This is a genomic window from Rhodococcus olei, assembly GCF_039540555.1.
Taxonomy (GTDB): domain Bacteria; phylum Actinomycetota; class Actinomycetes; order Mycobacteriales; family Mycobacteriaceae; genus Rhodococcus_G; species Rhodococcus_G olei.
Genome location: NZ_BAABFB010000072.1, coordinates 1 through 113,715, shown reverse-complemented (window position 1 = coordinate 113,715; position 113,715 = coordinate 1). Strand labels below are relative to the sequence as shown.

Below are 113,715 nucleotides of genomic sequence, written 5' to 3'. Positions count from 1 at the left end.
CACGTGCCCACGCCGATGCGTCCGGCGGCAACTGCCGGGCGCCGACCGTCACCCGATGCCCGTCCACTGTGGCAGTCACACCTGTACCCGCTTCCTCGACGACGTCGGTGGGGTACGACAGTGTCAGGCTCCGCATTCTCGCCTCCTGCACCAGGGCGGCAGCGATTACGTGCGGGGAAACCTGGTCGGCGGCCGCGGCCAGGCGTAGGACCTCGACGGGGTCGAGGCCGGGGGCGGCCACGATGTCGGTCCCCGTTGGTCGGCCGGTGGTGATGGTACCGGTCTTGTCCATCACGAGGGTCCGCGCGTGTCCGAGGTTCTCGAGGGCGCCACCGCCGCGGATCACCACCCCGATCCGGGAGGCGCGGGAGAGCCCGGACACGATCGCCACCGGCGCGGCGAGCAGCAGCGGGCACGGCGTGGCGACGACGAGGACCGCCACCGCCCGGTCCGCCGAACCGCTCATCCACCACGCCACGGCCGCGAGGGTGAGCGCGACCGGGACGAACCAGGCGGCAACCTGATCGGCGAGCCGCACGACCGGGGCGGATTCCGCGGCGGCGTCGCGAGCAAGCCGGACGACGCCGGCGTAGGTGCTGTCCTCGGCGGTCGCTCCGCCCTCCATCTCGAAGACGTCCCCTGCGTTGACGACACCTGATCGCACTGCCTCCCCGGTGCGGTGCGACACGTGCATCGGTTCCCCGGTGAGCGCCGACTCGTCGAGCACGGCCTCGCCCGAAGTGACCCAGCCGTCGACCGGGACGGTTTCGCCCGGCCCGACGACGAGGACGTCTCCGGCGCGGATCGCGTCGATCGGCACGATCTCGACGTCCTCGCCGACACGGCGCCGGGACGAGCGCGGAGCACGGTCGATCAGGCTTTGCAGGTCCTTGGACGCTCGACGGGACGCCGCGGCGTCGAGGCTTCGACCGGTCCCCACCATGACGGCGACGAGGGCGCCGGCGAGGTACTCCCCCACCAGCAGTGTTCCGATCAGCGAGAGCACCGCAATCAGATCGACCCCGATCCCGCCGCGGCGCAACGCCTTCGCCACCCACCACACGGACGGCACGATCGCGCTGACCGTGCCGATGGTCCAACACCGGTCAGCGACCCCGGGGGCGCCGGCGAACCACGCGACACCGCCGACCACCAGTGCGGTGAGGGTGGCGACCAGCAGTGCGGGTTCGATCGCCCGGCGCCAGCGCTCGTGTCGGACCGGAACCGCGGGCGGCTGTTCGACCACCACGATCCTCCCGCTACGACCCCACCCGTGCGGCCACGTAGTCGGTGACGTCCCGCAGGGTGACGAGAAGGCCGTAGTCGGCCTCGGGAATGTCGACCCCGAACCGCGCGTGCAGACGGACGAGGAAGTTCCACCAGTCCATCGAGTCCAGGTCGACCTGATCACGGAGGGGTTCGTCGGCGCTCAGATCGTCCGACTCGACCTCGGGGGCGATTTCCTGCAGTGCCGCGATGACAGCGGCACCGACCTCGGCTGTGTCCACGTTCGACTCCTCACAGATCCTGCGGATGTTGCAGCCGGTTTCGGATATCGATGAGGAACTGCGCGCCGCGGTGGCCGTCGGACACCCGATGGTCAGCGGCCAGCGTCGTCGTGACGACGGGGAGGGCACGCAGCGCCCCGTCGACAACCCAGGGTCGCGCGGCGGGGTTGCCGAAGCCGACGAGGGCAACCTGTGGCGGGTAGATCACGCCGAACACCGATTGCACGCTCCGCTCCCCGAGGTTCGTCACCGTCAGTGTCGGGTCGGACATCTCGGAGCTGCGCAGCGAACCGGCCCGCACCCGGGCCACCAAGTCGGTGAGTTCCGCCATCAGCTGCCCGAGCGGTTTGTCGGCCACGTCGTGGATCGCCGGGGCGACCAGACCACCCTGCCGCAGGGAGATCGCCACGCCGACGTGCACCGCTGGCTGGGGCCGGAACCCTCCGCCCTGCCAGAACCCGTTCATCTCCGGAAAGTGCGTGGCCGCCAACGCCACAGCCTTGAGTTGCAGCGCGGCCATCAGGATCCGCGCGGTGATCGGGCGGCCGGCGTTCTCCCGTTCGAGCCAGCGGGCCGCGGCTTCCAACGGAACGTCCTCGGCCAGGTAGTAGTGCGGGATCTCGCGCTTGGACCGGCTCATCGCCGCGGCGATCACCTGGCGCATCTGCAGCGCCTTGTCCACCGGTGCCACCGCGGCTGTACGGCCTGCCGCGGCGTGCAGCACGTCGTCGAGGGTGACGGAACCCAGCGGGCCCGTTCCGGTGAGGGTGGCCGGGTCGATGCCGTACTTCGCCGCTTCCCGCCGGGCGACGGGAGAGACGCGTGGTCGGCGCGCCGGCTGGTCGGCCTGTGCCGGGACGGCGGGCGGCGCCTGGGCGGGGGGCCGGGTCGGCTCCCCGGTCGTTGCGGACTCGTCCGGCTCCAGCAGGGTGGCCAGTGGTGTTCCGACCGACACCGTCGTCCCCGGCTCGACGAGTAGTCGGTGGACCGTACCCCCACGCCAGATCTCCACATCCACCGCTGCTTTCACCGTGTCGACGGTGGCGACGGCCTGACCGCGCTCCACGGTGTCCCCGGGTTCCACGAGCCAGTTGGTGAGTGTGCCCTCCTCCATGTCGGACCCCAGGGACGGCAAGACAAAGTCGAACACCGCTTCCTCCTCACCGATCGCCGATCACCTTCGACGCTGTCGACACGATCGTGTCGACCTGGGGTATCGCCTCGTGTTCCAGGTGTTTGGGGTACGGCACCGGGACCTCGGCGCTGCACACCCGCTGCGGCGGGGCGTCGAGGTCGTAGAACGCCGACTCGACGATCCTGGCCATCACCTCGGCTGCGAGGCTGCCGCTGCGCCACCCCTCGTCGACGACGACGGCGCGATGGGTCTTGGACACCGACCCGATGATCGTCTCGGTGTCGAGGGGCCGCAGGACGCGGAGGTCGACGACTTCGGCGTCGACTCCCCGACCGGCCAGCACCTCCGCGGCCGCCAGCGTCTTCGGCAGGGAACCGCCGTAGGAGATCAGGCTGATGTCGGCGCCGCTGCGGCGAATGCGCGCGCAGTTGATGTCGACCGGGCGCGGCCGGTCGAGGTCCTCGGTGGTGTTGTAGAGCCGCACGTGCTCGAAGATGATCACCGGGTCGGGGTCGGCCAGGGCCGGAGCCAGCATTCCCCGCGCGTCGGCCACTGTCGCGGGGGCGAGGACCCGGATTCCGGGAATGTGCGCGTACCAGTTCTCGAGACTGTGGGAGTGCTGCGCGGCGAGCTGCCGGCCCGCGCCGGTCGCCATCCGCACAACCACCGGCACCGAGAACTGGCCTCCCGACATGTGTCGGAGGGATGCCGCGGTGTTCACGATCTGGTCGAGTGCGAGAAGGCTGAAGTTGACGGTCATGATCTCGACGATCGGCCGCATGCCGCCGATCGCCGCGCCGATCCCGACCCCGACGAACCCCAACTCGGACAGCGGTGTGTCCCGGATGCGCTCGGGTCCGAACTCGTCCAGCAGTCCTTTCGACACGGCGTAGGTGCCCCCGTAACGGCCCACGTCCTCCCCCATCAGGAAGACTCGGGGATCCGCCTGCATCGCCTCGCGGATCGACTCCCGCACGGCCTCGCGATAACTGGTCTTCACCGTGCCTCCAGGGCGGTGTCGGCGGGGGTGACCACGTTCTGCATGAGGTCGCTCGCTTCCTCCCAGGCGCCGGCGTCGGCGAACGCGACCGCGGCGTCGACCTCGGCGGTGACCTCGGCGTCGATGCGCAGAAAGTCCGCCTCCGTGAACAGTCCGAGTTCCTTCAGCCGGGCGGAGAAGGTGTGGATGGGCCCGCGTTCCTTCCAGGCTTCCACCTCCGCCTTGTCCCGATACAGTTCGGGATCGAACATCGAGTGCGGACGGAACCGGTACGTCTGGAACTCGATGAAGAAGGGGCGCCCGGTCGTGCGGACGTGGGCGGCGCCGGCCCGGGCTGCTTCGAGGGTCGCGATCACGTCCATGCCATCGGCGCGCAGCGTGGGGACGCCGAAAGACGATGCCTTGACGCACAGATCGGTTTGCGACTCGGACCGGGCCAGGGCGGTGCCCATCGCGTAGAGGTTGTTCTCGCAGCAGAACAGCACCGGCAGATGCCACAGCGACGCGAGATTCATCGACTCGTGGAAGGCGCCCTCGGCCATCGCGCCCTCACCGAAGAAGCACGCGGTGACCCGTTTGATGTCGTTCATCTTGTCGGCGAGCCCGAGGCCGACCGCGAGCGGTAGTCCCCCGGCGACGATCGCATTGCCGCCGTAGAAGCGTGTCGCGGCGTCGAAGAGGTGCATGGAACCGCCCCGGCCACGCGAACATCCCTCCTGCTTGCCGAACATCTCCGCCATGATCGTGTTCATCGGCACCCCGTGGACGAGTGCATGGCCGTGTTCGCGGTAGGTGGCGACCACCGCCTCCCCCTTCTCGAGGGCGTGCAGGGCGCCGACCGCCACCGCTTCCTCGCCGATGTACAGGTGCAGGAACCCGCGGATCTTCCCGGCCCCGTACAGTTCCGCCGCTTTCTCCTCGAGGCGCCGGATCCGCAGCATGTCCGTGAGCAGCGTGACCGCGAAGGCCCTGTCGTACGGAAAGTCGGTCCCGGTCATTCGTCTGTCTCCAGCGTCGACGTGTCCCCTTCGGGCAGCCCGAGTTCTCGGGCCTTGAGCAGCCTGCGCATGACCTTCCCGCTGCGTGTGTGGGGTAGGACATCGACGAACTCGATCGTCTTCGGGGCGACCGCGGCACCGAGCTCGGTGCGGGCATGGGCCAGGAGTTCTCGGCGCAGCGTCTCGTCGGGCGTCCACCCGCTCTTGACGGAGACGAACGCCTTGACGATCTCCCCGACGGTCGCGTCGGGGACGCCGATCACGCCGGCCTCGGCGACTGCGGGGTGCTGCATGAGGGTGTTCTCCACCTCGAACGGACCGATGAGGTGACCGGCGGACTTGATGACGTCGTCGGCTCGTCCGACGAACCAGAAGTAGCCATCGGCGTCGCGTTTCGCGAGGTCGCCGCTCAGATACCAGTCACCGGAAAAGCACTGCCGGTAGCGCGCCTCGTTGTTCAGGTATCCGCGGAACATCGACGGCCACCCGCGGCGCAGCGCCAACTCACCCTCGACGTCCGGGTCATCGATGACCGCGACGTCGCCGGTCCGTTCGCCGTCGCTCCGCGGCGGGGTGACGATGCGGGCGTCGACGCCGGGAAGCGGGCGCCCCATCGAACCCGGTTTGATGTCGAAGCCCGGCGTGTTGGCGATCATGATCCCCCCGGTCTCCGTCTGCCACCAGTTGTCGTGGACGGGATGGCCGAGGACGTCGCGCCCCCAGCGCACCGCGTCCGGGTTCAGCGGTTCGCCGACGCTGGCGACGAACCGCAGCCGTGTGAGGGAGTGTTTACGGGCGAGATCGGGACCGGCCTTCATCAACATTCGGATCGCGGTCGGAGCGGTATACCAGACGGTCACCGCCTGCTCGTCCAGGATTCGGTACCAGCGTTCGGCGTCGAACTCGGCGGTGTCGACCACCGAGGTGACACCGTGCAGCAACGGCGTGATCACGCCGTACGAGGTCCCGGTGACCCAACCGGGATCGGCTGTGCACCAGAAGATGTCAGACGGGTGCAGGTCGAGTGCGTACCGACCGGTCGCGAAGTGCGTCGCCACCGCGCCGTGCACGTGGATCGCACCTTTGGGTGTCCCGGTCGTGCCGCTCGTGAAGTGCAGCAGCGCCGGGTCGTCCCGGCAGGTCGGGGTGATGTCGGCGACGTCGTCCACCTCCGACATCGCGGTCGCGAAATCGACGGTGCCGGATGACGGTGCGTCGCGCGCCGAATCACCGACGACCAGGACGTGCCGCAGGGAGGGCACGTCGTCGCGGATCTTCGTCACCCGCCGCCGATACAGCGTGTCCGTGGTCACCAGTAGCTGCCCGTCGCCGAGCCGGATCCGGGTGGCCAACGGTTCCGGTCCGAACGCGGAGAACAGCGGCGAGACGACGCACCCGTTGCGAAGCGCGCCCAGTGTCGCGACGTACAGCTCCGGTATGCGCCCGGTGACGACGAAGACCCGGTCGCCCTTCCCGACGCCGAGATTCCGCAACACGTTGGTGAAACGCCTGACCCGGCTGCCGAACTCGGCGAAGGTCAGATTCTCGGTGACGAGCGCACCACGGTCGGATTCGTTCTGCCCGACGAATCGGAACGCACACTTCTCCCGCAGAGCGCCGTCGACGTGCCGATCGACCGCGTAGTACGCGATGTTGCAGCCGCCAGGCGCCTCACCGAGTTCCCGCTCGACGTCGGCCCATGAGAATCCGGCGCGTTCGCCGTCGTAGTCGGTGAAGTTGGGTGCGATCCCGTCACCGGCTGGTGCGTGCGAAATGATGGACATCGAGAATCGACTTCCTCTCGAGAGGATCCGGCTCGCCCGAAATCTGGATTCAGCATCGATCCGAAGCGCCGTGACAGATAGAGGCGAATGACCATTCTCGGTGACTTTTGCCCCTCACCCGGCCGCCTGGCCTGGGGTTGAATACTTCCGACGGCGTCGACGGATCGGGTGGGACCAATGGTGCGAACGACTCCCCACGCGGTTCGGTCGCCCGGCGACACCTCGGACGTGAGATCGTCGACCGCGCAGAGATCCACCCCTTCGATGGACAATCTCATTGTGGAACCCTCGGCGACGGTCAGGGAAACGCACACCGCATACGTGGTGATGGTCGGCGATGTCGTCTTCAAGGCGAAGAAGCCCGTTCGGACGGCGTTTCTCGATTTCGGCACCGCGGAGCGACGCCGGTCGGCGTGCCGGCGAGAGGTGGAGCTGAACCGACGGTTGTGTCCGGACGTGTATCTCGGTGTCGCCGAGCTCACCGATCCGCACGGCGGCCCGGCGGAACCGCTGGTGAAGATGCGCCGGATGCCGGACGATCGGCGCCTCGCCGCGATGATCGCCGGTGGCGAGGACGTGGCCGGCGAACTGGCCGCGATCGCTCGCATCCTCGCCCGTTTCCACCGAGGGTGCCGGCGAGGCCGCGACATCGATCGGGATGCGACGCGCGACGCCGTCGTCGCGCGGTGGCGCGACAACCTCGCCGAGGCGCAGGGGTACGGCGACGACATCCTGCCCGGTGCGACCGTCGCCGAGATCGGCCGCCGCGCACACGAGTACCTGGCTGGGCGTGCGGAATTGTTCGCCGAGAGGATCGACCAGCGGCGGATCGTCGACGGCCACGGGGATCTGCTCGCGGACGACATCTTCTGTCTCCCCGACGGGCCGCGGATTCTGGACTGTCTCGACTTCGACGACCACCTGCGACACGTCGACGTGATCGACGACGTTGCCTGTCTGGCGATGGACCTGGACCACCTCGGTCGGGCGGATCTCGCGGCGCATCTCCTCGCCCGCTTCCGGGTGGAATCCGGTGACGATCCGCCGCCGTCCCTCGTCCATCACTACGTCGCATATCGTGCGGTCGTGCGGGCCAAGGTCGCGGCACTTCGTCACGAACAGGGCGCGACCGACGCACGAACCGAGGCACGTCGACACGCGGATCTCGCGGTGCGGCACCTCCGGACGGGTTCGGTGCGACTCGGCCTCGTCGGCGGACTCCCCGGTACCGGAAAGTCCACACTCGCCCGGGCGCTGGCCGGACGCACCGGTGCGGTTGTCCTGGCCAGCGACCGGGTGCGCAAACAGCTTGCCGGCCTCGACCCTCGGACGCCCTGCCCCGCCGAGTACGGGCGGGGCCTGTACACGGGAGCCATGACCGATCGCACCTACTCCGAGCTGCTCGTGCGGGCGACGGCGTTGCTGTCCCTGGGCAGGTCGGTTGTGCTCGACGCCTCGTGGACCGACCCCCGGCACCGTGCGTGGGCCCTGTCCGCCGCCGACCGCACCCACAGCGAGCTGATCGAACTCGAATGCACGGCACCTCGATCCGTCGCCCTGGAACGGATCGAGCGCCGCGCCGCGGGCGAGTCGGATGCGGATTCCGCCGTGTACGACGCGGTGGTGGCACGCTATCGGCGACGATCGTCGGCCACGGTCGTCGACACGACGGCAGATCCTGGTGTGGCGATCGACGCCGCCTTGACGGCCTGGGGTGCGATCGAGATCTGGGGTGCTGCCGAACCGGGCCCCGACGATTCGGTGCCGGAGGTCGACGTGACAGCAGCGGTACGGGAGGTTCACAGTGACTGACATCGTGACGCTGACGATGAATCCGGCCCTCGACATCAGCACGACCACGGGGCGAGTCGTACCGACGGACAAGGTCCGCTGCGGCGCGCCGCGCCGCGACCCGGGCGGCGGCGGGATCAATGTCGCGCGCGTCCTGACCGCGCTCGGCGAACCGGCGACGGCGGTGTTCCCATCCGGTGGACACAGTGGCCGCGCGCTGGAGGATCTCGTTGCCTCCGAAGGAGTCCGCAGCCGCACGGTCACGATCAGAAGATCGACCCGGGAGAGCTTCACCGTCAACGAGGAGCACACGGGTCTGCAGTACCGGTTCGTGTTGCCCGGACCGACGCTGACACCGACGGAGGTCGATGCCTGCCTCCGCGTGCTGGCGGCCACGGCGCCGCGAGCGCGGTTCGTCGTGGCGAGTGGCAGCCTGCCGCCCGGGGTGCCGGCGGACTTCTACCAGACCCTCGCGGACGTCGTGTCCGATCTGGGTGCCCGCCTCGTCGTCGACACGTCCGGACCGCCGCTCCGCGCGCTTCGCGGCGGGGTGTATCTGCTCAAGCCCAGCATCCGCGAGCTACGTGACTACGTCGGGCACGATCTGCGGTCCGCCGACGACCGGGTGGCCGCCGCACGAGCGATCATCGATCAGGGCGTCTGCACCGTGGTCGTGCTGTCACTGGGGGCAGACGGTGCCGTACACGTGACAGCCGATGATGCCGAACACGTACCGTCCCTCGCGGTGCCCGTCGTCAGCGGGATCGGGGCGGGTGACAGCATGGTCGCGGGCATCGTGTTCGGACTCGGCCGTGGGTGGGAACTGCGCGAGGCGGTGCGGTACGGCGTCGCCGCGGGTGCAGCCGCGCTCGGCAGTCCCGGAACCGCGCTGTGCAGTCGCGCCGATGTCGAACGGTGCTACGAGCGGTTGCGGGACGGAGGTGTCGTGGACGTGGTCGAGCCGTGATCCGGGGGCTCAGCGGAGGTGCGCGGCGATCGAGGAGGCCCAGGCCGTCACGTCGGTCCAGTTCCTGTTGTCGCCGTACCGCACCCCCATCAGCCGGACAACCAACCGGAGTCGGCGCTCCGGAGGACGCTCGAACACACCCGCGAACGCATGGAAGTCATTGACGCCCAACGTGTCCCGAACCGACGCGATCGACGCAGGCACCATCCGACGGAACAGTGCACCGATCGGACCGTGCAGCGCGGGACCCATCCCGACGCTGAACAACCACGTCGGCCGCATCGACAGGGCCGCGCGATGACGTTCCAGGTAGCCGTGGAACTCGGGCAGGAAGTCTCCGTCGTGGATCGCGCTGCCGAGGACGACCGCGTCGAACTCGCCCGGGTCGGGGTCGTCCGTGACCGAGGCGGTCGTGGCGGAACAGCCGGCTGCCGCGAGCGTGTCGCCGATGCGGTCGGCGATGGTCGCTGTCGAACCCTGTGCGCTGGCGTGAGCCACCAGGACGGTGGGGGCTCCCGTCATCGCGCCGTGTCGGGTCCGCCGGACCGGGACGTCCGGGCTCGCTCGAGCAGGATCCGGCGTTCGGCGGCGGCGACGAGACGGCGCGTGTATGCGGCGGTGTCCGGTGTCACCGAGACCGAGGTGATCCCCTGCCGGACGAGGTGTTCGGCCAGGGCCGGGTTCGTCGACACGGCCTGCCCGCACAGCGACGTGGTCAGTCCGGCGCGGGTTGCCCGTTCGATGATCGTGTCGACGGCGTCGAGCACCGCCGGATCCATCGTGTCGAACACGTCCCGGCAGATCTCCGAGTCCCGGTCGACACCGAGGACGAGTTGAGTCAGATCGTTGGTGCCGATGGAGACACCGTCGATGCCGAGCTGGGCGTAGCGGGGAATCCAGTACGTGACCGACGGCACCTCCGCCATGATCCACCGGTGCATCCCCCGATCGGATCCGAGCGGATGCGCGTCCAGTAGTCGCAGGCAGGCCTCGAGTTCCCAGAAGGTGCGCACGAACGGGATCATCAGGTGCACGTTCGGGTACCGCCGCCGGACGGTGTGGATCACGTCGAGATCGAGGCGCAGCAGCTCCGGTTCGCGGACGTACCGGAAGCACCCGCGGTAGCCGATCATCGGGTTGTCCTCGGCGGGCTCGACGTCGCCGCCGGACAGGTTCGCGAACTCGTTGGTGCGCAGATCGATCGCGCGGTAGATCACCGGCCTCGGGTGGAACGCTGCGGCGATCCTGGCGACGCCGGATGCCATCGCCTCCACGTACTCGTCGCGTCGCCCCTCGGACAGGATCGTCGCCGGATGCACCCCCTGCAGCGCGTCCATGATCATGAACTCGGCGCGCAGGAGCCCGACGCCGTCGACGTCGGTCGCCGCGACCCGCTCGGCGGCGTCGGGGGTCGCGAGGTTGACGTATACCGCCGTCGCGGTCGCCTCGGTCCAGCCCGGGCCGCCGGTGCGGGGCAGGGAGGAGGGGGCAGCAGCGGCCTCTGGCGTGGCAGGCGCACCCTCCAGGACTGTGCCCGCCTCGCCGTCGATGGTGACGACGGCGCCGTCGACGAGGATCGTCGTCGCGTCGCGGGTGCCGACGATCACCGGCCTGCCGAGCTCCCGACCGACGATCGCGGCGTGGCAGGTGATGCCGCCGCCGTCGGTGACGATTCCCGCGGCCCGGCGCAGCACCGGCAGCCAGTCGGGGCGCGTCATGGGTGCGACGAGGATGTCGCCGTCGTGCAGAAGATGGGCATCGGCGACCGAGTGCAGCACCCGCACACTGCCCGACGCCGTGCCGGGACTCGCACCGAGCCCGTGCGCGAGAATCCGACCACCCGAGGACGGAGCTGTCGCGGCGGGCGGGCCGCCGAGGGTGGTGATCGGGCGGGTCTGGACGATCCACAGGTCGTCGCCGGCGAACGCGAACTCCAGATCCTGCGGCGAACGGTAATGTTCCTCGACCGCGACGGCCAGTCGGGCCAGGCGCTCGAGTTCCGAGTCGGCGAGGACGCGGTGTCCGCGTTCGGCGACGGGGATCTCGGTGCGCCGGTCGCCGTCCGCGCCGCCGGTGATCGAGAAGGCCTGGGTACCGATGTGTACGTCGAGGACCCGGAACCCGTCCTTGCCGACCACGTAGGTGTCCGGTTCGACCTGCCCGCCGACGACCACCTCGCCGAGCCCGGTGGCGGCCTCGACGACCACCCGGTCGCGGACACCGGTCCGCGGGTCGGCGGTGAACACGACCCCCGACCGGTCGGAGGCGACCATCGTCTGGACGACGACCGCGACGGACGGCTCGTCGTCGACATTCTGGATGCTGCGGTAGCTCAGCGCCCGTTCGGACCACAGCGATGCCCAGCACCGCCGGACCGCATCGAGAACGGAGTCGACACCGCTGACGTTGGTGAAACTGTCGTGGATACCCGCGAACGAGGTGTCGGCCGCATCCTCCCCCGGTGCCGACGAGCGCACCGCGACCCGGATCGCGTCACCGAGATCACGGTAGGCGGCGGCAATCTCGGTGCGCAGGGTGTCCGGGACCGGCGCGGTCAGCACGCTCTCGCGCAGCTCCCGCGCCGCAGCCGCGAGATCGGACTCCCCGGCATCCACGGAAGGCACCCGCCGGGCGTACAGGGTTTCCCGGATCCCGGCGGCCGCCATCGCGTCGAGGTACGCCTCACGGGTGACGACGAACCCGGGCGGGACCGGGAACCGGGCGTGGGTCAGTTCGCCGAGGTTGGCGGCCTTCCCGCCCACACTCGGGGTGTCGGACAACCGGACCTGGCCGATCGACCGCACCCACTGCCGATCCACGGTTGCCGGAGTGGTGGCGTTCATGGCGGGCTCCTCACCGTCACCGTCCAGCCAACACGGTTGCCGCGGCGCCGCCCAGGGCCGAAGGTCACCGGTCCGGCCGAGGCGGGGCCAACCCGAGGCCCAATGGCCCTACCCGCGAACGCCACGCGGCTGTGACGCTGGTGGAGGTCGGAAGGAGCGGTCATGCACGCGCGACACATCATGAGCAGCCCGGTCACCACGGTGTCCCCGCAGGCCACGGTCGACGAGTGCCTGCGGATCGTCCAGAGGTCCGGATTCACCGTTCTTCCGGTCGTCGACGAGGGGCGCAACCTGGTCGGCATCGTCTCCGAGGGTGACCTGCTGCGCGAGAAGTTCCGCACGCCATCGGGCGAGACGTCGGCATCCGCGACGATGACCAGCCCGGTGGTCGCGATGCTGCCGGACGTCGACGTCAGCGCGCTCGCGTCGGCGATGCTGCGGTCCGGCCTGCGCGGCATCCCGATCATGCAGGGGCGCGACGTGGTCGGCATCGTCACCCGCCGCGACCTGATCGCGGTGCTCACCATGGACGACGACCACATCCGGCACGAGGTCCAGCACCGGCTGGACGTGTACGCGGGCTCCCGGCGCTGGACCGTCGCGGTGGCGGACGGCGGGGTCCGGATCGGCGGGCTCGATTCCGAGGACCCGGAGCGCGGCATCGTCGCCGCGCTCGCCGAGACGGTGCCGGGAGTGACCGCCGTCGAGTTGGTACCCGGGTGAGCGTCATCCGCGCCCGAGGATGGCCTGCTGGAGTGCGGCGATCCGGCGGCGTTCGCGGGTGTCCGCCCGCAGCTTCTCGGCTGCGGTGATCACGTGCGCGTCGGGCCCGGGGAAGACGAGTGTTTCCCGGTTGTCGCGCAACCAGCGCACCCGGTAAGGAGGTTCGCCGTCCGCCCGGCGCACCTCGACGATCAGCCCGATCTCGTCCGGTGAGTCGAGTACGGTGCCCTTGACCACCAGCCAGTCACCCACTTCGGCGTGCATCGCGTCCTCCGTCCCTTCCCTGCGTCCGCCTTCCGTGTCAGGTGCGCAGCATCACTGCGGTTTCCGCGGCGTCCGGGCACAGCGCGACCACCTCGCGGAACCCGTCGGCGAGGGCCCCGGCGAGAACATCGACGTCGGGAACCGCTGCTGCGTCGGCGTTCACCCCGATGCAGCACCGGGACCGGTACGACATCAAGGTTACGTTGAAGGCCGACCCCAGGGTCGGGCTGAACGCGTAGTGACCGAGTATCTGGGCGCCGGCGGTGAACAACGGCACCGGCGACCCGGTCACGTTCGACGCGACGAGGTCGACATGTTCGAGCATGCCGACGAGCACGGCGGCAGGCAGCAGGTTCAGCGTGCCGGCGATAGCGGGTGACCATCTGACCGCCGGTTCGTGACGCCACGTGTCGACGAGGGTGTGGACGCGCCCGATGAGTTCGACGGGATCGGCCACGTCGGTGGGCAGGGGAAACCGGGCAAGGGTGATGCGGTTGCCGCCCATCGCGTCCCGCTCGGTGCGCAGGCTTATCGGCAGTGTCACCCGCAGCCGGTCCACCGCGGCGCCGTGGTGGCGGTGATAGCGCGCGGCGCCGAGCAGGACCGCGGCGAGGAATGCGTCGTTGATCGAGCCGCCGGACGCCTCCGCGGCGCCGTCGAGGGCGCGCACCGCCACGTCGAGGGTGGCGAGCCGGCGCAGGGTGCTGCGCTCGGTCATCACCGGGGACAGCGTGGAGAAAACGGGGCGGGTCAGCCGCATCGTCGACGCCAGCGCGGCCGACGTGCCGCGCACCACCCCGGCCGGATTGCGGATCGCTGCGGTCGACGCGCGCAGCGCCGAGCGTCCACCGGTGGCCAGCCGATCCGGCCAGTAGCCCAGGCGCGGGGCCGCGCCGGTTGCCGACGGCACGTCCTCGGACGGTTCGTGGGGGCGCTCGTCGCCGTCGCGGGTCAAATCCACGATCTCTCGGACGATCTGCATCCCACCGACTCCGTCGGTCAGGCTGTGGTGCACCTTCGTCACCAGCGCGGCCCGGCCACCGGCGAGTCCGCCGAGCACCGTGAACTCCCAGAGCGGGCGATCCTTGTCGAAGGCGCTCATCGCCGCGGTCCGCGCGAAGTCCAGCACTCCACCCCACCCCTCCCGGTCGGAGAGGGTGAAGGAGCGCAGGTGCCAGCTCAGGTCGAAGTCGGGGTCGTCCACCCAGTACGGAGGCGACATACCGAACCGGGGAGTGACGACCTTGCACCGAAACAGCGGTACCCGCCGCGTCCCCCGCTCCATCATCGAGACGAACCGGTCCCAGTCCGGCCGGCGGTCGAGGAGCGCGACAGCCACGATCGTCGACCGCAGGACCGGGTCGGCCTCCATGCGCCAGGACATGAGGTCCGTCTGTGTCAGGTAACGGCGCGGTGAGCGCATCGAGACCCCCTCGACTCGCTGTCGGTTCATGATCCAGTATTCGGCTGTGTGCGAGCGGATCCCAGTGACGAAGGGTGTTCCCCGGCAGGACCTTGGGCCCTGCCGGCCCCGCACTCCGTACGCGAGCATGATCACAGGACCCATCAGCAGGAGGAATCGTCATGCGCACACTCGTGGTCTACGAGTCGATGTTCGGCAGCACACGGCTCGTCGCCGAGGCCATCGCCCGTGGTGTCGCGGACGCGGGAGCGGTGCAGGTGCTGCCGGTGTCGCACGCCGGCGAGGCGGATCTCGCCGGATACGACCTTGTGGTCGTCGGCGGTCCGACGCACGTCCACGGGATGAGCCGGCCGTCGAGCCGCCGCGGCGCCGAGCAGACCGCCGAGCGTCCGGGTGCCGAGGAAACCCTGGAACCAGATGCCACGGACACCGGTGTGCGGGAATGGCTCTCGGCGCTGCCGCCCATTCACGGCCGTGCCGCCGCGTTCGACACCCGACGGCACGCGCCCGCCCTGCTGACCGGGCGGGCGTCGAAGGGGATCGGGAAGCGGCTGCGGCAGCGGGGCTACGACCTGGTGGCCGAGTCGGAGAGTTTCCTGGTCGACAAGCAGTCCCGTCTCGAGCCCGGTGAGGAGGCACGCGCCGAGCAGTGGGGTCGCGCGCTCGCCGGGAGCCGCTGACGAGCGAGGAGCCGACCATGGACGAGCACGTGACCCTCACCTTCCACGGAGCCGCGCGGACCGTGACCGGCTCGTGCATGGAGATCACCTCAGCGGGACGCCGCATCCTCGTCGACTGCGGACTGTTCCAGGGATCGCGAACTCTCGAATCCCTCAACCACGAGGCGTTCGGGTTCGATCCGTCGACAATCGAGGCGGTCGTGCTCACCCACGCCCACATCGACCACTGCGGGCTGCTGCCGAAACTGGTGGCGCAGGGATTCGACGGGCCGATCTTCTGCACAGCGCAGACCGCCGACCTGCTGGAGTACATGCTTGCCGACGCCGGCCGGATCCAGGAGTTCGAGGCCACCCGCCGCAACGGTCGCCGCGACCGCGCAGGCGACGAACGGTTCACGCCGCTCTACACCGAGCAGGACGCGCTCGTGGCGTGGCGGCGCACCCGGCCGGTGCCACTCGAAGTGTGGTTCGAGCCCGCTCCCGCGTTCCGGGCGAGGCTGTGGAACGCCGGACACATTCTGGGTGCGGCTTCGGCGGAGGTCGACACCGGCGGTGTCCGCCTGCTCTGTTCCGGTGACCTCGGCCCGCAGCACAAGGCGTTCCAGACGACACCCGCAGGACCCACCGGCGTGGACCACGTCGTCTGCGAGTCGACGTACGGCAGTCGGACCCGGGAACGGCCATCGCTCGAGCAGAGGCGCGACCAGCTCGCGGCGGAGGTCAACGACGCCCTCGCCCGAGGCGGCAACCTGGTGATTCCGGCGTTTGCGCTGGAGCGAACCCAGGAACTTCTGCTCGACATCGCGCACCTGACCGACGCGCATCGCATCCCCGACGTGCCGGTGTTCGTCGACTCGCCGCTCGCAACACGCGCGACCAGTGTCTTCGCCCGGCACGCGAGCGAACTCGAGGACCTCGGTGGCACCGACGTCTTCCACCACCGCGCCATCCACTATGTCGAGGACGCCGACGCGTCGATGCGGATCAACGACATGTCCGGGGTCATCGTCATCGCTGCCTCCGGCATGTGCGAGGCCGGACGCATCCGGCACCACCTCGAACACAACCTCCACCGTCGGGACTCGACCATCCTCTTCGTCGGGTTCCAGGCGCAAGGTTCGCTGGGGCGGGTCCTGCTCGACGGCGCGCCGCGGGTACGGATCTCCGGCTCCGACATCAACGTCCGCGCCCGTATCCGGCGGATCGACACCTACTCCGCGCACGCCGACCGGGACGAACTGCGGAACTGGATCGCCCAGCGCGCGCCGATCACGGGTGGTCTGTTCCTCACCCACGGCGAGCCGGGCGCGCTCGCCGCGCTGACCGCGCTCGTCGGCGAAGACGCGCCGCAGCTACCCGTCATCACCCCCGCCATCGGCGAAAGCTATCTGCTGCCGGCCGCCGCCCCCGCCACGTTGGTCGCCGCGGCTCGCCCCGACGCCGCCCGCCTGGTCGGCCGCGACTGGCAGAACGACTACGCGGAGTTCACTCTCGGGCTCAAGCAACGACTCTCCCGCATCCCGAACACTGCGGACCGGCAGAAGGCGGTCGCGGAGATGCGGCGGGTCCTCGACGCATACATCGACTCCGGGCACTCGGACGCGGACGACGCCGAGCGCGACGGGGCCCGGCGTCACGGCGGCACCGGGCACCCGGACTCCCGCCGGGTCAGCTCGTCGCGTCCTCGTTCCCGCCGGCGGTCCTGATCTCGACATGCCGTTCCGAGGATGGTGCCTCGGCCACCGGCACCGTCACGGTGAGGATCCCGTCGGCGTAGGAGGCGTCGATGTCACCTTCCTGTGCCCCCGCCGGCAGCGGCATCGACCGATAGAAGCTGCCGTAGTGGAACTCCGACCGGGTGCCCTCCGCCTTCTGTTCGCTGCGTTCGGCGGTGATCGTCAGCTGGCCGTCGCGGATGCTGATGTCGATGTCCTTGGCCGGGTCCACGCCGGGCAGCTCGGCACGCAGCGTGTACCGGCCCTCCGCGAGGTGCTCCTCGACGCGGATCATGTGACTGTCGAGCGGTGTCCACGGTGACATCGACTCGAGCCGCGCCACCAGATCGGACCAGTCCGGCATCGCCGGCCACATCGACATCGGCTGGTGCTGGTGGCGGGGAGAGAGCATGCCCATGACTTTCCTCCAAGTGTTCCGTTCGTGTCCCCCGAGTCCACCTCCGCCACCTGCAGGAAGGTAGGGCCGAGAGTCGTCGGGACGGGGACACAGGTCACCAGGCGGCCCACCGGTTCAGTGGGTGTGAACGATCAGCAGCGGACAGGTCACCGAGTGCAGCAGGGCCCGGCTGGTCGAGCCGAGGAGCATGCTGGCGAATCCCCCGCGCCCCCTACTGCCGACCACCACCAACTGCGACAATCTCGACAGATCGGCGAGTGCCTTGGCCGGCCGATCCTCGACGACGACCCGGCGGACACGGACGTCGGGGAAATCGTCGCTGAATCCGGCGATACTCTCTGCGAGTGCGGCCTCTTCCTTCGTTCGAATCGACCTCCAGTCCAGTCCTTGGTCGGCGGTGAGGAGACTCGAAATGTTCGTGTCCGACCATGCATGCACGGCGACAAGTTCCGCACCACGCAGCGACGCCTCGGTGAAGGCTTCGGCAATCGCCGGTTCACTGTTTCGAGTACCGTCCACACCGACGACGACCGGACCACCCATGGAGCCTTCGGGGTCGGTCAGGGCGCGGACCACCGCAACCGGACAGCGGGCGTGAGCCGCCACCGCCGAGCTGACCGACCCGAGCAGACCGCCCACCACCTCCCCGAGACCCCGTGACCCGATCACCACCATCCGCGCGGTGCGGGCCCGGTCGACCAGCACCTGACTCGGGTGACCCGACACCAGTTCGGATTCGATGGTCAGCGGACCTGCCGATGCCTCACGGGCCAGGTCGGTTGCGCGGACGAGGCGGAGGTTCCCTTCGCGCTCCTGGTCGTCGAAGTACGACGGCGGTAGACCGATCGGGACGCCGTGGGTACCGGCGACGAATCTCGTTGCGATCAGGTGCAGTGGCGCGCCGCGACGTCCAGCGTTCTCCGCCGCCCACCACACTGCGTCGTTCGACGATGTGGATCCGTCGACTCCCACCACGACAGGCGCGTTGCCGTTCATGTCGTCCTCCTCGGATTCGACCGCTGGACAGTGCAGTTGACGCCCATGGGCCGATCATCGCGCTCCGGATCAAACGCCGACCAGGGGCGAACGTCCACACGAAACCGGCACTGGTCATCGGCTTGGAGTTCGGTTGTGTCCGTGTGCTTCGGGTTCGGGTTCGCCTCCGAGTTCGATTTCGATGTGCGTCGCGCTCCCCTCGCGACGGCGGCGTGTCCGCAGACCTGTCTCGGCGATCACCTTCAGCATCGTGGAGTTCTCGAGCAGCACCTCGGCGACCAGCGTGTGGATTCCACGATCCCGGGCCGTCTTCACGAGCCTGGCCAGCAGGGCCGAACCGATCCCGTGAAGCTGATGATCGTGCCTCACCACAAGGGCAACCTCCGCGGTACCCGGATCATCGAGGCGGACGAGGTTCGCGACTCCGATCAACTGCCCCGAGTCGAATGCTCCGATCGCCGCGTGTCCCCGATCCACGGTGGTCAGCTTCGACACCAGGATCGAGATGTCCCGTGGAGGCGCGGCGAAGAACCGCAGATAGCCATCGTGCGCGTCCAACGACTCGTACAGGGCAACAACCGCGGGTACGTCGGCGGCCGTCAAGACCCGTATCGCGACCGGTATGGGCGGGTCACCGTGCGGGGGCGGCGAATCCTCGGCGGTCACGACGCCTGCCTGGTGTCCGTCATACGACCAACGTAGCCCCGGGGTGCGGGCGTGGCGCAGACGTACGGGTCGTCCCTGCCCACCCCGGAGGGAACTGACGTACGGTGAGACTGGCCGGAGGCGCGGGAACGGAGGTTGCCGCATGATCAGGGTTTTTCTGGTGGACGACCACGAGGTGGTTCGCCGGGGGCTGGTCGAGCTGCTGGAGTCCGACCCCGAACTGCAGGTGATCGGCGAAGCGGGCACCTACTCCGCCGCGCTCGCCCGGGTTCCGGCCCTGCGACCGGACGTCGCGGTCCTCGACGTACGCCTGCCGGACGGCAGTGGGATCGAACTGTGTCGTGAACTGATGGCGCGACTGCCCGCGCTGCACTGCCTGATCCTGACCTCGTACACCGACGAGGAGGCGATCCTCAGCGCGATCCTGGCCGGCGCGAGCGGATACGTGGTCAAGGACATCAAGGGGTTCGAACTGGTCAGGGCTGTGCACGAGGTCGGCGTGGGCAAGTCCCTGCTCGACAGCAACGCCGCCGCCGCGCTGATGGCGAAACTCCGGGCGGCCGAGCAGGAGGACACCGGCCCCTTCTCCGGGCTCTCCGAGCAGGAACGAACCCTGCTCGAACTGCTCGGGGAGGGTTTGACCAACCGGCAGATCGCGGCGCGGATGTACCTGGCAGAAAAGACCGTCAAGAACTACGTCTCACGCCTGCTCACCAAGCTCGGCGTCGAGCGACGTACCCAGGCCGCGGTGCTGGCGGCGAAGCTGGACCCGTCTCCCGGCCGACCGTCCGGGTCGGCGATGCCCGACAGGAGGTGATCTGTGACCGGAGACGAGTCCGGGGCCCACCAGTCGCAGACACCGTCCGATGTGCGGGACCGGATCTTCGAGATCCTGCAGACGAAAGAGAACATCGACGGGTTGCTCGGTGCGATCCTGGCAGTGTCATCCGGGCTCGACCTCGACCGCACTCTGCGCACGATCGTGCACGCCGCTGTCCGCCTGGTCGACGCACGGTATGGCGCGCTCGGCGTGCGGGGTACCGGGGACGAACTCACCGAGTTCATCTACGAGGGCATCGACGAGCACACCCGGCAGCTGATCGGTGACCTACCTCGTGGCCGCGGGGTCCTCGGTGTCCTCATCGCAGATCCCAAACCACTTCGGATCGACGATCTCTCGACCCACCCCGCATCGGTCGGGTTTCCGCCACGACACCCGCCGATGCGCACCTTCCTCGGCGTACCCGTACAAACACACGACACCGTGTTCGGAAACCTGTATCTCACCGAGAAGGCGAACGGGCAACAGTTCACCGCCGACGACGAGGCCGTTCTCGAGGCCTTGGCTGCCGCGGCAGGCATCGCCATCGACAACGCGCGTCTGTACGAGCGCTCCCGGACCGAGCAGGCCTGGCTGGAGGCCACGCGCGAGATCACCGTGGCACTGCTCGCCGGCGACGAGCCACCGGGCGTCCTCCAGTTGGTCGCGGACAAGGTCGTGGAACTGACCGGATCGGACTGCTGCTTCCTCGCCGTGCCGGACGACCCGGACGCCGAACAGGAGTCGTTGACGGAGCTGGTGGTGAGCGTCGCCGCCGGGACACCGCCCGTCGAGATCATCGGTCGCCGGATTCCGCTCCGTGGATCGGCCCTCGGTGACGCCTTCTGCACGCGTCAGCCCGTTCGCGCCGACCGGTTGACCCTCGGCCCCGGCCACCACCCGACGACACTTCCGGGCGCGGCACTCGCGCTGCCACTCCGCACCGCGAACGCGGTTTCCGGCATTCTCGTGTGTCTTCGGGGCACGGACGGCGAATCGTTCAATCCAGATGAACTGGACAGGTTGACGGTGTTCGCCGACCACGCCGCCGTCGCGCTGCGGCTCGCGAACGCCCAACGTCGGATGCGTGAACTCGACGTGCTGGCCGATCGCGATCGAATAGCACGCGACCTGCACGATCAGGTCATTCAACGCCTGTTCGCCGTGGGTTTGTCGCTGCAGGGGACCGTGCAACGCGCGAAGTCACCGGAGGTGCGACAGCGGCTGGTCGGCATGGTGGACGATCTTCAGGAGATCGTCCAGGACATCCGCACCGCGATCTTCGACCTGCACGGAGGCGACGAGGGCGCCACCCGCCTCCGGCGCCGGCTGCACCAGGTGATCGCCGACGTCACGGCCGATTCCCACCTCCGGACCACGCTGCAGATGTCGGGTCCGCTGTCCATCGTCGCGCCGGGGCTGGCCGATCATGCCGAGGCCGTGCTTCGAGAGACCCTGAGCAATGTCGTCAGGCATGCCGGCGCGACCGCGGTCACCGTCTCCGTCACCGTGGGCGACGACCTGTCTGTCGAGGTCACCGACAACGGGCGAGGCATGGCGCCGGGAACTCCGGGCCGCGGACTCGACAATCTCCAGTCGCGAGCGGTCGCCGTCGGCGGGACGGTCACGGTCGACAGCACGGCGATGGAGGGAACCACCGTCCGCTGGCGCGCTCCGTTGCGATGACCCGTTCTTCCCTCGGCCGCGCCGATCGACGTACGCTGAGCGCATCCCGTGATCCGTTTCGGCGAGCAGGCGGGCACACATGAGCGACGTGGATGTCGAGACCGCGGCTCGACCGGTCATCGACCTGCGCCATCACAGCCTCGTCGTCGTCGACCTCGACGTGCTGGTGAGCACTGCGGACGGGATGCGGTCCGCAGAACCGACTTTCGCGCTCGCGGACCGATTACGCCGTGCCGGTGTCGAGTGTGCGGTGTTCTCGGCACGCCGGGGCGCGCGAGAACTGCTCGAGGGCGAGGAGATCGCCCGGGCGTTTCCGGTGCGGGTCGACGGATCGGTGCCACAGGACGCGGCGACCCGGCTCGGCACACCACTGTCGGATGCCGTGCTCGTCACCCGCGACCCCGATACGGTCGCGGAAGCGAGTCGAGCCGGCTTCGCTCTGGTGATCGCCGTCGGCCGGGCGGACCGCGCCGACGAGTTGCTGCGCCGCGGCGCGGACGTGGTGGTGCAGGACGCATCCGAGGTCGAGCTCCGTGCCGGCGATCTGCGGCGCGTCGACCTCCCCGATGCGCTTACGGCACGCCACGAGCTGACCGCGCCGCTTCGCGTGCGCAGGCCGGCCGTCTTCCTGGATTTCGACGGTACGGTGGCCGACATCGTGTCCGATCCGGCGCACGCGGTCCTCACCGACGGCGTCGCCGCCGCATTGACTCGGCTTGCGGCGGAGTGCCCCGTGGCCGTGATCAGCGGGCGTGACCTGACCGACGTGCGGGCGCGGGTCGGGGTACGCGGAATCTGGTACGGGGGAAGTCACGGCTTCGACATCGTCGGTCCCGCCGGTCAGAAGTACGAGAATCCCGACGCGCTCACCACGGTTCCGGCGATCGACCGTGCGGCCCGGGCGCTCGAGCAGCGCCTGCACCATGTTCCCGGGGTTCTGGTCGAGCACAAGAGATTCGGGGTCGCTGTCCACTACCGCAACGTGGCCGGCGGACAGATCGACGAGGTCGCGGCCGCGGTGTACGAAGTCGCGGGGCGGGACAGTGCCCTGCGGGTGACCACCGGCCGCAAGGTGCTCGAACTCCGCCCGGACGTCGCCTGGGACAAGGGCCGCGCCCTGCGGTGGATGCTCAGGCACACCGTCGATTCGGAGTCGATGCTCCCTCTCTACGTGGGGGACGATCTCACCGACGAGGATGCATTCGACGCGGTCGCGGCCGCCGGCGGTGTGGGGATCGTGGTGCGAAGCGCGGAAACCACCGACCGCAGATCGGCGGCTCGATACGCAGTGAACGGTCCGGCCCAGGTGCGCGTGCTCCTCGAGCGGCTGGCCGAGGTGATCGATCGGGACCCCGCGAGCGCGCCCCGGTCCAGCGGCTGGATCCTCCACTACGACGGATACGACCCGGCGACCGAGAAACTGCGGGAAGCGCTCTGCACGGTCGGCAACGGATACTTCGCCACCCGCGGGTGCGCACCCGAATCCGCGGCCGGCCCCGGACACTACCCGGGCACCTACGTGGCCGGACTCTACAACCGCCTGAGCGACGAACGTGCCGGGACGGTCATCTCGAACGAGAGCCTGGTGAACGCGCCGAACTGGCTGCCGACGACGTTCCGGGTCGACGACGGGCCGTGGTTCGACGTCGACACCGCCGAACTGCTCGACCACCGGCAGGACCTCAACCTGCGGCGGGCCGTTCTCAGCAGACGGATCCGGTGTCGCGACGCGGCGGGCCGGACGACGACGCTCGTCCAGCGGCGGTTCGTCGCGATGCACATTCCCCACGCCTGTGCGCTCGAGACGACGCTCGTCGCCGAGGACTGGTCCGGGACCGTCGAGGTGCGGTCGGCTCTCGACGGTTCGGTTCGGAACGGCCTGGTCGACCGGTATCGCGATCTCGCCGGCGACCACCTCGAGCGGGTGCAGGCCGCCGAACTGTCGCCCGACTCGGTGCTGCTCACCGTGCAGACCAATCAGTCCCGCGTCCCGGTGGGAATGGCGGCACGAACCGTGGTCCGGCGCGACAGTGAACCGACCGACTGCCTGCGGACGTGGTTCGACACCGACGGCCTCGTCGGCCACGACATCGTCCTCCGCCTCGAGGCCGGGCAATCCGTCACGGTGGAGAAGACGGTGACCCTCTTCACCGGACGCGACCACGCGGTCTCGGACCCCGGCGACGCGGCGGCACGCCTGTTGTCCGGGCTGCGCGGATTCGAAGGGCTGCTGGCCGGTCACGCCCTGGCCTGGGAGCAGCTGTGGGACCGGGTCGAGATCGACATCGTGGGGCAGGTGGACGCGTCGCGGATCCTGCGGTTCCATCTGCTGCACCTGCTCCAGACCGTCTCCCGGATCACGGCCGACCTGGACGTGGGCATCCCGGCCCGCGGACTGCACGGCGAGGCGTACCGGGGACACGTCTTCTGGGACGAGTTGTTCGTCTTCCCGGTGCTGACCCTGCGAGGGCCCGCCCTGACGCGGTCGTTGCTGCAGTACCGGTATCGCCGGCTGCCCGAGGCCCGTCGCGCCGCGCGGGCAGCCGGGCACCGGGGCGCGATGTTCCCGTGGCAGTCGGGCAGCGACGGCCGCGAGGAGAGTCAGCAGGTGCATCTCAATCCGCGCTCGGGCCGGTGGCTTCCGGACACCAGTTGGCGGCAACACCACATCGGCGTCGCAATCGCGTACAACGTGTGGCAGTACTACCAGATCACCGGAGACCTCGAATTCCTCGCTCACTTCGGCGCCGAGATGCTGGTCGACATCGCCCGCTTCTTCGCCAGTCTCGCATCATACGAGCGGGCGCGGTCCCGGTACGTCATCCGCGGAGTGATGGGACCGGACGAGTTCCACTCCGGTTACCCCGATGCGCCCCACGCCGGGATCGACAACAACGCCTACACCAATGTCATGGCGGTGTGGGTGATACTGCGCGCCCTCGAGGCGCTCGACGCCATCGCCGACCCGGACCGGTCGGAGCTCATCGCCCGACTCCACCTGGAGGCGCCGGAGCTGGCCCGGTGGGAGGAGGTCACCCGCCGCATGTCCGTGCCCTTCCACGACGGGGTGATCAGTCAGTTCGACGGCTACGGCGACCTGATCGAGCTGGACTGGGACCGTTACCGGCAGCAGTACGGGGACATTCGGCGACTCGACAGGATCCTCGAGGCCGAGGGCGACGACGTCAACCGGTACCGGGCCTCGAAGCAGGCGGACGTGCTGATGCTGTTCTACCTCCTCTCGGCTGACGAACTCCGGGACCTGTTCGGGCGAATGGGGTATCGGCTCGAACCCGACGACATCCCCCGGACCGTCGACTACTACATCGCGCGAACCTCCCACGGCTCGACGTTGAGCGCGGTCGTGCATTCCTGGGTACTCGCGCGCGCCAACCGCGACAAGGCGATGGAGTTCTTCGAGAGCGTGCTCGCGTCCGACATCACCGACGTCCAGGGCGGGACGACGGCCGAGGGCATCCATCTGGCCGCGATGGCGGGCAGTGTCGACCTGCTCCAGCGGTGCTTCACCGGGCTCGAGGCGCGCGGCGACAGGCTGGTTTTCGGGCCGCAGTGGCCGGAACCTCTGGGCACGCTGGAGTTTCCGATCTCGTACCGTGGGCACCAGTTGTGGTTGACGGTGAGCGGGCGGAAGGTCGAGGTGAGAGCCGGAGAAGGGAATCAGCGACCGATCGAGATCGAGTGCCGGGGCAGGGTCGTCGAACTGCGACCGGGCGGCGTGGTCAGCCTGGGCTAGTCGCACGATTGACCGGAGCCAGCGCACCGCCGATACTGGGAACCCACCGGTAGGCCGACCAAACGGCGGAGATCGAGCGGCGCAACACCGTCCGCTCGCAACGCGAGGAGGGGCCTGTGGAGGGCACCCGGCATCCCGATCAGCAGCAGCCCGACCCCGCGCCGGGCGGAACAGAGATCGACCGCCGCGGGCTCGACCACCTGATCGCGGTGCTGCGTGGCGCCGGCTACCGGGTGATCGGCCCGACGCTCGACGACAACGCCATCGTCCTGCGCGAACTCGAGGCCGGCGATCAGCTGCCGGACGGGTGGGGGGTGACCACCGCACCCGGGCACTACCGCGTGCATCGGCGCGACGATGCCGCGGTCTTCGGGCACTCGTCCGGTCCGCAGTCGTGGAAGCAGTACCTGCATCCGCCTCGTCGGCAGCTGTGGTCCACGGACTCGGACGAGGGGTTCCGGGCCCCTCCCGACGATGAGGTGGCCTACGCGTTCCTCGGCGTTCGCGGCTGCGATCTCGCCGCCATTCGAATTCTCAGGACGGTCCTGTGCAACGGAGCCGACAGCCGCACCGCGACGCTGTACTCGCGGTTGTTCGTCGTCGCCGTCGATTGCACCGAGCCCGGCGGGGTGTGCTTCTGCGCATCCATGGGCACCGGCCCCGGCGCCGAGGGCGAATACGACCTGCGGCTGACCGAGCGACTCGGCGACGCCGGTCCGAACTACCTGGTCGACGTCGGAACCAACCGGGGCGCTGAGATACTCGCGCAGGTCCCGCACCGCGACGCAGCGCCCGGCGAGGTCGAACGTGCCCAACAGGACGTGTGCGCGGCCGCGGACCGGATGGGCAGGCAGATGCCGGAGGTCGATCTGCGAGAGTTGTTGCGCACCGCCCGCGATGCCGACGTGTGGGACGACGTCGCGTCGCGATGCCTGACGTGCGGCAACTGCACGATGGCGTGCCCGACATGCTTCTGCACCACGGTCGAGGACGTCACCGACCTGACCGGGACGCACGCCGAACGCTGGCAACGGTGGGCCTCGTGCTTCGAACCCGAGTTCTCCCACCTGCACGGCGGCGACGTCCGGGTGTCCGGGCAGAGCCGCTACCGACAGTGGATCTCCCACAAGCTCGGCACCTGGTACGACCAATTCGGATCGTCCGGGTGCGTGGGGTGTGGGCGGTGCATCGACTGGTGTCCCGTCGGCATCGACATCACGGAGGAAGCCGCGCGCCTGGCCGAGACGTTCCCGGGCGTGGGTACCGATCCGGTCCGAGGGTCGGAATGAACTCCCCCGCTTCCGATCTGAACCTCCGAGTCGCAGGGTTGGATCCGCAACACGTGCGGGTGCTGCTGGGGTTGTCGCGACTCGTCGAATTCGCCGCCGGCGAGCCCGTGTTCCGCGAGGGCGACCGCGCCGAACGGCTCTGGGTGGTGCAGGAGGGTCGGGTGTTGCTGCACACCCATGTCCCCGGACGCGGCGACGTCCCCATCGAAACTCTCGGCGTCGGCGACGTGCTGGGCTGGTCCTGGCTGACCGCCCCCTATCGATGGCATTTCGCCGCCACCGCGTTGTCCGTGGCGAGGGCGCGCGAGATCGACGCCGCGGCACTGCACGAGTCGAGTGCGGCGGACCCGGTGTTCGGGTACGCGGTCGCGTGTGCGCTGTCGGGTGCACTGGTCGAACGGCTCCAGGCCACCAGGGCGCGACTGCTGGACCTGTACGGCGAATCGGAGACGGGGCCGCGCGGGACGAATGCGGCGGGCTGGTGACGAGGTGGCGACCGCGGCGGATCCGATGGTGCCGACCCCGTATCGGGTACGTGGACGCACCGCCGAGACCCGCGACTCGGTGACGCTCTCCCTCGTCCCGGTCGATTCCGCGCTGCCCGCCTTCGTGCCGGGGCAGTTCATGATGCTGGCCGCCGCGGGGGTCGGCGAGGTCGCGATCTCCATCAGCGGCGACCCTGCCGGCGGCCGCCTCGAGCACACCGTCCGCGCCGTCGGCGCGGTCAGTCGTGCCCTGCACGACGCACCGGTGGGGTCCGTGCTCGGTGTGCGCGGCCCGTTCGGCACCGGCTGGGACCTCGGTTCCTGCATCGGGCGCGACGTGGTGATCGTGGCCGGCGGCGTCGGCCTGGCGGCGGTGCGGTCAGCTGTACTGGCGATCCGCTCGGCCCACGCCGACTACCACCGGGTCGTCCTGGTCGCCGGTGCACGCAGCCCCGACGAGTTCCTGTACCGGGGAGAACTGAACGCGTGGGCCGCCGACGGGATCGTCGGGGTGGAGGTCACCGTGGACCAGCCACGCGGCGACTGGGACGGCGCGGTGGGGTTCGTCACCGAGCCGCTCGGACGGCTGTCCCTCGATCCGGGTCGGACCACGGCCCTGCTGTGCGGGCCGGAACCGATGATGCGGTTCGCGGCACGGGTGCTGATCGGCAAGGGAATGGCCGCGTCGGACATCCGTGTCTCGCTCGAACGGAACATGCAGTGCGGCACGGCGTTGTGCGGTCACTGCCAGCTCGGCGAGCTCCTGCTCTGCCGCGACGGCCCGGTCGTCGACTACGCGGTCGCCGGTCCCCTCCTCCACGTTCGGGAGCTGTGATGACGAAACCGACCCTGGCGGTGTGGAAGTTCGCATCGTGCGACGGATGCCAGCTCTCGTTGCTCGACTGCGAGGACCAGCTCCTGCAGTTGTCCGAGGAGATGACCATCGGCTACTTCCTCGAGTTCTCGAGCTCGACCGTCGCCGGGCCGTACGACCTCTCGCTCGTCGAGGGATCGATCACGACCGCGGAGGACGTCGAGCGCATCCACCGCATCAGGGACCAGTCCCGCTACCTGGTCACGATCGGCGCCTGTGCGACGGCCGGCGGGATCCAGGCGTTGCGAAACTTCGCCGACATCAAGGAATTTGCGTCGAGTGTCTACGCCTCACCCGAGTACATCGACACTCTCGCGACCTCGACACCGATCGGTGCCCACGTGCACGTCGACCACGAGCTTCGGGGCTGTCCGATCGACCGGCACCAACTGCTCGAGGTGCTCGCCGCATTCCTGGCCGGTCGACGGCCCGACACCCCCGACACCAGCGTCTGCAACGAGTGCAAGCGCCGCGGGACGACCTGCGTCATGGTGGCCGACGGGACGCCGTGCCTCGGCCCGGTGACCCATGCCGGGTGCGGTGCGCTGTGCCCGGCCCACGGACGCGGCTGCTACGGGTGCTTCGGGCCGATGAAGGGGCCGAACCTCCCCTCGATGGCCGCGTGGCTGCGCATCTGCGGCATGGACGACCCGGCCATCGAACGAGTGCTGGCCACGTTCAACGTCGCCGCACCCGAGTTCGCCGCCTACACGCACGGCGCCGTCGACGAACCGGGGACAACCGATGGGTGAGGACGACCGGCGGCTGGTCGTCCGCGCTCTCGCTCGCGTGGAAGGTGAGGGCAGGTTACGGGTCTCGGTGCGCGACGGCCGGGTCGAACGTGCCGAGCTGAGCATCTACGAACCGCCCCGGTTCTTCGAGTCGTTCCTGCGCGGCCGGGATTTCCGTGAACCCCCCGACATCACCTCTCGGATATGCGGAATCTGCCCGGTCGCCTACCAGGTCAGCGCCTGCAACGCCATCGAGGACGCGTGCGCCTCGCCCCCGGACGACGCCGTGGTCCGGCTGCGCCGGCTGCTCTACTGCGGCGAGTGGATCGCCAGCCACGTGCTGCACATGTACTTCCTGCATGCCCCCGATTTCGTCGGGGTGGACGACTCGATCGCGCTCGCGCGCACCGACCGTGCCCGGGTGGAGCGTGGCCTGGATCTGAAGAAGGCGGGCAACGCGATCCTGGAGCTGCTGGGCGGCCGTCCCATCCATCCCGTCAACGTGCGTGTCGGCGGCTTCTACCGTGCGCCCACCCGTGAGGAACTCGCACCGCTCGCCGAGCAGCTGCGCCGGGCCCTCGACGACGCGCTGGACACGGTCGCGTGGGTGGGCGGATTCGACTTTCCCGACCACGAACTCCCCTACGAGATGGTCGCGCTGACCGAGCCCGACCGATACGCCATCGAGTCCGGCACCGTGCACACTTCCACCGGCGTCCGGTTCCCGGCCGGCGAGTTCCCCGAGCACGTCACCGAACACCAGGTTCCCCACTCCACCGCACTGCACGCCCGACTGGACGGACGACGCTTTCTGGCCGGGCCGCTCGCCCGCTATTCGCTCAACAGCGCGCGCCTGTCGGAGACCGCGCGGCAGGCCGCATCCGCGGCGGGACTGGGTGATGCTTGCCGAAATCCGTTCCGCAGCATCGTCGTCCGAGCGGTCGAGGTGGTGTTCGCGGTCGACGAGGCGCTGCGGTTGATCGCATCCTACGAGCGACCCCCGACCCCGGCCCGTGACGTGCGTCCACGGCCGGCGACGGGACACGGGGTCAGCGAGGCCCCGCGCGGTCTCCTGTATCACCGGTACGACATCGACGGCGACGGCACGATTCGTAGCGCCTCCATCGTCCCGCCCACCTCGCAGAATCAGTCGGCGATCGAACACGAGCTCGCCGACGTCGTCGAACGGCACCTCGACCTGGACGACGCCGATCTGGCGGCGCTGTGCGAGCGGACGATTCGCAACCACGATCCCTGCATCTCCTGCGCCACCCACTTTCTCGACCTCACGATCGACCGACGATGACAGCGGTGGTGATCGCTCTCGGAGACGAGTTCCGCGGCGACGACGGCGTGGGTCCGGCGGTGGCACGGGCCCTGCACCGGGCGGGGCTTCCCGCCCGAATCCTCGTCTCGTACGGCGATCCGGTCGAGCTGATCGACTGGTGGCGTGACGCCCGGGTGGCGGTGATAGTGGACGCGGTGATGCGGCCAGACCCGCGCCCCGGACGGGTCCACGTTCTCGACCCCTCCGACCTGCAGGTCACCGTCGCCGGAACCCACGGATTCGATGTGGGCGCGGCGATCGCCCTGGGCCGCGCTCTGGACCGGATGCCGGACAGGCTGGTGATCGTCGGTGTGGAGATCGCCGACCTGGGCCCGGGGCGCGGCCTCTCTCGTGCCGTCACGGCCGCCGCTCCGGGGGTGGCACGCGCGGTGGTCGACGTGATCTCCGGCGAACCCGGGTCCGCCGGAGATCACTCGGCCCCCTGACGCCGACCGCCGAACCGGTCCCCGGTCACTCGGCAGTTCCCTGTTCGCGCCGTGATTTCCGTCGTGCCCGCCAGCGCAGCATTTCGTCACAGCCCCAGACCAGGAACGGCAGCGGCACGAGTGCCACGACCTGCCACGGCTCCGGGACGACGGTTCCGAACACGCGTTGCAGGAACGGAACCGTCACCACGAGCGCGGCGAAACACACTTCGAATGCGATGCCCCACAGCAACAGGGGGTTCGTTGCGAACCCGATCTCGGCAAGTGAGGCGCGGCGGGTGCGCGCGGCTGTCGCGGTACCGATCTGGCATGCGACGATGCCCAGGAAGGTCATCGTCGTGGCCTGCTGCCAGGTGTGGTGCAACGGACCGGTGTCGACGTCCGCCCCCAGCGACCAGCCTCCCGCAACGAGCGTGCCGAGAAACAAGGCCATCACCAGTACCGCCGACACCCCTCCGAGAACACCCCAGGCGCGCACCAGCATGCGGCCGTCGATCACCGACTGGGTGCGGGGTCGCGGTGCGCGATCCATCAACCCCGGCTCTGCGGGTTCACGACCCAGTGCGAGCGCGGGCAGGGTCTCGGTACCGAGATCGATTGCGAGGATCTGCATGATGGTCAGCGGCAACGGCACGGCTCCTCCGGTCACCGCGTAGATCAGGAACGGCACCACCTCCGGTGTCGCGTGCGCGAAGATGTAGATGATGAACTTTCGCACGTTGTCGTAGACCTGGCGACCGGCCTCGACCGCCTTGACGATCGTGGCGAAGTTGTCGTCGGTGAGCACCATGGTGGCTGCCTCCCGTGCGACGTCGGTACCCGATCGCCCCATGGCGACACCGATATCGGCGCTGCGGAGGGCGGGCGCGTCGTTGACGCCGTCGCCGGTCATCGCAACGATGTTCCCTTGTGCTTGAAGGGCGTCGGTGATACGCAGTTTCGTTTCCGGGGAGCTCCGGGCGAAGACCAGCTCGCCAGGCGCCGCGAGCACCGCATCGAGGTCACGGTCGGGCATCCGTTCCATCTCACGGCTTCCCACCACCCGCAGGCCGTCGCGCCCGATGCCGACCCCTTCCGCGATCCCCCGAGCCGTCAACGCGTGGTCGCCCGTGACGACGACGAGCCGGATTCCCGCCGTGTGGCACCGCTCGACCGCGTCGGGTACCTCCGGTCGTGGCGGGTCGATCATCGCCGCGATTCCGAGAAAGACGAGATCTCGTTCGGCCTCGTCACGATCGAGCCCTGCCGCCGTGCCGGCATCGACGCGGCGGTCCGCGAGAACCAGTAGACGACGACCCTGCCGCGCCCAGGCAGTCACCGAGGCGTCGATCCAGGTACGGTCGTCGTCCGTCAGCGCCCTGTCCGTGTCGCGACCGACGGCTATCCGGGTGCAGCGTGCGACCACCTCCTCCGGGGCACCCTTCGTGTGCACGCAGACACCGTCGCCGGTCGCGTCGATCGTGGACATGCGCCGAAGATTCGGATCGAAGTGGAATTGCGCGATCCGGCCGGAGGGGTCGCGCCGCGGCTCGACACCCAGCGCCGCGGCGGCGTGCAGCAACGCCAACTCGGTCTGATCCCCGACCTCGACACTCACCGCCCCACCCGGATCGTCGACGGACTCGAATTCGGCATTGCTGCAGCACACAGCCGCGAGGGCCAGCCGTTGCGCCGCCGTGCCCACCGCGGCCGGCTCGACCGCTTCGCCGAGGTCGATGACGCCCTCGGCGGTCCGGAGGCCGGCCACGCGCATGCGGTTGAGGGTGAGGGTGCCGGTCTTGTCGGTGCAGATGACACTCGTCGATCCCAATGTCTCCACGGCGGAGATCCGCTTGACGAGCGCTCCCCGCCGCGCCAGCGCGCGCACCCCGACCGCGAGAGCGAGCGTGATGGTGGGCAAGAGGCCTTCCGGGACGTTCGCGACCAGGAGCCCTATCGCAAAGGTGACCGTGTCGCCGAACGACAGACCGGCGACCACGGTGCCGAGGGGTATGAACGCGACGCCCATGCCGACCGCAACGACGGTGATGAGCCAGGCGACCCGTTTCACCTGCCGCTCGAGCGGGCTCTCCTCGTGCCGTATCCGTTGGGACAGGGCGGCAATCCGTCCGAGCTCGGTCCGCATTCCGGTGGCGAACACGACCGCGGTGGCCTCGCCGGCAGTGCAGGTGGTTCCGCTGAAGACGACGTCCCTGGCCTGAATCAGCGGGACGTGACTGTCGCCGATGTCGACTGCGACCGCGACCGGCGCGGATTCCCCGGTCAGCGTGGAGGTGTCGATTTCCAGCGCACCGGTCAGCAACCTCGCATCGGCCGACACCCGGTCTCCTTCGGAGATCACGACCACGTCACCGGGTACCAGCTCGCGTGCGTCGATCTGGCGTTCCACGCCGTCCCGCAGTGCCCGGGCATGGGGCGGCAGATACGCCGACAGTGCCTCGACCGCCTGTTCGGCGTGCCGTTCCTGGACGAAGGCGAAAGCCGCGTTCAGGACGATCACCGCGACGATCGCGACGGCGAGGGGCCCCGAACCCGACAACGCGGCGAGCGCGGCGGCCAACCACAACAGCAGGGCCAGCGGATGCACCAGTTGGCGGAGCAGTTCGCGCCACCAGGCATGCCCGCGTTTCCGTACGAGGTCGTTGGTGCCGGCCACGGTCAACCGACGCTCGGCGTCACGACTGGACAGGCCCTCCCGGCGCGAGCGCAGGTCGCGCAGCAGCCGATCCAGCGCCTCCTGCGGATCGGCGGCAGTGATCCCCTCGGCCACCGGGGACGACGGGACGGCTGCCGACCAACTCACGGCGTCGATGTCCGATCGTGTGCCGCCGGGGGCGAACCGGCTCCGCGGATCGCCCACTCCACCTCGTCCACCCCGTTCACGACCACGTCCGCGCCCCGACGTTCGAGAGCGTGCGCGCGTCCCTTCGAGCCGATCCCGACGACGAGGCCGAACCCACCCCGGTGAGCGGCTGCGACACCCGACTCTGCGTCTTCGATCACGACGATCTCGACCGGGTCGGTGTGCATGCGCCGGGCCGCCTCGAGGAACAGCGCCGGGTCCGGCTTTCCTGCCAGGCCGAGCCGCTCGGCATCGATTCCGTCGACCCTCGTGTCGAAATCGTCGATCAGTCCAGCGCGGGCGAGCACGGCCGCGGCGTTCCGGCTCGCGCTGACGGCGGCGACGAGCACGCCTGCACGGCGCAGACGGTGCAACAGGTCGACGGTCGGCGCGATGGTCTGGACCCCTTCCGCGTCGAGCAGTTCGTGGAACAGGCGGTCCTTCCGATCGGCCAGCCGGGACACACTCGCGATGTCGGTGCCGGGTGCGGCGTCCTCCGCCGTGGCGATGGACCGTGAGGCCAGGAAGGAGCGAACCCCGTCCGACCGGTTCTTCCCGTCGACCCAGGACAGGTAGTCCTCGTCGGTGAAGGGCGGTTGTGTCGGGTCGTGGCCTGCGAGGAAGCCGTCGAAGAGCGCCTTCCACGCTCGGCGGTGCAGCGTCGCGGTGTCGGTGACGACTCCGTCGAGGTCGAAGATCACCGCCCGGAATTCGCGTCCGGCCGCGGCCACCCGGGCCCCGGATTCGCGGTCGCGGCCGGCCGGGACAGTGGCATCCATGGGTCTCCTCGTTGTCACGAGTGTGCGTCGCCGTGCCGGGCGGCTGCCCGGCGCAGTTCGCGGAGGTCGGATTCGATGCCGTCGCACAACTCGTCCAGATCGGGGACGCCGTCGAGATCCCCTGTGACACCGAAGGAGAGTCGCTGGTCGTAGCTCATGACCGCGACGCCCAGGCGAAGCCGGACCGCGATCGGGACATACGGCAACAGTTCGATGACCCTCCGGTCCAGCAGTCGCAGCGGAACCGGAGGTCCCGGGACGTCGGTGGTCACCACCGCCACGCTGTGTTGAGGAAACCGCAGCATCAGCCGCATCCCCCATGCGAGCGGGGCGAACGGCACCAGCCGTGCGAGTTCCGTCGCGACGTGACCGGCACCGGATTCCCCGTCGGACTTGGCCGCGGACATGCGTGAGTGCACCGTGTGGAGTCGGTCGACCGGGTCCGCGACGTCAACGGGCAGGTACGGGAGCATCAGGGATATCTCGTTGTCCAGCGTGGTGGCCCCGCCTCCACTGGCCCGGTACGAAACGGGCACCAATGATCGAATCGTACGCGGGCCCGGCACTTCCCCCCGCCGGATCAGCAGCCGTCGCACGGCGCCGCTGACCGCGGCCAGGGCCACATCGTTGATCGTCACCCCGAAGGCGTCACAGATCGCCGAAACTTCCGACATCGATGCCCGGGCGATGCCATACCGCCGTTGGCGGGTGAGCGGGCCGTTGAACGAGGATCCGGCCGACGGCCACAGCACCCGCCCGGCGAGGACCGCCGAGCCCGCGACCAGATCGACGATGCGTGCGACGGACTTTCGCGGTGAGCGCAGCGCGCCCGTGAGCCACCGCGCCGACACGACACCAGCGGACACGGCTGCGCCCGCGGACCCCGGGGCCCCTCGGATCGTGTTCGGTGACTCGGTGGCGGCTGTCCGATCGACCGGATCGCACAGCGACTCGAACAGCCTCGCTCCGGAGATTCCATCGGCCATGCAATGGTGCAGCTTCATGAGCAGGGCCCACCGGCCGTGCGCGAGTGCTTCGATTACCCAGCATTGCCAGAGGGGTTGGTCCGGATCCAGCCGAACCGCCATCACGTTCTCGATCTGTCGACACAGTTCCGCGTCGTCGCCGGGGTCGGGCAGGGCGACCCGCCGGATGTGACGCTCGACGTCGAACCCTTCGGCCTCGGCCCACTCCGGCAGGCCCAGATCCAGCGGCACACGGTGCACGACCTGTTGAGCCCGCGGTATCGCCGCGATGCGCCGACGGACCGCGGCGGCGAACTCCGATCGCGTCGGTGGGGGGCCCTCGAGCACGGCGACGGCACCGATCGCCAGGTTTGCCCTGCCGTCGGCCTCCTCGACCTCGAGGAAACACGCATCCAGTGGTCGTAGGGATGCCACCCTGCCTCACCGCCTTGCGATCCCGCGCGACCCGCCGGATCAGGACGCTCCAACTCCCAGGATTCGCTCCGGCCCGGATCGTGGCCAGGGCCGGACGTCACTGGCCGGGACGACGCGAGTCCTTCCCGAGCGTCGTTGTGCGGGACGGTCACCGCGCTCGGCTCGGTGCCCGAACGTCGTCATCCGGCGACTCCGTCCGGTCGGTCGGATCGGACGATCATCAGCGGGCACTCCGCCGTGTGCAGCAGCACCGAGCTGGTCGACCCCATGAGCATGCCCGCGAAACCACCGCGTCCGCGGGTGCCGACCACCAGCAGTTCCGCGCCCTCCGCCCGGTCCCGAAGCTGCTTGGCCGCATTTCCCCGGACGACGGTCTTCTCGACCGGCGTCTCGGGATACCGCTGGTGCCAGCCGGCAAGCCTCTCCGCGAGAACCGCCTGTTCGGCCACATCTACCGCGTCCCACTCCATGTCCAGCTGATCGCAATAGGCCGTCGACAGGGCGAACTGCGACCACGCGTGGACCGCGACCAGACCGGTGGCGCGCAGTGCGGCCTCCGCGAACGCCACCGAGAGCGCGCGCACGCTGTTCTCGGTGCCGTCCACGCCGACGACGACATCCCCCGTCCCGGAAGTCTGACCGGCCTGGCCGCGGATGACCACGACGGGACTGTGGGCGTGTGTCGCGAGCGCAACCGCGACCGAGCCCGCGAGCGCCGCTGTCACCTGACCGAAACCGCGACTACCGACGACGACCATCCGCGCGGACCTCGACACTTCGAGCAGAGCGGGCCGCTCCGCGCCTTCGAGCACGTCGGTGGTGATCTCGGTGATGGTCGTCGTGGTGTCGGTGGTGTGGGCGATGGCCGCGGCTTCGTCGAGGTGGTCGCGGACCGCGCGATTCCGCTCGGCGAAATAGCTCTGCGGCAGGCGCAGGTCACCGTGCGGTGAGACGGCGCCGAGCGCGGAAACGATGCGCAGCGGGCTTCGGTGAAGGTGGGCTTCCCTGGCAGCCCAGCTGACCGCGGCGTACGAGGCGGCGGACCCGTCGACACCGACCACCACCGGGGCATTCGCTTCGACAGCATCCACGTCAGGACCTCCACGACTACAGATGACCTCGGCGTCGCCCCGACCGGTGGGGTCGGAGAGGCCCGAAGCTCCCGCTCGCCGACGATCGCCCCGGACACGGCAGCGGTCGATTCGGGGCACCGGCCCCCGCCACGTCACTGCCGGGAGGAAGGTGGCGGGCGAGATCGGTCTCGCTTCTCGAGTCGAAGTCGTCGGACCCCTCCATCACACGCCTCCCTCCCGTGCGGCGATAGGGCCGGTGGTCATCGATTCCGGCGCACCGGTACCGGTGCGCTCAGCCCGCTCTCCCGAACGACTGCCGAAGTCCTCTCCCGCTGGTGACCGCAGACCCTGACGTAACACCGTCGTCCACCGGTTGACTGGCAGACACACCGAAGGTCTGAAGGGGTCGGAGACGTTGTGACCGCCATCGTTGCCGCTGCCGTCGCCGCTGTTGTGGGAGCTGTGTTGCTGTCGGCCGAGTCGATTCGTGTCGTGAACCAGTGCGAGCAGGGCGTGCACTTCCGACTCAGCAGAATCATCGCCGTCCACAATCCCGGGTTGGTGCTGATCATTCCCGTCGTGGACAGACTGACCGCGGTGTCAATGCGGATTGTCCCCATGCCCATCCGGTCACGGGGCGTAGTCACCCGGGACGACATCAGCGTTGACGTCGCCGCAGTCGCCTACTACCGCGTCGTCGACGCGCGGAAAGCCGTCGTCACGATCGAGAATGGCGATGTCGCGATCAACCAGCTCGCGAAAACCGCTTTACGGAACGTGGTGGGACAACACTCGCTCGGCGAAGCATTGGCCAACCCCGCGGCCATCAGCTGGGCCATCCGTCAGATCCTCGACACCAGCACACCCGAATGGGGCGTCGAGGTCACACTGGTCGAGCTCGAAGATGTCCAAACCCCCGACACGTCTGAAGCCCGGGATGGCCCGAGAACCGGAGGCTGGGGGAGTCCCGTGAGGCAGAGGCCGAGCGAGACGCGGGGGCAGGGTGCGGAGAAACGAGCGACGATCATCGCCGCCGAATGCGATGCCCGTGCGGCCGCACCGAATCAGCGATCGAGCGGCACCCGGTCGCGGGCGGCCAGAAGTATCGGGGCGTCCGGTTGACGTTCGCGATCCGGGTCGACAACGAGGAGGGCCGATCCCATGAGTGACGTGACGAAGATCCCGGCGCAGCGGCCCGGACGTGTGTTCCAGGACCGGAGGGAGGCAGGGCGGGCACTTGCGGAACTGCTTGCCGCCTATCGAGACAACGACCGTGTCGTCGTGCTGGGTCTCGCTCGCGGCGGAGTCCCGGTCGCGTGGGAGATCGCGGCAGCACTGGACGCCCCGCTCGATACCTTTGTCGTGCGGAAGCTCGGTGTGCCGGGACATGAGGAGTTCGCCATGGGCGCCCTCGCCAGCGGTGGCTCACTCGTCGTCAACGACGACACCCTGCGCGATCTCGACATCACGCCGGATCAGTTGCGCGAGGTCGTCGAGCGGGAAGCACACGAACTGGACCGTCGAGAAAAGACATATCGCGGGGATACGCCGCCGTCCGATGTCGCCGGCAAGATCGTCATCGTCGCCGACGACGGTCTCGCGACCGGCGCCGGCATGTTCGCCGCCCTCGACGCACTGCGGCGGCAGGAGCCCGCCCAGATCATCGTGGCGGTGCCGGCGGCACCCGAATCGACCTGCCGGCAACTCGGCGCGATGGTCGACGACGTCATCTGCGCGACGATGCCCTTCCCGTTCACGGCCGTGGGTGCGTCCTTCTGGGACTTCGGTCAGGTGACCGACGACGAGGTGCGAGCACTTCTGCACACTCCCACTGTCGGTCGAACCACTCGCGACGTCGGGGTCCGCGAGTTCAGAACAGCTGCGGACACACTCCGCCGTGCGTGCAGGGATGCACCCGGCGGAGTTCCGTATCGTGAGGATCTCTTAGATCTCGTCGGTGACGCACGCATCGTGTTGATCGGCGAGAGCTCGCACGGAACTCAGGAGTTCTACGCAGCACGCGCTGAAATCACGCGAACTCTGATCGAGGAGAAGGGGTTCACGGCAGTTGCCGTGGAGGCGGATTGGCCCGACGCCTTTCGCATCAACCGGTACGTCCACGGTCAGGGCGTGGACACCTCGGCCGAAGAGTCGTTGCGAGGGTTCGCGCGCTTCCCGGCCTGGATGTGGCGCAACACCATCATGCTCGACTTCGTGTCGTGGCTGCGCCAGCACAACGAGCACGTCAGCGGCGATCAGCCCGAGGTCGAATTCTACGGACTCGACCTCTACAGCTTGCACCGATCGATGCACGAGGTCGTGAGCTATCTGGACCGGGTCGATCCCGACGCCGCCCGCCGTGCGCGGCAGCGCTACGCCTGCTTCGACCAGATCTCCCGCGATGACGGGCACACGTACGGGTATGTCGCCGCATTCGGGGCAGGTGAGTCCCGCGAGAGGCAGGTCGTCGAACAGCTGCTGGATCTGCAACGTCACGCGATCACCTATGTCCGCAGCAACGGGGCCGATGCAGAGGACGCGCAGTTCTACGCCGAACGCAATGCACACAGCGTCCGCGACGCGGAGCAATACTATCGGGCCATGTTCCGGGGACAGGTGGCCTCCTGGAACCTCCGCGACCACCACATGACCGACACGCTCGACGCCCTGATCACGCACCTCGACCGCCGGGGTGAGGCCCCCTCACGCGTGGTGGTGTGGGCGCACAACTCCCACGTCGGTGACGCGACGGCAACCGAAGCCGGCGCACATGGCCAGGTCACGGTCGGCCACCTGGTCCGCGAACGACATCGGGATGACAGCTGTCTGATCGGGTTCACCACGCACCACGGCACCGTCACCGCGGCGAGCGAGTGGGGAGGCATCGCCGAGCGGAAGGTCGTCCGCCCCGCCCTTCCCGGCAGCATTGAGGCTCTCCTCCACGAAGTGGGCAAGGAATCGTTCCTCATCCGCACCACGGAACAGGACGTCGTCGCCGACACCCTGCGTACTGCACGCATCGAAAGGGCGATCGGGGTGATCTATCTTCCGACGACCGAGCGACAGAGTCACTACTTCCACGCCCGGGTGGCCGAGCAATTCGATGCCGTCATCCACGTCGACACGACCAGTGCACTCGAGCCTCTCGAATGCACAAGCGTCTGGATCGAAGGCGAACGCCCCGAGACATATCCCACCGCTCTGTGAGGACGAGACCACGAAGTGCGCCAGGGATCACCGGGTCGAGTTGGTCTACTGGTCCTGGGTGGTCCACACCGCCGCGGCTCCGCTCTCCCCGATCCGATAGACCTGGACCACCGATCCGACGGCCAGGACGATCCCCACCACCGCCAGTCCGGCCGCCAACCCGCGATAGGCCCGCCCCGGCGTGGATCCGGTACGTGCGCTCCACCATTGTTGGACGCGCGGCTGGTGCAGCGCCCACCACAGCAGCGCGACGACGAAGACGCCCACGGACCAGACCAGGAGCTGTTCGCCGCGCTCGGTGTGGATCTGCACCAGTGGGTCGGGCGGTGTCCGTTGCGCCAGCCATTCACCGGCGTGAGTGGTCACGGGCACCAAGATCAGCGTCACCAACGCAACCGCGGGAGTGGCGGCCCCGAGGCGTCGCCGGGCGGCCGGCCAACACAGCGACAGCAGCAGGAGCAGGGCGGACAGCGGAACCAGGACCACCACGAAATGAACCAGCAGTGGATGGATCGGCAGGCCGTTGAATGTCGTGGGGCCCATGGTGGCTCGCCTCCCTCGGGTATGGGCGACTACACGCCACAGTAGGCGCAGTTCAACCGACAACCACTCACCGAAACGCTGTTGCCAGCCGATTCACAGCGAGGTCTCCTACCATTGGTAACAGACCGAGAAGATCGATCCGACCCGGCCCGCCACGAACGGACTCGGCCACACACATCGTTCAACCCGCCCCCGCCGGTGGCGACCCGACCCGGCAGGCGCCGTGACCGATCACAGATCGGAACGAGTAGTGAAGAACTTGTCGACAATTCCACGAACCACGTCATGGCAACTGCGACCGCCGGAGTCGGGCTGTCCTGTTTGCGGCGTGGCATCGGTGGGTAGCCCATCGGAGCCGGATCGAATCCGGTGCGCGCGTGAGGTTGCCTCCTGCACGCGCGCCACAACCGCCGACACGCTGCACCTCCGTCCCTCGCGTGCCGGCGGCTCCTGCATGGACGGGATGCCGGGCCAGGTGCGCCACCCGTCGAGGGGGTGCGGACACGCTCCACAGTCGACTGGTTGATGTGACCCTCGGGCGCGCACGAATCCACCACCGGTGAGTGCGGCGCCCGATCCGAGAGGCCGCTGGAGCTGGGTGTGCGCTCCGGCGGCCTCGCCACATCCCGGTTGAGAAGCGGCGGCAAGCTGCACCGAACAGGCAATCCCCCGGCGTCCGAAATATAGACTCCTGGTATGGATACCGGACCCGAGGCGGTGCTGTCGCTGCGTGAGCGGCAGAAGCTCCAGACCCGAACGCATCTCCTGGAGACCTCCGCCCGACTGATCGGCGAACGCGGCTACACCGAGAGCACGATCGAGGACATCGCCCGGGCGGCCGGCATGAGCCGCGCCACCTTGTACTCGTATTTTCCCAGCAAGGAGGCGATCGTCCGGGCGCTCGTCGAGGAGCTCTGGGCGGGGGCCGAGGAGCTCTACCGCGCGTTCGGCGAGCTGACCGACTGGTCGCGGCCTGCCGTGCGCGAGTGGATGAGCCGGGTCGTGGACACCTGGGAGAGCAGCGGGGACCAGCTCCGGGTCGGCGCCGCACGCCTGGTCAACTACGACGACTTCTACCTCGAGTACCATCAGCGGTTCGTCCGGGCCCTGACCGCGAACACCGAATTGTGGAGCGGATTCCCCGCGGACGAGGCCGAACGACGCGCCCTGCTGCTCATCAGCGGGCTGGAACTGTTCCTCAACACCTGGCTGGTGCGGGGGTGGCCGCACGACCGTGAGGCCGCGATCGACACGCTGACCGACGTGTGGCGGGCGACGCTGAACGCCGACGCCCCGGCCTCGACCGGCCGGGGCACCAGGCGCAGCACCTCCCGCTGACTCAGGCGGTCGCGAACTTCGCGCGGGCGAGGCCGCCGATCTCGGCCAGCGCGAGGCGGGCCCGGGCGTGTTCGCCGGCGTGCATCAGGAATCCGTGCGCCACACCGGGATAGCGCAACAGCGCGGTTTGGACCCCGGCGTCCCGCAGGCGGCACCCGAAGTCCTCCGCACCGTCGCGGGCGACGTCGTGCGACGCGGTGACCACGATGGCCGGGGGCAATCCGGACAGGTCGTCCGCGAGGCTCGGCACCCCGTACGGGTGGTCGCGGCTCGGGTCGTCGCCGAGGTACATGTTCATCGACCACGGGATGTCGCCCGCGGTCACGATCGGACCGTCGGCGAACTCGCGCACCGACGGCCAGTCGAGACTCCGGTCGATGCCCGGGTACACAAGCAGCTGGAAGAGCGGCGCCGGCGCACCCTCGTCCCGGGCACGCAACGCGACACCGGCCGCCAGCGTGGCGCCGGCGCTGTCGCCGGCGACCGCGACCCGGCCGGGGTCCGCCCCCAGCTCCGCGGCGTGGTCGACGACCCAGCGAGTCGCGGCGTAGGCCTCGTCGGAGGCGACCGGGAACGGGAACTCGGGCGCGAGCCGGTAGTCGACGCTGACGACGACGGCCCTGGTCGCGTCGGCGAGGAACCGTGCCATCGAGTCGAACGACTCGACACTGCCGATCACCAGTGCGCCGCCGTGGAAGTACAACATCGCGGGCAGAACCGCGGCCTCGATGGGCCGGTAGATCCGGATCGGGATCGGGCCGTGCGGGCCGGGCACGACCCGATCGTCGACCCGATGCATCTCGGGTGCCACCGCCCGCGGCAGCGCCTCCATCATCGTGCGGGACGCCTCCACGCCCGCCTCGTACATCGGCTTCCAATACTGTTGCCGGGCCGCGAGGTACGAGGCGACGTCGGGGTCGAGTCCGTGCATGGGTGTGGCTCCGTCCTGTGGGATGTGCGGGAGGTCAGCTGCCGACCTTGGCGGCGACCGTCGTGGAGATGCCGATCGCGGTCCACTGCGCGTACACGTCCGGGCCCATGCGGCGGGCGAACCCGTCGAGCTGCGCCCACATGCTCGCCGACAGGGTGATCGCCGACGGATCCATGACCTGGTCGATCAGCGCGGGCCAGCTCTCGGGCGTGTGGCCGAGCGCGAGCGCGCCCGTCGTCTCGGCCTGCACGACACGCGAGACCAGCCCGCCGCCCACCGTGAACGCCTCCCCGCTGAGCTCGGTGTCCCGGTGCAGCAGGTAGAGCGCAAACGCACCCACCGCCTCGGGCGGGAAGTGCTCGCGCATGAACTCCCGGAACCCGGCGGCCTCCACGCCCGCGGTCGACCGGGTCCACGCCGCGGGCAGAACCGCGTTGCTCCGCACACCGGACCCGGCGCCGACGATCGCCTGGGTCCTGGTGAGGGCGAGGATGCCGCCCTTCGCCGCACCGTATCCGGGCATCGCCGGTGACCCCCAGGTCGCATTGGAGGCGACGTTGAGAATGCGCCCGTCACCCGACTCCACCAGGTGCGGCCACGCGGCCTCGGTGATCCGGTGCGAGCCGTGCAGGTGCACGTCGACCTGGGTGTCGAAATCACCGCCGGCACCGGCGTTGTTGACGACGATGTCCAGGCGGCCGAAGGACCGCACGGCGTCCTCGACGATCCGGGCCGACTCGGTGACGACATCCCCGGTCACCCCGACCGCGGTTCCACCGCGTTCGGTGATCAGGCGCACCGCGTGGTCGGTGCCGGGCTCGTTGGCGTTGCCGGACCAGTCCCGGCCGAGATCGTTCACCACCACCGCGCAGCCGCGTTCGGCGAGCATCTGGGCGTAGGTCAGGCCCAACCCGAAGGTGGAGACACCGGTGACCAACGCCACCTGACCGTCAAATCTCAAGGGGCTCAGGGCCGAATTCGAGGTGTTCATGGTTGTCGGACGGTATCGGATCTCCGCCGGTTTGAATAGACTTTTCATTCAAAGACTGAACTGACAGTCTGGTTATTAGATTAAGAGTATGGACACCGACCTGAGTGTCACCTAGTGTGCTCCACATCACTCCCGATCCGTCATACGAACGGGCGCGTGTCGTGCATCGCGGCCGAAACCACCCTTCCCGAGGAGAGACGATGTCCCCCGTCCTTGATGCGCAACCGCCGATCACCGGCCCCGACCCGGTCGACACACGGCAGCTGCGCACGTGTCTGTCCTCCGCGGACCCGGCCGTGCTGCTCGCGGTTCTCGTGCAGATGACCGGCGACGACACGCTGCTCGACCGATACGCCGGCGAGATCTCCCACGTGCCCAATCCCCCCGAGATGGCCGGGACCGCACCGGCGGACGTCGCCGCCGAGATCGTCGCGCGGCTGGTCGACGCCGTCACCGCCGGCGGCGCGGCCACCGGCTCGCCGACGAACGCGGTCGATGCGGCCCTGTTCGCCCGGCTCGCCCCCCTCGCCCTCGGCGTCACGGTCGCCGACGAGTTCCTGCCGATGCTGCTCGAACAGGCCGGATTTCGCGAGGACCGGCCGAGTGTGCCGCGGACGACGCCGATCCCGGCGACCACGTCCGTCGCGATCGTCGGCGCCGGCCTCGCCGGCCTCGCCACCGCGATCGACCTCGGGCGCGCCGGCGTCTCGTACGAGATCTTCGAACGCCACGACGAGGTCGGCGGAACCTGGCACATCCACAACTACCCGGGCGTGGCCGTGGACACGCCGGCCGCCTACTACTCGCTGTCGAGCGAACTGAATCCGGACTGGTCCAGCTACTACCCCAAGGGTGGCGAGTACCAGGAGTACCTGCGCGCCGTCGCCGACAAACACGGGATCCGGGAGCACACCCGCTTCGGCACCGAGGTCGACGCACTGGTCTGGGACGACGCCGCCGCCCGCTGGGAGATCCGGTGGCGGACCGCCGACGGAAGCCGGGGCCGCTCGTACGCGACGGCGGTCGTGACCGCCGCCGGCTACCTGAACCGGCCCAAGCACCCGGACGTCCCGGGACTCGACGACTTCGCCGGTGTCAGCATCCATTCCAGCGACTGGGACCCGGCCCTGGACCTGACCGGCAAACGGATCGCGGTGATCGGCACCGGCTGCACCTCGGTGCAGATCGTCGACTCCGTCGTCGACGACGTCGCGCACCTGACCCTGTTCCAGCGCCAGCCGCACTGGGTCGCCCCGCGCAAACGCCGCAGCGACGACGTCCCCGAACAACAGCGCTGGCTGCAACGCAACCTGCCGTTCTACGCGAACTGGCTGCGCCTGAAGTCCTTCCACGGTTCCTCGGACAACGCCTACCCGGTGGTCGTGGTCGACCCCGACTGGGCGAGCGAGCACCTGTCGATCTCCCCCGCCAACGACATGCTGCTCCAGGACTGCCTCGCCTACATCGACGAGACCTTCGGTGCCGGAAGCGAACTCGCAGCCAAGGTCACCCCGACCTTCGCACCGTTCGGCAAACGCATCATCCGTGACCCGGGCGGCTACTACCGCGCCCTGACCCGACCCGACGTCGACCTGGAGGTCGCCGGCATCGCCCGCATCGTCCCGGAGGGGATCGTGACCACGGACGGTCGCCTCGTCGCCGTCGACGCCATCGTGTACGCCACCGGATACCACCTCGACTTCCTGTCCGGCCTCGACATCCGCGGCCGAGACGGGATGGCCCTGGTCGAGGAATGGGCGGACGGCCCCCGCGCCTACCGCGGCGGCACCGTACCGGGGTTCCCCAACCTGTTCATCACCTCCGCCCCCAACGCGAATCCCGGTCACGGCGCGGGCAACAACTTCGCGATCGAGGTCACCGCCCATTTCCTCGTCGAGTGCCTCCGGTTGCTCGCCGAGCGTGGCGCGACGTCGCTCGAACCGAGCCGCGCCGCACACGACGAGTACAACGCCCGCATCGACGCGGCGATGGAGCACACCGTCTGGCGGCACACCCCGACCGCACACACCTACTACCGCAACGACTCCGGGCGGGTGATCGTCGCCAGCCCGTGGCGGCTCGTCGACGTCTGGAACGAGCAGCGCGCCCCGATCGAATCCCACTTCGACCTCCGCTGACCGGCGACAGCCGGACCACCCGTAGTCAACCGGTCGGCGGCGCCGACGAGCCCACCCTCGTCCCGGCACCGCCGACCCGTCCCCAACCAGGCCCCTGAGGCACCCCGACGACCGCGAAACGAGCCCCGCACCCCTCTTCCCCACCGACAGCTGCGAAGGGAAAACACATGTCCGTATCGACCTCCCCCGGCGGCGCCGACGAGTCCGCACTCGTCCCGCCACCCACGACGACGCCGGAACGACCGACCAGCTATTGGATCCGGACGCTGCTGATCCTGCTCCTGCTCACCGAGCAGTCGGCGCTCGGCTTCTCGCTGATCGCCCCGACCCTGCCCAAGGTCGCCCAGGAATTCGCCACCCCCAACGTGGTGTGGGTGATGACCGCGTTCACCCTCGCCGGCGCCCTCGCGTCCCCGATCCTCGGCAAGCTCGCCGACACCTACGGCAAGAAGCGAATGCTGGTCGTCACCGCGACCATCGGCGCGGCCGGCGCCCTGCTCTCCGCGACCGCACCCGTCTTCTGGATCTTCGTCCTCGGTCGCTTCCTCTCCGGCGCCGGCTTCGCCTGCCTGGCCATCGGATACACGCTCGTGCGCGACGTGTTCCCGGCACGCCTGCAGTCGATCTCGATCAGCATCGCCAACACCGGAGTCGGTGCCGTCGGTGTCGGCGCACTGTTCCTGAGCGGCGTGCTCATCGACCACCTCGGGTTCCGCGCCGTCTTCTGGTTCGCCTGTGCGTTCTGTGCGGTCGGCGCGGTCCTGACCGCACTGTTCGTGCCGGAGACCCCCGTACGTGCACGGAGCCGGATCGACTGGCTCGGTGCCGCGCTGCTCGCGATCGGCATGCTCGCGATCATGCTGTGCCTGTCCCAGGGCAAGGTGTGGGGATGGAGCGATCCGCGCATCATCGCTCTGGCGGCCACCGCGGTGGCCGGCTTCGCGACCTGGGTCTGGTGGGAGCGCCGGACCGAGGAGCCGTTGATCCGGCTCGAACTCATCGCCAACCCCGCCCTGCGGTTCGTCCTGATCGGCGGCGGCCTCGCCTACGGCGCGACCACCCTCCTGGCGACGATCGTCCCGATGATGTTGCAGACACCGGCCCAGGCCGCGCCGTACGGCTTCGGATTCTCGGCCACCACGATGGCGATGTGGCTGCTGCCCGGCCAGCTGATGATCGTCGTCAGCGGCTTCGTCGTCGGGGCGACGGCCCGCACGATCGGGTTCCGGCGGCACCTGATCATCGGAGCGGTGCTCATCGCGGCCAGCGCGGTGCTGCTCTCGACGATGCCGGAGATGGCCGTGGTGGTCCTGGTCGCATGGATGGTCTTCGGTCTCGGGTGCATGATCTACGCCGCCGTGCCGAACCTCGCGTTGCTCACGCTGCCCGAGACGCAGCGGGCGGTCGGCTCGAACTTCGTGGGCGTGTCCCAGACACTGTGCGGCACCCTGATCTCGACGATCGGCTTCGCGGTGCTCGCCCAGAACGTCCTGGCCGCGGGCCCGCACGGTGTCGTGTACTCGGAGAGCGGATTCCGCTACGCATTCCTGGTGGCCGCCGGCGCGGCCCTGGTCGGTTCTCTCGTCGCCGTCGCGGTGCCCCGGATGCGGGCAGCCGTCACCGCCTGAGACCGGCCCCTCCCCCGTCCGACAACGGGATACCCGACAACGCCCGCACCCTCCGGCTTCTCGGCGAGTGCGGGCGTTGTCGGTCGGGTGCACTGCATTTGCCCGGCAGACCGCGCCGGTGGCTCCCGCCCCGTCGGGGCGGGGTTTTCGGTGTGACGACAGCTGGAGTGGAAACCGATAATGCCGATAACGAGCCTTATGACATTATTCTGGTCCAGGGTCGTTCGAGGCCCCGGTAATCCGGGCGACACCAGAGGGGAGCCTGCGACGGCACCGCACCCAGGCCGTCCTGTCAGCTCCCGAGCCGCTACCCCACCCCACCCGGGGCTTCTCGAGGTACCCGACCTCGAGGTCGAGCGCGCCTCCCCCGGCACACCGGCGGATCTCCCACTGACGCCTCTCCTCGGATCGACGTCGGAACCGCCGCCCCGGAAAGCCGCGGCCCGGCCTGCGATCCGGACCACCAGGGCATCGGAAGGTCCACGCCGACGCTAGAGTTCACGCGGAAACGCGGCTCCGGCGTGGCTCGGGGCCGCATCGGGCCACCAATGGAATGATGCTCGCGCATGCCGCGGCCGGCCCCGCAGGAGACCTCGGTTCCCGTGCGTCCGACCCGGCCGTGCGAGGGGGCTGGACTTTCGGGGAAGGACGGCTGGTGGGTGTGAACACGGTTGCCACTGCAGTACACGAACGCCGATTCGACGGCGACAGCTCGGCCGATGCCGCTGCCACGCGGTCCGGGAGCACTTTTCGTCCGGACATCGAGGGCCTGCGGGCCGTCGCGGTGGTCGCGGTGGTCCTCTTCCACGCGGGCGTACCCGGCCTGGACGGCGGGTACGTCGGTGTGGACATCTTCTTCGTCGTCTCGGGTTTCCTGATCACGGGGATGCTGTGGCGGGACGTGTCGACCACCGGCACGGTCGGCCTCGCCCGGTTCTACGGCGCGCGGGCCCGTCGGCTGCTGCCCGTCGCGGGTCTCGTACTGGTCGTCACCGCGTTCGTGTCGGCGCTGCTGCTGCCTCCGCTGCAGGCCCGGGACGTCCTCGGCGACGAGATCGCCAGCGCCCTCTACGTCGGGAACTACCGATTCGCCCTGCACGGCACCGACTACCTGGCGGCGGACGCCCCGCCGTCGCCGTTCCAGCACTACTGGTCCCTCGGTGTGGAAGAGCAGTTCTACCTGCTGTGGCCGGGACTGATCGTCGGGGCCGCGGTGCTGGTTCGACACCTCGCGCGGCGCCGAGGCACGGCCGCCACGGCATCCGCGATGCCGTACGTGCTCGTGCTCGCCCTGGTCGCGGCGGCGTCGTTCGCAGTGTCGCTGGCCTGGACCGACACGCTGCCGCCGTGGGCGTTCTTCTCGCTGCCGTCGCGTGCCTGGGAGCTGGCCGCCGGCGGGCTGGTCGCGCTCTCGGCACCAGGCTGGCGTCGGCTGCCGTCGACGGTCGCGGCCGTCGTGGGGTGGGCGGGACTGGCCCTGCTGGTCCTGGCCTGCACTCGGCTGGGCGAGACGACACCCTATCCCGGGACCGCTGCACTGCTTCCGGTCCTGGGCACCGTCCTGGTGATCGGATCCGGCTGCGCCGCGTCACGGCTGGGCGTCGGCCGCGGACTCTCGTTGTCGCCGATCCGGGCGGTCGGCCGCGTGTCCTACTCCTGGTATCTCTGGCACTGGCCGGTGCTGCTGCTGGTGCCGGCGCTGCTCGGCCACTCCCTCGACCTGTCCGGACGGCTCGGGGCGGTCGCGTTGTCCGCCGGGTTGGCGGTGCTCACGTTGCACCTCGTCGAGAATCCGGTCCGGTTCGCTGCGCGGCTGCGGGATTCGGCGTCGCGGAGCCTCGCGCTCGGCGCCGCCGTCACGGCCGTGGCCGTGTGCACCGGGCTGGTGTTGCTGGTCGCACGTCCCGTCCCGGTCGGCCACGGCGCGGCGGCCGCGGACCTCACGGTCACCGCCGCGTCGCCGGTGGCGACACCGTCGGTCGACCCCCACGACGCCGAGGTGCAACAGCTCACCGCGCAGGTCCAGACCGCGGTCACGCAGTCGGCCGCGACCCCGGAGGTCCCGTCGAATCTGTCGCCGTCGCTGGCCGATGCGCCGGCCGACAAGCCCGGGGTGTTCGTCAACGGCTGCGTGCGGTCCTGGCTCGAGGTCGGACAGAGCGAGTGCGTCTCGGGCGAGCCGGCCTCGACCACGACGGTCGCCCTGGTCGGCGACTCGCACGCCGCGATGTGGGATCCCGCGCTCGAATCGGCGGCAGAGCAACGACACTGGCGGCTCGAGACCATGGGCAAGGTCACCTGCCCACTCCTCGACCTGCCGATCACCAGCCCGTACCTCGGCCGGGAGTACACCGAGTGCGAACAGTGGCGTGGTCAGATCCTCGAGCGACTGCAGGCCGAGCGTCCGCAGTTGATCGTGCTGAGCATGTCCCGGCGCTACGGCGGCGACTTCGGGTTCACCATGTACGGACCCGCCTGGCTCGACAGCCTCACGCGCGTCGTGGCCCGGCTGCGGGCCACCGGGGCGGCCGTGCTCGTCCTCGGTCCGGTCCCCGACCCGCACTCGACCGTGCCGACGTGCCTGTCCGCCCATCTGGACGACGCGACCGCGTGCTCGCCCCCGCGCCCCGTCGCGGTGAACGCCGCCGGTGTCGCGGCCGAGGCCGCGGCAACCGCCGCCGGCGGCGGGCAGTACGCGGACCTCACGGACCTGTTCTGCACCGCCGACCGCTGCCCCGTCATCGTCGGCAGGAACCTGGTCTTCCGCGACGACAACCACCTGACGCTCGAGCATGCGCTGGCCCTCACCCCCGTCGTCACCGCGCTCGCCGAGCGCGCACTCGCGACACACTGAGCCGGCACCCCCGTTTGACGGTGCCCCCGTTTGACGGTGCTCGCACGGTGGCACCCCGGGATCATGACGGATACACCGCGGACCACGATCCTGCCGCACGAAGGCGGGTCCTGGGCGGCAGCGGTCACGCCGGACCGGCACGCTCCCACGGTGCCGGTGTTGCCCACCGGCGGCACCCGCGGCCCGGGTCCTTCCGGGGGTCAGTGGCGGCGGCTCGCGGCCCCGGGTCTCGCGCTGCCTACCCAGACGCGTCGCCGGGAAACGGAGCGACGATGAAGATTTCGATGGTGTGTGACCACGCCGACCCACTCGACCGGTCCGGCGGCACACGAAGCAGGCAGGTCGCGGAACTCTCGGCCGGATTGGCCCGGCACGGGCACGGGGTGACCGTGTACACCAGGCGCGACGCCCGGTCGCTGCCCGACGAGGCCATCGCGAACGCGGGCTATCGGGTCGTGTACGTGCCCGCAGGTCCCGCCGCCCCGCTCCCCGAGGGCGAACTGCTGCCGCTGATGGGCACCTTCGCGCGGTACCTCCACGCCCGCTGGTCCGCTGATCGTCCGACCGTCGTGCACGCCCACTTCTGGATGTCCGGTCTGGCGACCCAGGTCGCGGCCCGCCGTCTCGGTTGCCCGACCGTGCAGACATTCCACACGCTCGGCGTCCTCGAGCGCCGACACGACGGCGCCGCGAGCCCACCGGACCGCATCCGCATCGAAGAACTGCTCGCTCGGGGCGCCGGCAGGATCATCGCCCCGTGTACCGACGAGGTCATCGACATCGCCCGGATGGGTCCTCGGCGCACCCATGTGTCGGTCGTGCCCTACGGGGTGGACCCGGATCTGTTCAGCCCCAACGGTTACGCCGCCCGAAAGGGTGCCCGCCGAAGAATCGTCACCGGGGGCCGGCTCGTGCCACACAAGGGCTTCGACGTGGCGATCTCCGCCCTGACGGACCTGCCCGACGTCGAACTGGTGATCGCGGGTGGTCCGCCGGACGGAACACCACGGACGGACCCGGAAGCCCAGCGCCTGCGCACCCTCGCCGACACCTTGGGGGTGAGCGACCGAGTTGCCCTCTGCGGGAACCTCGCCCGCGAGCGGATGCCCACCCTGCTGCGCTCGGCGGATGCAGTGGTGTGCACCCCCTGGTACGAGCCGTTCGGCATCGTTGCGCTGGAGGCAATGGCGTGCGGTGTGCCCGTGGTCGCCGCGGCCGTCGGCGGACTGCTCGACACCGTCGTTCACGGCGTGACCGGCATCCTGGTGCCGCCACGCGACCCCGTCGCGCTCGCCGCCGAGCTTCGACGCCTGTTCTCGGACGAACCCACCCGAGCGGCACTCGGTGCCGCCGGCCGCGAACACGCGAGCGCGCGGTACTCGTGGGACCGGATCGCGTCAGACACCGCCCGCGCCTACCAACGCTTGACCGCCGCACCGGCCGAACCGGCGGCGCTCGAGCCCGGCAGCCGGGCGGGCACCACCCCGGTCTGACCGGGGGATCACCGGATCGTGTCGGGGAGGTCCCGGAACGCGAGGTGCCGCGGTGATCGGTGATCACCTCCGGCGCGCAACGAAAGTCGACCGGAGCCGGATTCACACCGTCCGGGGTTGGTCGACAGGGCACAGCTGAGCGGGTCTGCCCACACGGTGTTCGCTCGTCACCGTGGCCGTCACCTCGATCAGGCGGTTCCGGGCCGCACCGACTCGAGGTGGAAGTGCGCCGCCAGTTCGCCACGACGGGCCTCGGCCGCGGCCCGCACGGACGGGAAGCAGTCGAAGTGGGGTGTCATACCTGTGGCCCGCAGTGTGTGGCCGGAGGTCGGAGCGTCCGTCACGAGGAGCATCGCCAACCCCGTGCAGGTCGCTCTGTCCCGCACATCCACGAGCGCCTGCACGCCTGAAATGCTGAGGAAACCCACACCCGAGAGGTCGACGATCAGGGTCCGCAGCGCTCTGCCGATAGCCCGGTCGATTCCCTTCAGGAAGTCGGGCACGGCAGGTGCGTCCAGATCCCCGACCGGGGCCGCCACGGTTGGCTGGCAGGCCATCGAATCGAAGGATTCGATCAACGGTCGATCGAGACAGTAGATGTGGATGTGCACGGCAAACCTCCACCTGGTCAACCGCAGCTGTCTGCTCAACCGCCGTTTCGGCTTTCGTGGGCCGGTGAATCATCGACCGACAGCGAGGTCACGGTGCCGTCAGCTTCACGGTCGAAGCCACCTGTGGTGTAGCACCCTCACCAGGTGGGACAACAGACCGTGCGTCCAGTCCACGACGCCGCCAGCGCGCACGGGACGGGTGAAGCGTGCTGCCGGCGTTGGTCACGCGCGTCCTGGAAACAGGTGACCGCGCGCTGCCGGATTGGATCCGGTCCCTACGTGGTACCCATCGAGGCCGCACCGCAAACAGGATGGCCCTCCTCCCCTTCCGAGGTCACGAGGGACGGTCGACCCCGGTTTCCGTTTCTCCAGGTCACGCGGCGCACATGGAGTGACTTTGAACAGCCCGATCAAGTGGAACCTCGATTGGATGGTCGATCACTGCGACACGTCCTCACCCGTGCCGATGCCCGCGATGGCCGCCGATCCCGATTGGGAACGGGATCGGCGATCCGATCGGGGTGCACACGGCCATGGAGCGGCGATTCCTGGCTCGTCTCCGGGCCGACGTGGCAGGAGGCGACGATGCCGACGCCGAGCTCGACGCTCTCGCAGGCGCCGGGTCAGCGACGGTTCGACAGCCGCGTACCTGCGTGATGGCGGCACCTGGGACAGATGCGCGAGTACTTCGCACACCGGTCGAGCTACCACCTGACGGAGGCCGACCCGCTCATATGGGCCGTTCCCCGGCTGCAGGGTGCACCGAAGTGTGCGTTCGTTGCGGGCGAGTTCGACGCGGGCATGCGCCGAGCGCATGCCCGCGGTTCCACGCCGAGGCCGATGCCGTTCAGGAACAGGTCATCCGGCACGATGTCATCGGCGCTCCTCTCGATGCCGAGCCACAGTTGGCACCCGAGGTTGTGGTCGGTGTCCAGACGCCTCGACTGCTGGAGGACCGGCTCGGAGAGCACTTGGTGCGCTGCTGGAGAAGGGGGACGAGTTCGCTTCTGCCGGTACATGATCCCCGAGGGACCGAGCGAGTCCGCCCGCCATCGGGTGTCACCGCCTGGATCTGGACGAGTGTCGCCCCGCAGAAGCATTTGCGGTGACGTGGGCGACCCCGTACCGGGGAACGTCAGGCCCCGCCCCGCCGCCAGGATCGTGGGACGCGAAACCGCCTGTCGAGCCGGACCGAATCCGCATCGGCGCCTGGCGAATCGGGTCGGCGCCCGTTCCCGGGCAGTCGTTCCCGGGCAGTCGCCGACGACGGTCGGGCGGGTCAGTAATAGTGTGCTCGGCCACCGACAGCGTGCCCGGCAGAGCCGAGAAGCATCAGCACGAGTCCGACGACCACCAGGATGATCCCGATGGTCCACAGCACCGGGACGGCGAGCACGAACCCGAGGATCGCAAGGATGACTCCAAGGATGATCATTACGGGACCTCCTGTTTCGAACGGACTGACACCCAGTCCGTGGGCACCGTGTTCCCAGGGCAGTGTCCGGGCAAACCACTCGGGCGACCTCTCGGGCAGGGGAAGTGCTCTCGAACCGATCGACGAGAGGTCGGGTCCGACGCGCATTCGGCGCGACCGCGGCCCGCCGGAAGGGTTTCCGCGGCGGTGAAAGCGGGCATGCGAGAAGCATGTCCGCACGCATGGTCACCCACCCCTGCACGGCGTCGGACCGGACAGTCTGCGACCGAGGACTGCACGCCGGCCGGATCACCCGTATCCGGATTCCGCTCGGACTTGTCATGCGGAGCCGCGCCGCGGCGCTGGTCGCCCACGGGCTCATCGATCCAGGACAGGACCCGGAAGAGGTCGTGGTCATCCGTGGCGACCGACCCGAAGCGTGAGGTGCTCGATGCACCGAGTTGTCCGCCCGAATGGAACTCCCATGGGGCACAGGCGATCCGGCACCTACCCGCGGGTCCGGTGCTGGTACGGGGCACGGTGCGCATCACGACCGACGGCGGACGGGTCGTGGTGTCGGACCGATTCGTCGTCGCCGTGTGCCGATGCGGGCTCAGCTCGATCCATCCACTGTGCGACACCAGCCACCGCGCCCATTCTCGATCCGGACGACGCCGTCGAAACGAACGTCCCGATGAATGAACGGAGCCGGGGCGATGCCGATCGGGTGCCGCGAGTCTGTGTGTTCGCACCCGAGTTCCTACCGGACGGCGGCGGCGAACTCCACGTGCATGCCGGCGGGCAGGGATTCTGGATCGCACGCATGGCACGGATCCTCGGTGCGCGAGTGCACCTGTGCGGAGGCTTCGGCGGCGAGACGGGTGCGATCCTGCACGATTTGATGATTCGCGAGGGTCTCGTCGTGCGCGCCGTGCGGATCCAGGGCTCCAACGGCGCCTACATCGGCGACCGGCGGCGCGGCACCCGCACGGCGGTTGCCGACATCGCGCCGGCCGCGTTGCGCCGACACGAGGCCGGCGCCGACACCGTCGTGGTGTCGCGCGCACACGCTCCGGCCCTGGTCCTGTCCGCGGGTTCGTTGCCCGAGGTCGTACCCCCTCCGCTGCACGCCGCGGACCCCGCCGGCGCCGGCGATTCGATGACCGCGGGCATCGCGGTCGGGCTCGCGCGTGGACTGGATCTCGACGCCGCGCTGGAACTGGGCGCCGCCGCGGGGTCCGTCAACGCCATGCGAGACGGTGTGGCGACGAGGCAGCGCCATGTCGTCGCCCGGCTCGCCAGCAAGGTCGTCATCCGCACCGTCACGGAGAGCGCGCTGCGATGAGAACACTGATCGTCAACGACGACGGGGTGGACAGCCCGGGCATCGCGGTGCTGGCGCGAGTCGCGTACGAGGCGGGTCTCGACGTCACCGTGGCCGCGCCGAGTGTCGACCGGAGCGGGACGAGCGCAGCACTCACCTCGCTCGAGGAGAACGGGCGCATGGTGATCGAACGCCGGACCATCGCCGGCCTGCCCGACGTCGAGGTCACGGCCGTCGAAGCCTCGCCCGCGATGATCGTGTTCGTCTCGGCCTCCGGTGCGTTCGGTCCCGAACCCGAGTTGGTGCTGTCGGGCATCAACCACGGACCGAACACCGGGCACGCCGTCCTGCACTCGGGGACCGTCGGTGCGGCGTTCACGGCAGCGAATCAGGGGGCCCGTGCGGTGGCCCTGTCGATGGATTCGGCCACACCCGAGCACTGGGACACCGCGGCCGAGGTGGCACGGCGGGCGATCGACTGGGTGGGCGAGGCCGCCCCGCCCGGCACCGTGCTCAACGTGAACATTCCGGACGTCGCCGTCGGGTCGCTGCGTGGAATCCGGCCCGCACCGTTGGCTGCGTTCGGTGCGGTTCAGGCCGAGATCACGGACGCGTCGAGCACCTTCGTCGCGGTGTCGTTCATTCCGGTCCGCGCCGGCGAATCGGAGCGGAGCGACTCCGGACTGTTGCGGACCGGTTGGGCGACGGTCACGTTGATCCGGGCCCCTTCCGAGATCTCGAACATCGACCTCAGCGGTCTGACGACCGGCTGAGCCGAGCCGGACCCCCCGGAGGTCGCACGCGTCGGAGGTCGCACGCCTCGGCCGGCCGGCTCACGAGGGCCGGCCGGCCGGGCGCGGCTCAGTGCTTGAAAGCGTCCTTCACCTTCTCTCCCGCCTGCTTCAGGCTGCTCTTGGACTGCTCGGTGCGGCCCTTGGCCTCGGTGTCCTTGTCGCCGGTGGCCTGCCCGAACTTCTCCTTGGCCTTGCCACCGAGCTCTTCCGCCTTGTTCTTGGCCTTGTCGATGCCACTCATGTGCGTTCCTCTCCTGTTTCGTCCCGTTCGCAGCGTCGCGATCGGGCGGCCGCGCGTTCCGATGACGGCGGTCTGCTAGGGGCTACCCAGAACAGCCGCTCGGTCAACATCTCAGGCGGTGACGCCCCGCAGATCGAGCCGCGGGACGAGGTCGCGGTCGTTGAACACGTCGATGGCCACCGCGCGATCGCCGACGACGGTGAACGCCAGCACCGCGAACGGCCGTCCGTGGTCGAAGGCCACCACCCCGGCCGCGCCGTTGATCAGGGCCGGGCGCACGTACGGCGCGAACCTGCGGGCGCCCATCGCACCACGACCCACCCGAAGCGCGCCGCGCAGCTCGATCGGCGCCGCCGCGCGGCGGTGGGCGCGCAGCACGACGTCCGGATCGAGCACCGCGACCAGCGCGTCGAGGTCGCCGTCCCGGGCCGCCGCGAAGAATGCGTCGACGACCGTCCGCTGGCGTTTCGGGTCCGGATCCGGTGTCGGCGCCCCGTCGCGCACGCGGCGCCGGGCCCGGCTGGCGAGCTGCCGGGTCGCCTCTGGGGTGCGCTCGAGCATCGTCGCGATGTCGTCGAACGGCACCGCGAACAGGTCGTGCAGCACGAACGCCGTGCGCTCGGTCGGGCCGAGGGTGTCGAGCACGACCTGCAACGCCATCCCGACCGAGTCCGCGAGCACGGCTTCGTGTTCGGGATCGGATCCGTCCGCCGGGTCGACGATCGGTTCGGGCCGGAACGCGTCGAGTGGCGCTTCGCGGCGGTTTCGGCGTGCCCGGAGCGCGTTCAGGCAGAGGTGACCGACGACGGTCGTGAGCCAGCCGTCGAGGCTGTCGATCCGTTCGACATCGGTACGCCACAGCCGCAGCCACGCATCCTGCACGGCGTCGTCCGCTTCGCTGAGCGAGCCGAGCATCCGGTAGGCCACCGCGCGCAGCCGGGGTCGCCGGCGATCGAACGCCTCGGCCAACGCGACATCGTCCATCGCTGTCACACCGTCCGTGGCTGTCACATCGTCCGTGTCCGGGGGGTCTCACCCAATGAGCCCACGAAACCAAACCTAGGTGATCGGAGGTGCGTGATGGCACGCATCAGCGGGGTGCAGCAGGGCGACGCCGGTCTCCGGGTCCGGCTCGTGTACATGTTCATGCGCCGGGGGATGACCCGGATGACCGGGCGGGCTCCGGCCTCCGGCCGGTCCGGTATCGAGCCGCTCGAGGTGTGGGCGCACCAACCGGCGCTGATGACCGCGATGGGCCGGTACCAGCAGGCCGTGCGCAAGGCGCACACCGTCGACGAGCGCACGAAGAACCTCGTCGAGCTGAAGGGCGCGCAGATGATCGGATGCGAGTACTGCGTCGATCTCGGCTCGCAGATCTGCCGCAATTCCGGCTTCACGGACGAGGAACTGCTGGCACTTCCGCGCTATCGGGACAGCGAGCTGTTCACCGACCGCGAGAAGCTCGCGCTCGACTACGCGGTCGCGGTGATGCGGACACCGGTCGCGGTCTCGGACGACCTGTTCGCACGGATGAAGGCGCAGTTCAGTGACGAGCAACTCGTCGAGATCACCGCGTTGCTGACGGTGGTGAACATCGACCGGTTCAACGCCGCCTTCAAGATCGGTTCGGCCGGGTTCAGCGAGGGGATGGTCTGCGTGCCGCCGGACCGCTCCCCCGGCTGACCACGCCGCGCACTCGGACGGACGGCCCCGTCAGTTCTCCTCGGGGACCGGGGTCGCGCCGGCGGTCCACTTCTCCTCGATGTGCCCGTACCGCCAGATCGCCAGCGCGGCCGCCCAGGCGACCACGAACAGCGCGACGACGAGGTAGCCGAGCAGGTTCAGGTTCGGCCCGGCGACCCGGTCCCAGATGCCGCCGGTCCAGCCGAGTTGCTCGGCGAGCAGTCCGAGCAGCTCGACGGTGCCGATCAGCAGCGCGACCGCGACGGACAAGCCGGTGACGGTGAGGTTGTAGTACACCTTGCGGACCGGATGGGAGAAGGCCCAGCCGTAGGCGAAATTCATGAACGTGCCGTCGATGGTGTCGAGCAGGCTCATGCCTGCGGCGAACAGCACCGGCAGGCACAGGATCGCGTACCACGGCAGCCCGGCGGCGGCGCTGGTCCCGGCGAGCACGAGCAGCGCGACCTCGGTGGCCGTGTCGAAGCCGAGGCCGAACAGCACCCCCACCGGGTACATCTGCCAGGGCCGGGTGATCGACCGCATCACCCGGCCGAGGATCCGGTTCATCAGCCCGCGCCCGTTCAGCTGGCGCTCGAGCTCGACGTCGTCGAATCGGCCGGTTCGCATCCGGCGGAACACCCGCACGATCCCGACCAGGATGACGATGTTGATCGCGGCGATCGCGTACAGGAACGTGCCCGAGACGGTGGTGCCGATCAACCCGGTGTAGTGGTGCAGCGCGGAGCCCTCGTCCTCGACCGGCCCGACGATCGACTTGATCCCGATCGAGAGCAGCAGCGCCAGACCGAACACGATCGTGGAATGTCCCAGTGAGAAGAAGAATCCGACCGACAGCGGCCGCTGACCGTCGTTCATCAGCGTGCGGGTGGTGTTGTCGATCGCGGCGATGTGGTCGACGTCGAAGGCGTGCCGCAGCCCGAGGGTGTAGGCGGCCAGCCCCACTCCGAGACCCAGGGTGGTCGTGCCGAGGCTGTACTGATGCGGGGCGACGACCAGCGCCAGGACACCCCAGCCGATCGCGTGCAACGCGATGATCGCCGTTGCCATCGCCGCGACGCGCGCCCACTCGGGGCCGGTGAGACCGGACCGGATCCGGGCCATCCGGGATCGGGAGGCGGTGTTGGAGTCGGGCGTCGCCGCTTCGCCGGAGGCGGGGACTGTTGTCGCCATCGATCCTTCCTCTCCGAGATGAGCTGCGGCGCAGGGTCACTTCGTGGCCGCGGTCGCCAGTTCCGCCCGGAGCCGGGCGTTGGTGCGCGCGAGCTGACGTACCGTCCCGGCCTCGAGCCGGTCCGCCTCGTCCCCGGTCAGCCTGTCGCACAGGAAGCCCCAGTGCACCGCGACCCGCTCGCCGATGCGCAGGTCCGGGACGAAGGTGCCCGCCTCGGTGCGGCGCCGCACCGGTGCCTCCTGTTCGGCGCCGAGCGCGAGGCCGGTGCCGTCGAATTCGAGGCGGCGGGTGCAGACCCGCGCCGAGTCGTCGTCGACGTCGACGACGGTGGCCCAGCGGATCCGGCAGGAGTCGAGCACCTGTAGCGGCTGGGGCTGACCGGTACCCAGCAGACGCGACCACGGGTACACGCCGAAGACGTGGAAGGCGTGCGTGGGTGCGACCTCGCCGAGCAGTGCCGGTGTCAGGTGCGCCCAGTAGTGCCCGGCCCGTTCGCCGAACGCGTCGAGCAACCGGCGTCCGAACTCGCCGACGTCGATCCCGTCGGTCAGCGCGCTTCCGGTCCAGTAGGCGCGGACCACCCGGGCGTCGAGGGGATCTGCGATGCCGGAGAGCTCGGCGAGCAGCTCCTGGTAGGGCCACGCGCCGGTGAACCGGTGCGCCGCGGCGGTGACGGCGGCCGCGTCTCCGCCGCCGGACGCCGCGTCCGCGAGCGCCGCGACGCCGGCCGGGCCGCAGAAGCCCAGCGCGTTCGGAGCGTAGGCGTAGCGGGCGAACAGCCGCTGACCCGCCGTCGGCGCGGGCATCGGTCAGACCGTCCGACCCTGGCCGACCAGGGCCGCGGTCTCCCGGTGCAGTCGACCGAAGTTGTAGTAGGCCGCGCACGCCCCCTCGGGCGAGACCATGCACGTGCCGATCGGGGTCTCCGGGGTGCACGCGGTGCCGAACACCTTGCACTCCCACGGCTTGATGACCCCCTTGAGGACCTCGCCGCACTGGCAGGCCTTGGGGTCGGCCACCCGCAGGCCGGGCATCGAGAAACGGCGCTCGGCGTCGAAGTCCGCGTAGTCGGGGTGGATGCCCAACGCGCTCTGCGAGATGAACCCCAGTCCGCGCCACTCGAAGTGCGGGCGCAGCGTGAAGGTCTGCGCCATCAGACGCAGCGCCTGCACGTTGCCGTCCGCCCGGACCACGCGACTGTACTGGTTCTCCACCTCGCACCGGCCGCTGCGGATCTGCTGCAGCAGCATGTGCACCGAGGCGAGGATGTCGAGCGGCTCGAAGCCGGCGACCACGATCGGTTTTCCGTACACCTCGGGCACGAACCGGTACGGCCGCAACCCCACCACCGTCGACACGTGCCCCGGGCCGAGGAACCCCGAGAGCCGCAGGTCCGGGGACTCGAGGATCGCCTTGATCGGCGGGACGATCGTGACGTGGTTGCAGAACACGGTGAAGTTGCCCAACCCGAGTTGCCGAGCCCGTACGAGTGTCACGGCGGTCGACGGCGCGGTGGTCTCGAAACCGACGGCGAAGAACACCACGTGCTTGTCGGGGTTGTCGACCGCGATCTTCAGGGCGTCCAGCGGCGAGTACACGAAGCGGACGTCGGCGCCGCGCGCCTTCGCCTCGATCAGGTTCCCGCGGGAGCCGGGCACGCGCATCATGTCCCCGAACGTGGTGAACACGACGTCGGGTTGCTCGGCGAGCCACATGGCATCGTCGATGCGGCCCATCGGGATCACGCACACCGGGCAACCCGGTCCGTGCACCAGTTCCACCGACGGCGGCAGCAGGTGCTCGATGCCGTGCCGGTAGATGGTGTGGGTGTGCCCGCCGCACACCTCCATGAACTTGAACTCGTCGCCCGCGGCGAGTTCGGTGATCGAGGCGACCAGGGCGCGCGCGGCGGCCGGATCGCGGAACTCATCGACGAATCTCATGACGGCTCCCTGCCTTTCGTCCGGCCGTGCACTTCACTCGGCTTCACGCGATCTCGGACGCGTTGAAGGCCTCGATCTCGTTGACGTAGTCGGCGCCCATCTTTCGCACCTGGTCGAGCGTCGTCTGCGCCTCGGCCTCGTCGATCCGGGCCATGGCGAATCCGACGTGCACCAGCACCCAGTCGCCGACCTGCAGTCCGGTGTCGGCGAGCAGCCGGACGCTGATCGCCCGCTGCACACCGCCCACGTCGACCTTCGCCAGATGCTCCGCGGGATCGATCATGTCGACCACTCGACCGGGGATGCCCAGACACATCGCGTCTCTCCTCTCTCGTCAGCAGATCCGGGGCAGCGGATCGCCGACCAGCATGTCGACGATCCGGCTGCTGCCGAACGCGGTGCGCAGCGCGACGATGCCCTCCGGCTCGGCCAGGATCTCGCCGATGTCCGCCGCGTCCGCGCCGCCGGGACTCGCCCGCAGCGCGGCGAGCGCGGCGTCCGCCTCGTCGGGGGCCACGACGGCGACGAACTTGCCTTCGTTCGCGACGTACAGCGGGTCGATGCCGAGCAGGTCGCACGCGCCGACCACCGCCGGCCGGATCGGCAGCGACGCCTCGTCGAGCACCACCGCCAGCCCGCTGGCCTGGGCCAGCTCGTTGCACACCGTGCCGACGCCACCGCGGGTGGGGTCGCGCATCCACCTGGTCGCCGGGGCGGCCGCGAGCAGCGCGTCGACCAGCGCGTGCACGGGCGCCGTGTCCGAGGCGATGTCCGCCTCGAGCGCGAGGTCGCCCCGGGCCAGCAGGACCGCCATGCCGTGATCACCGATGGTCCCGGAGACGAGCACCCGGTCGCCGGGCCGGACCAGGTCGGCGCCGAGGCGACGGCCCGCGGGCACCACCCCGACCCCGGCGGTGCTGATGTACAGGCCGTCGGCGGCTCCGCGGCCCACCACCTTGGTGTCGCCGGTGACGATCTCGACGCCGGACCCGGTCGCGGCGGCGGCCATGTCGGCGACGATCCCGCGGAGGCGGTCGATCTCGAAGCCCTCCTCGATGACGAACGCGGCGGACAGCCACCGCGGTCGCGCGCCCGACACCGCCAGGTCGTTCACCGTGCCGTGCACGGCCAGATGTCCGATCGAGCCCCCCGGAAACGACAGCGGCTGCACGACGAACGAATCGGTGGAGAAGGACAGCCGGTCCCCGGAGTCGAGGCGCACGGTGGCCGCGTCGCCGAGCTGCTCGAGTTCGGTGTTGCGGAAGGCGTCCACGAACACGGCGTCGACCAGAGCCGCGGACGCCTTCCCCCCGGCGCCGTGCGAGAGCGAGATCACCGTGTCGCGCAGGCGCGGCCGGCGACGGCGGAAGGCCGCGATCCGTTCGAGAACCTCGTCCTCGTGCTCGGTTCCGGTACTCACGGTCGACCTCCCGTGCTCGACTCGGCCTGTGCCAGGTGTTCCTGCGTGAGCGACCACAACCGGTAGCCGAGCAGGGCGTGGCTCTCCTGGATCCGGTGGATGCTCTGTGATCGGACGGTGAAGCAGAAGTCGAGGTCGTCGGTGGCGGCCATGCGGCCGCCGTCGTGTCCGGCGAATCCGATGGTCAGGAGGCCGCGGCGGCGGGCCTCGGTCAGCGCGGTCATCAGGTCGTCCGAGTTGCCGGAGGTGGACAGCGCGATCGCCGTGTCGTGTTCGTGGGCGTGCGCGATGATCTGCCGCGAGAAGATCAGGTCGAACCCGACGTCGTTGCCGAGGGCCGTCACCACCGCCTGGTCCGCGGCCAACGACCACGCGGGCACCGGACGCCCGCGGGCGGGCCTGCTGAACAGGGACGCCAGGGTCGCGGCGTCGGTGGAGCTGCCGCCGTTGCCGAAGGTGTACAGCCTGCCGCCGCGGGTGAACCGGTCGGCCATCAGGCGTCCGGCCGCGGCCAGACCGGCCGCCCATTCGTCCAGCGAGGCGCCCTGCAGGCGGGCGCTGTCGGCCGCCTTGCCGCGGGCCGAGGCGGCGAGGTCGCGCAGCAGCGCGGCGGCGTCGTGTTCCTGCGCGTCGATGAACGGATACAGGAAGTCGGTGTTCTCCGGTTCGCTGCTCACGGCCGCTCCTCCGTCCCGTCGCCGTCCGGGTCCAGCCGGGTGATCGCCACCCCGCCGTGCACCAGCACCAGATCACCGGCGGCGACCTCGCCGACCAGCGACAGGTCGACCGGTTCCCGGCCGGTCGCGGTGCGCACCGGTGCCGACCCGGTGCCGTCGGCCGGCCACTCCACCTCGCCGAGCCGGCCCTCGTCGCTGCAGGTCACGCACGTCTCGTCGGTGCAGGCCGGCGCGGTGAGCAGGCCGGGGTGTTCGAAGCACACGTGGGTGAGCTCCCACAGCAGGTGGTAGAGCAGCACGAACCGGCCGGTGGCGGGGACCATCGGGTCGTCCGAATCCACCCACAGCACGTGGGTGGCGGCGCCGGGCGCCGGCCTGGGGCCGGAGCCGATCCAGATCGTGTCCGCGCCCCACGCGGGCGCCCGCCGGACGATCTGGCGGACCGCGGGCTGGTCCGCGGAGGCCACCGCGAGGATCACGTCGCCGGGGCGGGTGGCGACCCGGCACTGGGCCACGGGGTCCGGTTCCACGAGCGACACCGAGGGGAGGGCCCGTTTGCCCATGATGACCGGGTGCACGAACTCGACCGCCACGTGGTGGGCGTGCGGTTCCCACTGTGGGGAGACGACCCACAGCGTCGCTCCCGCGTGGAAGCGGCGGGCCAGTGCCAGTGCGGTGTCGGCGAGGTCGGCGGCCAACTCCGGTCCGATGGGATCGGTGTCGGGCCCTGCGGATTCGTGTGTCCTCGTCATCGCGGTCCCCTTTCGCCGGCGTCCGGAATCCCGCCGCGGGCGTGGGCCACGCCGAGCGCGGCCTGGCCCAGCGAGAGGCCACCGTCGTTCGGCGGCACTCGCCGGTGTGTCAGCACCTCGAACCCACTGTCCTGCAACCGGGTTCGAACATCCGCGAGCATCAGCCGATTCTGGAAGACGCCCCCGGTCAGGCCGATGGTGTGCACACCCGCCGCGTCGGCGGCCCGGGCCGCCAGCCGCGCCGTACCCGCGGCGAGCGCGTGATGGAAGCTCGCCGCGAGGTCCGCGGCCGGAATGCCGTGGCGCACACCGTCGGCGAGGCCCGCGAAGGTGCCCGCCCAGTCCAGGAGGTCGCCGTCCAGTGACCACGGGAGCTCCGTTGCGGTGGAGGCGCTGCGGGCCAGTGCCTCGAGCTCGATCGCGGCCTGCGCCTCGTAGCTGATCCGGTGCCGCACCCCCAGCACCGAGGCCGCCGCGTCGAACAGCCGGCCGGCGCTGGTGGTGCGCACGCAGCCGACGCCGGTGCTCAGCTGCGACTCGACCAGAGCTCGCTCGTCGGCACCGAGGGCACGCGCGGGCGGCAGGTCGTCCCCGTCCCCGATGCCGGCCTCCCGCAGCACCGCGAGCGCGACCCGGGCCGGGGTGCGCACCGCGACGTCGCCGCCGGGCAGCGGGAAGGACCGCAGGTGTCCGACCCGGTCGGCGCGCATCGGATCCGGCCCCACCAGCAACAGCTCCCCGCCCCAGACGGTGCGATCGCAGCCGTAGCCGGTGCCGTCGTAGGCGATCCCGAGCACGGCGGTGCCGAGCCGGCCGTGCTCGGCGAGCAGCGACGCGACGTGCGCGTGGTGGTGCGCGGCCATGACCAGATCCAGATCGCGCTCCGCGCAATACCGTTCGGCCCACTGTCGGGTCGCGTAGCCGGGGTGTGCGTCCGCGACCACCACCTCCGGGGCGACTCGGTGCAGGGCGGTCAGCCGCGCCACCGACGCCTCGAACGCGCGCCGGCTGTCCACGGTTCCCATGTCCCCGAGGTGCGCCGAACAGAAGGCGAAGTCCTGGCGCGTGAGGCAGAAGGTGTTCTTCACCTCGCCGCCGACCGCCAGCACCACCGGACCCGGCTGCTGCAACAGCACCGGCATCGGTGCGTATCCGCGGGAGCGGCGCAGCGGCACTTCCGCACCGCCGCTGACCGCGACCACCGAGTCCTCGCAGGGCACCGCGATGTCCCGGTCGTGCATCAGGAACAGGTCGGCGATGGCGGCGAGGCGCCCACGCGCTTCGGCATTGTCGGTGCACAGCGGCTCGCCGGACAGGTTGCCGGACGTCGCGACCAGCAGTCGGGGCACCCGGCCGTCGTGCCCGGGGACCGGCGCGAACAACAGGTGGTGCAGCGGCGTGTACGGCAGCATCACCCCGAGCTCGTCGAGTCCGGGGGCTACGGCGGCGGCGACCGCGGCCCCACGGCGTGCGCGGAGCAGCACGATGGGCCGCGCCGGCGCCGTGAGTGCGTCCCGTTCGGCCGCGGACAGGTCACAGAGCCCGGCGACGGCGGCGACGTCCGGGGCCATCAGCGCGAACGGCTTCGCCGGCCGGTGTTTGCGCCCGCGGAGCCGGGCCACCGCGTCCGGGTCGGTGGCGTCGCACACCAGGTGAAAGCCGCCGAGTCCCTTGACCGCGACGATCGCACCGGCGGCGATGGCGGACTGCACTGCGATCAGCACGTTCGTGTCGCCGTCGACGCGGACACCGTCGTGTTCGGCGAAGATCCGGGGTCCGCAGTCCGGGCAGCAGATCGGCTGCGCGTGGTATCGGCGGTCCGTGGGGTCGGCATACTCGCGGGCGCAGGTCGGGCACATCGGGAACCGTGCCATCGTGGTCGCCGGCCGGTCGTAGGGCAGGTCGGTGATCACGGTGTAGCGGGGGCCGCAGTGGGTGCAGTTGACGAACGGGTGCCGGTGCCGCCGATCGGTGGGGTCGTGCAGCTCGCGCAGGCAGTCGGCGCAGGTCGCCACGTCCGGGGGGACGAGGGTGCGGGCTCCCGCGGCGCGGTGACTCTCGACGATGCGGAAGTCGCACTCGCCGCGCGGGGCCCGCGTCGCGCCACGCACGTCGGTCAGGACCGCGAGCGGCGGGGCGTCCACGTGCAGTCGGCGGGCGAACTCGTCGAGATCCGCGGCCGGACCCTCGATCTCGAGGAACACGCCGGCGTCGTCGTTGCCGCAGTATCCGCCCAGCCTCAGTTCGCGGGCCAGCCCGGCGACGAACGGGCGGAAACCGACGCCCTGCACCACCCCGCGCACGATCAGGCGCCGCCGCTCGATGACGGGCCTCACGGTCGCGCTCCCGGCTCGGCACCGGGGCGGCGCCCCGAATCGGCACCGGGGCGGTGCCCCGAGTCGTCGGGGTGCCTGCCGAGCAGTTCGAGGCCGGCCATCGCCCGCTCCGCGCCCGCCTCGTCGACCCGTTCCATCGCGAAACCCATGTGGATGACGATCCAGTCGCCGGGCCCGAGATCCGGGTCGTCGAGCATGCCGACGTTGACCTTGCGCCGCTCGCCGGCCACGTCGACGAGTGCGAGCTGTCCGCCGTAGCCGTCGAGTCGCCGGATCACCCGGCCCGGGATGCCCAGGCACATCGGTCAGCCCTCCTCCCCGTGTGCAGCGGCCGCGACCGCACCGCCGCGCTCGAGCCGCCGCAGGGTCCGCCGGACCGCGTCGACCGCCGGTCCCACCGCGGCGGCCACCGGCCGCGAGAGCCCGATGCCGTCGCCGACGTGCGCGACCTGGCAGCCGACGACGACCGTGGGCGGCGGATGGCCGCCGAGGGCCGCGAGGCTCGCGAACACCGCCGCAGGGTCCATGGCGTGCCCGTCGAGGCGGGCGCCACCGGCAGCGGCGGTGTCCGCTTCGAAGACCCGCACCGCACCCGGCTCACCGGAGTGCGGCAGGGCGTCGACGAGCACCAGCGCGTCCCAGTCGTCGAGCAGGTCGTAGGCCAGGTGCATGCCGCGGATGCCGTAGTCGACGACGCGGACCCCGGGCCACTCGGGCGGCAGCCGACGCACCACCTCGGGGCCGAAACCGTCGTCGCCGAGGAAGATGTTGCCGATTCCCGCCACCAGGATCCGCACCCGCCGCCCCTCACATGCTCCGCATCCGCAGGTACCGCTTGATGTCCGGCAGGGACTGCACCGTGACGGCGACTGCCGCGAGCACGGCCGCCACCACCGCCGCGGTGGTCAGCATTCCGATCGTTCTCATGTCTCCTCATTCCTCCCGAGGGGTTCCAGTTCGTCGGGCGCGAAGTACAGGTAGCGCCCGTACCAGGCGTGCAGGTCCGCGGCCGGGTCGTCGAGGAGGACGACGCCGACGTGGGTGTCGCCGTCGACGTCGGCGTGCACGGTGGACACCCGGGCGAGGCGGCCGTCGAAGAACAGGTCCTGCGCGTCGGCCCGGCGCGACGGGTGCAGGCGCACCAGGCTGCCCTTCGCGACCCGCACACCGGCGACCAGTACGCCGTCCGTGTCGGGGTGCACGCCGGTGTCCGCCTCCGGTGTCCACCAGTCGACACCGTCCGGGACCGCGGGGACCAGTGCGCCGCCGGCCTGCGGGTCGATCAGGACGCCGTGCAGGGCCTGCAGCTCCGCCGGAGTCATGGCCTCGCAGCGGTCCACGATGTCGCCCGCCCGTGGGTCGGTGGCGCGGGCCTCGGCCTTCTCCGCGTCGGTGAGGGTCAGCACCCGCAGCGTGAGGATCTCGTCGATCTCAGTGGCGTCGAACAGGTCTCCCGCACTTTGCGCGGCCACTCGCGGGTGGTCGTACAGGATGATCGGGGACACCAGCAGCGTTGCGGCCTCGCCCGCAGTGGCGGGATCGGGGTCGCCCGCCAGGACGGGGAAGCACCGGGAGTGCGCGCAGGTGCCGACGACATCGGCGGCGTCCTCGGGTGGTTCGAGCAGGGAGACGAATCGTCCGCCGCGGGCGGTGACGATCAGGTGGGCGCCGAGCAGCGACGTGCGCAGGGCGGTGGCGCTGTCGGCCGGGGCGGGAGCGGTGTTCTCGACCGTGACGCTCAGCGGTACCGGGGCGCCGAGCCGGCCCGGTCCGTTGGCGCCGATGCGGAGCTCGGCCCGCAGCGGCCACCGGGTGCGCAGCACCCGCCCGACGACGGCTCCGTCCGGCGCGGTGAGCTCGTCGACGTCCTCACCACCCGGAACGGTGATCGGGACGGTGCACGGACGGCAGGCGTTCCCGGCCGGGAAGGGACCGAGCAGGATCTCGTGTTCGACCGCCTCGTCCCAGCCGACCCACGATCGGCCCGCGACGGTCAGTTCGTCCACGGTGCGGTAGCCGTCGGCGTCGCGGCGCTGCACGGTCCGGGTCTGCAGTTGCAGGAACCGCACCGCCACCTCGACTGCGGCGTCGGCGCCGAGAGGCCGCAGCACGCACTGCGCGGTCAGCCCCGGTTCTTCGCCCAGGCCGGCCGCGGCGGCGCCGGGCGGGCCGAGCACACCGAACTGCCACCGGGAGTGGTTCTTCCGGGAGCTCGCCCGGTACGGGTAGAGCAGATAGCCCTCGTAGAGGACGGCGTTGGCGACCGCGCGCACCCCGGCCGGAGTGGAGCCTGCGGCTCGACCATCAGACGCCGGAGTGGAGCCCGCGGAACGACCATCAGACGCCGGAGTGGAGCCCGCGGAACGACCATCAGACGCCGGAGTGGAGCCCGCGGAACGACCATCAGACGCCGGAGTGGAGCCCGCGGAACACCCTGCGTCGGCACTCATGACACGGCCTCCCCCGGCCGTGGCGCGGCGTCCGCAGGCACGGTCGCGTCCCGGTCCTCCCGCGCGAGCAGCGCGGCGACCGCCGCGTCGAGGTCGGTGTGTCCGTGCGCCACCTTGTATCGGGTGAGCGCGGTCAGGGTGTCGTGGCCGAGCCGGGCGAACCCGGTGCCGGGATAGTGGGTGCGGATCAGCTCTCGCCACACCTCGAGCGGCAGCTCGCAGCGGGCCTCGCGGTCCCAGGGCACCGGCTCGACGACCAGTCCCGAGGGGCCGCGGGTGAACACGGTTCCGCTGAACAGCAGCAGCAACGGCACCGCGCCGTCGCCGAGGGCGTGCAGGTATCGGGCGGCGGCGACCTCGAAGTCGTAGGTGCACGGCAAGGGCAGCGCGGCGTCGCACTCGCCGGTGAAGCCGGGCACCATCGTGGCGGCCTGCAGCCACCCGAACGACGTGAGGGTGCTATCCCAGCGGTCCCGGGTACCGAACAGGTCGCCGAGGGCCTGCTCGGCGTCCGCGTCGTAGCGGCGGCGTCCCGGTTCGAGCCGCACCTGGCACCGCAGCGCGACGCTGTGCACCCGGGCGCCGCTGGTTTCGCGGATCCGGAGGTGCGCCACCAGGTTCGGTGTCACCGCGTACGGTTCCGGGGCGATGTCGGTGACCGCGAACTCCAGGCTGGTCACGACCGGCCCCCCGAGGCGGCGGGCCGGCTGCGCCGCGCGAGCCCGGTGAAGAACGCGTCGAGTTCGGTGCGTGCGTCGGAGCCGCCGTCGAACCCCCGCCAGACGCGGCGGAGTCGGCCCACCAGCTCGTAGCAGGCGTCGATGGGCACCAGGTGACAGTCGGCCGGTCCGCGGCGGGGCGCCCGCAGCAGCAGCGCCTCCACGTCGGGTCGTGGCGACACGAGGGAGGGGTTGTCGGCGCGGACCCTCTCCCAGGTGTCGAGCGGCAGTTGCGATTCGGTCGCGCCGGCCGGGCCGGGATAGAGCGCGACCGTGCGGTCGAGGGACGAGTTGTGGAAGAAGAACGCCAGGCCCACCGGGATTTCCAGGGCCGCCCACGCGCCGGGCGGCAACACGAAGTCCGGGAACGACAGGTACCGCTCCGGCACCGCCCGGTAGCGCAGGTCCGCCTCGGGGTCGGTGAACAGCAGGTAGCAGGGCCGGCAGACGCACATCAACTGCCGTGCCCGGACGTCGACGACGTGGGCGTGCCCGTCGTCGACGGGTACCGCGCACATCTCGCACCGCTCCCCTGCGGGCTGCGGTGCGGAGAGTCGCTGCAAGGTGTCGAACGGGGACGGCATCATGGCACTCCGGCGGGCACCGCGACGGACAGCACCCCGTCCCGCACCAGGACCGGCACCGGGTCGAGATGGTCGCCGGCGCGACCGTCGAGGCGGGCGCCGGCCGCCCGCGCGTCGAAATGGGCCGAACAGTTCGGGCACCGGAGGACGGCCGTGCCGGTCCCCGCGGCGCGGTGCAACGCGGTTCCCGCGAACGTGTGGGTACAGGCCGGGCACCGATCCCGGTAGACGAGGATCTCGCCGGCGAGTCGACATGCCAGCACCGACAGGCCGGCGACGACGAAGCCGCCGACGTCGCCCTCGCCGACGGTGTCGAGTTCCGGTGCCGCGCACCAGGTTCCCCGGGCCTCGGAGCGGATCCGGGTGAACAGGGAGGCCGCGGGGATCACCGCGGTGTCGGGCGCGGTGTCGGCTTCGGCGGTGGTCTCGACCTCGAGGTCGGTGATCTCCGGTGCCGCCGCCCGTACCGCGTCCTGTACTGCCAACTCGAGGGTGACCGCGGACGACGGGCAGCCGTGGCAGCTGCCGAGCAGCCGCAGCCGGACCACGTCGTCGTGGATCGAGACGAGTTCGACGTCCCCGCCGTGCGACTGCAGGTAGGGCCGCACTCCGTCGAGGGCGGTGCGGATCCGCGTCGCCGGGCCGTGCGGGTGCAGTCCGTGCACCAGCAGCAGGCTGGCGACCAGGTCGTCGCGGGCGAGTTCGTCCAGCAGCTCCGGGTATCGGCTCACCGCGTCGCGGATCCGGGCCAGCCCGGCGCCGTAGAGCCCCACCACCTCCCGGACCAGGTCCTCGGTCCGGGCCCGGGCCGCCGGTCCGGCGGCCGCGCTCGCGTCCAGCAGCGCCTCGATACGTTCACCCGACTCCCGCCACCGATCCATCCGTCACTCCCCGGTGAGCGACTGCGTCGGCGAGTGCAGTTTCTCGAGGGTCTTGCCGTCCCCGAGGTACATGTGGACGCCGCAGGGCAGGCACGGGTCGAAACTGCGGACCGTGCGCATGACGTCGATGCCCTTGAAGTGCTCGCGGTCGTTCTCCTCGAAGATCGGCTGGCCCTGCACCGCGTCCTCGTACGGCCCGGGTGTGCCGTAGCTGTCGCGTGGGCTGGCGTTCCACGGCGTCGGCGGGTACGGGTGGTAGTTGGCGATCTTCCCGTCGCGGATCACCATGTGGTGCGAGAGGACTCCGCGGACGGCCTCGGTGAAGCCGCACCCGATGCTCTCGTCGGGGACCTCGAAGGACTCCCAGGTCTTGGTGCGTCCGGCGCGGATCTCGACGAGCGCCTGCTCCGCGAAGTGCAGCGCGCACGCGGCGGCGTACGCCTGGAAGTACGTGCGTGCCCGGTTGCGCTCGAGGGTGTTGCTACCGTGCTCCGGGATCTTCCATTCCAGGGTGACCGGCCCCTTGAGCGCCGTCTTGGGCAGATTGATCTGAACGCTGGAGCCGGTGGACTTCACGTAGCCGATGTCGACGAGCCCGGCCAGTGCCGTCGACCACAGCCGGGCGAGCGGCCCGCCGCCGGTGTCGAGGGCCAGGTGGTCGGTGCCGTCGAACCAGCGCGGCGACATCACCCAGCTGTACTTGTCCTCGAGGTCACGCTTCTGCGGCCGCGGGTTGGTGTGCTGGTTCCACGGGTGGCGCCGGTCGACCGGGTTGCCGAGCGGATCGGTCTTGACGAACGTCTCCTGGTCGGACCAGTCCTCGTAGTACGACGAGCCGAGCAGGATGCGCAGACCCAGGTTGATGTCCACCAGCGAGGTGGTCACCAGTGCGCCGTCGACGACCACGCCGGGGGTGACGAACATCCGCCGGCCCCAGTTCTCCATGTCCCGATACGCGAAGTTGCACGCCTCCGGATCCTGGAACGAGCCCCAGCAGCCGAGCAGGGTGCGCCGCAGCCCCACCTTCTCGTAACCCGGCAGCGCCTCGTAGAAGAAGTCGAAGAGGTCGTCGTGCATCGGCACGACCTTCTTCATGAACTCGACGTAGCGCATGAGCCGGGTCATGTAGTCGGTCATCAACTGAATCGTCGCGACGGTGCCGATGCCGCCCGGGTACAGCGTGGAGGGGTGCACGTGGCGCCCTTCCATGAGGCAGAACATCTCGCGGGTCGACCGGCTCACCTGCAGTGCCTCCCGGTAGAACTCCCCGGTGAACGGGTTGAGGGAGCGCATGATGTCCGCGACCGTGCGGTAGCCGTGCTGGTCCTCGCGAGGAGCCCGGGTGTTCTCGGCCTTCGCCAGCACGCCCGGGTTCGTCTCCGAGACCATCTTCTCGCAGTAGTCGACGCCGACCAGGTTCTCCTGAAAGATGTTGTGGTCGAACATGTATTCCGCGGCCTCGCCGAGATTGACGAGCCATTCTCCGAGATGCGGAGGCTTGACGCCGTAGGCCATGTTCTGCGTGTAGCAGGAGCACGTCGCGTGGTTGTCGCCGCAGATGCCGCAAATCCGGCTGGTGATGAAGTGGGCGTCGCGAGGATCCTTGCCCCGCATGAACAACGAGTACCCGCGGAAGATCGACGAGGTGCTGTGACATTCGGCGACCTGTTGATTCGCGAAGTCGATCTTCGTGTAGATACCGAGACTGCCCACGATTCTGGTGATCGGATCCCACGCCATCTCCACCAGGTCGGTGGCGGTCTCGGGATCGGTGGCTGTCATCGTCGCTGGCCTTCCTCGATGCGGCGCTACCAGGTTCGGGTTGCGCCGGTGGTGAGCTGCGTGCCGGGCGCACGCCAGGACGGTTCCTTGTCCAGGGTCTCCGTCGTCAGGCTGCGCAGTTGCCGGACCGCGGAGCCGTACACGCCGACGGCCCTGGTCGAGAGCTTGCCGCCGGGCGGTTCGTCCATGAACGGCATGAACTTGTCGGGGAATCCGGGCATCGTGCACCCGATGCAGATGCCGCCGACGTTGGGGCAGCCGCCGATGCCGTTCATCCATCCGCGCTTCGGCACGTTGCACTTGACGACCGGACCCCAGCATCCGATCTTGACGATGCACTTCGGTGAGCCGTATTCGGTGGTGAAGTCGCCTTGCTCGTAGTACCCGGCGCGGTCGCACCCCTCGTGCACCGTCTTGCCGAACAACCATTGCGGGCGCAGTGCCTCGTCGAGCGGGATCATCGGCGCCTGATCCGTCGCCTGGTACAGCAGGTAGGTCAGGGTCTCGGCCAGGTTGTCGGGCTGGATGGGGCAGCCGGGCACGCACACGATCGGGATTCCTCCCTTCGACTTCCATTCCCAGCCAAGGTAATCCGGCACGCCCATCGCACCCGTCGGGTTGCCCGCCATGGCGTGGATGCCTCCGTAGGTGGCGCAGGTGCCGGCCGCGACGATCGCCGTCGCCTTCGGGGCGAGCCGGTCCAGCCACTCGCTGGTCGTGATCGGTTGCCCGGTCTCCTCGTCGTTGCCGAAGCCGCACCAGTACCCTTCGTCGTGCAGCTTCTCGTTGGGTATCGATCCCTCGACCACCAGCACGAACGGTTCCAGTTCGCCGCGATCCGCCTTCCTGAACCACTCCAGGAAGTCGTCCGCGCCTCCCTCCGGTCCGCACTCGAAGTCGATCAGCGGCCAGTGCACGGCGATCTTCGGCAGTCCCGGCAGCGCGCCGAGCGCAATCTCCTCCACGCTCGGTTGTGTTGCTGCCGTGAGGGCCACGGAATCGCCGTCGCAACTGAGTCCCGCGTTGATCCAGAGCACGTGGATCAAGGGCTCTGCGGCCGCCTGAGATTCTGGTGTGGGCATGCCAATCACCCTTTCGGAGCAGGCTGGGCTCCTACGTCCATCTCGCAGGGGTCGACCCTCGACCCACCGCGCAACGCTCCTTCCATTAAGGCCTCGTCGGCCGCGGATGTCAACGAATCACTCACTCGTTTACCGCAGGTCGGCCACCCAGTGGTACCACTGGTCGAGGCCGTCACCGGTGGTGGCCGACAGTGCGATCAGCTCGACGTCAGGGTTGACCGATTTGGCATGGCGCACACACATTTCGAGATCGAAGTCGACGTACGGCAGCAGGTCCACCTTGTTGACGATCACCAGATCCGCGACCGCGAAGATGTGCGGGTACTTCAAGGGCTTGTCCGTTCCCTCGGGCGTCGAGATGAGCACCACCTTGGCGCGTTCACCGAGGTCGAACAGCGCGGGGCACACCAGGTTCCCGACGTTCTCGACGAACAACAGGGTGTCCGAGGCGGGCCCGAGCGCTGTGAGCGCATCGTGCACCATCGTGGCGTCCAGGTGACAACCGGCGCCGGTGTTGACCTGCACAACCGCACAGCCGGTGGAGCGGATGCGCTCGGCGTCCAGCAGCGTCTCCTGGTCGCCCTCGATCACCGCGATGGGAGTCGTCGTCGACAGATCGCGGATCGTGCGCTCGAGCAGCGTCGTCTTGCCGGCCCCGGGTGAGCTCATCAGATTGACGACCACCACCCCGCGATCGTCGAGCCAGCCGCGGGTGCGCTCGGCGAGCAGGTCGTTCTTGGCGAGCACCTGCTGCTCGAGCGCGACGGTCTCGGTGTGCACCGGCGCCTCGCGGTGACCGTGACCGTGACCGTGCGGATGCTCGTGGCCGGGCGGGTGATCCGATCCGTGATCGTGGAGGTGGTCGTGAGGGTGGTCGTGCTGGTCGGCGGGAACCACGACCCGCGGGCCCGCATCACCGCAGCCACAGGTGGCGCACATCGCTTCAGCTCACTTCCATCGACACAATTCGCAACTCTCGACCCGACCGCACCTCCACGTCTGCACTTCCACACGCGCACAACAGAATCGGGTCGGAAAGACGAAACTCGGCGCCGCAGCTGCGACAGCGGCCGCACCCGGCTGGTATCTCGATGTCGAGTCTGGCCCCCTCCGCGACCGTACCGGCGGTGACCAATTCGAAACAGAACTGCATCGAGTCGGGGACCACGGCACACAACTCACCCACGGCGACACGCACACTGTGGACGCGACGGTCACCTGCTCGCTCGCACACGGCCTCGACCACGCTCTGGGCGATCGCCAGTTCATGCATCACAGCCCCACTCCACCCGCTGCGCGCGGGCCCCTGTCCACGATAGACCTCCTCCGCACCGGGAATTCGCATCTTTCGCGCCGATTGCAGGGTTCGGCAGTCACCGCCCGGGCCTCCCGCGCCGCTCGCGGGCGGGATCCGTCCGTTGTCACGACCGCCACGGCGGGCGAATCGACCGTCGATGTCGAGTCTCCCGTCCGGAGGGTTTCGGACCTCGGAGCCTGGGTACTCACTGTCGTGGTCAGGCCCGGGCCCCGTGATCGAGGTCCAGTCCCCGGCTCGACAAGGAACGTTTCGACCCCACCACGGGGCGCGGTCGACGAGGAGAATCGACGATGAAGTCCGGAACGAAAGCGGCATTGGCACTCGGAGTGGGTGCGGGGTATGTCCTGGGCCGTACCCGCAAGATGAAACTCGCGTTGATGCTCGCCGGTGGAGGCCTCTCCGGCCGGTTGCCCGGGACCCCTCGCGAGTTCATGCAGCAGGCCGTCGATGCGCTCGGGTCCTCCGCCGAACTCGGCAAGATCACCGAGTCCGTGCGGGGCGACCTGGCCAGTGCGGCCCGCGCCGCCGCGGCGACGGCCGCGGCCAATCGGATCGACGCTCTGACCGGCCGCCTGCAGCAGCGCGAGTCCGCACCCGCGGACGAGGAAGACGAGGACCAGGAAGAGGCCCGCGAGAAGCCGGCGCGGAAGACGCGCGCGCGCAGGACGAAGTCACATCCTGACGAGGAACCGGAAGACGAGCACGACGAGGACTTCGAGGACGAGGACGCCCGCGAGCCCGAAGACGACGAGTACGACGAAGAACCCGAAGAGGAGCCGTACGAGGACGAGAACGAGCCGGACGAGGACGAGGAGCGGGGCGGTCGGAGACCGGCCGCGTCACGTCGCCGCCGCAGCTCGGACGATCGCTCCTCCGGCCGGCCTCGCACCCGGACACGCTCGGGTGCGGACTCGGAGTCGACGCCGTCACGGCGCACCGGACGCTCCGAGAGCAGTACAGCGACGCGCGCGCCCGTGCGTCGCACAGGAAGGTGAGACCGGTGACCCAAGCTGTCGAACATGCGACCGAGAAGCTCGGGAAGGTTGCGAAGGATGCCGTGGGCACGGTGAGCAAGGCCGGCCGCTCGGCCGCTTCCACCCCCGCTCAGGACCTCGCACCACTGACACACTCGGTGGAGAATCTGGTCGGGACCCTGGCCGAGCGCGCCGTGTCGACCCTCACGGACAAGGTGGGCAACGCGGCCGAACGACTGACCGACTACGCCGAAGGATCCGGAGGCAGCCTGCTCGCCGCCGTCACCGGATCGCAGAAGCTGGCCGAAGGCAAGTCGCCCCTGTCGGCGGCGATGAGTGCCGGGCTGTCGAGCGTGAAGGATCTGGCGGGTCGGAAATTCGAGGACATCAAGGAGTCGTTCACCGGAGCCAGGGGAAAGGGCAAGGGCGGTAAGAAGATCAAACTCACCAACATCGTCGAGCAGATCGACGTCGGTGTGCCGGTACAACTTGCCTACGATCAGTGGACGCAGTTCGGCGAGTTCCCCAAGTTCATGAAGAAGGTCGAGCAGGTCGAACAGAAGTCGGACGTGAAGCTCGCGTGGACGGCCAAGGTCTTCTGGTCTCGCCGGACATGGCAGTCGACGATTCTCGAGCAGGTTCCCGACGAGCACATCATCTGGCGCTCCAGCGGGAACAAGGGGTACATCGACGGGGCCGTGACATTCCACGAACTCGCCCCTTCGCTCACCCGCATCATCCTGATCCTCGAGTACCACCCGCGGGGCCTGTTCGAGAAGACCGGAAACGTCTGGCGTGCTCAGGGCCGTCGGGCTCGGCTGGAGCTCAAACACTTCCAGCGCCACCTGATGACGCAGAGCGCCCTCCACCCGGACGACGTGGAGGGTTGGCGTGGCGAGATCCACGACAGCAAGGTGGTCGAGGAACCCGAGAACCGCGAGGACCAGGAGCAAGACGAGGAGCGCGAGGACCAGGACGAAGACGAGGAGCGCGGCGCGGAGACGGCCGACGACGAATCGACCGAATCCGAGTCCCGACCCAGGCGGCGCCGCACGTCCTCCGACGCCAAGCGAGCCGGCTCGTCCGGCGCTACGCGCCGCGGGAGCGAGTCGACAGGGCGTCGTGAACGTCCCGAGCCGCGGCGGAAGGAGAAGTCGCGCCGGACCGAGAAGAAGCAGGAGTCCGAGAGATGACCATAGCGACACAGGGACCCGGCGGCGGTGGCGGGTTCGGACGGCCGAGCGCCTCCGGACTTGCCGACGTTATCGACACCATCCTCGACAAGGGCCTGGTCATCGACGCCTTCGTGCGCGTGTCACTCGTCGGTATCGAACTGCTGACGATCGACGCCCGCGTGGTCGTCGCCAGTGTCGACACCTACCTGCGGTTCGCGGAGGCGGTGAACCGGCTCGAGATCTCCAAGAGCGAACCGGTCGGGCTCCCGGGGCTGGTCGGTGACATCGCCGAGGGCGGTGCGAAACACAAGACGAAGGGAGCGCTCGAGGCCGCCGGTGAGAAGGTGTCGGATTTCCTCGGAGAGATTCAGGACCGACGCGAGGAGCGCGCCGAGCGGCCATCGAACCAGCGAAGGGAGCGATGATGTCGACATCCGACGACAGCACCGAAACACGCTCGGGAACCGGAACGTACGTCTACGGTATCGTCCCGGCCGATGTCGAGACCAACCCCGACGCGTCCGGCGTGGGTGATCCGCCAGGGCACGTGACAACGGTGCGGCACAACGAGATTGCCGCTCTCGTGAGCGAGATCCCGGTCGATCACCCGCTCGGCACACCCGAGGACCTGCAGGCGCACGCCCGACTGCTGGACGGTTCGGCCGGCGTCGCACCCGTCCTGCCACTCCGCTTCGGGGCGGTGATGACGGACACGGACGCTGTCACCGAGGAACTGCTCAGTCCGAACCACGACGATTTCCGCGCTGCCCTGGACGAATTGGAGGGGCAGGCGCAGTACGTCGTCAAGGGTCGCTACGCCGAGTCCGCGATCCTGAACGAGGTGCTGACCGACAACGCGGAAGCGGCGCGGCTTCGTGACGAGATCCGGGACAAACCCGAGGACGCCAGCCGTCCGGCCCGCATTGCGCTCGGCGAGTTGGTCGGCAAGGCGATCGACGCCAAACGCGATGCGGACACCCGATCGGTGCTCGACGCGCTCGAGCCGCTCGCCCGTGCCGTCAGCCTGCGTCCCCCGACGCACGACCTGGACGCGGCGCACGTGGCGGTGCTCCTCGACGTGGCCGCGCAGGACGACCTCGAGAAGACCGTGGCCGGCCTTGCACGCGACTGGGAGGGTCGCGTCGAGATCCGCGTACTGGGTCCGATGGCGGCGTACGACTTCGTGATGAAACGCGAACCGGAGCCGGAGGAGTGACGATGGGACTGTTCTCCGCGGTCCTGGGCTTGCCGTTCGCGCCCGTCCGGGGTGTCATCTGGCTCGGCGAGTTGATCCAGGACGAGGTCGAGAACCAGCTCCACGATCCGGCCGCGGTCCGGCGGGAGCTGGAAGCAATCGACGACACGGCCGCCGCGGGTGACCTGTCGGCGGAGGAAACGCGGCGCGCCCAGCAACGTGTGCTGGCGCGCCTGACGAACCAGGCCGGAGCCCGCCCCGAGCGCACGGAGCCCGGGACCGCCCCGGACCAGTGAACCCCAGAGGAGTGATCGGCCATGCCGAAGGCGCCTCGCGACGACATCGACGACCGCGATCCGTCGCAACCCGCGACGATCTCTGCGGCCGAGGCCGCGGCAGTCGCCGTGCGCCACATGGTCGAACTCACCGGCCGGGAGCCGATCGGAGCGACCTCGGTCGCACCCACCGACGACGGGTGGCTGGTGGAGACCGAGGTCGTGGAGGACCGTCGTATCCCGACCTCCGCGGACATCCTGGCCCTGTACGAGGTGGAACTCACCCTCGACGGCGACCTGCTCGCGTACCGGCGGACACGGCGATACCCGCGCGGCAGCAGTGATCCGGGGCGGGACCCGCGATGACCATCTCGGCCAGCGGTCCAGCCGCTCCGCAGCCGTACGGGTCGGGACATCAGTCCACGAGCCTCGGCGACATCCTCGAGCGTGTCCTCGACAAGGGCCTGGTGATCGCCGGGGACATCCAGGTCAATCTTCTCGACATCGAGCTGCTCACGATCAAACTGCGGTTGGTGATCGCATCCCTGGAGACGGCCAAGGCGGTCGGGATCGACTGGTGGGAGCACGATCCGTGGCTCAGCGGATCGAGCCGTGACCTCGAACTGGAGAACCGCGCTCTGCGGGAACGGCTGGCGCAGCTCGAGCCCGGAAGCACGGTGCCCGCCGTCGAATCAGGGTCCCGGATGTCGGCGGCGCCGGACACCGTGCGGGAGCCCGAGGAGGACGAACGTGGTCGATGACGGCACCGGCGTGTGGATGTACGCGGTCGTCGGCGAGGGTCCGCTCAGCGGACTCCCGGCCGGCGTCGCCGGTGAGCGTCCCCGCGCGATCGAGGCGGCCGGGCTCACCGCGATCGTGGGCACTGTCGGCCTCGACGAGTTCGGCGAGGCCGCATTGCGCCGAAACCTCGAGGACCTCGACTGGCTGGAGGTGGTGGCACGGGCCCATGACAGGGTGGTGGCCGCCGTGGCCCACACCACCGACACGGTCCCCCTCCGACTCGCCACCGTCTGCCGGGACGACGATCGGGTACGGACGTTGCTGGCCGAACGCCGACGGGAGTTCGACGCCGCGCTTCGCCAGATCACAGGGCGCGCCGAGTGGGGCGTGCGCGCGATCGCCGACACCACCGCACCGCCGGACCGCGACGCCGCCACGGACACGACCGCCGGCGCCGGCGCTCGTTACCTCGCTCGGCGGCGCACGGAACTGTCCTATCGGGAAACGGTGGAGCGCGAAGTCGAAGCGGAAGCCGACGGTGTGCACGACGCACTCCTGCGAATCGCCGTGGCTGGGCGCCGCCAACCCGCCACGGCGCCGGTGCTCGTGGGCACGCGCGCCTGGATGCCGCTCAACGGCACCTATCTGGTGGACCGCAGTCGAGCGGGCGAGTTCGCCGAGGCCGTCACGGCGCTCGACGAGAGTTCCCGGCGGCTCCGGCTGGATCTGACCGGTCCATGGCCGCCGTACTCGTTCACCGGAATCGACGGCGACAGTGGCGAGGAGCCGTCGTGACCGTGTCGTCGGAGCAGGGCCGAGAACGCCGAGTCGCACTGGTGGATCTGCTCGACCGAGTGCTTGCGGGCGGAGTCGTCATCGCAGGTGACATCACGCTCTCGATCGCGGACGTCGATCTGGTCCAGGTTTCCCTGCGCACCCTGATCTCCTCGGTGCGGGCGCTACCGGCATCCGGCGCGGTGGTGCCGAGTTCGGGCGGGGTCACCCATGGCTGACCGACAGCCCGGTCCCGCGGCGGCGGGACTGCCGCAACGCATCGGCGCCGACCCGGAATCCGTGGAACGAGGCCTGGTGACCCTCGTCCTCACGATCGTCGAACTGCTCAGGCAGCTCATGGAACGTCAGGCACTGAGACGCGTGGACGAGGGCGACCTCAGCGACGAGCAGATCGAACGGGTCGGCACGACGCTGATGCTGCTCGAGAAGCGAATGACGGAGTTGCGTGAGCACTTCGGGCTCGAGCCCGAGGACCTCAACATCGATCTCGGGCCGCTGGGAACCCTCCTGTAACCGGAATGAGAAGCCCGTGGCATTCGGGCGGACGCCCGCACCGGCCGATCGGATCACCCCTGCCCGGTTTGGCTCACGGCGCTCTCCGAAGAAGCCGACCGCGACGGACGAGCCCGGTACACGGAAGCAGTCGACCACCTGGTCTCGGTCGGCCTCTGCAAGGGCGAGCCGGGTGACACGTTTCCGGGCGTCCGCGGTCGGGTATCACGCCGTCAGGCGACGCGTCGTCGCTCATCGGCACCGTCGGCGTTCAGGGCCGAACGAAACCACGCAGGGAGACGGATGACCATGGACCAGGCCAAGGGGAATCTCGAGCAGCCCTGCGACAAGGTCGAGGACGGCCTTCACGGAGTGATCGGGCGACGTTTTCGAGCGCGGTCCGGAGTCCGGCGGCGAAACCGAGAGGAAGGGACTGTGATGTCCGTCATCGTCGCACCGTGGAGTGGACGGATCGAGCATGGGATCTGATTCGGTGACGGGTCGAGCAGCGACAGCAGCCGGAGGCGCTGCGTCCACCCCCGCGCGGGTGGCGCAGAACAGCGTCTTCGAGCGATTCGCCCGGGCTGGATACCTCGCCAGTGGCCTTGTCCACCTGATCATCGGGTACATCGCGATACGGCTGGTCCTCGGTGGCGGAGGTGGAACGGTCGACCAGTCCGGGGCACTCGCGACACTCGCGAGCACGCCGGGCGGCCCCCTCACCCTGTGGGTGGCGGTTGTCGCGTTCACGATGATGGGTCTGTGGCGCCTCGTCGAAACGATCCTCGGGCGGGCCACCGACCCCAAGTCGCAGGGCCTATGGTCCGAGGCCTTCGATCGGGCCAAGGCCTTCGCCCTGTCCGTGACCTACTTCGTGTTCGCGTTCACCACGTTGGGATTCGCCCGGGGTGCCGGAAAATCCAGCGGCGCGCAGGAATCGGGGATCAGCGTGCGCCTGATGCAAACCCCCGGCGGGAAAGCCGCACTCGTCGCGGGCGGTGTGGCGATCGTCGCCGTGGGCGGCTACCACGTCTACAAGGGCGCGACCCGGAGCTTCCTCGAAGACCTCGAGGGATCCCCGGGAGATGCCGTACGACGGCTGGGCATCGTGGGGTACGTCGCCAAGGGAATCGTCCTCGCCGGTGTCGGAGTACTCCTCGTCGTCGCCGCGTTGCGGTCGCAGCCGGACCGGGCCACCGGTCTCGACGGGGCACTGAAGACGCTTCTGACGCATCCCGCCGGCGCGGTGATGCTGGTCCTGGCGGGCCTGGGAATCATCGCCTACGGCCTGTACAGCTTCGTGATGGCGCGCCACACCAAGATGTGACAGCGGGAGGCTCCCATGCTCGACAGCGACGACTCGTCGAACGCGGCCGACGGCCACGCCGACAAGGTTCACGACGAGAGTGTCGGGCAACCGCACACCGACGCGGAGGGAGACCGGATCGTCGCCGCGGAGCAGGCCGCGGCCCGGCTCAGCACTCCCACCCACCCCTTCGGCACGTCGGGCCCCCGATTCGACCGTGGCTCGCCGTTCATGGTGGGAATGGCCGGGGCAGCTGGAGTGGCGGTCACCTACGGCCTGATCCAGGTGCTGGTCGCCGCGCGTGGAGTCCTCGTACTCGTCGCGGTCGCCGCCTTCCTTGCGATCGGTCTCGAACCCGCGGTGTCCTGGCTGGTCCGGCGCAGGCTGCCCCGGTGGGTGGCGGTGACGACCGTGTTCGTGATTGCCTTCGGTCTGCTCGTCGGGTTCCTGGCCGCCGCGATACCGCCGCTGGTGACGCAGGGCACCGCGTTGGTCCACAATGCTCCCGACTACCTCCAGCACCTTCAGCGGCGCTACCCCGTCGTCGATCAGATCAACGACCGATTTCACCTGCAGGGCCAGCTCCAGCGGGCGGTCGAGGGTGAATCGGTGCCCAGCGTGCTCGGTGGCATCGTGGGTGCGGGAAGGTTCGTGTTCAGCGCGATCACCGGGATCGTGATCGTCGTCGTTCTCACCGCGTACTTTCTCGCGGACTTCGCCAGGATCCGTGCGTCGTTGTACCGCTTTGCACCGAGTTCCCGGCGACCCCGAACGATTCTCATCGGCGACGAGATCTTCGCGAAGGTCGGCGGTTACGTGTTGGGGAACCTGCTGATCTCGCTCATCACGGCCGTGCTCACCTTCGTGTGGCTGCTGGTTTTCGACGTGCCGTACCCGCTGTTGCTGGCCGTGCTGGTGGCCGTACTGGATCTGATCCCTGTCGTCGGATCCACGTTGGCCGGCGTCGTGGTCGCGCTCGTTGCACTGACGGTGTCCCTGGCCGTGTCCCTCGCCACCGTGGTCTTCTTCATCGCCTTGCGCCTGTTCGAGGACTACCTGCTCGTGCCGAAGATCATCGGCCGGACCGTCAAGGTGCCACCGCTGGTCACGGTGGTTGCGGTCCTGATCGGCGGCGCGCTTCTCGGAATCGTCGGCGCGCTGCTCGCGATCCCGGTCGCCGCCGCGGTGTTGCTGCTGGCACGCGAAACCCTGCTACCCCAACTCGACCGCAGCTAGTCGGGCGGATACGGACACCAACCTCCGGCGCGCCGGAGGGCGAGGCCCCGCCCCGTGGAGGAGAACACCCACCCATCACACTCCCGTATCCCGACCACCCGCGACCGTCCGGTCACGGGGTCGTCTTCGTCGGCCACGGGTGGCTGCGTGCACCGGAGTGCCCCGGAACGGGTGTCGCGAGGCGGAAGGTGAGGGTCCACCCCGTCCTCGACTTCCGGAACGGGCGGCGACACGAACTCCGCGTTTCCCGTGGCAGCTCGGTGGGTAGACGAACGACGACCGGGGAACGATGTGTCGGAGGCGGTGTCGTATGCGCTCGATGTGGAAGGGCACGGTGACGTTCGGCCTGGTCGCGATTCCGGTGCGGCTCTACACGGCGACCGAGAACAAGAGCCTCGCGTTCCACCAGGTTCACGTCGAGGACGGGAGTCGGATCCAGCATCGGAGGTTCTGCGCGGCCGAGGACAGGGAGGTGCCCTACGACGAAATCGGCAAGGGCTACGAGACCGAGGACGGCCGCGTGGTGATACTCACCGACCAGGACATGGCCGAGCTGCCACTGCCGAGCGCCCACACGATCGACGTCCTCAACTTCATCCCGATCGAATCGGTCGACCCGATCTACTTCGACAAGAGCTACTTCCTCGAGCCGGAGAAGACGGCAGTCAAACCCTTCGTGATGCTTCGCGACGCGATGAACAAGTCCGGTCAGGTCGCCGTCACCAAGATCGCGATCCGGCAGCGCGAGTCGCTCGCGCTGCTGCGGGTGTACCGGGACGTCATCATGATCGACACCATGCTGTGGCCGGACGAGGTGCGCACCCCCGACTTCGGTTTCCTCGACAGCGATCCGCCGCAGGTCACGGCCAAGGAGATGAAGATGGCCGGTGGCCTCATCGAAGCGATGTCGGAGCCGGTCTTCGACCCGACCGAGTATCACGACGACTACCGCACGGCGCTGAAGGCCGTGGTGGACACGAAGGTCGAGGGCCACGAGACCGTCGAGCAGCCGGTGGAGCAGCCGTCGGACAACGCGGAGGTCACGAGCCTTCTGGAAGCGCTGACCAACAGCATCGAATCGACCCGAGCCGCGGGATCGCGGACCCCGCCGTCGAAGGCCGGCTCCTCGCGGGCGAGGGCGAAGCAGAGCGGGAGCACGACCAAGCGGTCGACGGCGAAGAAGTCCGCGAGTGCGCCGGCCACGGGACGAACCGCGAAGGCCTCGACGGGCGGCAGCCGCAAGCGCGCCCGCTCCCAGGGCTGACGCCCGCCGGCCGGTTTGAACGCGGACGGGACCGGGTACGACGGAGTCGCCCGCACCGAACAACCGAGAGAAGGTGCCCGACCATGGTGAACATGCCGTTACCAGGCGGGGATCCGAAACACACCACGGACGCCAAGGACGACCAGCTCGACTCGGCACGCGAGGGCGAGAACACCGGACAGCTGACCACGCAGCAGGGTGTGCCGGTCGCGCACACCGACGACTCGCTGTCCGCGGGAGAACGCGGCCCGACCCTGTTGGAGGACTTCCACTTTCGTGAGAAGCTCACGCACTTCGACCACGAACGCATCCCCGAGCGGGTCGTGCACGCCCGAGGTGCCGGCGCCTACGGGCACTTCACGCCGTACGACGGCCGATTGTCTCCGTACACCGCGGCCGAGTTCCTGACCGATCCGAACCAGCAGACCCCGGTGTTCGTCCGGTTCTCCACCGTGGTCGGATCCCGCGGGTCGGCCGACACGGTCCGCGACGTACGGGGTTTCGCCACGAAGTTCTACACCCGGCAGGGCAACTACGACCTCGTCGGCAACAACTTCCCGGTGTTCTTCATCCAGGACGGCATCAAGTTCCCCGATCTGATTCATGCGGTGAAACCCGAACCGGACACCGAGATGCCGCAGGCGCAGTCGGCCCACGACACGTTCTGGGACTTCGTGTCGCAGCAATCCGAGACGCTTCACGCGGTGATGTGGCTGATGTCCGATCGGGCGTTGCCGCGGAGCTATCGGATGATGCAGGGGTTCGGCGTGCACACCTTCCGATTCGTCGACGACGACGGCCGCGGCACGTTCGTCAAGTTCCACTGGCGGCCGACCCTCGGTGTGCATTCCCTGGTGTGGGACGAGTGCCAGCAGATCGCAGGCAGGGACCCGGATTTCAACCGGCGCGACCTCTGGGAAGCGATCGAGGCCGGACAGTTCCCGGAATGGGAACTGGGCGTTCAGCTGATCCGGGAGTCCGGCGAACACTCCATCCCGTTCGACCTGCTCGACGCGACGAAGCTGATCCCCGAGGAATTGGTGCCCGTCCTGCCGGTGGGACGCATGGTCCTCAACCGCAATCCCGACAACTTCTTCGCCGAGACCGAGCAGGTCGCCTTCCACACCGCGAACCTGGTGCCGGGAATCGACTTCACGAACGACCCATTGCTGCAGGCCCGCAATTTCAGCTATTTGGACACACAGCTGATCCGGCTGGGCGGGCCCAACTTCGCCCAGCTGCCGGTCAACCGACCCGTCACCGAGGTCCGGACCAATCAGCGGGACGGTTACGGTCAACACTCCGTCCCCCGCGGCCGCACCGCGTACTCCGAGAACACGCTCGGCGGCGGGTGCCCCGCGCTCGCGCCGGAGAGCGGCTACCACCATCACAAGGACCAGGTGCAGGGGCCGAAGGAACGGGTACGTGCCGAGAGCTTCAGAGACCACTACAGCCAGCCCCGCATGTTCTGGAACAGCATGTCGGGCGTCGAACAGGACCACATCGTTTCCGCGTTCGGCTTCGAACTCGGGAAGGTGCGGGCGACGGAGATCCGCACCCGCGTGCTCGCGCAGCTCAACCTGATCTGCCACCGTCTGGCCACCCGGGTCGCATCGCTGATCGGGGAAACGCCCCCGCGTCACGACCTCCTGATCGACGACGGCGCCTCCTCCCCCGCGTTGTCCCAGCTCCGGCAGGCACCCTCGGGGATCGCGACGAGAAGGATCGCGATCCTCGCTGCGGACGGTGTCGACGTCGTCGGTGTACAACGCCTGCAGGAGACGATGCACGATCGGGGCGCCGTGACCGAGGTACTCGCACCGACCGAGGGCACACTGGACGGCGGATCCGGCGGTTCGCTCGCCGCCGATCGAGCGATCGTCACGATGAACTCGGTGCTCTACGACGCGGTCGTGGTGCCCTGCGGCCCGTCGTCGGTCGCGACCCTCACACACGACTGCGACGCCGTCCAGTTCGTCAGGGATGCGTACAAGCACGCCAAGCCGATCGCGGCTTTCGGCAGCGGCCTGGACCTGCTGCGCGTGGCAGGCGTCGAGGAGCCGCTGGCCGACCGGCCCGATGTCGTCGCCGAGCACGGCGTCGTGACCTCGGTGGCCGCCGGTGACGACCTGCCGAGCGCGCTGTTCAACGAACTGACCGGGGCCCTCGCCCGACACCGGTCGTGGGACCGCGCTTCCGGCACCCATCCGTCATGACCGGTCCCGTGCCGCGCGTTTGCCGGCGAGGCGTCCGGAGTATGGCTTGCACGCGGTCGATCGCGTAGCGGCCACCCACTTTCAAGGAGGTGGAACGATGGAAGCGCAATCGGAGCGGACCCCCGTGGGCGGGTCTCCCGTCCAGGTCACCGCCCTCGTCCTCGGCTTGGTGTTTCTCGTCGTCGGCGTGCTCGGATTCATCCCGGGAGTGACCAGGAACTACAACCTGCTCGCGTTCGCCGGCCACGAATCAGGTCCGGCATTGTTCGGAACCTTCACGGTCTCCGTTCTGCACAACATCGTGCACCTGATCTTCGGGATCGCCGGCGTTGCGATGTCCCGCACCCACGCTGCCGCCACGACGTATCTCGTCGGCGGCGGGGGCATCTACCTGGCGTTGTGGATCTACGGCCTGATCGTGGATGAACACAGCACGGCCAACTTCGTCCCGGTGAACACCGCGGGCAACTGGCTGCACTTCGGACTCGGCGCCGGAATGGTAGCCCTCGGACTGGTACTGGGACGGATCGGTGTGGCGCATGGTGCATTCCGTCCCCGCCACACGTGAACCGGGACACGACCGCGAAGGAGGACACGATGCCTCGGAAAGGCTCGGACCCGCACCTGAACGACCAGGAACTCTACGAGGATCTGCGCGACCAGGGCGCGTCCAAGGAGAAGGCGGCGCGCATCTCGAACGCGGCCGCCAACCGGGGACGCAGCTCCGTCGGCCGCAAGGGCGGCGAAGCCGGGTCCTACCAGGACCGGACCGTGCCGGAACTGCGCAAGCGGGCCAAGGAGATCGGGCTGACAGGGTACTCGTCGATGACCAAGAAGGAACTCATCGACTCGCTCCGCAACCACTGATCGTCACGGCCCCCCAGTCGGTCCAGTGCGGCGGCAACCTGGACCCTCGTTCCCGGTCCTGCGCGATCACCCGCCGTCACCGCGAGACGACCGTCACGGCGGTCGCGTGCGTGTGCATTCGGATGTGCGCGGCGGGATCCTCTCGGCGGCCGCCGTCGACGGCCAGGAACTTCGCGGCCTCGGTGTGAGCGCGGCGGATCAGCTCGTCGGCGTGCCCGAAGTCCATGGGGTTCACCGACAGTGGGCACGGCGGTGGGAGCACGATCAGGTCCGCTTCGCTCGCATACAGCGTGATGTCGTGCAGCAGCCGTTGATGCACCAGCAGTGCCATCGCCTGAGTCAGCGTCCCGAGCGCACTGCGCGGCGGGCTCGTCAGCGCACACGGGTAGCCGCACGGCAGCACATAGATCGTCCCCGCCCCGGCCTGGACGGCGCGCGAGATGGCGGCGTTGTCCGCCAGCCCGCCGTCGACCAGGGTGCGCTCACCGCACGTCACCGGCGGCAGCATCCCGGGAATCGCACTGCTCGCCAAGATCGCCGCGGCTGCCGGCCCGGAATCGAGCGCCACTTCCTCGCCGGTGAGCAGGTCCGTGGCGATCACCTGCAGGGCGATTCCGGCGTCCTCCAGGCGCGAGAAGGTCAGATGGCGATCGAGCAACTCGTGCAGGCCCTGGGCGCCGAACACGGCCGTACCCCGCCCCAGCAGGGTGTTCACAGCGCGGCGCGGGTCCGGCCGGAACAGCTGCCAGGTCCGCAACGACCGCCACAACGCACCCAACCCCGCGATCGCATCCGGTTGCGCGCCGTGGCCGGCCAGATAGCCTGCGTTCAACGCGCCTGCCGAGGTACCCACCAGCAGATCCGGGGCGATTCCGCGCTCGGCGATCGCCCCGAGCATGCCCACCTGCACCGCACCCAGACTGGCCCCACCGGAAAGGACGAACGCTGTGGCCATCTTCCGATCACCTCTATCACCAATGAGTTTTGATTATAGAAACCGGCCGGTTGACACAATATTCCCCGATATATTCCCCGATTCCCGCACGACCGGCCTGCCGGCCGAGGACTACACCACGAGGTGGATCGGGGCGTTGCGATCGGGGAATATCCCGACCATCATCGACCTGGTCGACCGACCCGTCGATCTTGCGAGCGCGGCGTCCGGATTCGAAACGTGGCCGACGCGAACCGGATCGACCCGAGGAACCGGGGCGGGCGGCGAGCCCGGGCCTGTTGTGCGCCAACACATTCGAAGCTCGACCCCGGATCGCACCTCGTGACCTTCAGCGAAAGGGGCGGAGATCTGTCGCCGCCATGTCAACGGGACGTCGAACACGGGGGCCACCGCGCGTGCATTGCCACCCACCGGCGATGGGGAGAAGGGTGGAGGTGGACCGGTGGCGCCACCGGGGCGCCGCCCCGTCAGGGAAGGGGCCGATCGTGTACGCACGTTCAACCCACACGAGGGGGGAACTCGGAAGGCATGAGCGCCACCAGTTCCGCGATCGCGAGCGGTCCGGTTCCCGAGCCGCCGCCGCAGCCACCGATTCCCACTCCCCCGATTCCGACCCCACCGCCGTTCCCGGATCCCGAACCCGATCCGAATCCGCCCGGGCCGGCGCCGCCGAGACCCACTCCGGTGCCGGGACCCGGGCCGGGTCCGATTCCGCCCGCTCCACCGCCCACGCCCGGTCGCCTCGTTCCGTGGTGAGGAACGCCGGACACGCTGCCGCGACCGGGGAAACGCCCGCGTACCTGATCAAACGTCTGCTGCTGGGGCGGCCCCTGATCACCCGGCAGATCCGGCGACAGCACCTGTCGAATCCAGTGGCGCTCGGGGTCCTGTCCCCCGACGCGATCTCGTCGTCGGCCTACGGCACCGAGGAAATCCTCATCGAGCTGCTCCCGTATGCGGGACTGGCCGCGTATGTGCTGCTCCTGCCCGTGACCGGGGTGATCCTCGGGATCCTGATCCTGGTCACCGCGTCCTACCGGCAGGTCGTCACCGCATACACCCGGGCAGGCGGCTCCTACGTCGTGGCCCGGGACAACCTCGGGCCCCGAATCGCGCAGATCGCCGCGGCCGCGCTGCTGGTCGACTACGTGGTCACCGTGGCGGTGCAGTCCGCGGCGGGGACCGTCGCGGTGGTGTCGGCGGTGCCTGCGCTCGGACCGTACAGCGTCGAAATCGCCGTCGCCTCGGTGCTGGCGATGCTGTACGGCAATCTGCGTGGCGTCCGGGAGGCGGGTCGGCTGTTCGCGATGCCGACCTACTTCTTCATCGCGATGCTCACGCTGACGATCATCGTCGGCGTGTTCAGGGAGATCGTGACAGGCCTTCCTCGTTACGACCCCGAGCAGTTGACCGGCGCCGTCCCCGTTCACCAGGGAAACGGGCTGGTGATGGGCGCCACGGTCCTGATCCTGTTGCGGGCGTTCGCGAACGGCGGATCATCCCTGACCGGCATCGAGGCGATCTCGAACTCGATCCGCTCGTTCCGAGAGCCGGTGGGCCGCAATGCGCGTCTCGTCCTGACCGTGATGGCAGGGATTCTCGGGTTCCTCGTCGCGGGGGTCTCGTATCTCGCGTTCGCCACGCACGCCACCCCGTACCAGTCCGGGTACCCGTCGGTGCTCGCGGAGATCGCCCGGGCAGTGTTCGGCGGCGGACCGGCGGGGCACGTTCTCTACCTGCTGGTGCAGGTGGCCACCGCCGCCATCTTGTTCACCGGGGCCAACACCAGCTTCAACGGGTTTCCGGCATTGGCGGATTTCGTGGCGGAGGACCGGTTCCTGCCGCGCCAGCTGGCTCGCCGCGGGCATCGTCTCGTGTTCTCGAACGGGATCGTCGTCCTCGCCGTGCTGTCGATCGTGCTGCTGGTGGTATCGGGCGGCTCGGTCAACGCGCTGGTGCCGCTGTACGCGATCGGCGTGTTCACCGGATTCGCGATGGCCGGCCTCGGCATGACGCGCTACCACCTGTCGCGCCGCGAACACGGTTGGCGGCACCGCCTCTCGATCAACCTCGCCGCGGGAGTCGTGTCGACGGTCGTGGTGGCCATCTTCGCGGTCGCGAAGTTCACCGAAGGCGCCTGGCTGGTCGTGGTGGTCTTTCCGCTCCTGGTCTGGGCGCTGATCGGGATCAACCACGAGTACCGAACCGAGGCGGCCATCCTCGATCGCCTACGCGCGGAGGCGCAGGACCGCGGGGCACCCGCCGAGCACCACGCGATCGTGTGCGCCGACGCCCTCGACCTGGCGGTGCTCGAGGCGCTGCGGTACGGCCGGAGCCTGGGCGCCGACAGCCTGTTCGCGCTGCACCTGGTCGTCGACGCCGAGCACGCCGACAGGCTGCGAAAACGGTGGGACCACTACGGAATCGACGCACCGCTGCACATCGTCGACTGTCCGGACCGCCGAATCGCTCCCGCCGCCCGCGACTACGTGATCGACCTTCTCGAACGCACGCGGGAGGCACACGTGACGGTGCTGCTGCCGCGCCGGGTGGCCTCACCGGTGCTCGGCCGGCTGCTGCACGGCCGCACCGGAGACGCCATCGCACGGGAGGTGTCGCGGATACCCGATGCCGTCGCCACCGTGGTGCCCTTCGACGTACGGGGTCGGGTCCGACCACCGAGCCGGCGCCGTCTCGGTCGGCTCCTGGAGCACTGGCAGTGTCGTGTCGTCGAGGCCGATCGCCAACGGATCGAGTCGTACGAGCACCCCGCACCGTCGGGGGCCGCGGTGCAGATCGGCCGCTTGACCAACGGCGTGCGCACCGTGGTGCAAGGCCGTGTCGAGGAGATCGACGAGGAGAGCCCGGACGCCCGGGCGATCAGCGTGGGAGACGACTCCGGAACCCTGCTGCTGCGCGTGACCGAGGGCAAGGGTGGGCGGCGTGACCTCGAGGTCGGTCAACTGCTGCGGGTCACCGGTGTCGCGCAACGCAATGAGGACGCCCCCGAGTCCGATGCGGCGTTCGTGATGGTCGACCCCACCTGGTGGGCCGTCGAGGACCGATCCGAGTGAACGAACCCCACATGTTTCATCGGACGCTGTCATGGGCACCCGACGCTGCGGCGTCTGACCACGCCGCCCGGCAAGGAGGCCACGATGAGCGTCGAGAGTGTCACTCCCGCACCTGGTGAGGACCGGCATCGCCGTGCCGAACCACGCACGGAGTCGGGCGACGAAACCGTCATCGTGTGGCCGGACCCGAGCCCGCTGACACCGTGGTGGGAATCCGTGCTCGGGCGGCGGGCACCGAGGTAGCAGCCGGATGGCCGTGAACCGCACGAAACGCCGGCGTCGCCGCCGCTTCGACGACAGTTGGCCGCACCTGCTGCGACTCGGCGGCGTGGTCGTGGCGTTCTTCGTCCTCAGCCTGCTTCTGCTCGCGCTGCTCAACCAGATCTCCTGACGGCAGAAGCACCGGCAAGGGAACTCGACTGGGGCACAGTCGATCCGGGATGGCGATCGGCGAAGACATCGACCTGAGCGGGCCGGCGACCAGCTGAGCCGAACAGGGCCCTCGCAGTTCGCGAGCCGGGTCGCCCACCGCGACGGTGGACGACCCGGCTCGTCCCGCCTGGCCCGCCCACGAGGAGTCGGGCGACGGACCTCGGGTCAGTGCTTGAACGCGTCCTTGACCTTTTCGCCAGCGTCCTTGACCTTTTCTCCAGCCTGCTTCAGGTTGCTCTTGGTCTGCTGGGCGTGGCCCTCGGCTTCGGTGTCCCTGTCACCGGTGGCCTTCCCGATCGTCTCCTTGGCCTTGCCACCGAGCTCTTCCGCCTTGTTCTTGGCCTTGTCGATGCCACTCATCTGCATTCCCTTCGAATGTCGGACCGGTCGCGGTCCGCGATCGGTCGGCCGCGCGTACCAGAGACGAGCGGTCCGGTCTCGGATACCCAGAACCGGTGCTCGGTCAACCATCTCGGCCGATGACAGTGCGATGGTCGATGTCGGCCGGAAGCCGTCAGGGGCAGGCGGGGTGGACGAGGTTGTAGATGTCAGCGGACTGCTCGGGGGTCGGCTTGGTCGGTCCGTTCGCGGCGACAGCCTCGATGTTCGCCGTGACTGTCTCCTTGCTCATCCCGGACGCGAGTTCCCCGCACGACTGCGTCACGATCTTCTCGATGTCCTCGTCCGACCGGTTCGTCGCCAGTTCTCCGTAGCCGGTGCGGAACGAGACGACGAACGCTTTCAGCTTCGCCTGGTCGATCGCATTGCCGGCGCTGGTCGCGCCATGTCCCATTCCGGTGCGCATGTCGTCGGTGCCGTCCGAGTCGCCGTCGCCGCATCCGGCAAGGACGCCGACGGCGAGAGCGGTCAGGGCAATTGCAGTGAGCGATTTCATGCGAAGGCGGGTACCCGGCCGGCGAAGTACGGAAACCGTGTTGCCTCGACCACCGAGGCCTGCTGGGGCAGTCGCGCTCCGGAGCAGACGACACCGGCGCGTGGACACCTGCGACGCCGCCTGACAGCCCCACCCGAGCGCCCGAACGAAGGCGGACGATCGTCAGCTCTCGCCTGTCGCGTGTCCGGTTCGATGACGGACCTGGTCCGACGCCGACCCAGCGGCATGTGTCACGACCTCTCGCACGTTCTCCGCCGCTCGTTTGGCCGCATCTACCACGTGCGCCTCGCGTGCCCGCTCGACGACATGTGCCTCACGCGCACGCTCGAGGGCGTCGTGCGCCTTTGTCGGCAAATCCGCCGCTTGTATCCGCTCTCGGATCTCGGGCGCGTGCGCTTTGACCGCGCTGGTGACGGAGTGACCGGACTCGACGGCAAGCTCCCTTGCCCTCTTGCCTCCGTCGACGATCGCACCGATCACCGCTCCGGTGGCGGCACCGATGATCATTCCCACCCACAGATTCCGCATGATCGTGTCATCCTTTGTCCTCGGGCGAACTGCCAACGAGGTGCAGATCGCCGTCGTCCGAGCGCAGGCACAGCGCAACTGCGCCCTTCCGATTGAGATGCCCCAGCCCGGTGAAACCAAACGTCTGCGTCACGTCGACCGTGAGGTCCGGAAAGAGATCGGCTGTGGCGGTGAGGGTGGGCGCCGGATGGGGTCTGGGCCGAGCGACGAACTCTGCGTGCCGGGCCGACACGGCGGGCGATCCCCTGACCTGGCCCGGCAAGCACAAGGAGCGGTCGGCCGTCACCGTCGGAGAGCTGATGGATCTTCGTTCCCCGAACACCACGGGAGCGACCGAGCCCGTGATCGGCCTGCTCAGTGAGCAGGTTTCTCGCAATTCGACAAGCCTCCGATGTCCCGGGGCAGGTCGGTGCCGTGCAGATGGGCTCGGCAGAACGTCGAGTCGACAGACCGGTGTCCGCTCGCCGGCCCCGCGTCCCTGCCTGTGTCCCGCTGGACTGAATCCGTAGCGGCCGGAGTACGAGCAATCGGCGAGTGCGTCCACAACGCGGCCGCGCCACCTTCCCCGAGCACTCGCCTGGATCACAGTGAAAGGCGAGGAGGGACCGCTGGTTTCGCCGGTCGACGAAGGCCTTCACGAGCTGCCGCCGGTGATGATCCACGTCGGCGCGACCGAGATTGTTCGCGGCGGCGCGGAGCGGATGGCCGATCGTCAGCCGTAGCGCGAGACGGTCCCTGGGTGGGTTCGTCCGTGAAGTCACCGGAGACCGCGAATGAGGACGAATGGCTCGATCCCGCGCTGGTTGACCCGACGAGGTTCCGGCTCAGGGCGTTTCGGCGCGGTCGGTAACCGGCGTCACCATCCGGAGGTTGCCTCGGGTGATCAGCTGGGTGGCCGGGTCGTCGAGGGGATTCCGTCTCTATCCTGGTGTGGCCGCCCAGTCCATGCGGACCCGGACCTGTGCTCGTGAATCGAACCGGAAGGGAACCCTTGGGGCGGGGATTGCGATGTCTCCCCGATCATCCTCTGCACCGAGGCGAACCGCGGGCCACCGGATTCATGTCAACGTGACTGGCACTGACGAATTCGGGCAGGCCCCACGGTTCGACGGCCGACGCCAGTGGCGGCATCAGAGTGTGGCTGCGAGCTTGATCAGCGCGAGCCAGGTGTGCGGGCGCGAAGCGACCCGCCGATCCATCCGAGAAGGGGTCGAAACGCTGGGGTTGTGTACGGCGCAATCGGGGTAACCCCAGTCCGCACTTGGAATGGGAGCGGGGATGACAACGAGCAAACGAGATTTTGTCGCGGAACGGCTCGACGAAATCATTCACGAGTACGAGTCGAATGCCCCGGCGGGTCTCCCGGAGAACCGGAAGGGCCCTGCGCGTTGCACAACGGCGTAGAGCAGAGATTGACACCGCGAGCGACGATCGCATCGACGAAATCGCCAACGAGTATCCGTCCATCGCGGAAGTTTGGCCGGCTGGCTGACGCAAGGATCCTGGCCCCGGTCGTCCCATCGATCCGCGGTCTGCGCGTGCAGGCATTGCAGACCGAGGACGCGGCCGCCACATCTGCACAGGCAATCGTGCACCCGGCCAGGGTCCGTTCAACCTCGCCGCTATGGCGTCGTTGAATGCGCGCCACTCGACAAATGCCTGGATGATCGGTGCGGTCACAAGCAACGACCCGAGTACGGTGCGTGTCCCGGTGATCCAACGGGCAACGCGGCGGGTTGTGGGTACAGATCCTCACGGGGTTTGACGGACCCCCGACCGAAACATCAGGGCCGGTCGATCTCGATAGGAGATACCAATGCGCAGAAGGATCATTTTCATCACGCTGGCTGTGGACGATCTCGATCGGTCGGTCGCCTTCTACCGTGACGGTCTGGGCTGGCATACGGAGGGCATCGTCGCACGGGAGCTCCACGACGAAGTCACCGACGCTGGCGGAACCATTGCCCTTTTCGCCCTCGACGGCGGTCTGATGATCGGCCTGTACGAACGCACCAACCTGGCAAAGGACGCCGGCATGCCCGTCGGTGCACGCAGCTCAACCGAATTCAGTCTGGGGATCCCGGCCGAGTCGCGGGCCGAAGTGGACACGCTGCTGGCACAAGCCGAAGCCGCTGGCGGCACCCTGCCCGCGGCGGCGCACATGCGCCCGTGGGGCATCTACTCCGGCTATTTTGCCGACCCCGACGGCCATCTGTGGGAGGTCGTCTGGAACTCCAACGCATAGAGCTCGCTGTCGATTCCGTTCCGGCAGTGCGCAAGCCGAACCAATTACGTCGAAGTTCGGAGTCCCTGTGAGCACGAACAAACATTCTCCCTCAGCCAGCGACCTGCGCTGGCGGTGTCGGCCAGTGCAGGTGCCTGCGCCGAATGCGAACGCGGAATGTGGCCGGACCCTCCGTCCACGAGTGCCGCCGGAGGATTCTTCTCGTCCGTCAGCAACGCCGTGCACAGGTCGGCGAGCCGATCGGCGAGGTCGGTGCGCCGGTGTAATTGGCTGATGCGGGCGGCATTGCCGATCAACGTCAACGCGGCACTGACGGTGAACTGCGCCTCGACGGTATCCAGACCCGGGCGGATCTCGAGCAGTGCTCGGACCCAGAGGCTGAGGTAGTCCCGCTGCGCCCGCAGGCACGCCTTGCGAACGCTGTCCGGGAGCTCGCCCAGTTCGGTGGCGATCAGACCGACCAGGTGCCCGTCTGCGAGCGCGAACGCAATGTGGACCCGCAGGAGCTCGACGAGCGTGTCCCGCGGGTCCGCGACGCGTGACAACGCCTGCCGTACCGCGAGATCACGTCGGTCGAAGCCACGGGTGATCGCGGTTGCCAGCAGGTCCAGCTTCGTGTCGAAGTGGTTGTACACGTTCGGGCCCGTCGTGCCGCATGCCTCGCCGATGTCGTCGTTGTTGACGGCCCGGTATCCGCGGTCGTCGAACATCCTCACCGCCGCGGTCAACAACTGTTCCCGCCGAGACACCGGGACCGCGATGGCGTCCACCGGCGGCCCGGATGCGGCCGCGGCCTCGGATCCGATGGGGCACAGGGCCACCCGGGTCGCGATATCGTGTATCAGCGATTCCATTCGCCGATGGGACATGACGATTCGGTGACTGGACGGGCTACTGAACACCGCGAGGATCGAGAACGCCACCAGTCGGCAGTCGGCCTCGGCGAGCTCCGGCCGGTGTGCGTGCACAGCGTCGAAGACCGGGGAGACGGTGACACTCAAACGCTTACGCAAGAAGGCTCGCTGCTCGTCCTGCAGATAGCGTGCCTCGCGCTGCCACAGCAGCGGAAGCCCGCGCCGGCGGACCGACATCCCAGAAAGGGCGGCCAGCAGCGACGGCAGATCCGCCGAGCCGTCGACGGTGTCCTGCAGATCGTCGATACCGGCCAGAACCGCGTGGTAGAGCAGATCGTTCTTGTTCCGGTAGTGACGGTAGAGAGCGGACGCGGTGATATTCACCCGGGTGGTGACGTCCGATACCGAGACGTTGTGATACCCCCGCTCACGAAACAGTTCGCCGGCTGCCGCCAGGATCTGCTGCTTGCGGTCGCGTGGCCTCCGCTCGGCCATCACCCACCCCTCCCGCGTGGACGCCATTGAACGTTACAAGGAATTCACAAACATATATGAATGCGCATCATACAGATACTCCTCAGACGAGATCGTGCTTACCGACTGTTCCGCTCGGCAGGTCACCCGGCAGACAACGCCAGTTCGCGCTCGAGAATCTTTCCCACTGGACTCATCGGGAACGAGGCCACGAATCTGACGCCACGGATCCGCTGGTGCGGTGCCACCCGGGCCGCGACGAACTCCCCGCGTTCGTCCGCCAGGTCCGCGCTCTGCGCGTGTCCCGCCGCTGCGATGACGAAGGCGAAGGGCACCTGCCCGACGCCCGGGCTCTCGACCCCGACCACGGCACACTCGTCCGCCGCGGGATGGGCGGCCAGGATCTCCTCGAGGTGCGCGGGATAGATGTTGTAGCCCTTGTAGATCAGCACGTCCTTCGCACGGCCGTCGACGAACAGATTGCCGTCGGCGTCGACGTGGCCCAGGTCGCCGGTTCGGAGCCATCCGTCGACGAACTGCTCCGCCGTCCTCTCCGGCGCACCCTGGTAGCCGTCCGCCACCTGCGGTCCTCGAGCCCAGATCTCACCGATCCTCCCCGTCGTGAGCGGTTCGCCCGTGTCGGGATCCCGGATCTCGACGGCCGTGTCGGGAAACGGGAATCCGACGCTCCCCACCGGTGACGGGCAATCGGGACGCACGGGCCGTCCCCAGGTAGACGACGGGGAACCACAGGTTGTTCGGCATCGCGATCGCGACCCGGTCTCCCCCGCCGATGCCCCTCGCACGGAGACCGGCGGCGACCTGGAGGGTCCGGTCGTACAGATCCGTGAAGGTCAGGTCCGCGGCGCCGTCCGCGATCGCGACGCGGTCACCGTACGACGCGGCCGCACCGGCCAGGACGGCGTCCAGCCCGACCTCCGGGTAGGACATCGGAAACTCGCTGCCGTCGACGGCATGGTGGGGTTCATTCGGTCAGCCATTGCGCCCCAACGCCTTCCGGATGATCTCCTTGTCCCGTTCGGGGTTGGCGAAGATCAGGGTGCCGAGCGCGAAGACGACGGCGACCACTCCGAACACCTGGAAGGCGGTGGCGTAGCCGACGGCCGGGGAGTCGGCGGTGTCGACGATGCGTCCGGTGACGTACGGCCCGATCAGGCCGCCGATACCCATCATCGCCATGAACACTCCCAAGGTCCCGGCCGTCTGCCGGGGCGGGCAGATCTCGGAGATGGACGCGATGACCAGCGGATAGCCCGACGCGAGGAACCCGTAGCCGATCGAGACGATCGCCACGGCGAGGGCCGGCGTCGACACGGAGGGCAGCAACACCAGGATCACGCCGCTGATGAGCACCCCGATCGAGGGGACGATGATGCGGATCACCCGGGAGGTCGCCCCCCGTGAGGTCAACCGGTCACCGGACGAGGACAGCAGAAGCATCAGGATCAGGCCCGCGATGCTGGGGAAGGCGAACATCGAGCCGGCCTGCAGCCTGCTGTAGCCCAATCCCACTTCGAAGTACGAGGGCAGCCAGGTCAGCACGATCGCGACGAGTGCGTAGATCGACATCACCAACATCATGGCGCTGATGAACGTTCGGGTCCGGAAGATCCGGATCCACGGCACCGCCGGGGCGTCGGCCCCGTCCGCGGCGCCCGCCATACTGAATTCCTTGCCACTGCGGATGTAGGGCCCGACAGACCACGACGGAAACCACACCAGGCACCACAGCACGCCCAGCACCGCCATGCACACCAATGCTGCCCGCCAACCCCAGGTGACCGTGACCACGGCGAGCGCGGGTGCGACCGCGATCTTCGCCAACGATGCCGACCCGGCGAGCAGCGCACCCGGGAGCCCTCGTTTGGCCGGCGGATGCCAGGAGAAGGCCGCGGTGTGCGAGAGCGGCCCGCTCGGCCCCTCCGCGAGTCCCAGGAGCATCCGGCTCGCCACGAGCACGGCGAAACTCGCGGTGATCACCGTCGGCAGCATCGCCGCGGACCAGAGCAACACCAGCACCGCGAGAGCCCACCGCAGCGTCGTCACGCGCGCGATGGCGCCGGAGAAGAAGCCGCCGATGGTGAAGGTCAGGAAGAACAGGCTGCCGACCAACCCGATCTGTGACGCGGTCATCCCGAGTTCCTTGGCCAGCGGCTGGGCGATGATGCCCAGCACTGCCTTGTCGCCCCAGTTGATGACGGTCAGAAGGACCAGAAGTGAGGTCAGTCCCCACGCGCGCCGGCCCGATACGAGCGGTGTCGGCGGAGCGGAGCTGCGGTGTCCGGCTCGGGTGGTTGCGTCTCGTGTGTCTTCGTGTGTTGTCACTGGCGGATCCTTCGAGGGAGGGCAGGATGAACAACGCGATTGAGCAGGGCGCCGGACAACCGGCGGCGGGGCGCGGGAGGCAGGTGCGGACTCCCTGACCCGGCGGTGGGGGTTGTCCGACTGAGGGCCGATTCGCGTCATCGGCACGATGAGAAATCCGATCGACATTCGTCCGACATCGGCTACCGCCCCCGGTCACGGCGAGAATGAGTGCACGAAAAATGCTGTGACACGAGTAGCATTTCCCAACGCAACCACCCCCACCCGGCGGGGACGCATCGCCCGAGCGACCACCCGGGCGATACAACCGGCTGCGGCACACCTCGGGCGCCGAGTCGATTACTGCGCATTCACTTTCGATCATTTCACCCAGTGTGTCAAGGGTCACTTCTTTCGGCGTGGCGTCCAGCGGCCCCGCCCCACGGAACCGGGCACGCGATGCGGCCCCACGACCTCGACGTGGTGAAGGCTCCAGTACCACGATCGACCGCACAACTTCACCCATATCGCTTGACAGAAGGTTCGATAGCGCCTAGAAGTGAATTGTCAGTAATTCACAAAGCTGGCTTGCCGCCGGGGCGACGCGAATCCGCCCCCGCGGGCGCCACCGACGACGCCGGGGCGCTTGTCAGGTCCTTGGCATCAAAAGTCCTCCGTTTCAACCTAATTCGTTCGGAAAGGCGATGGGAATGAGAAATCTGAAGGGCAGGGTCGCCGTCGTGTCCGGGTCCGGGCGAGGGATCGGCCGAGAAATCGCGCTCAAGCTCGCCCGCGAGGGTGCTGCCGTGGTGGTGAACGACCTCGATCCCGAGCCTGCCGCAGAAACCGAAGGAGACATCAAGGAAGCCGGTGGCCACGCGGTGACCTGTGTGGGCTCGGTGTCCGAGGACGGGTTCGCCGAGCGGTTCGTCAACACTGCCGTCGAGACGTTCGGCGGCCTGGACATCATCGTCAACAACGCCGGCTACACCTGGGACTCGGTGATCCAGAAGATGACCGACGAGCAGTGGGACACCATCCTGGACGTCAACCTCAAGGCGCCGTTCCGGATCCTGCGCGCGGCGCAGCCGTTCATCAAGGCCAACCCGACCGAACACCACCGCAAGGTGGTCAACGTGTCCTCCGTGTCGGGGTTCTACGGGAATGCCGGCCAGTCCAACTACGGCGCAGCCAAGGCCGGCCTGATCGGACTGACCAAGACCCTCGCCAAGGAGTGGGGACGGTACCGGGTCAACGTCAACGCCGTGGCATTCGGGTTGATCGCCACTCGAATGACCGAGGTGACCGCGGACACGAACACCACCCTGACCATCGACGGCCGCGAGATCCGCGTGGGCGTCAACCCGGACCGCATGGCCGTCGCGTCGAGAATGATCCCGTTCGGACGGGGCGGCACGCCGACGGAGGCCGCCGGCGCCGTGTACCTGCTGTGCACCCCCGAATCGGACTACGTCAACAGCCAGTGCCTGGTCGTCGACGCCGGGCGCGTCTGACCGCGACCGTCCTCGCCGCAGCCACCCTCGCATCACCACACACCCCAGGAGCACAGTCATGAAGCGCACCGTCTACAACGCCGACCACGAGGCGTTCCGGGAGACGATCCGGACGTTCATCGCCAAGGAGGTCAGTCCCCACTACCCGGAGTGGGAGAAGGCGAACCAGGTCCCCCGCGAGCTGTTCAACAAGCTCGCCGATCTCGGCGCCACCAGCTTCGACATTCCCGAGGAGTACGGCGGCGCCGGCCCCACCAGCTTCAAGTTCCAGGCCGTCATGCAGGAGGAGGCCAACCGCGCGGCGGTCGCCTTCGGCCACTACACCGTGAGCATCGGCATCGTGCTGCCCTATCTGCTGCGCCTCGCCAACGAGGAGCAGAAGCAGCGCTGGCTGCCCGGTTTCGCCTCGGGCGAGACGATGCTGTGCATCGCGATGACCGAGCCCGGCACCGGTTCCGACCTCGCCGGCATCCGGACCACCGCGACCCTCTCCGAGGACGGCACCCACTACGTCCTCAACGGTGCCAAGACCTTCATCACCGGTGCCCGCAACTCGGAACTGTGTGTCGTCGCCGCACGCACGTCCGCCCCCACCGAGGATCGCCGCTTCGGCCTGAGCCTGTTGGTCGTCCCGACCGACAGCCCCGGTTTCGAGTTCGGTCGCAAGCTCGACAAGATCGGCATGAAGGCATCCGACACCAACGAAATCTCCTTCACCGACATCAGGGTGCCCGTCGAGAACCTGCTCGGCGAGCAGGACCACGGCTTCTCGTACCTCGGTCAGAACCTGCCGCGCGAGCGCCTGTCGATCGGCGTCGGCCAGACGTCCATGGCGGTCGCGGCAATCGAATTCGCGAAGGAGTACGTCCAGCAGCGCCACGTGTTCGGCAAGCCGGTCGCGTCCTTCCAGAACACCAAGTTCGTCCTCGCCGAGTGCGACACCGAGGTCTCGGCCGCACAGGCACTGGTGGACAAGGGACTCGAGCTCGACGACGCCGGTGAGCTGACCGCGGCCGACGCCGCCCGGATCAAGCTGTTCTGCACCGAGACGGCGGGCCGCGTCATCGACAAGTGCCTGCAGCTGCACGGCGGCTACGGCTACATCCTCGAGTACCCGATTGCGCGCCTCTACTCGGACACGCGGGTCTCCCGGATCTACGGCGGCACCAGCGAGGTCATGAAAACCATCGTGGCCAAGGACATGGGCCTGTAACCGAATCCCTTCTCTGCCAGGAGTTGTCTCCTGCGCGATGCGGTCATCGTCGATGCCGTACGAACACCGGTCGGCAAGCGCAACGGCGCACTATCCGGGATACACGCGGTCACCCTCTCCGCTCACGCCCTGAACTCACTCACCGAACGCACGGCGCTCGATCCCGGAATCCGGTACGGCATGCGGTCGATGTGCGAGGGCGGCGGGATGGCCAACGCGACGGTGTTCGAACTGCTCTGACGTGCCGTCAACTTCGGAATCGCAAATCACCAGGAGATCACCCGGACAAACCGTTTAGCAAGTGCAGCAATAGAAGTAGCAGTGAATGAAAAGTAACCAACTGATGGAGTCGAAATGAGTCGCAGAGTTCTTGTCGCCGGCGTGGGCATGATCCCCTTCACCAAGCCCGGCCGCAGTGACGCCTACTTCGAGATGGGTGCCGGAGCGATCCGTGCGGCGCTCACGGACAGCGGCCTGGGATTCGAGACGATCGAGCAGGCGTACGCCGGGTACGTCTACGGCGACTCGACCAGCGGCCAGCGGGCGATCTACACGGTCGGCATGACGGGCATCCCGATCGTCAACGTCAACAACAACTGTGCGACCGGCTCGTCGGCGCTGTGGCTGGCGCGTCAGGCGGTCGAGTCCGGTGCGGTGGAGTGCGCGCTGGCCGTCGGGTTCGAGCAGATGCGCCCCGGTGCGCTGCTCAACCAATGGAGCGATCGTCCCGCCCCGATGGGCCGTCACATCGAAGTGCTCGACCGCACCTACGGTGCGGACCGGGACAACCCGTCGATGGCGATGCAGTACTTCGGTGCCGCGGGGCAGGCGTACATCGACCGGTACGGCATGGACCCGGAGATCTTCGCCCGGGTGGCGGTCAAATCCCGCACGCACGCCGCGAACAACCCGTACGCGGTCTTCCGGGACCCGATCACCCTCGACGAGGTGATGGGCTCGAAGCACCTCTACGGCCCGGTCACCCGCCTGCAGGCATGCCCGCCCACCTGCGGCGCCGGCGCGGCCATCGTGTGCAGCGAGGAGTTCGCCCGCACGCATGGACTCACCGCGACCGTGGCGATCGCCGCGCAGGAGCTGACGACCGACCAGCCGAGCGTGTTCGAGGACGACGACATGTTCAAGATCGTCGGCTCCGACATGACCGAACGGGCCTCGAAGGCCGTCTACGAGAAGGCCGGTGTCGACCCGGCCGACATCAAGGTGGTCGAACTGCACGACTGCTTCACGGTCAACGAGGTGCTCTGCTACGAGGCACTCGGCCTGGTTGAGGAGGGTGGCTCGGAGAAGTTCGTGCTCGCCGGTGACAACACCTACGGGGGCCGGGTCGTCGTCAACCCCAGTGGCGGCCTGATGTCGAAGGGTCACCCGCTCGGCGCCACCGGCCTGGCCCAATGCACCGAGCTCGTCTGGCAGCTGCGCGGCACCGCGGGCGATCGCCAGGTGGACGGCGCAACCCTCGGACTCCAGCACAACCTTGGTCTCGGCGGGGCCGGTGTGGTGACGCTGTACGAGAAGGTCTCCTGACCCGAATCGCTCGAACCTGAACCGGAAGACAGACAGACACAACAAGTTTCGGGCAACAGATGTTGCCGATGACGAAGTGAGGACAAGACAATGGGTCAACTGGACGGACGCGTCGCGATCGTCACCGGCGCCGGCGCCGGCATCGGTCGTGAACACGCACTGCTGATGGCGGCGGAGGGCGCCAGAATCGTCGTCAACGACATGCGGGGCGCACAGGACACAGTGGACGAGATCATCGCGGCCGGCGGCGCAGCCGTTGCGGTCGAGGGCTCGGTCGCGGACCTGTCGGTCGGCGAAAAGCTCACCGAGGTAGCGGTTTCCGCCTTCGGCGATCTCCACTCGGTGGTCAACAACGCCGGCATCATCCGCGATGCGACGCTGTGGAACATGACCGAGGACGAGTTCGACTCCGTGGTCGCGGTGCATCTCAAGGGCGCCTTCTCGGTCACCCGCGCCGCCGCGATCCACTGGCGCGAGCAGACGAAGGCCGGCAATCAGGCGGTCCGCACGATCGTCAACACCAGCTCCGGATCTGGCCTGCACGGCAACTTCGGTCAGTGGAACTACTCGGCGTCCAAGGCCGGCCTGGCGATCCAGGTCGTCAACGCCTCGCGTGAGCTCGAGCGATTCGGCGTCAAGGCGAACGCGATCGCACCGGTCGCCCGCACCGAGCCGGTCAAGGCCACCCCGGGCATCAAGGACCTCGTCGGTGAGCCGGTGGACGCCGCGGTGTTCGACCGCTACAACCCCGCGAACTGCTCGCCACTGGTCGCCTACCTGTCGAGCGAGAAGTGCGCGTTCAACGGTCAGGTCTTCGGCGTGTACGGCGGCTACGTCGGCCTGTACAGCGGCTACTCGATCGCCGCCGAGGTCCGCGACGACCGCCAGTGGAGCGTCTCCGAGCTGGTCGACCTGCTCGGCGCCGACTCGTTCCCCAAGTCCGTCGAGACCAGGCGCGCAGGCATCCCGAAGATCGAAGGAGAAACCAAGTGAGCTACGAATTCCCCATCGACTACAGCAAGGTCCAGGAGTTCGCCCGGGCCGTGCACGCCAACCCTGAGGCACACGCCGGCCGCGGCGCCGTCATCCCGCCGACGATGCTGACCAGCGGACGGATGATCTGGGAACCGCAGGAGCAGTCGGGATTCCAGAAGCTCGGGTTCGACCGTCGGCGCATCCTGCACGGCGAGGAGGAGTACATCTTCCACGGACCCCTCCCGCGGGCGGGCCAAACACTGATCGCCGAGACCCACATCGGCGACAAGTTCGAAAAGCCCGGCAAGCGCGGCGGGGTGATGACCTTCGCGAAGATGATCACCGAGTTCCGCGACGAGACAGGACAACTGGTCGCCACCCAGAACAGCACCATCATCCAGACCGCCACGTCGGGCAGTGCCGAGGAGGGCAAATGACCACGACCGAAACCTTCGCCGTCGGACAGCAGGCCGAGCCCAGGACCTACGCTCCGCTGACCCGCACCGACTTCGTCAAGTACCAGGGCGCCTCCGGCGACTTCCATCCCCTCCACCACGACGACGTCTACGCCCGAGAAACCGGGTTCCCGTCCGTGTTCTCCGTCGGCATGCTGCAGGCAGGCATGCTGGCCAGCTACGTGACCGACTGGATGGGCGTGGAGAACATCCGGCGGTTCAAAATCCGCTTCGCCGACAAGGTCTGGCCCGGCGACGAGCTGACCTGTTCGGCAACCGTCACCGACATCCTCGACGCGGAAGACGGCCGACGGGCCTTGCTGGAGGTCACCTGCACCCGCCAGAACGGCGTGGTCGCCCTGGTGGGCGACGCGGAGTTCCGACTCAACTGATGTGGCGCCGGGGGCGCCTGCGCGGTCCGGCGCCCCCGGCACCCCGCACCGGCCACCCCGACCCGAGGAGCACGCGAGCCAATGCATCTGACGCAACTACTGCACAGGGCGGTCCAGCAGCAACCACACCAACCGCTGACCGTGCGCGGTCCCCGTGAGCGCACCGCCCCGCACATCGCCGACAGCGTCGCCCGGCTCGCCGGGGCATTGCGCGAGCGGGGCGTCGGACCCGGTGACCGGGTCGGCATCCTGGGCCTTCAACTCGGACCGCTATTTCGAGGCGCTGATGGCAACGTGGTGGCTCGGCGCGGTCGCCACGCTGGTCACAATCGGAACTGGTCCGCCGCGGAGGTCGTCGACGCGGTGGACGGCGTGGGCAGCACCTGCGTGCTCGTGGACGAGGAGTGCCTGCCGCTGGTCGGCGGCCTCGACGCCGCCACGACGACCGTGTACCTGGGTGACGGTCCGGCGCCGGCGGGGATGCCGAGTTACGACGACCTGGTCTCGGCGGGGCCGGAGGTCGCCGACGTGCGCCGGCGGGGACACGCTGGCCGCGCTGATCTACTCGGGCGGGACCACCGGCAAGTCCAAGGCAGTGATGCACTCGCACCGCAGCCTGATGATCTCGATCCTGGGTGGCACGGGGTTTGCCAGGTCCTGCGGGCCCGGCGGGGTCGCGCTGGTGATGGCCCCGCTGTTCCACATCGCGCTGCTCGGAATGCTGGCCCAGACCATGGTGGGCGGCACGTTGGTGTTCGCCAACCGATTCGACCCGGACGAGGTCCTCGGTCTGATCACGGACCATCGGGTCAACACGATGACCTCGATCCCCAGCATGCTCCAGATGCTCTACAACCACCCGGCCTTCCCGGACACGGACGTCACCAGCGTCAGGTCGATCGTCTACGGGGCGGCGCCGATGCCCACGGCCGTCCTGGACCGCGCGATGGCGGCCTTCCCCAATGCGAGCTTCGTTCAGGGCTACGGCATGACGGAGACCGCCGTGATCGTGTCCCTGCTCGGCGCGGACCACCGCGCCGGCGGAGCCCGGCTGCGCTCGGCAGGCCGCGCGTCCCTGCACGCGGAAACCCGACAAGCGGTCCATGCGCAAGCTCTACACCTGGACCAACCAGCACGCCCGTCGGCAGCACGAGGAGAATTCCCATGAAGCGCACCATCTTCGACGACCAGCACGAAGCCTTCCGCGGAATGTTCCGTGCCTTCCTCCGCAAAGAGGTGGTGCCGGAGTTCCCGAAGTGGGAGGAGCAGGGATACGCCCCGCGCGAGTTCTACCGCAAGCTCGGTGACATCGGGGTCACCGGGTTCGACATCCCCGAGCAGTACGGCGGAGCGGGGCCGACGAGCTACCGCTATCTGATGGTCATCGGCGAGGAGGCCGCGTTGGCAGGTGTCTCCCTGGGCAACTACCAGGCGAGTTCCGGGATCGTGCTGCCGTACCTGCTGATGCTCGCCAACGAGGAGCAGCGCGGCCGGTGGCTGCCGCTGTGCGCACGGGGTGAGGCCGTGCTGTCGGTGGCCATGACCGAGCCCGGAACCGGATCGGACCTGGCGGCTATCCGCACCACCGCGACGCTGTCCCCTGACGGGGGCCACTACGTCCTCAACGGTGCAAAGACCTTCATCACCAACGCATCCCAGGCCACCCACATGATCGTGGTCGCTCGAACAGGCGAGCCCGGCGACGATCGCCGGGGCGGCCTGACACTGTTCGTCCTGGACACCACCACCCCCGGATTCGAGGTCGGCCGCCGGCTCGACAAGATCGGGATGAAGTTCAGTGACACGTGCGAGGTCTCCTTCACCGACGTCCGCATTCCGGTCGCCGACGTGCTCGGCGACGTCGGTGAAGCGTTCCGGTACCTGGGCAAGAACCTGCCCCGGGAGCGTCTCGCGATGGCGGCGGGTGGGTGCGCCACCGCCGCCGCGGCCATCGCGCACGCGAACGCCTACACCCACGACCGTCCTGTCTTCGGCAAACCGGTGTCGAGTTTCCAGAACACCAAATTCGTGCTCGCCGAGTGCGTCGCGGATCACGCCGCCGCCCAGGCCCTGGTCGACCACGCCGTACTCCTCGAGGAGGCCGGTGAGCTGTCGGCGGTCGACGCCGCGATCTGCAAGCTGCACTGCACCGAGATGGCCGGCCGGGTCAGCGACAAGTGTCTGCAACTGCACGGCGGGTACGGCTACATCCTCGAGTACCCGATCGCCCGACTGTACGCGGACACCCGGGTCTCGCGGATCTATGGCGGCACCAACGAGGTCATGAAGACGATCATCGCGAAGTCCCTGAGTCACCAGAAGTCTTCGAGCCTGTAGGAGATACAGATGCACGGCCTGTTGGGCCTCGAGGCCTGCACCCCCGGTGCGACGCACGAGTTCCGCGGAATCTGCTGTGCGGGTGGACCGGACCGCGCGTACGGAGGGCACATCATCGCCCAGGCCCTGCTCGTGGCACACGGCACCGTCGAACCGACCCGGCATGTGAGCTCACTCCACGCCTGTTTCCTGGCCATGGGGCGTCCCGATGCGGAGGTCCGTTATCGGGTCCGACCGCTGCGGGACGGCGGCACCTATGCGCTTCGGGAGATCACCGCAATCCAGGGCGACAAGGAACTGCTCGCGCTCACCGCCTCGTTCAAGCGGGCGGAATGCGGGCCCGACCGTCACATCACCATGCCGTGCGCACCCGCACCGGAAACGTTGCCGGCCCATGGTGAATCCGTCGACCGGTTCTGGTCCCGGATCACCCCGTCGTCGGAGATTCGGCGGGTCGTGCAGGTTCGGCCGGTCATCGGTGATGCGGTCTACGACACCGTGGACTCCCCGGGAGGCCGGCACCGGCGAATGTGGGTCCGGTTCAGCGGTGCGCTGTCGGACGATCCCGTGATGCACTCAGTCGCCCTGTCGTTCTGCTCGGATCTCACCGTCGCGCGCACCGCCGCTCTCGGTCATCTCGATGCGGACGGCGGCGGAACACCCGCACAGTGGCTGTTTCTCGCCTCGATCGATCACGCCATGTGGTTCCACCGCCCGTGCCGCGTCGACGACTGGCTGCTGTTCGTCCACCACAGTCCCACCTCCGGCGACGGACGGGGCCTGACGAGCGGCGAATTCTGGACTCGCGAAGGCACTTTGGTGGCTACGGTCACCCAGGAAGTGCTCCTCCGCAAACGACGCACGGCAGCCGCGGCCAACCGGCCGGCGCTGGCCGACGTGACGATCGGCTGACCTGGCCGGGTGAAAACCTCGACAACGCACCCTCCGGAGCGAGAAGAACTCTCGACCGCTGCGCGCACACCGTGGCGCCGGCACGTGTTGATCCAGCTGGTGTTCCTCCTGATGGGGGCCGAACTCTTCGTCGCCTCCCCGCTGTTACCCCCCATCGCAGGGGATTTCGGCACATCGATCGCCGCCACCGCCTGGGTGGTCACCGCGTTCCTCGGGTGGCTCACGCGGGGTGACCCGTGGCCGACGATGTCGCCCGCCTGATCGTGTTCCTTGGATCTGACGCCAACCGGAACCTCACCGGAGAGGTCCTGCGACAAGGATCCTCCGCCGCACGCGCCCCACACGCAGACGGATAGCGCGTCGGGATGGCGGGGAGGGTGTCGGTCCGAGCGTAGCCCTGCCCGAGGTTCAGCGGCCGGGGCCACGCATCACCGGGGCGCCCGCTGAACCTCATTGATCGCGATATCCGCACTATCAGCGCGCCTCATCATCCCGTTCGACACCACGACCGCCGGACTCGTGCTCGGCGGCATGCTGACCTACCTGACCGCTTGCAGAACACCTATGGGCCCCGCACCAGCCGCGAGCGCCGCCGAGACACCAGCAACCGAACAACAGCGGGACCAGGTCAACACGCGAAGGGCCCCACGGAATGCTGCTGGGGCCCGGCGCGCCGGCACTCCACCTCGAGGTGGGATGTGACATCACCGCGCATCAACAGCTGGCGCTCCCAAAACTTGCACAAGGCCCGGCCCCCATCGGGGACCGAGCCTTTGCCTTGTTCGGGTCAGTGGCTGTTGCCGTTGTTGAAGTGGTAGCCGGCGTTGCCGTTGCCGCCCTGGTTGCCGTTCGCGCCGGGGCCGCGGCCGTCGGTGCCGGGCTCGACGTGGTTGGTCTTGGTGTGCACGATGTCGTAGTAGACGCTCGTGTCGGCTGCGTTCGGGAAGATGCGGTAAGTGAAGACGTTCTTGTCGAGCTGGGTGATCGGGACCACACGCTGGAAGAGAACCTGGCCGGCGTCGTTCTTCGCGTTGATCCAGCGCTCGGAGCCGTCGGGAGTGACGGTCCAGTCGCCGTGCAGCTTGGGGCTGTCGTCGAGGTTGTACATCGTGTACGTGCCGTCTGCCTTGAAGTAGGCCCAGCCCACGAAGTTCGAGACGGCCGGGTTGTCGAGGGCGACGCGGTTGCCGTCCTGGTCGATTGCGCTGGTGGTCTTCCACGGGGTCGAGGCGAGCACGTCCGAGGGGGTCTGCGCGACGCGCAACGAGGCGACGGACGCCGGTGCGGCGGGTGCGGCGGGTGCGGCGGGTGCGGCGGCAGCGGCGGCGGTCGGGGCGATCACGACTGCGGCGACCACGGCGGTCGAGGCGGCGACAACGGTACGGCGGGAGATCAACGAGACGATGTTCATGTCCCCCACGCTACGAACCAGGCCCAGGGGGCCACATCATCCGATCGGCTATTTACTCGGCCACCGAACAGATGATCCGGAGCAGGATCCAGCAGGAATCGACGCACCACACCCCGCGAGCCGGTCCCCAGCGCCACCGCCCCGCCGAGCACCGTGCCGGCACCCCGACCCCTGCTCAACTCCGAACCGGCCGACCACTAACCGATGGCGTTCGGGCTGATCCCTGCAGTGGTGCTGTCAACGAGATCAGAGCGGAGTGCGGCAAACCTTCCGCGTGATGGCCGACCGTCTCGCAGACATGGGCTACGTGACCCTGCTACCGGATCCGTACTACCGCTCCGGCGACTGGGCGCCGTTCGACATGGCCACCGTGTTCACCGACGACGAGGAGCGGGCTCACCTCCTCGGCCTGGTCGGCACGATGACGCGGGACCGGATCATCGCGGACACCGGTTCCTGGCTGGACTTCCTTCTCACGCGGCCGGAGGTCACTGGTTCCCGGGTGCTGCATGGGGGGCCGCATGATCTGTCGTCGCTGTTGGTGTACCGCAGCGACGATAGGGTTCAGCACCCCGGAGAACGCGCCCAGCGGTAGTACCCGCGCGGACCCGTCGCCGGAACCCACCGGACCGCCGCTCCCCGCCGCGAGGCCAACGACAGCGCCTCCCGCGCAAGCCGAGTCTTGCCCACCCCCGCCGCGCCCGCGAGCACCACCCCATGCGGCCCATCTGCCCGTCGCAGGGCACGCTCGATGAACCGCAGTTCGTCTTCCCGCCCAGTCAGCGGCCAAGCCGCGCTCATCTGTGAATCCTAGAAGCGCACCGATCACAGTCGTGGCCGATTCACCGGCCACCGCCCACCGAGGAGATGGACCGGTCCAGCAGCACCACGTCGTGATCATGATGCACATGACGGTCAGGCGGGCGCCGACCCGCTGCATGTAGAGGTTGCTGTGACTGGAGCCGCGGTCCCCGGCGACGATGATCTGCAGGTTCCGCGGCGTTCATACGAGCATCGTGCGTGCCGCGATGACCGCGTCAATCCATCCACTCCACTGGGTGCTGCGTAATTGCGGCGGAGGCACCCGCGGATGGGTCGGGGCCCACGGTCGACATACGGGGTCTGGGCGCCGAAATGGCTATTGAGCACCATCACCCACACCCCACTGGTCGCTGGTGGTCACCCGTTTTGGGTGATGCGGGCAGCGCCGCGGGTGCCGAGACTGGAAGCCGGACGACATTGTGAGGCCTGCGGCATGACCAAGCGATGGAGGGGTGTCATCGATCGATATCCGAGATGGGGTGTCGACTGGCCGCTGTGAGCAGCCGACGGACCCACCCTGCTCGCCGAGTGAGCAGCATTTCGTTGGATTCGGCGCCTCGAGCCGGCCTGGCAGTCACTCCGAGGGAAAGCGCACGATCCTCGACCACCGATCAAGATGTTCCAACTTGGTCGCCGAGCGGGGCAACCCCACCGGGCGGGTGGTCGACCTCGCCTCTGGCGTCCACTGGTTCACCGTCAACCAACCCCATTGGAGGAAATCATGGCCCTCGATACATTCGCCCTGCTGGCGGCGGTCTATGACTCGCAAGACGCCGCGATCGCCGACTACGACACCGTGCATCAGCTCTACGTCGAGGCGAACCTGATCGATACCTACGATGCGGCCGTCATCACCAGGACGGACAAGGGCAAGGTCAAGATCGTCAAGAAGCATGAGCAGCCGACCCGGCAGGGAGCGTGGGGTGGGCTCGGCATCGGCCTGGTCGGGGGTGCTCTGGTTGCCCTGTTCCCGGCTGTCGGGCTCGGGGCCGGGTTGTTGCTGGGCGGTGCCGGCGGCGCCGGTCTCGGGGCACTCGGCGGGCACGTCGCGGCCGGGATGAGCCGCTCCGACCTCAAGGAGGTCGGTGAGCTGCTCGACGAGGGGGACAGCGGGCTGATCGTCGTTGCCGCGACGGACCTCGAGGCGCGGGTCGAGAAAGCGCTCGAACGCGCATCCAAGGTCACAAAAAAGCAGCTCGAGGCGGACACGGAGCAAGTCAGCAAGGAGATCGACGAGGCGTCCAAATCCTGAGAGATCCAGCGCCCCATCGAGCTCCGGCACGGCACCGTTGCCGGAGCCGTGGGTCGTCCAGACCGGCCGAGTGGTAGGCGCCATCGTCTTTGCCTCCGTCGGTTCCCGCCTGGCGAAGGGCACGCTCAGCGCTGCGTTCCCTCGACGGCGCCGACCGTCCACCGAAGCAGTGGTCCTCAACCGGCAGTGAGCGAGTGGGGGTCGCGGTCGTGGACAACGGGATCCCGCGGGGGTATCAGCGACCGGATCACGGCACTCCTTGTGTGCGTCGGGTTTCTGTGGTCACGGCTCGACTCGACAGGAGCAATGTCACGCCGACCGCTCGTCTCCGGATCACCTCAAACGTCGAGAATCTCTTCTCGCGGCCCCGCTGTGAGGCCGGCGCTGCCGAGGCGACGGAGATCCTCGACGCGCACGCGAAGTCAACGCCCTGTTCGAGCACGAGGTGTACAGCGCCACCGACAAGGCCGACATCGTCGAGCACCTGAACACATGTCGAACCCGGGGCCTGCGCCATGGGGAACTAATCCGAGAACGGAGGAAGGCCCGGAATATCATTCAGGTCGAATTGAGCACAGTATGACTCGTGCAGGTCGCGCCACTGCTGGTCGTTGCAACAATCGCCTGGTTCATTCTCACTGCTGAATTGCGGGTCGCAGCCTACATTCTGAACAGTCTGATCGACCCCGCCCTCGTAGGTAGCTGATGCTGTCGTAGCGGTGGCGCTCGGGGCGGCGCCGTGTGTGTATGCAGTCGAGGCGTATGCAGCACCCGGCGCGAGGAGGATTCCCGCCGCGGCGATGCTGGTTGCCAACAGGGTTTGTTTCATGATGCACCTTCCTGGAGCTTTGCTGTTTGACTTGCTGTCTAGCCAGTGGAAGTACTGTTCGCGCTCGGGGTCGTCGAACACGTCGCGGACCCGCGTGATGGGTGCGTTCACGGGTAGTCGGCGTGCGGCCAAACCTTGCTCAGGTCGAACGGATGAACCGCCGCACCAGCACGGCCGAGGTCGCCGCCGGGGTTGTAGTGACCTCCGGAGAGGTGCCCGCCGGCGTAGATCATCACCACCACGACCGCACCGATCGCCAGCGGCGTGAACGGGCTGCCGCGGTCTACGGCAGCCCCCACGGTGAACACCAGGAAGAAGGTCCCGATCGCCTCGACGGCGTACATCGCGCGCGCCCGGCGGGTAGCGGACGCCCCGCTGCTCTCTGCTGCCGCAGGGGTGGGGACTTCGGTGGTTTTCTGGGATGTGATCATGTCGAGACTCCTCGAATCGCGCTCTGGGACTTCCCGAATCGCCTCTCCGGCTGCCGGTGTCGTCAGCGCTGACCCCTATAGGGGCTGCCCGCCGTTTCCATCGGTCGTGATCGTCCATTGACGCGGATCGTTCACCAATGGATAGCGGTGTGGGTTACACCGTGCGGGGCAGCCGGATCGTGACTCTCCCGACCCTGTCGACACGTGACGCTTGTCGAGTTCGCCGTCAATCCCCACGAAGTCAGCGGATCCTGCGCCTGGTGCCGATCGACGTGCAGCCGCACTGGATGTGGCTGGCCTTGGCGATCTGGCGCAAACCCGACCCCCGATGGGCACTGTGCAGGCTGCGGAGGTCCTCTACAGCGACCGCGGAGCCGACTTCACCTCCACCCATCTCGACCAGGGGTGTGCCGACACCCGGATCGAGCTGGTGCACTCCACCCCCGGGGTGCCGCAGGGCCGCGGCAAGATCGAGCGCCTGTTCGGCACGATCACCACCTAGTGCCGCATCAGGCAACGTTTGCCCTGTTGACGATGTCGCGTAGCTTCTCGTCGGCAGCATGCCT

The 113,715-nt window shown here is 69.0% G+C and carries 114 protein-coding genes and 1 pseudogene (1 of these 115 only partly in view); 59 read left to right on the top strand and 56 right to left on the bottom strand.

Features of this window, described 5'->3' with window-relative positions:
* The 6 genes in view from ABD951_RS24405 to acsA are tightly spaced (at most 13 nt apart) and all read right to left on the bottom strand, a layout consistent with a single transcriptional unit that may run on beyond the window.
* Positions 1-1,246, bottom strand: the 5' portion of a protein-coding gene (locus ABD951_RS24405; RefSeq protein ID WP_345351592.1) for a heavy metal translocating P-type ATPase. The gene continues 1,109 nt to the left of window position 1, outside the view; the window shows 1,246 of its 2,355 coding nt (coding positions 1-1,246); the start codon lies at positions 1,244-1,246; the stop codon falls past the left edge of the window.
* A gap of 13 nt (positions 1,247-1,259) precedes the next feature.
* Positions 1,260-1,508 (bottom strand): acyl carrier protein, encoded by a 249-nt coding sequence (locus tag ABD951_RS24400; RefSeq protein WP_345351589.1) that lies wholly within the window; start codon positions 1,506-1,508, stop codon positions 1,260-1,262.
* A gap of 10 nt (positions 1,509-1,518) precedes the next feature.
* A complete protein-coding gene (locus ABD951_RS24395; protein WP_345351586.1) occupies positions 1,519-2,658 on the bottom strand; it encodes a dihydrolipoamide acetyltransferase family protein in 1,140 nt (379 codons plus the stop codon).
* Positions 2,659-2,668: 10 nt separating this feature from the next.
* Entirely contained in the window at positions 2,669-3,643 is a 975-nt protein-coding gene (locus ABD951_RS24390; protein ID WP_345351583.1) for an alpha-ketoacid dehydrogenase subunit beta, read from the bottom strand.
* On the bottom strand, positions 3,640-4,641 hold the full coding sequence (gene pdhA / locus ABD951_RS24385; protein ID WP_345351581.1) for a pyruvate dehydrogenase (acetyl-transferring) E1 component subunit alpha: 1,002 nt from the start codon (positions 4,639-4,641) through the stop codon (positions 3,640-3,642). The genes ABD951_RS24390 and pdhA overlap by 4 nt, the downstream gene beginning before the upstream one ends.
* Positions 4,638-6,425, bottom strand: coding sequence for an acetate--CoA ligase (gene acsA, locus ABD951_RS24380; protein ID WP_345351578.1), 1,788 nt, complete (start codon positions 6,423-6,425; stop codon positions 4,638-4,640). Before acsA ends, pdhA begins: the two co-directional genes overlap by 4 nt.
* Before the next feature lie 264 nt (positions 6,426-6,689).
* On the opposite strand from acsA, the gene ABD951_RS24375 reads away from it, so the two are divergent.
* Together ABD951_RS24375 and ABD951_RS24370 are read left to right on the top strand one after the other, a co-directional pair.
* Entirely contained in the window at positions 6,690-8,237 is a 1,548-nt protein-coding gene (locus ABD951_RS24375) for a bifunctional aminoglycoside phosphotransferase/ATP-binding protein (protein ID WP_345351575.1), read from the top strand.
* Positions 8,230-9,183, top strand: coding sequence for a 1-phosphofructokinase family hexose kinase (locus ABD951_RS24370; RefSeq protein WP_345351572.1), 954 nt, complete (start codon positions 8,230-8,232; stop codon positions 9,181-9,183). Before ABD951_RS24375 ends, ABD951_RS24370 begins: the two co-directional genes overlap by 8 nt.
* A gap of 9 nt (positions 9,184-9,192) precedes the next feature.
* Here ABD951_RS24370 and ABD951_RS24365 read toward each other — a convergent pair whose 3' ends face one another.
* Positions 9,193-9,705: a flavodoxin domain-containing protein gene (locus tag ABD951_RS24365; RefSeq protein ID WP_345351569.1), complete on the bottom strand. Its 513-nt coding sequence runs from the start codon at positions 9,703-9,705 to the stop codon at positions 9,193-9,195.
* A complete protein-coding gene (gene ppsA / locus ABD951_RS24360; RefSeq protein ID WP_345351566.1) occupies positions 9,702-12,026 on the bottom strand; it encodes a phosphoenolpyruvate synthase in 2,325 nt (774 codons plus the stop codon). Before ppsA ends, ABD951_RS24365 begins: the two co-directional genes overlap by 4 nt.
* A 162-nt stretch (positions 12,027-12,188) precedes the next feature.
* Here ppsA and ABD951_RS24355 point away from each other — a divergent pair, with 162 nt between their 5' ends.
* Positions 12,189-12,749, top strand: coding sequence for a CBS domain-containing protein (locus ABD951_RS24355; RefSeq protein ID WP_345351562.1), 561 nt, complete (start codon positions 12,189-12,191; stop codon positions 12,747-12,749).
* Between the two features lie 3 nt (positions 12,750-12,752).
* On the opposite strand, the gene ABD951_RS24350 is transcribed toward ABD951_RS24355, so the two are convergent.
* Together ABD951_RS24350 and ABD951_RS24345 are read right to left on the bottom strand one after the other, a co-directional pair.
* A complete protein-coding gene (locus ABD951_RS24350; RefSeq protein WP_345351559.1) occupies positions 12,753-13,013 on the bottom strand; it encodes a DUF1918 domain-containing protein in 261 nt (86 codons plus the stop codon).
* A gap of 37 nt (positions 13,014-13,050) precedes the next feature.
* Positions 13,051-14,466 carry a wax ester/triacylglycerol synthase domain-containing protein gene (locus ABD951_RS24345; RefSeq protein WP_345351556.1) on the bottom strand — a complete coding sequence of 472 codons (1,416 nt, stop codon included), beginning with the start codon at positions 14,464-14,466 and terminating at the stop codon, positions 13,051-13,053.
* Positions 14,467-14,597: 131 nt separating this feature from the next.
* Here ABD951_RS24345 and ABD951_RS24340 point away from each other — a divergent pair, with 131 nt between their 5' ends.
* Complete coding sequence (locus tag ABD951_RS24340) at positions 14,598-15,116, top strand: flavodoxin family protein (RefSeq protein WP_345351553.1); 519 nt, start codon at positions 14,598-14,600, stop codon at positions 15,114-15,116.
* Positions 15,117-15,133: 17 nt separating this feature from the next.
* The gene (locus ABD951_RS24335) at positions 15,134-16,822 is read left to right on the top strand and encodes an MBL fold metallo-hydrolase RNA specificity domain-containing protein (RefSeq protein ID WP_345351550.1); all 1,689 of its coding nucleotides are present in this window, start codon (positions 15,134-15,136) and stop codon (positions 16,820-16,822) included.
* On the opposite strand, the gene ABD951_RS24330 is transcribed toward ABD951_RS24335, so the two are convergent.
* The 3 genes from ABD951_RS24330 to ABD951_RS24320 form a co-directional block, all read right to left on the bottom strand.
* Positions 16,785-17,249, bottom strand: coding sequence for an Hsp20/alpha crystallin family protein (locus ABD951_RS24330; protein ID WP_345351547.1), 465 nt, complete (start codon positions 17,247-17,249; stop codon positions 16,785-16,787). The two genes, ABD951_RS24335 and ABD951_RS24330, sit on opposite strands and share 38 nt — an antisense overlap.
* Before the next feature lie 114 nt (positions 17,250-17,363).
* A complete protein-coding gene (locus tag ABD951_RS24325; RefSeq protein WP_345351544.1) occupies positions 17,364-18,245 on the bottom strand; it encodes a universal stress protein in 882 nt (293 codons plus the stop codon).
* A 114-nt stretch (positions 18,246-18,359) separates the two neighbouring features.
* Positions 18,360-18,848, bottom strand: coding sequence for a GNAT family N-acetyltransferase (locus ABD951_RS24320; RefSeq protein WP_345351541.1), 489 nt, complete (start codon positions 18,846-18,848; stop codon positions 18,360-18,362).
* Positions 18,849-19,053: 205 nt separating this feature from the next.
* Here ABD951_RS24320 and ABD951_RS24315 point away from each other — a divergent pair, with 205 nt between their 5' ends.
* From ABD951_RS24315 to ABD951_RS24275, 9 genes are all read left to right on the top strand, one after another.
* Entirely contained in the window at positions 19,054-19,728 is a 675-nt protein-coding gene (locus tag ABD951_RS24315; RefSeq protein ID WP_345351538.1) for a response regulator transcription factor, read from the top strand.
* A gap of 3 nt (positions 19,729-19,731) precedes the next feature.
* Positions 19,732-21,417 carry a sensor histidine kinase gene (locus ABD951_RS24310; RefSeq protein WP_345351535.1) on the top strand — a complete coding sequence of 562 codons (1,686 nt, stop codon included), beginning with the start codon at positions 19,732-19,734 and terminating at the stop codon, positions 21,415-21,417.
* A gap of 79 nt (positions 21,418-21,496) precedes the next feature.
* On the top strand, positions 21,497-25,171 hold the full coding sequence (otsB, locus tag ABD951_RS24305) for a trehalose-phosphatase (RefSeq protein WP_345351532.1): 3,675 nt from the start codon (positions 21,497-21,499) through the stop codon (positions 25,169-25,171).
* Between the two features lie 116 nt (positions 25,172-25,287).
* Positions 25,288-26,460, top strand: a complete 1,173-nt coding sequence (locus ABD951_RS24300) for a 4Fe-4S dicluster domain-containing protein (protein ID WP_425569943.1) — start codon at positions 25,288-25,290, stop codon at positions 26,458-26,460.
* Between the two features lie 38 nt (positions 26,461-26,498).
* Positions 26,499-26,945: a Crp/Fnr family transcriptional regulator gene (locus tag ABD951_RS24295; protein ID WP_345351529.1), complete on the top strand. Its 447-nt coding sequence runs from the start codon at positions 26,499-26,501 to the stop codon at positions 26,943-26,945.
* Positions 26,929-27,780, top strand: coding sequence for an FAD/NAD(P)-binding protein (locus ABD951_RS24290; protein ID WP_345351526.1), 852 nt, complete (start codon positions 26,929-26,931; stop codon positions 27,778-27,780). The genes ABD951_RS24295 and ABD951_RS24290 overlap by 17 nt, the downstream gene beginning before the upstream one ends.
* On the top strand, positions 27,780-28,571 hold the full coding sequence (locus tag ABD951_RS24285) for an NADH-quinone oxidoreductase subunit B family protein (RefSeq protein ID WP_345351523.1): 792 nt from the start codon (positions 27,780-27,782) through the stop codon (positions 28,569-28,571). Before ABD951_RS24290 ends, ABD951_RS24285 begins: the two co-directional genes overlap by 1 nt.
* Positions 28,564-29,856: a Ni/Fe hydrogenase subunit alpha gene (locus ABD951_RS24280; protein ID WP_345351520.1), complete on the top strand. Its 1,293-nt coding sequence runs from the start codon at positions 28,564-28,566 to the stop codon at positions 29,854-29,856. Before ABD951_RS24285 ends, ABD951_RS24280 begins: the two co-directional genes overlap by 8 nt.
* Positions 29,853-30,323, top strand: a complete 471-nt coding sequence (locus ABD951_RS24275) for a hydrogenase maturation protease (protein WP_345351518.1) — start codon at positions 29,853-29,855, stop codon at positions 30,321-30,323. Before ABD951_RS24280 ends, ABD951_RS24275 begins: the two co-directional genes overlap by 4 nt.
* Before the next feature lie 25 nt (positions 30,324-30,348).
* On the opposite strand, the gene ABD951_RS24270 is transcribed toward ABD951_RS24275, so the two are convergent.
* From ABD951_RS24270 to ABD951_RS24255, 4 genes are all read right to left on the bottom strand, one after another.
* Entirely contained in the window at positions 30,349-33,093 is a 2,745-nt protein-coding gene (locus tag ABD951_RS24270; protein ID WP_345351515.1) for a cation-translocating P-type ATPase, read from the bottom strand.
* A 29-nt stretch (positions 33,094-33,122) separates the two neighbouring features.
* Positions 33,123-33,944, bottom strand: coding sequence for an HAD family hydrolase (locus ABD951_RS24265; protein ID WP_345351512.1), 822 nt, complete (start codon positions 33,942-33,944; stop codon positions 33,123-33,125).
* A gap of 14 nt (positions 33,945-33,958) precedes the next feature.
* Positions 33,959-35,344 (bottom strand): wax ester/triacylglycerol synthase family O-acyltransferase, encoded by a 1,386-nt coding sequence (locus ABD951_RS24260; RefSeq protein ID WP_345351509.1) that lies wholly within the window; start codon positions 35,342-35,344, stop codon positions 33,959-33,961.
* Positions 35,345-35,523: 179 nt separating this feature from the next.
* The gene (locus ABD951_RS24255) at positions 35,524-36,435 is read right to left on the bottom strand and encodes a universal stress protein (RefSeq protein WP_345351506.1); all 912 of its coding nucleotides are present in this window, start codon (positions 36,433-36,435) and stop codon (positions 35,524-35,526) included.
* Positions 36,436-36,834: 399 nt separating this feature from the next.
* On the opposite strand from ABD951_RS24255, the gene ABD951_RS24250 reads away from it, so the two are divergent.
* Both ABD951_RS24250 and ABD951_RS24245 read left to right on the top strand, forming a co-directional pair.
* Complete coding sequence (locus ABD951_RS24250; protein WP_345351503.1) at positions 36,835-37,539, top strand: SPFH domain-containing protein; 705 nt, start codon at positions 36,835-36,837, stop codon at positions 37,537-37,539.
* A 39-nt stretch (positions 37,540-37,578) separates the two neighbouring features.
* Positions 37,579-39,624 carry an erythromycin esterase family protein gene (locus ABD951_RS24245; protein ID WP_345351500.1) on the top strand — a complete coding sequence of 682 codons (2,046 nt, stop codon included), beginning with the start codon at positions 37,579-37,581 and terminating at the stop codon, positions 39,622-39,624.
* 45 nt (positions 39,625-39,669) lie between these two features.
* Here ABD951_RS24245 and ABD951_RS24240 read toward each other — a convergent pair whose 3' ends face one another.
* On the bottom strand, positions 39,670-40,167 hold the full coding sequence (locus ABD951_RS24240) for a DUF2231 domain-containing protein (protein WP_345351497.1): 498 nt from the start codon (positions 40,165-40,167) through the stop codon (positions 39,670-39,672).
* A 696-nt stretch (positions 40,168-40,863) separates the two neighbouring features.
* Here ABD951_RS24240 and ABD951_RS24235 point away from each other — a divergent pair.
* Positions 40,864-41,505: a TetR/AcrR family transcriptional regulator gene (locus ABD951_RS24235; protein ID WP_345351494.1), complete on the top strand. Its 642-nt coding sequence runs from the start codon at positions 40,864-40,866 to the stop codon at positions 41,503-41,505.
* Position 41,506: 1 nt separating this feature from the next.
* Here ABD951_RS24235 and ABD951_RS24230 read toward each other — a convergent pair whose 3' ends face one another.
* Both ABD951_RS24230 and ABD951_RS24225 read right to left on the bottom strand, forming a co-directional pair.
* On the bottom strand, positions 41,507-42,436 hold the full coding sequence (locus ABD951_RS24230) for an alpha/beta hydrolase (RefSeq protein WP_345351491.1): 930 nt from the start codon (positions 42,434-42,436) through the stop codon (positions 41,507-41,509).
* A 34-nt stretch (positions 42,437-42,470) separates the two neighbouring features.
* Complete coding sequence (locus tag ABD951_RS24225; RefSeq protein ID WP_345351488.1) at positions 42,471-43,427, bottom strand: SDR family NAD(P)-dependent oxidoreductase; 957 nt, start codon at positions 43,425-43,427, stop codon at positions 42,471-42,473.
* 200 nt (positions 43,428-43,627) lie between these two features.
* On the opposite strand from ABD951_RS24225, the gene ABD951_RS24220 reads away from it, so the two are divergent.
* From ABD951_RS24220 to ABD951_RS24205, 4 genes are all read left to right on the top strand, one after another.
* Positions 43,628-45,565, top strand: coding sequence for a flavin-containing monooxygenase (locus tag ABD951_RS24220; RefSeq protein WP_345351485.1), 1,938 nt, complete (start codon positions 43,628-43,630; stop codon positions 45,563-45,565).
* 167 nt (positions 45,566-45,732) lie between these two features.
* A complete protein-coding gene (locus tag ABD951_RS24215; RefSeq protein ID WP_345351482.1) occupies positions 45,733-47,193 on the top strand; it encodes an MFS transporter in 1,461 nt (486 codons plus the stop codon).
* A 661-nt stretch (positions 47,194-47,854) separates the two neighbouring features.
* Complete coding sequence (locus tag ABD951_RS24210; protein WP_425569950.1) at positions 47,855-50,047, top strand: acyltransferase family protein; 2,193 nt, start codon at positions 47,855-47,857, stop codon at positions 50,045-50,047.
* A 272-nt stretch (positions 50,048-50,319) separates the two neighbouring features.
* The gene (locus tag ABD951_RS24205) at positions 50,320-51,540 is read left to right on the top strand and encodes a glycosyltransferase (protein WP_345351479.1); all 1,221 of its coding nucleotides are present in this window, start codon (positions 50,320-50,322) and stop codon (positions 51,538-51,540) included.
* Positions 51,541-51,728: 188 nt separating this feature from the next.
* Here ABD951_RS24205 and ABD951_RS24200 read toward each other — a convergent pair whose 3' ends face one another.
* Together ABD951_RS24200 and ABD951_RS24195 are read right to left on the bottom strand one after the other, a co-directional pair.
* Positions 51,729-52,097: an STAS domain-containing protein gene (locus ABD951_RS24200; protein WP_345351476.1), complete on the bottom strand. Its 369-nt coding sequence runs from the start codon at positions 52,095-52,097 to the stop codon at positions 51,729-51,731.
* Between the two features lie 1,333 nt (positions 52,098-53,430).
* Positions 53,431-53,586, bottom strand: coding sequence for a DUF6131 family protein (locus tag ABD951_RS24195; RefSeq protein ID WP_345351473.1), 156 nt, complete (start codon positions 53,584-53,586; stop codon positions 53,431-53,433).
* A 198-nt stretch (positions 53,587-53,784) separates the two neighbouring features.
* On the opposite strand from ABD951_RS24195, the gene ABD951_RS24190 reads away from it, so the two are divergent.
* From ABD951_RS24190 to surE, 3 genes are read left to right on the top strand one after another with little or no spacing between them, the layout of a single operon-like run.
* Positions 53,785-54,267 (top strand): CDGSH iron-sulfur domain-containing protein, encoded by a 483-nt coding sequence (locus tag ABD951_RS24190; protein WP_345351470.1) that lies wholly within the window; start codon positions 53,785-53,787, stop codon positions 54,265-54,267.
* The gene (locus ABD951_RS24185; protein ID WP_345351467.1) at positions 54,260-54,910 is read left to right on the top strand and encodes a PfkB family carbohydrate kinase; all 651 of its coding nucleotides are present in this window, start codon (positions 54,260-54,262) and stop codon (positions 54,908-54,910) included. Before ABD951_RS24190 ends, ABD951_RS24185 begins: the two co-directional genes overlap by 8 nt.
* A complete protein-coding gene (gene surE, locus ABD951_RS24180) occupies positions 54,907-55,662 on the top strand; it encodes a 5'/3'-nucleotidase SurE (RefSeq protein WP_345351464.1) in 756 nt (251 codons plus the stop codon). Before ABD951_RS24185 ends, surE begins: the two co-directional genes overlap by 4 nt.
* 88 nt (positions 55,663-55,750) lie before the next feature.
* Here surE and ABD951_RS24175 read toward each other — a convergent pair whose 3' ends face one another.
* Positions 55,751-55,924 (bottom strand): CsbD family protein, encoded by a 174-nt coding sequence (locus ABD951_RS24175; protein ID WP_345351462.1) that lies wholly within the window; start codon positions 55,922-55,924, stop codon positions 55,751-55,753.
* Positions 55,925-56,035: 111 nt separating this feature from the next.
* Positions 56,036-56,908, bottom strand: a complete 873-nt coding sequence (locus ABD951_RS24170; RefSeq protein WP_345351460.1) for a sigma-70 family RNA polymerase sigma factor — start codon at positions 56,906-56,908, stop codon at positions 56,036-56,038.
* A gap of 96 nt (positions 56,909-57,004) precedes the next feature.
* On the opposite strand from ABD951_RS24170, the gene ABD951_RS24165 reads away from it, so the two are divergent.
* Entirely contained in the window at positions 57,005-57,607 is a 603-nt protein-coding gene (locus ABD951_RS24165; protein WP_345351458.1) for a carboxymuconolactone decarboxylase family protein, read from the top strand.
* Positions 57,608-57,637: 30 nt separating this feature from the next.
* Here the strand turns inward: ABD951_RS24165 and nicT are convergent, their stop codons facing one another.
* The 19 genes from nicT to ABD951_RS24075 form a co-directional block, all read right to left on the bottom strand.
* Positions 57,638-58,729 (bottom strand): Nickel transporter NicT, encoded by a 1,092-nt coding sequence (gene nicT, locus ABD951_RS24160; RefSeq protein WP_345351729.1) that lies wholly within the window; start codon positions 58,727-58,729, stop codon positions 57,638-57,640.
* A gap of 105 nt (positions 58,730-58,834) precedes the next feature.
* Positions 58,835-59,605: a DUF6390 family protein gene (locus ABD951_RS24155; RefSeq protein ID WP_345351455.1), complete on the bottom strand. Its 771-nt coding sequence runs from the start codon at positions 59,603-59,605 to the stop codon at positions 58,835-58,837.
* 3 nt (positions 59,606-59,608) lie between these two features.
* Positions 59,609-60,742, bottom strand: coding sequence for a hydrogenase formation protein HypD (gene hypD, locus ABD951_RS24150; RefSeq protein WP_345351452.1), 1,134 nt, complete (start codon positions 60,740-60,742; stop codon positions 59,609-59,611).
* Positions 60,743-60,785: 43 nt separating this feature from the next.
* Positions 60,786-61,058 carry a HypC/HybG/HupF family hydrogenase formation chaperone gene (locus ABD951_RS24145; protein WP_345351449.1) on the bottom strand — a complete coding sequence of 91 codons (273 nt, stop codon included), beginning with the start codon at positions 61,056-61,058 and terminating at the stop codon, positions 60,786-60,788.
* Positions 61,059-61,076: 18 nt separating this feature from the next.
* Complete coding sequence (gene hypE, locus ABD951_RS24140) at positions 61,077-62,162, bottom strand: hydrogenase expression/formation protein HypE (protein ID WP_345351446.1); 1,086 nt, start codon at positions 62,160-62,162, stop codon at positions 61,077-61,079.
* Positions 62,159-62,839: a D-sedoheptulose-7-phosphate isomerase gene (locus ABD951_RS24135; protein ID WP_345351443.1), complete on the bottom strand. Its 681-nt coding sequence runs from the start codon at positions 62,837-62,839 to the stop codon at positions 62,159-62,161. The genes hypE and ABD951_RS24135 overlap by 4 nt, the downstream gene beginning before the upstream one ends.
* Positions 62,836-63,591 carry a HypC/HybG/HupF family hydrogenase formation chaperone gene (locus tag ABD951_RS24130; RefSeq protein ID WP_345351440.1) on the bottom strand — a complete coding sequence of 252 codons (756 nt, stop codon included), beginning with the start codon at positions 63,589-63,591 and terminating at the stop codon, positions 62,836-62,838. The genes ABD951_RS24135 and ABD951_RS24130 overlap by 4 nt, the downstream gene beginning before the upstream one ends.
* A complete protein-coding gene (gene hypF / locus ABD951_RS24125) occupies positions 63,588-65,927 on the bottom strand; it encodes a carbamoyltransferase HypF (RefSeq protein WP_345351437.1) in 2,340 nt (779 codons plus the stop codon). The genes ABD951_RS24130 and hypF overlap by 4 nt, the downstream gene beginning before the upstream one ends.
* Positions 65,924-66,229, bottom strand: coding sequence for a HypC/HybG/HupF family hydrogenase formation chaperone (locus ABD951_RS24120; RefSeq protein ID WP_345351434.1), 306 nt, complete (start codon positions 66,227-66,229; stop codon positions 65,924-65,926). The genes hypF and ABD951_RS24120 overlap by 4 nt, the downstream gene beginning before the upstream one ends.
* A 3-nt stretch (positions 66,230-66,232) precedes the next feature.
* On the bottom strand, positions 66,233-66,724 hold the full coding sequence (locus ABD951_RS24115) for a hydrogenase maturation protease (RefSeq protein ID WP_345351431.1): 492 nt from the start codon (positions 66,722-66,724) through the stop codon (positions 66,233-66,235).
* A 10-nt stretch (positions 66,725-66,734) separates the two neighbouring features.
* Positions 66,735-66,854 (bottom strand): DUF6893 family small protein, encoded by a 120-nt coding sequence (locus tag ABD951_RS28750; protein ID WP_425569942.1) that lies wholly within the window; start codon positions 66,852-66,854, stop codon positions 66,735-66,737.
* Positions 66,851-68,200, bottom strand: coding sequence for a hypothetical protein (locus ABD951_RS24110; RefSeq protein ID WP_345351428.1), 1,350 nt, complete (start codon positions 68,198-68,200; stop codon positions 66,851-66,853). Before ABD951_RS24110 ends, ABD951_RS28750 begins: the two co-directional genes overlap by 4 nt.
* A 173-nt stretch (positions 68,201-68,373) precedes the next feature.
* Positions 68,374-69,057 (bottom strand): DUF6084 family protein, encoded by a 684-nt coding sequence (locus ABD951_RS24105; RefSeq protein ID WP_345351425.1) that lies wholly within the window; start codon positions 69,055-69,057, stop codon positions 68,374-68,376.
* Entirely contained in the window at positions 69,054-69,683 is a 630-nt protein-coding gene (locus tag ABD951_RS24100; protein WP_425569941.1) for a DUF5947 family protein, read from the bottom strand. Before ABD951_RS24100 ends, ABD951_RS24105 begins: the two co-directional genes overlap by 4 nt.
* A complete protein-coding gene (locus ABD951_RS24095) occupies positions 69,680-70,561 on the bottom strand; it encodes a NifU family protein (RefSeq protein WP_345351422.1) in 882 nt (293 codons plus the stop codon). Before ABD951_RS24095 ends, ABD951_RS24100 begins: the two co-directional genes overlap by 4 nt.
* 3 nt (positions 70,562-70,564) lie before the next feature.
* Positions 70,565-72,343, bottom strand: a complete 1,779-nt coding sequence (locus ABD951_RS24090) for a nickel-dependent hydrogenase large subunit (protein ID WP_345351419.1) — start codon at positions 72,341-72,343, stop codon at positions 70,565-70,567.
* Positions 72,344-72,369: 26 nt separating this feature from the next.
* Positions 72,370-73,425 carry an NADH-quinone oxidoreductase subunit B family protein gene (locus ABD951_RS24085; protein WP_345351416.1) on the bottom strand — a complete coding sequence of 352 codons (1,056 nt, stop codon included), beginning with the start codon at positions 73,423-73,425 and terminating at the stop codon, positions 72,370-72,372.
* 129 nt (positions 73,426-73,554) lie between these two features.
* The gene (gene hypB, locus ABD951_RS24080) at positions 73,555-74,364 is read right to left on the bottom strand and encodes a hydrogenase nickel incorporation protein HypB (RefSeq protein WP_345351412.1); all 810 of its coding nucleotides are present in this window, start codon (positions 74,362-74,364) and stop codon (positions 73,555-73,557) included.
* Positions 74,365-74,368: 4 nt separating this feature from the next.
* On the bottom strand, positions 74,369-74,698 hold the full coding sequence (locus tag ABD951_RS24075) for a hydrogenase maturation nickel metallochaperone HypA/HybF (protein ID WP_345351724.1): 330 nt from the start codon (positions 74,696-74,698) through the stop codon (positions 74,369-74,371).
* 335 nt (positions 74,699-75,033) lie between these two features.
* Here ABD951_RS24075 and ABD951_RS24070 point away from each other — a divergent pair, with 335 nt between their 5' ends.
* The 16 genes from ABD951_RS24070 (at position 75,034) to ABD951_RS23995 (ending at position 87,279) form a co-directional block, all read left to right on the top strand.
* Complete coding sequence (locus ABD951_RS24070) at positions 75,034-75,738, top strand: hypothetical protein (protein WP_345351409.1); 705 nt, start codon at positions 75,034-75,036, stop codon at positions 75,736-75,738.
* 5 nt (positions 75,739-75,743) lie between these two features.
* Positions 75,744-76,910 (top strand): SRPBCC family protein, encoded by a 1,167-nt coding sequence (locus tag ABD951_RS24065; protein WP_345351406.1) that lies wholly within the window; start codon positions 75,744-75,746, stop codon positions 76,908-76,910.
* Entirely contained in the window at positions 76,907-77,317 is a 411-nt protein-coding gene (gene gvpJ, locus ABD951_RS24060) for a gas vesicle protein GvpJ (RefSeq protein ID WP_345351403.1), read from the top strand. Before ABD951_RS24065 ends, gvpJ begins: the two co-directional genes overlap by 4 nt.
* Complete coding sequence (locus ABD951_RS24055) at positions 77,317-78,108, top strand: GvpL/GvpF family gas vesicle protein (RefSeq protein WP_345351721.1); 792 nt, start codon at positions 77,317-77,319, stop codon at positions 78,106-78,108. Before gvpJ ends, ABD951_RS24055 begins: the two co-directional genes overlap by 1 nt.
* A gap of 2 nt (positions 78,109-78,110) precedes the next feature.
* On the top strand, positions 78,111-78,383 hold the full coding sequence (locus tag ABD951_RS24050) for a gas vesicle protein GvpG (protein WP_345351400.1): 273 nt from the start codon (positions 78,111-78,113) through the stop codon (positions 78,381-78,383).
* 21 nt (positions 78,384-78,404) lie between these two features.
* Positions 78,405-78,728, top strand: coding sequence for a gas vesicle protein GvpO (gvpO, locus tag ABD951_RS24045; protein WP_345351397.1), 324 nt, complete (start codon positions 78,405-78,407; stop codon positions 78,726-78,728).
* Complete coding sequence (locus ABD951_RS24040) at positions 78,725-79,123, top strand: gas vesicle protein (protein ID WP_345351394.1); 399 nt, start codon at positions 78,725-78,727, stop codon at positions 79,121-79,123. The genes gvpO and ABD951_RS24040 overlap by 4 nt, the downstream gene beginning before the upstream one ends.
* A 16-nt stretch (positions 79,124-79,139) precedes the next feature.
* Entirely contained in the window at positions 79,140-79,898 is a 759-nt protein-coding gene (locus ABD951_RS24035) for a GvpL/GvpF family gas vesicle protein (RefSeq protein WP_345351718.1), read from the top strand.
* Entirely contained in the window at positions 79,895-80,116 is a 222-nt protein-coding gene (locus ABD951_RS24030; protein WP_345351391.1) for a gas vesicle protein, read from the top strand. Before ABD951_RS24035 ends, ABD951_RS24030 begins: the two co-directional genes overlap by 4 nt.
* Complete coding sequence (locus ABD951_RS24025; protein ID WP_345351388.1) at positions 80,109-80,411, top strand: gas vesicle protein K; 303 nt, start codon at positions 80,109-80,111, stop codon at positions 80,409-80,411. The genes ABD951_RS24030 and ABD951_RS24025 overlap by 8 nt, the downstream gene beginning before the upstream one ends.
* Positions 80,412-80,937: 526 nt before the next feature.
* Entirely contained in the window at positions 80,938-81,717 is a 780-nt protein-coding gene (locus ABD951_RS24020; RefSeq protein WP_425569940.1) for a DUF1206 domain-containing protein, read from the top strand.
* A 15-nt stretch (positions 81,718-81,732) separates the two neighbouring features.
* Entirely contained in the window at positions 81,733-82,932 is a 1,200-nt protein-coding gene (locus ABD951_RS24015) for an AI-2E family transporter (protein WP_345351384.1), read from the top strand.
* 319 nt (positions 82,933-83,251) lie between these two features.
* The gene (ku, locus tag ABD951_RS24010) at positions 83,252-84,196 is read left to right on the top strand and encodes a non-homologous end joining protein Ku (protein ID WP_345351381.1); all 945 of its coding nucleotides are present in this window, start codon (positions 83,252-83,254) and stop codon (positions 84,194-84,196) included.
* A gap of 92 nt (positions 84,197-84,288) precedes the next feature.
* On the top strand, positions 84,289-86,412 hold the full coding sequence (locus tag ABD951_RS24005) for a catalase (protein ID WP_345351378.1): 2,124 nt from the start codon (positions 84,289-84,291) through the stop codon (positions 86,410-86,412).
* 97 nt (positions 86,413-86,509) lie between these two features.
* Positions 86,510-86,980, top strand: coding sequence for a DUF4383 domain-containing protein (locus ABD951_RS24000; protein WP_345351375.1), 471 nt, complete (start codon positions 86,510-86,512; stop codon positions 86,978-86,980).
* A 29-nt stretch (positions 86,981-87,009) separates the two neighbouring features.
* Entirely contained in the window at positions 87,010-87,279 is a 270-nt protein-coding gene (locus ABD951_RS23995; protein ID WP_345351372.1) for a DUF7218 family protein, read from the top strand.
* Between the two features lie 76 nt (positions 87,280-87,355).
* Here ABD951_RS23995 and ABD951_RS23990 read toward each other — a convergent pair whose 3' ends face one another.
* Positions 87,356-88,234, bottom strand: coding sequence for a patatin-like phospholipase family protein (locus ABD951_RS23990; RefSeq protein ID WP_345351369.1), 879 nt, complete (start codon positions 88,232-88,234; stop codon positions 87,356-87,358).
* A 752-nt stretch (positions 88,235-88,986) separates the two neighbouring features.
* Between ABD951_RS23990 and ABD951_RS23985 the strand changes: the two genes are divergently transcribed.
* Both ABD951_RS23985 and ABD951_RS23980 read left to right on the top strand, forming a co-directional pair.
* Positions 88,987-91,308 carry an APC family permease gene (locus ABD951_RS23985; RefSeq protein WP_345351715.1) on the top strand — a complete coding sequence of 774 codons (2,322 nt, stop codon included), beginning with the start codon at positions 88,987-88,989 and terminating at the stop codon, positions 91,306-91,308.
* A gap of 250 nt (positions 91,309-91,558) precedes the next feature.
* Complete coding sequence (locus ABD951_RS23980) at positions 91,559-91,699, top strand: hypothetical protein (RefSeq protein ID WP_345351366.1); 141 nt, start codon at positions 91,559-91,561, stop codon at positions 91,697-91,699.
* A 206-nt stretch (positions 91,700-91,905) separates the two neighbouring features.
* Here the strand turns inward: ABD951_RS23980 and ABD951_RS23975 are convergent, their stop codons facing one another.
* From ABD951_RS23975 to ABD951_RS23960, 4 genes are all read right to left on the bottom strand, one after another.
* Entirely contained in the window at positions 91,906-92,100 is a 195-nt protein-coding gene (locus ABD951_RS23975) for a CsbD family protein (protein WP_345351363.1), read from the bottom strand.
* Positions 92,101-92,254: 154 nt separating this feature from the next.
* Entirely contained in the window at positions 92,255-92,635 is a 381-nt protein-coding gene (locus ABD951_RS23970) for a hypothetical protein (RefSeq protein WP_345351360.1), read from the bottom strand.
* Between the two features lie 162 nt (positions 92,636-92,797).
* Positions 92,798-93,163 carry a hypothetical protein gene (locus ABD951_RS23965; protein WP_345351357.1) on the bottom strand — a complete coding sequence of 122 codons (366 nt, stop codon included), beginning with the start codon at positions 93,161-93,163 and terminating at the stop codon, positions 92,798-92,800.
* A 7-nt stretch (positions 93,164-93,170) separates the two neighbouring features.
* Positions 93,171-93,449: a hypothetical protein gene (locus ABD951_RS23960; protein ID WP_345351749.1), complete on the bottom strand. Its 279-nt coding sequence runs from the start codon at positions 93,447-93,449 to the stop codon at positions 93,171-93,173.
* A gap of 301 nt (positions 93,450-93,750) precedes the next feature.
* Here ABD951_RS23960 and ABD951_RS23950 point away from each other — a divergent pair, with 301 nt between their 5' ends.
* Together ABD951_RS23950 and ABD951_RS23945 are read left to right on the top strand one after the other, a co-directional pair.
* Entirely contained in the window at positions 93,751-93,885 is a 135-nt protein-coding gene (locus tag ABD951_RS23950; RefSeq protein ID WP_345351354.1) for a hypothetical protein, read from the top strand.
* A 1,094-nt stretch (positions 93,886-94,979) separates the two neighbouring features.
* Positions 94,980-95,408: a VOC family protein gene (locus ABD951_RS23945; protein WP_345351351.1), complete on the top strand. Its 429-nt coding sequence runs from the start codon at positions 94,980-94,982 to the stop codon at positions 95,406-95,408.
* A 44-nt stretch (positions 95,409-95,452) separates the two neighbouring features.
* On the opposite strand, the gene ABD951_RS23940 is transcribed toward ABD951_RS23945, so the two are convergent.
* The 4 genes from ABD951_RS23940 to ABD951_RS23925 form a co-directional block, all read right to left on the bottom strand.
* Positions 95,453-96,784 (bottom strand): TetR/AcrR family transcriptional regulator, encoded by a 1,332-nt coding sequence (locus ABD951_RS23940; protein WP_345351349.1) that lies wholly within the window; start codon positions 96,782-96,784, stop codon positions 95,453-95,455.
* A 95-nt stretch (positions 96,785-96,879) separates the two neighbouring features.
* Entirely contained in the window at positions 96,880-97,431 is a 552-nt protein-coding gene (locus ABD951_RS23935) for a class I adenylate-forming enzyme family protein (RefSeq protein WP_425569939.1), read from the bottom strand.
* Positions 97,340-97,687, bottom strand: coding sequence for an AMP-binding protein (locus ABD951_RS23930; RefSeq protein WP_345351344.1), 348 nt, complete (start codon positions 97,685-97,687; stop codon positions 97,340-97,342). Before ABD951_RS23930 ends, ABD951_RS23935 begins: the two co-directional genes overlap by 92 nt.
* A 42-nt stretch (positions 97,688-97,729) precedes the next feature.
* The gene (locus ABD951_RS23925) at positions 97,730-99,082 is read right to left on the bottom strand and encodes an MFS transporter (protein WP_345351341.1); all 1,353 of its coding nucleotides are present in this window, start codon (positions 99,080-99,082) and stop codon (positions 97,730-97,732) included.
* Between the two features lie 689 nt (positions 99,083-99,771).
* Here ABD951_RS23925 and ABD951_RS23920 point away from each other — a divergent pair.
* From ABD951_RS23920 to ABD951_RS23870, 11 genes and pseudogenes are all read left to right on the top strand, one after another.
* Positions 99,772-100,575: an SDR family NAD(P)-dependent oxidoreductase gene (locus ABD951_RS23920; protein ID WP_345351338.1), complete on the top strand. Its 804-nt coding sequence runs from the start codon at positions 99,772-99,774 to the stop codon at positions 100,573-100,575.
* Positions 100,576-100,633: 58 nt separating this feature from the next.
* Entirely contained in the window at positions 100,634-101,788 is a 1,155-nt protein-coding gene (locus tag ABD951_RS23915; protein ID WP_345351335.1) for an acyl-CoA dehydrogenase family protein, read from the top strand.
* Positions 101,789-101,818: 30 nt separating this feature from the next.
* Positions 101,819-101,956 (top strand): annotated as a pseudogene (locus ABD951_RS23910) (thiolase family protein); the annotation flags it as partial.
* Between the two features lie 186 nt (positions 101,957-102,142).
* Positions 102,143-103,333 (top strand): lipid-transfer protein, encoded by a 1,191-nt coding sequence (locus ABD951_RS23905; RefSeq protein ID WP_345351332.1) that lies wholly within the window; start codon positions 102,143-102,145, stop codon positions 103,331-103,333.
* Between the two features lie 90 nt (positions 103,334-103,423).
* The gene (locus tag ABD951_RS23900) at positions 103,424-104,326 is read left to right on the top strand and encodes an SDR family NAD(P)-dependent oxidoreductase (protein ID WP_345351329.1); all 903 of its coding nucleotides are present in this window, start codon (positions 103,424-103,426) and stop codon (positions 104,324-104,326) included.
* Positions 104,323-104,745, top strand: a complete 423-nt coding sequence (locus tag ABD951_RS23895; protein ID WP_345351326.1) for an FAS1-like dehydratase domain-containing protein — start codon at positions 104,323-104,325, stop codon at positions 104,743-104,745. The genes ABD951_RS23900 and ABD951_RS23895 overlap by 4 nt, the downstream gene beginning before the upstream one ends.
* Complete coding sequence (locus tag ABD951_RS23890) at positions 104,742-105,155, top strand: MaoC/PaaZ C-terminal domain-containing protein (protein ID WP_345351323.1); 414 nt, start codon at positions 104,742-104,744, stop codon at positions 105,153-105,155. Before ABD951_RS23895 ends, ABD951_RS23890 begins: the two co-directional genes overlap by 4 nt.
* Before the next feature lie 286 nt (positions 105,156-105,441).
* The gene (locus ABD951_RS23885) at positions 105,442-106,323 is read left to right on the top strand and encodes an AMP-binding protein (protein ID WP_345351712.1); all 882 of its coding nucleotides are present in this window, start codon (positions 105,442-105,444) and stop codon (positions 106,321-106,323) included.
* Positions 106,320-107,492 (top strand): acyl-CoA dehydrogenase family protein, encoded by a 1,173-nt coding sequence (locus tag ABD951_RS23880; protein WP_345351320.1) that lies wholly within the window; start codon positions 106,320-106,322, stop codon positions 107,490-107,492. The genes ABD951_RS23885 and ABD951_RS23880 overlap by 4 nt, the downstream gene beginning before the upstream one ends.
* A 9-nt stretch (positions 107,493-107,501) precedes the next feature.
* Positions 107,502-108,404 carry an acyl-CoA thioesterase gene (locus tag ABD951_RS23875; protein WP_345351317.1) on the top strand — a complete coding sequence of 301 codons (903 nt, stop codon included), beginning with the start codon at positions 107,502-107,504 and terminating at the stop codon, positions 108,402-108,404.
* Positions 108,405-108,488: 84 nt separating this feature from the next.
* Positions 108,489-108,665, top strand: coding sequence for a hypothetical protein (locus ABD951_RS23870; RefSeq protein ID WP_345351314.1), 177 nt, complete (start codon positions 108,489-108,491; stop codon positions 108,663-108,665).
* A gap of 526 nt (positions 108,666-109,191) precedes the next feature.
* Here ABD951_RS23870 and ABD951_RS23865 read toward each other — a convergent pair.
* Positions 109,192-109,815, bottom strand: coding sequence for a DUF4822 domain-containing protein (locus ABD951_RS23865; RefSeq protein ID WP_345351311.1), 624 nt, complete (start codon positions 109,813-109,815; stop codon positions 109,192-109,194).
* A 256-nt stretch (positions 109,816-110,071) separates the two neighbouring features.
* On the opposite strand from ABD951_RS23865, the gene ABD951_RS23860 reads away from it, so the two are divergent.
* On the top strand, positions 110,072-110,410 hold the full coding sequence (locus ABD951_RS23860) for a dienelactone hydrolase family protein (RefSeq protein WP_425569938.1): 339 nt from the start codon (positions 110,072-110,074) through the stop codon (positions 110,408-110,410).
* On the opposite strand, the gene ABD951_RS23855 is transcribed toward ABD951_RS23860, so the two are convergent.
* A complete protein-coding gene (locus ABD951_RS23855) occupies positions 110,380-110,616 on the bottom strand; it encodes an ATP-binding protein (protein WP_345351308.1) in 237 nt (78 codons plus the stop codon). The two genes, ABD951_RS23860 and ABD951_RS23855, sit on opposite strands and share 31 nt — an antisense overlap.
* Before the next feature lie 742 nt (positions 110,617-111,358).
* On the opposite strand from ABD951_RS23855, the gene ABD951_RS23850 reads away from it, so the two are divergent.
* Positions 111,359-111,889 carry a DUF1269 domain-containing protein gene (locus ABD951_RS23850; protein ID WP_345351305.1) on the top strand — a complete coding sequence of 177 codons (531 nt, stop codon included), beginning with the start codon at positions 111,359-111,361 and terminating at the stop codon, positions 111,887-111,889.
* 523 nt (positions 111,890-112,412) lie between these two features.
* On the opposite strand, the gene ABD951_RS23845 is transcribed toward ABD951_RS23850, so the two are convergent.
* Entirely contained in the window at positions 112,413-112,829 is a 417-nt protein-coding gene (locus tag ABD951_RS23845; protein WP_345351302.1) for a hypothetical protein, read from the bottom strand.
* Positions 112,826-113,149: an aquaporin gene (locus ABD951_RS23840; protein WP_345351299.1), complete on the bottom strand. Its 324-nt coding sequence runs from the start codon at positions 113,147-113,149 to the stop codon at positions 112,826-112,828. Before ABD951_RS23840 ends, ABD951_RS23845 begins: the two co-directional genes overlap by 4 nt.
* 328 nt (positions 113,150-113,477) lie before the next feature.
* Here ABD951_RS23840 and ABD951_RS23835 point away from each other — a divergent pair, with 328 nt between their 5' ends.
* Complete coding sequence (locus ABD951_RS23835; protein WP_345351296.1) at positions 113,478-113,651, top strand: hypothetical protein; 174 nt, start codon at positions 113,478-113,480, stop codon at positions 113,649-113,651.
* Positions 113,652-113,715 lie beyond the last annotated feature (64 nt).

Excerpts from the sequence above, each read along its gene's own strand:
- pdhA (WP_345351581.1), bottom strand. The coding sequence starts at position 4,641 with ATGACCGGGACCGACTTTCCGTACGACAGGGCCTTCGCGGTCACGCTG.
- acsA (WP_345351578.1), bottom strand. The coding sequence starts at position 6,425 with ATGTCCATCATTTCGCACGCACCAGCCGGTGACGGGATCGCACCCAAC.
- ABD951_RS24375 (WP_345351575.1), top strand. The coding sequence starts at position 6,690 with ATGGACAATCTCATTGTGGAACCCTCGGCGACGGTCAGGGAAACGCAC.
- ABD951_RS24365 (WP_345351569.1), bottom strand. The coding sequence starts at position 9,705 with ATGACGGGAGCCCCCACCGTCCTGGTGGCTCACGCCAGCGCACAGGGT.
- ppsA (WP_345351566.1), bottom strand. The coding sequence starts at position 12,026 with ATGAACGCCACCACTCCGGCAACCGTGGATCGGCAGTGGGTGCGGTCG.
- ABD951_RS24355 (WP_345351562.1), top strand. The coding sequence starts at position 12,189 with ATGCACGCGCGACACATCATGAGCAGCCCGGTCACCACGGTGTCCCCG.
- ABD951_RS24350 (WP_345351559.1), bottom strand. The coding sequence starts at position 13,013 with ATGCACGCCGAAGTGGGTGACTGGCTGGTGGTCAAGGGCACCGTACTC.
- ABD951_RS24345 (WP_345351556.1), bottom strand. The coding sequence starts at position 14,466 with ATGAACCGACAGCGAGTCGAGGGGGTCTCGATGCGCTCACCGCGCCGT.
- ABD951_RS24340 (WP_345351553.1), top strand. The coding sequence starts at position 14,598 with ATGCGCACACTCGTGGTCTACGAGTCGATGTTCGGCAGCACACGGCTC.
- ABD951_RS24335 (WP_345351550.1), top strand. The coding sequence starts at position 15,134 with ATGGACGAGCACGTGACCCTCACCTTCCACGGAGCCGCGCGGACCGTG.
- ABD951_RS24330 (WP_345351547.1), bottom strand. The coding sequence starts at position 17,249 with ATGGGCATGCTCTCTCCCCGCCACCAGCACCAGCCGATGTCGATGTGG.
- ABD951_RS24325 (WP_345351544.1), bottom strand. The coding sequence starts at position 18,245 with ATGAACGGCAACGCGCCTGTCGTGGTGGGAGTCGACGGATCCACATCG.
- ABD951_RS24315 (WP_345351538.1), top strand. The coding sequence starts at position 19,054 with ATGATCAGGGTTTTTCTGGTGGACGACCACGAGGTGGTTCGCCGGGGG.
- otsB (WP_345351532.1), top strand. The coding sequence starts at position 21,497 with ATGAGCGACGTGGATGTCGAGACCGCGGCTCGACCGGTCATCGACCTG.
- ABD951_RS24290 (WP_345351526.1), top strand. The coding sequence starts at position 26,929 with ATGCGGCGGGCTGGTGACGAGGTGGCGACCGCGGCGGATCCGATGGTG.
- ABD951_RS24285 (WP_345351523.1), top strand. The coding sequence starts at position 27,780 with ATGACGAAACCGACCCTGGCGGTGTGGAAGTTCGCATCGTGCGACGGA.
- ABD951_RS24280 (WP_345351520.1), top strand. The coding sequence starts at position 28,564 with ATGGGTGAGGACGACCGGCGGCTGGTCGTCCGCGCTCTCGCTCGCGTG.
- ABD951_RS24275 (WP_345351518.1), top strand. The coding sequence starts at position 29,853 with ATGACAGCGGTGGTGATCGCTCTCGGAGACGAGTTCCGCGGCGACGAC.
- ABD951_RS24265 (WP_345351512.1), bottom strand. The coding sequence starts at position 33,944 with ATGGATGCCACTGTCCCGGCCGGCCGCGACCGCGAATCCGGGGCCCGG.
- ABD951_RS24245 (WP_345351500.1), top strand. The coding sequence starts at position 37,579 with ATGAGTGACGTGACGAAGATCCCGGCGCAGCGGCCCGGACGTGTGTTC.
- ABD951_RS24240 (WP_345351497.1), bottom strand. The coding sequence starts at position 40,167 with ATGGGCCCCACGACATTCAACGGCCTGCCGATCCATCCACTGCTGGTT.
- ABD951_RS24235 (WP_345351494.1), top strand. The coding sequence starts at position 40,864 with ATGGATACCGGACCCGAGGCGGTGCTGTCGCTGCGTGAGCGGCAGAAG.
- ABD951_RS24230 (WP_345351491.1), bottom strand. The coding sequence starts at position 42,436 with ATGCACGGACTCGACCCCGACGTCGCCTCGTACCTCGCGGCCCGGCAA.
- ABD951_RS24225 (WP_345351488.1), bottom strand. The coding sequence starts at position 43,427 with ATGAACACCTCGAATTCGGCCCTGAGCCCCTTGAGATTTGACGGTCAG.
- ABD951_RS24220 (WP_345351485.1), top strand. The coding sequence starts at position 43,628 with ATGTCCCCCGTCCTTGATGCGCAACCGCCGATCACCGGCCCCGACCCG.
- ABD951_RS24215 (WP_345351482.1), top strand. The coding sequence starts at position 45,733 with ATGTCCGTATCGACCTCCCCCGGCGGCGCCGACGAGTCCGCACTCGTC.
- ABD951_RS24205 (WP_345351479.1), top strand. The coding sequence starts at position 50,320 with ATGAAGATTTCGATGGTGTGTGACCACGCCGACCCACTCGACCGGTCC.
- ABD951_RS24200 (WP_345351476.1), bottom strand. The coding sequence starts at position 52,097 with ATGGCCTGCCAGCCAACCGTGGCGGCCCCGGTCGGGGATCTGGACGCA.
- ABD951_RS24195 (WP_345351473.1), bottom strand. The coding sequence starts at position 53,586 with ATGATCATCCTTGGAGTCATCCTTGCGATCCTCGGGTTCGTGCTCGCC.
- ABD951_RS24190 (WP_345351470.1), top strand. The coding sequence starts at position 53,785 with ATGCGAGAAGCATGTCCGCACGCATGGTCACCCACCCCTGCACGGCGT.
- ABD951_RS24185 (WP_345351467.1), top strand. The coding sequence starts at position 54,260 with ATGAATGAACGGAGCCGGGGCGATGCCGATCGGGTGCCGCGAGTCTGT.
- surE (WP_345351464.1), top strand. The coding sequence starts at position 54,907 with ATGAGAACACTGATCGTCAACGACGACGGGGTGGACAGCCCGGGCATC.
- ABD951_RS24175 (WP_345351462.1), bottom strand. The coding sequence starts at position 55,924 with ATGAGTGGCATCGACAAGGCCAAGAACAAGGCGGAAGAGCTCGGTGGC.
- ABD951_RS24170 (WP_345351460.1), bottom strand. The coding sequence starts at position 56,908 with ATGGACGATGTCGCGTTGGCCGAGGCGTTCGATCGCCGGCGACCCCGG.
- ABD951_RS24165 (WP_345351458.1), top strand. The coding sequence starts at position 57,005 with ATGGCACGCATCAGCGGGGTGCAGCAGGGCGACGCCGGTCTCCGGGTC.
- nicT (WP_345351729.1), bottom strand. The coding sequence starts at position 58,729 with ATGGCCCGGATCCGGTCCGGTCTCACCGGCCCCGAGTGGGCGCGCGTC.
- ABD951_RS24155 (WP_345351455.1), bottom strand. The coding sequence starts at position 59,605 with ATGCCCGCGCCGACGGCGGGTCAGCGGCTGTTCGCCCGCTACGCCTAC.
- hypD (WP_345351452.1), bottom strand. The coding sequence starts at position 60,742 with ATGAGATTCGTCGATGAGTTCCGCGATCCGGCCGCCGCGCGCGCCCTG.
- ABD951_RS24145 (WP_345351449.1), bottom strand. The coding sequence starts at position 61,058 with ATGTGTCTGGGCATCCCCGGTCGAGTGGTCGACATGATCGATCCCGCG.
- ABD951_RS24130 (WP_345351440.1), bottom strand. The coding sequence starts at position 63,591 with ATGACGAGGACACACGAATCCGCAGGGCCCGACACCGATCCCATCGGA.
- ABD951_RS24120 (WP_345351434.1), bottom strand. The coding sequence starts at position 66,229 with ATGTGCCTGGGCATCCCGGGCCGGGTGATCCGGCGACTCGACGGCTAC.
- ABD951_RS28750 (WP_425569942.1), bottom strand. The coding sequence starts at position 66,854 with ATGAGAACGATCGGAATGCTGACCACCGCGGCGGTGGTGGCGGCCGTG.
- ABD951_RS24100 (WP_425569941.1), bottom strand. The coding sequence starts at position 69,683 with ATGATGCCGTCCCCGTTCGACACCTTGCAGCGACTCTCCGCACCGCAG.
- ABD951_RS24095 (WP_345351422.1), bottom strand. The coding sequence starts at position 70,561 with ATGGATCGGTGGCGGGAGTCGGGTGAACGTATCGAGGCGCTGCTGGAC.
- ABD951_RS24090 (WP_345351419.1), bottom strand. The coding sequence starts at position 72,343 with ATGACAGCCACCGATCCCGAGACCGCCACCGACCTGGTGGAGATGGCG.
- ABD951_RS24085 (WP_345351416.1), bottom strand. The coding sequence starts at position 73,425 with ATGCCCACACCAGAATCTCAGGCGGCCGCAGAGCCCTTGATCCACGTG.
- hypB (WP_345351412.1), bottom strand. The coding sequence starts at position 74,364 with ATGTGCGCCACCTGTGGCTGCGGTGATGCGGGCCCGCGGGTCGTGGTT.
- ABD951_RS24075 (WP_345351724.1), bottom strand. The coding sequence starts at position 74,698 with ATGCATGAACTGGCGATCGCCCAGAGCGTGGTCGAGGCCGTGTGCGAG.
- ABD951_RS24070 (WP_345351409.1), top strand. The coding sequence starts at position 75,034 with ATGAAGTCCGGAACGAAAGCGGCATTGGCACTCGGAGTGGGTGCGGGG.
- gvpJ (WP_345351403.1), top strand. The coding sequence starts at position 76,907 with ATGACCATAGCGACACAGGGACCCGGCGGCGGTGGCGGGTTCGGACGG.
- ABD951_RS24055 (WP_345351721.1), top strand. The coding sequence starts at position 77,317 with ATGTCGACATCCGACGACAGCACCGAAACACGCTCGGGAACCGGAACG.
- ABD951_RS24050 (WP_345351400.1), top strand. The coding sequence starts at position 78,111 with ATGGGACTGTTCTCCGCGGTCCTGGGCTTGCCGTTCGCGCCCGTCCGG.
- gvpO (WP_345351397.1), top strand. The coding sequence starts at position 78,405 with ATGCCGAAGGCGCCTCGCGACGACATCGACGACCGCGATCCGTCGCAA.
- ABD951_RS24040 (WP_345351394.1), top strand. The coding sequence starts at position 78,725 with ATGACCATCTCGGCCAGCGGTCCAGCCGCTCCGCAGCCGTACGGGTCG.
- ABD951_RS24035 (WP_345351718.1), top strand. The coding sequence starts at position 79,140 with ATGTACGCGGTCGTCGGCGAGGGTCCGCTCAGCGGACTCCCGGCCGGC.
- ABD951_RS24025 (WP_345351388.1), top strand. The coding sequence starts at position 80,109 with ATGGCTGACCGACAGCCCGGTCCCGCGGCGGCGGGACTGCCGCAACGC.
- ABD951_RS24015 (WP_345351384.1), top strand. The coding sequence starts at position 81,733 with ATGCTCGACAGCGACGACTCGTCGAACGCGGCCGACGGCCACGCCGAC.
- ku (WP_345351381.1), top strand. The coding sequence starts at position 83,252 with ATGTGGAAGGGCACGGTGACGTTCGGCCTGGTCGCGATTCCGGTGCGG.
- ABD951_RS24005 (WP_345351378.1), top strand. The coding sequence starts at position 84,289 with ATGCCGTTACCAGGCGGGGATCCGAAACACACCACGGACGCCAAGGAC.
- ABD951_RS24000 (WP_345351375.1), top strand. The coding sequence starts at position 86,510 with ATGGAAGCGCAATCGGAGCGGACCCCCGTGGGCGGGTCTCCCGTCCAG.
- ABD951_RS23995 (WP_345351372.1), top strand. The coding sequence starts at position 87,010 with ATGCCTCGGAAAGGCTCGGACCCGCACCTGAACGACCAGGAACTCTAC.
- ABD951_RS23990 (WP_345351369.1), bottom strand. The coding sequence starts at position 88,234 with ATGGCCACAGCGTTCGTCCTTTCCGGTGGGGCCAGTCTGGGTGCGGTG.
- ABD951_RS23980 (WP_345351366.1), top strand. The coding sequence starts at position 91,559 with ATGGCCGTGAACCGCACGAAACGCCGGCGTCGCCGCCGCTTCGACGAC.
- ABD951_RS23975 (WP_345351363.1), bottom strand. The coding sequence starts at position 92,100 with ATGAGTGGCATCGACAAGGCCAAGAACAAGGCGGAAGAGCTCGGTGGC.
- ABD951_RS23970 (WP_345351360.1), bottom strand. The coding sequence starts at position 92,635 with ATGAAATCGCTCACTGCAATTGCCCTGACCGCTCTCGCCGTCGGCGTC.
- ABD951_RS23965 (WP_345351357.1), bottom strand. The coding sequence starts at position 93,163 with ATGCGGAATCTGTGGGTGGGAATGATCATCGGTGCCGCCACCGGAGCG.
- ABD951_RS23945 (WP_345351351.1), top strand. The coding sequence starts at position 94,980 with ATGCGCAGAAGGATCATTTTCATCACGCTGGCTGTGGACGATCTCGAT.
- ABD951_RS23940 (WP_345351349.1), bottom strand. The coding sequence starts at position 96,784 with ATGGCGTCCACGCGGGAGGGGTGGGTGATGGCCGAGCGGAGGCCACGC.
- ABD951_RS23930 (WP_345351344.1), bottom strand. The coding sequence starts at position 97,687 with ATGTCCTACCCGGAGGTCGGGCTGGACGCCGTCCTGGCCGGTGCGGCC.
- ABD951_RS23920 (WP_345351338.1), top strand. The coding sequence starts at position 99,772 with ATGAGAAATCTGAAGGGCAGGGTCGCCGTCGTGTCCGGGTCCGGGCGA.
- ABD951_RS23915 (WP_345351335.1), top strand. The coding sequence starts at position 100,634 with ATGAAGCGCACCGTCTACAACGCCGACCACGAGGCGTTCCGGGAGACG.
- ABD951_RS23905 (WP_345351332.1), top strand. The coding sequence starts at position 102,143 with ATGAGTCGCAGAGTTCTTGTCGCCGGCGTGGGCATGATCCCCTTCACC.
- ABD951_RS23900 (WP_345351329.1), top strand. The coding sequence starts at position 103,424 with ATGGGTCAACTGGACGGACGCGTCGCGATCGTCACCGGCGCCGGCGCC.
- ABD951_RS23890 (WP_345351323.1), top strand. The coding sequence starts at position 104,742 with ATGACCACGACCGAAACCTTCGCCGTCGGACAGCAGGCCGAGCCCAGG.
- ABD951_RS23885 (WP_345351712.1), top strand. The coding sequence starts at position 105,442 with ATGGCAACGTGGTGGCTCGGCGCGGTCGCCACGCTGGTCACAATCGGA.
- ABD951_RS23880 (WP_345351320.1), top strand. The coding sequence starts at position 106,320 with ATGAAGCGCACCATCTTCGACGACCAGCACGAAGCCTTCCGCGGAATG.
- ABD951_RS23875 (WP_345351317.1), top strand. The coding sequence starts at position 107,502 with ATGCACGGCCTGTTGGGCCTCGAGGCCTGCACCCCCGGTGCGACGCAC.
- ABD951_RS23865 (WP_345351311.1), bottom strand. The coding sequence starts at position 109,815 with ATGAACATCGTCTCGTTGATCTCCCGCCGTACCGTTGTCGCCGCCTCG.
- ABD951_RS23855 (WP_345351308.1), bottom strand. The coding sequence starts at position 110,616 with ATGAGCGCGGCTTGGCCGCTGACTGGGCGGGAAGACGAACTGCGGTTC.
- ABD951_RS23850 (WP_345351305.1), top strand. The coding sequence starts at position 111,359 with ATGGCCCTCGATACATTCGCCCTGCTGGCGGCGGTCTATGACTCGCAA.
- ABD951_RS23840 (WP_345351299.1), bottom strand. The coding sequence starts at position 113,149 with ATGATCACATCCCAGAAAACCACCGAAGTCCCCACCCCTGCGGCAGCA.
- ABD951_RS23835 (WP_345351296.1), top strand. The coding sequence starts at position 113,478 with ATGGGCACTGTGCAGGCTGCGGAGGTCCTCTACAGCGACCGCGGAGCC.